This is a genomic window from Streptomyces sp. PH10-H1 (assembly GCF_030063355.1).
Classification (GTDB): domain Bacteria; phylum Actinomycetota; class Actinomycetes; order Streptomycetales; family Streptomycetaceae; genus Actinacidiphila.
This window is the reverse complement of the sequence record NZ_JASISZ010000001.1, coordinates 56,752-172,094: the sequence shown is the minus strand read 5'-3', so window position 1 is coordinate 172,094 and position 115,343 is coordinate 56,752. Positions and strand designations below refer to the sequence as shown.

General features: G+C 71.0%; 85 protein-coding genes, 2 tRNA genes and 4 pseudogenes (2 of these 91 only partly in view). 52 read left to right on the top strand and 39 right to left on the bottom strand.

The annotated features are described in order from the left end of the window. From QMK24_RS00705 to QMK24_RS00645, 13 genes are all read left to right on the top strand, one after another. On the top strand, positions 1–1,312 hold the 3' portion of the coding sequence (locus tag QMK24_RS00705) for an extracellular solute-binding protein (protein ID WP_283463028.1). The gene continues 17 nt to the left of window position 1, outside the view; the window shows 1,312 of its 1,329 coding nt (coding positions 18–1,329); its start codon lies beyond the left edge, outside the window; the stop codon is at positions 1,310–1,312. Further along, positions 1,312–2,259, top strand: a complete 948-nt coding sequence (locus QMK24_RS00700) for a carbohydrate ABC transporter permease (RefSeq protein ID WP_283463027.1) — start codon at positions 1,312–1,314, stop codon at positions 2,257–2,259. The genes QMK24_RS00705 and QMK24_RS00700 overlap by 1 nt, the downstream gene beginning before the upstream one ends. A 6-nt stretch (positions 2,260–2,265) precedes the next feature. Continuing rightward, on the top strand, positions 2,266–3,168 hold the full coding sequence (locus QMK24_RS00695) for a carbohydrate ABC transporter permease (RefSeq protein ID WP_283463026.1): 903 nt from the start codon (positions 2,266–2,268) through the stop codon (positions 3,166–3,168). Then, positions 3,169–4,446 (top strand): 6-phospho-beta-glucosidase, encoded by a 1,278-nt coding sequence (locus QMK24_RS00690; RefSeq protein WP_283463025.1) that lies wholly within the window; start codon positions 3,169–3,171, stop codon positions 4,444–4,446. Continuing rightward, positions 4,437–5,441, top strand: coding sequence for an N-acetylglucosamine kinase (locus QMK24_RS00685; protein ID WP_283463024.1), 1,005 nt, complete (start codon positions 4,437–4,439; stop codon positions 5,439–5,441). The genes QMK24_RS00690 and QMK24_RS00685 overlap by 10 nt, the downstream gene beginning before the upstream one ends. A 284-nt stretch (positions 5,442–5,725) precedes the next feature. Then, positions 5,726–7,090, top strand: a complete 1,365-nt coding sequence (locus tag QMK24_RS00680) for a GlnX family signal transduction membrane protein (protein ID WP_283463023.1) — start codon at positions 5,726–5,728, stop codon at positions 7,088–7,090. Between the two features lie 38 nt (positions 7,091–7,128). Further along, on the top strand, positions 7,129–8,124 hold the full coding sequence (locus QMK24_RS00675; RefSeq protein ID WP_283463022.1) for a glutamate ABC transporter substrate-binding protein: 996 nt from the start codon (positions 7,129–7,131) through the stop codon (positions 8,122–8,124). A 68-nt stretch (positions 8,125–8,192) separates the two neighbouring features. After that, complete coding sequence (locus QMK24_RS00670; protein ID WP_283463021.1) at positions 8,193–9,485, top strand: hypothetical protein; 1,293 nt, start codon at positions 8,193–8,195, stop codon at positions 9,483–9,485. A gap of 157 nt (positions 9,486–9,642) precedes the next feature. Then, positions 9,643–12,249 carry a serine/threonine-protein kinase gene (locus QMK24_RS00665; RefSeq protein ID WP_283463126.1) on the top strand — a complete coding sequence of 869 codons (2,607 nt, stop codon included), beginning with the start codon at positions 9,643–9,645 and terminating at the stop codon, positions 12,247–12,249. Between the two features lie 4 nt (positions 12,250–12,253). After that, a complete protein-coding gene (locus QMK24_RS00660) occupies positions 12,254–13,630 on the top strand; it encodes a PP2C family protein-serine/threonine phosphatase (protein ID WP_283463020.1) in 1,377 nt (458 codons plus the stop codon). A 58-nt stretch (positions 13,631–13,688) separates the two neighbouring features. Then, complete coding sequence (locus QMK24_RS00655) at positions 13,689–15,032, top strand: vWA domain-containing protein (protein ID WP_283463019.1); 1,344 nt, start codon at positions 13,689–13,691, stop codon at positions 15,030–15,032. Between the two features lie 99 nt (positions 15,033–15,131). Continuing rightward, positions 15,132–15,980: an FHA domain-containing protein gene (locus tag QMK24_RS00650; RefSeq protein WP_502962466.1), complete on the top strand. Its 849-nt coding sequence runs from the start codon at positions 15,132–15,134 to the stop codon at positions 15,978–15,980. Positions 15,981–16,307: 327 nt separating this feature from the next. Then, a complete protein-coding gene (locus QMK24_RS00645) occupies positions 16,308–19,316 on the top strand; it encodes a S53 family peptidase (RefSeq protein ID WP_283463017.1) in 3,009 nt (1,002 codons plus the stop codon). 109 nt (positions 19,317–19,425) lie between these two features. Here QMK24_RS00645 and QMK24_RS00640 read toward each other — a convergent pair whose 3' ends face one another. Beyond that, complete coding sequence (locus QMK24_RS00640) at positions 19,426–20,574, bottom strand: methyltransferase domain-containing protein (protein WP_283463016.1); 1,149 nt, start codon at positions 20,572–20,574, stop codon at positions 19,426–19,428. Positions 20,575–20,683: 109 nt separating this feature from the next. On the opposite strand from QMK24_RS00640, the gene QMK24_RS00635 reads away from it, so the two are divergent. The 4 genes from QMK24_RS00635 (at position 20,684) to QMK24_RS00620 (ending at position 28,434) form a co-directional block, all read left to right on the top strand. After that, the gene (locus QMK24_RS00635) at positions 20,684–21,088 is read left to right on the top strand and encodes a globin (RefSeq protein WP_283463015.1); all 405 of its coding nucleotides are present in this window, start codon (positions 20,684–20,686) and stop codon (positions 21,086–21,088) included. Positions 21,089–21,234: 146 nt separating this feature from the next. Further along, the gene (locus QMK24_RS00630; protein ID WP_283463014.1) at positions 21,235–24,570 is read left to right on the top strand and encodes an FtsX-like permease family protein; all 3,336 of its coding nucleotides are present in this window, start codon (positions 21,235–21,237) and stop codon (positions 24,568–24,570) included. A 1-nt stretch (position 24,571) separates the two neighbouring features. Next, positions 24,572–27,442, top strand: coding sequence for an FtsX-like permease family protein (locus QMK24_RS00625; RefSeq protein WP_283463013.1), 2,871 nt, complete (start codon positions 24,572–24,574; stop codon positions 27,440–27,442). Further along, positions 27,439–28,434, top strand: a complete 996-nt coding sequence (locus tag QMK24_RS00620; protein ID WP_283463012.1) for an ABC transporter ATP-binding protein — start codon at positions 27,439–27,441, stop codon at positions 28,432–28,434. Before QMK24_RS00625 ends, QMK24_RS00620 begins: the two co-directional genes overlap by 4 nt. A 37-nt stretch (positions 28,435–28,471) precedes the next feature. On the opposite strand, the gene QMK24_RS00615 is transcribed toward QMK24_RS00620, so the two are convergent. From QMK24_RS00615 to QMK24_RS00585, 7 genes are all read right to left on the bottom strand, one after another. After that, the gene (locus QMK24_RS00615) at positions 28,472–29,152 is read right to left on the bottom strand and encodes a DUF8185 domain-containing protein (protein WP_283463011.1); all 681 of its coding nucleotides are present in this window, start codon (positions 29,150–29,152) and stop codon (positions 28,472–28,474) included. Continuing rightward, on the bottom strand, positions 29,149–29,601 hold the full coding sequence (locus QMK24_RS00610; RefSeq protein WP_283463010.1) for an acyl-CoA thioesterase: 453 nt from the start codon (positions 29,599–29,601) through the stop codon (positions 29,149–29,151). Before QMK24_RS00610 ends, QMK24_RS00615 begins: the two co-directional genes overlap by 4 nt. Beyond that, positions 29,601–31,265 (bottom strand): energy-dependent translational throttle protein EttA, encoded by a 1,665-nt coding sequence (gene ettA, locus QMK24_RS00605; RefSeq protein WP_283463009.1) that lies wholly within the window; start codon positions 31,263–31,265, stop codon positions 29,601–29,603. Before ettA ends, QMK24_RS00610 begins: the two co-directional genes overlap by 1 nt. A gap of 262 nt (positions 31,266–31,527) precedes the next feature. Next, complete coding sequence (locus QMK24_RS00600; RefSeq protein ID WP_283463008.1) at positions 31,528–32,943, bottom strand: Cys-Gln thioester bond-forming surface protein; 1,416 nt, start codon at positions 32,941–32,943, stop codon at positions 31,528–31,530. A 234-nt stretch (positions 32,944–33,177) separates the two neighbouring features. After that, positions 33,178–33,582 (bottom strand): single-stranded DNA-binding protein, encoded by a 405-nt coding sequence (locus tag QMK24_RS00595; protein WP_283463007.1) that lies wholly within the window; start codon positions 33,580–33,582, stop codon positions 33,178–33,180. A gap of 144 nt (positions 33,583–33,726) precedes the next feature. Next, positions 33,727–35,376 carry a GTPase gene (locus tag QMK24_RS00590; RefSeq protein ID WP_283463006.1) on the bottom strand — a complete coding sequence of 550 codons (1,650 nt, stop codon included), beginning with the start codon at positions 35,374–35,376 and terminating at the stop codon, positions 33,727–33,729. 5 nt (positions 35,377–35,381) lie between these two features. Continuing rightward, positions 35,382–36,974: an ATP-binding protein gene (locus tag QMK24_RS00585; protein WP_283463125.1), complete on the bottom strand. Its 1,593-nt coding sequence runs from the start codon at positions 36,972–36,974 to the stop codon at positions 35,382–35,384. Between the two features lie 326 nt (positions 36,975–37,300). Here QMK24_RS00585 and QMK24_RS00580 point away from each other — a divergent pair. Together QMK24_RS00580 and QMK24_RS00575 are read left to right on the top strand one after the other, a co-directional pair. Beyond that, positions 37,301–37,373: transfer RNA gene (locus QMK24_RS00580), tRNA-Arg, on the top strand. Positions 37,374–37,761: 388 nt separating this feature from the next. Continuing rightward, positions 37,762–38,178, top strand: coding sequence for a CBS domain-containing protein (locus tag QMK24_RS00575; RefSeq protein WP_283463005.1), 417 nt, complete (start codon positions 37,762–37,764; stop codon positions 38,176–38,178). Between the two features lie 12 nt (positions 38,179–38,190). Here QMK24_RS00575 and QMK24_RS00570 read toward each other — a convergent pair whose 3' ends face one another. From QMK24_RS00570 to QMK24_RS00550, 5 genes and pseudogenes are all read right to left on the bottom strand, one after another. After that, the gene (locus QMK24_RS00570) at positions 38,191–39,708 is read right to left on the bottom strand and encodes a cellulase family glycosylhydrolase (protein ID WP_283463004.1); all 1,518 of its coding nucleotides are present in this window, start codon (positions 39,706–39,708) and stop codon (positions 38,191–38,193) included. A 114-nt stretch (positions 39,709–39,822) separates the two neighbouring features. After that, a pseudogene (locus tag QMK24_RS00565) lies at positions 39,823–42,365 on the bottom strand (FtsX-like permease family protein). Beyond that, positions 42,365–43,126 (bottom strand): ABC transporter ATP-binding protein, encoded by a 762-nt coding sequence (locus QMK24_RS00560; RefSeq protein WP_283463003.1) that lies wholly within the window; start codon positions 43,124–43,126, stop codon positions 42,365–42,367. Before QMK24_RS00560 ends, QMK24_RS00565 begins: the two are co-directional and overlap by 1 nt. Beyond that, the gene (locus QMK24_RS00555; RefSeq protein ID WP_283463002.1) at positions 43,123–43,596 is read right to left on the bottom strand and encodes a hypothetical protein; all 474 of its coding nucleotides are present in this window, start codon (positions 43,594–43,596) and stop codon (positions 43,123–43,125) included. The genes QMK24_RS00560 and QMK24_RS00555 overlap by 4 nt, the downstream gene beginning before the upstream one ends. A 48-nt stretch (positions 43,597–43,644) precedes the next feature. Beyond that, positions 43,645–43,716 (bottom strand): annotated as a pseudogene (locus QMK24_RS00550) (ArsR family transcriptional regulator); the annotation flags it as partial. Here QMK24_RS00550 and QMK24_RS00545 point away from each other — a divergent pair. Next, positions 43,711–43,881, top strand: coding sequence for a hypothetical protein (locus QMK24_RS00545; RefSeq protein ID WP_283463001.1), 171 nt, complete (start codon positions 43,711–43,713; stop codon positions 43,879–43,881). The pseudogene QMK24_RS00550 and the gene QMK24_RS00545 overlap by 6 nt on opposite strands. A gap of 161 nt (positions 43,882–44,042) precedes the next feature. Then, positions 44,043–44,246 carry a helix-turn-helix transcriptional regulator gene (locus QMK24_RS00540; protein ID WP_283463000.1) on the top strand — a complete coding sequence of 68 codons (204 nt, stop codon included), beginning with the start codon at positions 44,043–44,045 and terminating at the stop codon, positions 44,244–44,246. 8 nt (positions 44,247–44,254) lie between these two features. Here QMK24_RS00540 and QMK24_RS00535 read toward each other — a convergent pair whose 3' ends face one another. Then, the gene (locus tag QMK24_RS00535) at positions 44,255–46,486 is read right to left on the bottom strand and encodes an MMPL family transporter (RefSeq protein ID WP_283462999.1); all 2,232 of its coding nucleotides are present in this window, start codon (positions 46,484–46,486) and stop codon (positions 44,255–44,257) included. A gap of 117 nt (positions 46,487–46,603) precedes the next feature. Between QMK24_RS00535 and QMK24_RS00530 the strand changes: the two genes are divergently transcribed. Continuing rightward, complete coding sequence (locus QMK24_RS00530; protein WP_283462998.1) at positions 46,604–47,248, top strand: TetR/AcrR family transcriptional regulator; 645 nt, start codon at positions 46,604–46,606, stop codon at positions 47,246–47,248. A 42-nt stretch (positions 47,249–47,290) separates the two neighbouring features. On the opposite strand, the gene QMK24_RS00525 is transcribed toward QMK24_RS00530, so the two are convergent. The 4 genes from QMK24_RS00525 to recD2 form a co-directional block, all read right to left on the bottom strand. Then, positions 47,291–48,136 (bottom strand): DedA family protein, encoded by an 846-nt coding sequence (locus QMK24_RS00525; RefSeq protein WP_283462997.1) that lies wholly within the window; start codon positions 48,134–48,136, stop codon positions 47,291–47,293. 179 nt (positions 48,137–48,315) lie between these two features. Beyond that, the gene (locus tag QMK24_RS00520; RefSeq protein WP_283462996.1) at positions 48,316–49,065 is read right to left on the bottom strand and encodes an SDR family NAD(P)-dependent oxidoreductase; all 750 of its coding nucleotides are present in this window, start codon (positions 49,063–49,065) and stop codon (positions 48,316–48,318) included. A 488-nt stretch (positions 49,066–49,553) separates the two neighbouring features. Then, complete coding sequence (locus tag QMK24_RS00515; RefSeq protein WP_283462995.1) at positions 49,554–50,843, bottom strand: citrate synthase; 1,290 nt, start codon at positions 50,841–50,843, stop codon at positions 49,554–49,556. A 124-nt stretch (positions 50,844–50,967) separates the two neighbouring features. Next, complete coding sequence (recD2, locus tag QMK24_RS00510) at positions 50,968–53,184, bottom strand: SF1B family DNA helicase RecD2 (protein WP_283462994.1); 2,217 nt, start codon at positions 53,182–53,184, stop codon at positions 50,968–50,970. A gap of 960 nt (positions 53,185–54,144) precedes the next feature. On the opposite strand from recD2, the pseudogene QMK24_RS00505 reads away from it, so the two are divergent. Further along, a pseudogene (locus QMK24_RS00505) lies at positions 54,145–54,767 on the top strand (class F sortase). 93 nt (positions 54,768–54,860) lie between these two features. Beyond that, positions 54,861–55,298 carry a DUF937 domain-containing protein gene (locus QMK24_RS00500; protein ID WP_283462993.1) on the top strand — a complete coding sequence of 146 codons (438 nt, stop codon included), beginning with the start codon at positions 54,861–54,863 and terminating at the stop codon, positions 55,296–55,298. Between the two features lie 268 nt (positions 55,299–55,566). Here the strand turns inward: QMK24_RS00500 and QMK24_RS00495 are convergent, their stop codons facing one another. The 3 genes from QMK24_RS00495 to QMK24_RS00485 are packed head-to-tail and all read right to left on the bottom strand — an operon-like array spanning position 55,567 to position 58,711. Further along, entirely contained in the window at positions 55,567–56,400 is an 834-nt protein-coding gene (locus QMK24_RS00495) for a sugar phosphate isomerase/epimerase family protein (RefSeq protein WP_283462992.1), read from the bottom strand. Beyond that, positions 56,397–57,563, bottom strand: coding sequence for a dihydrodipicolinate synthase family protein (locus QMK24_RS00490; protein WP_283462991.1), 1,167 nt, complete (start codon positions 57,561–57,563; stop codon positions 56,397–56,399). Before QMK24_RS00490 ends, QMK24_RS00495 begins: the two co-directional genes overlap by 4 nt. Further along, positions 57,560–58,711 (bottom strand): Gfo/Idh/MocA family protein, encoded by a 1,152-nt coding sequence (locus QMK24_RS00485; RefSeq protein WP_283462990.1) that lies wholly within the window; start codon positions 58,709–58,711, stop codon positions 57,560–57,562. Before QMK24_RS00485 ends, QMK24_RS00490 begins: the two co-directional genes overlap by 4 nt. A 158-nt stretch (positions 58,712–58,869) precedes the next feature. On the opposite strand from QMK24_RS00485, the gene QMK24_RS00480 reads away from it, so the two are divergent. The 7 genes from QMK24_RS00480 to QMK24_RS00450 all read left to right on the top strand — a co-directional run bounded on the left by QMK24_RS00480 (position 58,870) and on the right by QMK24_RS00450 (position 66,467). Further along, positions 58,870–59,946, top strand: coding sequence for a LacI family DNA-binding transcriptional regulator (locus tag QMK24_RS00480; RefSeq protein WP_283462989.1), 1,077 nt, complete (start codon positions 58,870–58,872; stop codon positions 59,944–59,946). 123 nt (positions 59,947–60,069) lie between these two features. Then, positions 60,070–60,987, top strand: coding sequence for a bifunctional helix-turn-helix transcriptional regulator/GNAT family N-acetyltransferase (locus QMK24_RS00475; protein ID WP_283462988.1), 918 nt, complete (start codon positions 60,070–60,072; stop codon positions 60,985–60,987). 29 nt (positions 60,988–61,016) lie between these two features. After that, positions 61,017–61,727 (top strand): vWA domain-containing protein, encoded by a 711-nt coding sequence (locus tag QMK24_RS00470; RefSeq protein WP_283462987.1) that lies wholly within the window; start codon positions 61,017–61,019, stop codon positions 61,725–61,727. 32 nt (positions 61,728–61,759) lie between these two features. After that, positions 61,760–62,557: a sugar phosphate isomerase/epimerase family protein gene (locus tag QMK24_RS00465; protein WP_283462986.1), complete on the top strand. Its 798-nt coding sequence runs from the start codon at positions 61,760–61,762 to the stop codon at positions 62,555–62,557. A 146-nt stretch (positions 62,558–62,703) separates the two neighbouring features. Next, on the top strand, positions 62,704–63,759 hold the full coding sequence (locus QMK24_RS00460; RefSeq protein ID WP_283462985.1) for a hypothetical protein: 1,056 nt from the start codon (positions 62,704–62,706) through the stop codon (positions 63,757–63,759). A 78-nt stretch (positions 63,760–63,837) separates the two neighbouring features. Beyond that, the gene (locus tag QMK24_RS00455; RefSeq protein WP_283462984.1) at positions 63,838–65,670 is read left to right on the top strand and encodes a glycoside hydrolase family 3 protein; all 1,833 of its coding nucleotides are present in this window, start codon (positions 63,838–63,840) and stop codon (positions 65,668–65,670) included. A 128-nt stretch (positions 65,671–65,798) separates the two neighbouring features. After that, the gene (locus QMK24_RS00450; RefSeq protein WP_283462983.1) at positions 65,799–66,467 is read left to right on the top strand and encodes a hypothetical protein; all 669 of its coding nucleotides are present in this window, start codon (positions 65,799–65,801) and stop codon (positions 66,465–66,467) included. A gap of 18 nt (positions 66,468–66,485) precedes the next feature. Here QMK24_RS00450 and QMK24_RS00445 read toward each other — a convergent pair whose 3' ends face one another. The 5 genes from QMK24_RS00445 to QMK24_RS00425 all read right to left on the bottom strand — a co-directional run bounded on the left by QMK24_RS00445 (position 66,486) and on the right by QMK24_RS00425 (position 76,269). Next, positions 66,486–67,931 (bottom strand): S28 family serine protease, encoded by a 1,446-nt coding sequence (locus QMK24_RS00445; protein WP_283462982.1) that lies wholly within the window; start codon positions 67,929–67,931, stop codon positions 66,486–66,488. A gap of 85 nt (positions 67,932–68,016) precedes the next feature. Further along, positions 68,017–71,850: an ABC transporter ATP-binding protein gene (locus QMK24_RS00440; RefSeq protein WP_283462981.1), complete on the bottom strand. Its 3,834-nt coding sequence runs from the start codon at positions 71,848–71,850 to the stop codon at positions 68,017–68,019. 191 nt (positions 71,851–72,041) lie between these two features. Further along, entirely contained in the window at positions 72,042–73,667 is a 1,626-nt protein-coding gene (locus QMK24_RS00435; protein ID WP_283462980.1) for a thiamine pyrophosphate-binding protein, read from the bottom strand. Then, on the bottom strand, positions 73,664–74,635 hold the full coding sequence (gene speB, locus QMK24_RS00430; RefSeq protein WP_283462979.1) for an agmatinase: 972 nt from the start codon (positions 74,633–74,635) through the stop codon (positions 73,664–73,666). Before speB ends, QMK24_RS00435 begins: the two co-directional genes overlap by 4 nt. Before the next feature lie 98 nt (positions 74,636–74,733). Next, entirely contained in the window at positions 74,734–76,269 is a 1,536-nt protein-coding gene (locus QMK24_RS00425) for a sodium:solute symporter family protein (RefSeq protein WP_283462978.1), read from the bottom strand. Positions 76,270–76,395: 126 nt separating this feature from the next. Here QMK24_RS00425 and QMK24_RS00420 point away from each other — a divergent pair. From QMK24_RS00420 to QMK24_RS00405, 4 genes and pseudogenes are all read left to right on the top strand, one after another. Continuing rightward, positions 76,396–78,144, top strand: a pseudogene (locus QMK24_RS00420) (PucR family transcriptional regulator ligand-binding domain-containing protein). Positions 78,145–78,423: 279 nt separating this feature from the next. After that, positions 78,424–79,218 carry a phosphatase gene (locus tag QMK24_RS00415; RefSeq protein ID WP_283462977.1) on the top strand — a complete coding sequence of 265 codons (795 nt, stop codon included), beginning with the start codon at positions 78,424–78,426 and terminating at the stop codon, positions 79,216–79,218. 105 nt (positions 79,219–79,323) lie between these two features. Then, entirely contained in the window at positions 79,324–79,992 is a 669-nt protein-coding gene (locus tag QMK24_RS00410) for a response regulator (RefSeq protein WP_283462976.1), read from the top strand. Continuing rightward, entirely contained in the window at positions 79,989–81,185 is a 1,197-nt protein-coding gene (locus tag QMK24_RS00405) for a sensor histidine kinase (RefSeq protein WP_283462975.1), read from the top strand. Before QMK24_RS00410 ends, QMK24_RS00405 begins: the two co-directional genes overlap by 4 nt. Before the next feature lie 78 nt (positions 81,186–81,263). Here QMK24_RS00405 and tesB read toward each other — a convergent pair whose 3' ends face one another. The 3 genes from tesB to QMK24_RS00390 form a co-directional block, all read right to left on the bottom strand. After that, positions 81,264–82,139 (bottom strand): acyl-CoA thioesterase II, encoded by an 876-nt coding sequence (tesB, locus tag QMK24_RS00400; protein WP_283462974.1) that lies wholly within the window; start codon positions 82,137–82,139, stop codon positions 81,264–81,266. Between the two features lie 38 nt (positions 82,140–82,177). Continuing rightward, complete coding sequence (locus QMK24_RS00395; protein ID WP_283462973.1) at positions 82,178–83,335, bottom strand: acyl-CoA dehydrogenase family protein; 1,158 nt, start codon at positions 83,333–83,335, stop codon at positions 82,178–82,180. Between the two features lie 63 nt (positions 83,336–83,398). Continuing rightward, positions 83,399–84,010, bottom strand: a complete 612-nt coding sequence (locus QMK24_RS00390; RefSeq protein WP_283462972.1) for an SACE_7040 family transcriptional regulator — start codon at positions 84,008–84,010, stop codon at positions 83,399–83,401. Between the two features lie 84 nt (positions 84,011–84,094). On the opposite strand from QMK24_RS00390, the gene QMK24_RS00385 reads away from it, so the two are divergent. From QMK24_RS00385 to QMK24_RS00370, 4 genes are read left to right on the top strand one after another with little or no spacing between them, the layout of a single operon-like run. Then, positions 84,095–85,708, top strand: a complete 1,614-nt coding sequence (locus QMK24_RS00385; RefSeq protein ID WP_283462971.1) for a carboxyl transferase domain-containing protein — start codon at positions 84,095–84,097, stop codon at positions 85,706–85,708. 14 nt (positions 85,709–85,722) lie between these two features. After that, on the top strand, positions 85,723–87,684 hold the full coding sequence (locus QMK24_RS00380; protein WP_283463124.1) for an acetyl/propionyl/methylcrotonyl-CoA carboxylase subunit alpha: 1,962 nt from the start codon (positions 85,723–85,725) through the stop codon (positions 87,682–87,684). Then, complete coding sequence (locus QMK24_RS00375; protein ID WP_283462970.1) at positions 87,681–88,619, top strand: hydroxymethylglutaryl-CoA lyase; 939 nt, start codon at positions 87,681–87,683, stop codon at positions 88,617–88,619. The genes QMK24_RS00380 and QMK24_RS00375 overlap by 4 nt, the downstream gene beginning before the upstream one ends. 8 nt (positions 88,620–88,627) lie before the next feature. Then, a complete protein-coding gene (locus QMK24_RS00370) occupies positions 88,628–89,788 on the top strand; it encodes an acyl-CoA dehydrogenase family protein (protein ID WP_283463123.1) in 1,161 nt (386 codons plus the stop codon). A 116-nt stretch (positions 89,789–89,904) separates the two neighbouring features. Here QMK24_RS00370 and QMK24_RS00365 read toward each other — a convergent pair whose 3' ends face one another. After that, a complete protein-coding gene (locus tag QMK24_RS00365) occupies positions 89,905–91,650 on the bottom strand; it encodes a beta-N-acetylhexosaminidase (protein WP_283462969.1) in 1,746 nt (581 codons plus the stop codon). A gap of 176 nt (positions 91,651–91,826) precedes the next feature. Between QMK24_RS00365 and QMK24_RS00360 the strand changes: the two genes are divergently transcribed. Both QMK24_RS00360 and glmS read left to right on the top strand, forming a co-directional pair. Next, entirely contained in the window at positions 91,827–92,102 is a 276-nt protein-coding gene (locus QMK24_RS00360) for a hypothetical protein (protein ID WP_283462968.1), read from the top strand. Positions 92,103–92,195: 93 nt separating this feature from the next. Further along, on the top strand, positions 92,196–94,010 hold the full coding sequence (gene glmS, locus QMK24_RS00355; protein ID WP_283462967.1) for a glutamine--fructose-6-phosphate transaminase (isomerizing): 1,815 nt from the start codon (positions 92,196–92,198) through the stop codon (positions 94,008–94,010). A 264-nt stretch (positions 94,011–94,274) separates the two neighbouring features. On the opposite strand, the gene QMK24_RS00350 is transcribed toward glmS, so the two are convergent. Further along, positions 94,275–94,796, bottom strand: coding sequence for a universal stress protein (locus QMK24_RS00350; protein WP_138355048.1), 522 nt, complete (start codon positions 94,794–94,796; stop codon positions 94,275–94,277). Between the two features lie 1,019 nt (positions 94,797–95,815). Here QMK24_RS00350 and QMK24_RS00345 point away from each other — a divergent pair. The 3 genes from QMK24_RS00345 to QMK24_RS00335 all read left to right on the top strand — a co-directional run bounded on the left by QMK24_RS00345 (position 95,816) and on the right by QMK24_RS00335 (position 97,877). Continuing rightward, positions 95,816–97,129 carry a GlxA family transcriptional regulator gene (locus QMK24_RS00345; protein ID WP_283463122.1) on the top strand — a complete coding sequence of 438 codons (1,314 nt, stop codon included), beginning with the start codon at positions 95,816–95,818 and terminating at the stop codon, positions 97,127–97,129. Positions 97,130–97,134: 5 nt separating this feature from the next. After that, positions 97,135–97,737, top strand: coding sequence for an oligoribonuclease (orn, locus tag QMK24_RS00340; protein WP_283462965.1), 603 nt, complete (start codon positions 97,135–97,137; stop codon positions 97,735–97,737). Positions 97,738–97,804: 67 nt separating this feature from the next. Then, a tRNA-His gene (locus tag QMK24_RS00335) sits at positions 97,805–97,877 on the top strand. Between the two features lie 158 nt (positions 97,878–98,035). Here the strand turns inward: QMK24_RS00335 and QMK24_RS00330 are convergent. Further along, a complete protein-coding gene (locus QMK24_RS00330) occupies positions 98,036–99,094 on the bottom strand; it encodes a LacI family DNA-binding transcriptional regulator (protein ID WP_283462963.1) in 1,059 nt (352 codons plus the stop codon). Between the two features lie 259 nt (positions 99,095–99,353). On the opposite strand from QMK24_RS00330, the gene QMK24_RS00325 reads away from it, so the two are divergent. From QMK24_RS00325 to QMK24_RS00310, 4 genes are all read left to right on the top strand, one after another. Next, positions 99,354–100,700, top strand: a complete 1,347-nt coding sequence (locus QMK24_RS00325; RefSeq protein WP_283462961.1) for an ABC transporter substrate-binding protein — start codon at positions 99,354–99,356, stop codon at positions 100,698–100,700. A gap of 193 nt (positions 100,701–100,893) precedes the next feature. Next, positions 100,894–101,904, top strand: a complete 1,011-nt coding sequence (locus QMK24_RS00320; protein ID WP_283462959.1) for a carbohydrate ABC transporter permease — start codon at positions 100,894–100,896, stop codon at positions 101,902–101,904. Positions 101,905–101,908: 4 nt separating this feature from the next. Next, positions 101,909–102,832: a carbohydrate ABC transporter permease gene (locus QMK24_RS00315; protein ID WP_283462957.1), complete on the top strand. Its 924-nt coding sequence runs from the start codon at positions 101,909–101,911 to the stop codon at positions 102,830–102,832. A 52-nt stretch (positions 102,833–102,884) separates the two neighbouring features. Next, positions 102,885–104,414 carry a family 1 glycosylhydrolase gene (locus QMK24_RS00310; protein ID WP_283462955.1) on the top strand — a complete coding sequence of 510 codons (1,530 nt, stop codon included), beginning with the start codon at positions 102,885–102,887 and terminating at the stop codon, positions 104,412–104,414. A gap of 166 nt (positions 104,415–104,580) precedes the next feature. Here QMK24_RS00310 and QMK24_RS00305 read toward each other — a convergent pair whose 3' ends face one another. The 3 genes from QMK24_RS00305 to QMK24_RS00295 form a co-directional block, all read right to left on the bottom strand. Continuing rightward, positions 104,581–106,059 (bottom strand): cellulose binding domain-containing protein, encoded by a 1,479-nt coding sequence (locus tag QMK24_RS00305; RefSeq protein ID WP_283462954.1) that lies wholly within the window; start codon positions 106,057–106,059, stop codon positions 104,581–104,583. A gap of 125 nt (positions 106,060–106,184) precedes the next feature. Further along, the gene (locus tag QMK24_RS00300; RefSeq protein WP_283462951.1) at positions 106,185–107,579 is read right to left on the bottom strand and encodes a sensor histidine kinase; all 1,395 of its coding nucleotides are present in this window, start codon (positions 107,577–107,579) and stop codon (positions 106,185–106,187) included. Beyond that, entirely contained in the window at positions 107,576–108,265 is a 690-nt protein-coding gene (locus QMK24_RS00295; protein ID WP_283462949.1) for a response regulator transcription factor, read from the bottom strand. The genes QMK24_RS00300 and QMK24_RS00295 overlap by 4 nt, the downstream gene beginning before the upstream one ends. A gap of 159 nt (positions 108,266–108,424) precedes the next feature. On the opposite strand from QMK24_RS00295, the gene QMK24_RS00290 reads away from it, so the two are divergent. Next, the gene (locus QMK24_RS00290; RefSeq protein ID WP_283462947.1) at positions 108,425–108,949 is read left to right on the top strand and encodes a hypothetical protein; all 525 of its coding nucleotides are present in this window, start codon (positions 108,425–108,427) and stop codon (positions 108,947–108,949) included. Between the two features lie 15 nt (positions 108,950–108,964). Here the strand turns inward: QMK24_RS00290 and QMK24_RS00285 are convergent, their stop codons facing one another. Both QMK24_RS00285 and QMK24_RS00280 read right to left on the bottom strand, forming a co-directional pair. Then, entirely contained in the window at positions 108,965–109,831 is an 867-nt protein-coding gene (locus QMK24_RS00285) for a spermidine synthase (RefSeq protein WP_283462945.1), read from the bottom strand. 52 nt (positions 109,832–109,883) lie between these two features. Further along, positions 109,884–110,240 carry a hypothetical protein gene (locus QMK24_RS00280; RefSeq protein ID WP_283463121.1) on the bottom strand — a complete coding sequence of 119 codons (357 nt, stop codon included), beginning with the start codon at positions 110,238–110,240 and terminating at the stop codon, positions 109,884–109,886. A 255-nt stretch (positions 110,241–110,495) separates the two neighbouring features. On the opposite strand from QMK24_RS00280, the gene QMK24_RS00275 reads away from it, so the two are divergent. After that, positions 110,496–111,818 (top strand): NsdA family TPR-like regulatory protein, encoded by a 1,323-nt coding sequence (locus QMK24_RS00275; protein ID WP_283462942.1) that lies wholly within the window; start codon positions 110,496–110,498, stop codon positions 111,816–111,818. Positions 111,819–111,921: 103 nt separating this feature from the next. On the opposite strand, the gene QMK24_RS00270 is transcribed toward QMK24_RS00275, so the two are convergent. Both QMK24_RS00270 and QMK24_RS00265 read right to left on the bottom strand, forming a co-directional pair. Further along, positions 111,922–112,515 (bottom strand): histidine phosphatase family protein, encoded by a 594-nt coding sequence (locus tag QMK24_RS00270; protein WP_283462940.1) that lies wholly within the window; start codon positions 112,513–112,515, stop codon positions 111,922–111,924. A 39-nt stretch (positions 112,516–112,554) separates the two neighbouring features. Next, complete coding sequence (locus QMK24_RS00265) at positions 112,555–113,295, bottom strand: TetR/AcrR family transcriptional regulator (RefSeq protein ID WP_283462938.1); 741 nt, start codon at positions 113,293–113,295, stop codon at positions 112,555–112,557. 215 nt (positions 113,296–113,510) lie between these two features. On the opposite strand from QMK24_RS00265, the gene QMK24_RS00260 reads away from it, so the two are divergent. Both QMK24_RS00260 and QMK24_RS00255 read left to right on the top strand, forming a co-directional pair. Then, a complete protein-coding gene (locus QMK24_RS00260; protein ID WP_283462936.1) occupies positions 113,511–114,521 on the top strand; it encodes a phosphatase PAP2 family protein in 1,011 nt (336 codons plus the stop codon). A 21-nt stretch (positions 114,522–114,542) separates the two neighbouring features. Further along, on the top strand, positions 114,543–115,343 hold the 5' portion of the coding sequence (locus QMK24_RS00255) for a hypothetical protein (protein ID WP_283462934.1). It continues 381 nt past the right edge of the window; only the first 801 of its 1,182 coding nucleotides appear in the window; its start codon is at positions 114,543–114,545; the stop codon falls past the right edge of the window.

The window sequence follows — 115,343 nt, the reverse complement described above, 5'->3', positions numbered from 1 at the left end:
GGTGGCCGCCGCTGTAGCGGCCACGGCCGCGATTTCCCTGTTCGCGAGCGCCTGTACCGGCCAGAGCACCACCCAGGCGAACGATGACGCCACCAAGGACGTCAGCATCACCTTCTGGCACGGGTGGACCGCTCCGAACGAGCTGAAGGCGATCAACGACAACGTCGCCCGCTTCCAGAAGGCGCACCCGAACATCCATGTCAAGGTGCAGGCCAACATCACCGACGACAAGATCAACCAGGCACTGCGGGCCGGCGGCGCCACCGCCCCCGACGTCGTGTCGTCCTTCACCACCGACAACGTCGGCAAGTTCTGCACCTCGGGGGCCTTCGCCGACCTGGCGCCGTTCCTGAAGAAGGACAGCATCGACCCGGCGAAGGTCTTCCCGAAGCCGATGCTCGAGTACACCCAGTTCCAGGGCAAGCGCTGCACGCTGCCGCTGCTCGGCGACGTCTACGCCCTCTACTACAACAAGACGGCCTTCAAGGCCGCCGGCATCACGGCCCCGCCGAAGACCATGTCGGAGTTCAAGGCCGACGCGGTCAACCTGACGAAGTCCAACGGCGACTCGTACTCCCAGCTCGGCTTCATGCCGGACTTCCACGGCTACGAGTCCACTCCCGGCCACCTGGCCGCGCAGTGGGGCGCCCAGTACTTCGACGCCAACGGCAAGGCCCAGATCTCCAAGGACAAGGGCTTCGCGGAGATGTTCACCGTGCAGCAGGACCTGGTGAAGTCCCTCGGCGGCTTCGACAAGCTGGAGAAGTACCGCAACACCTTCGGCGACGAGTTCGGCGCCAAGAACCCGCTGCACACCGGCCAGGTCGCGATGGGCATCGACGGCGAGTGGCGGCTCGGCATGGCCCAGGACGCCAAGGCCGCCGCCGACCTCGGCGTGGTGCCGTTCCCGGTCCCGGACAGCCAGGCCGACACCTACGGCCGGGGCTACCTGTCCGGCACGATCGTCGGCGTCGCCAACACCAGCTCCAAGAAGAACGCCGCATGGGAGCTGGTCAAGTTCATGACCACCGACACGGAGGCAGTCGTGTCCTTCGCCAACGCGATCCACAATGTCCCCTCGACCTTCGAGGCCCAGAAGTCGCCCGCGCTCAACGGCGTCCCGAAGATCTTCCTGGACATCGCGCAGAACCCGAACAGCAGCACCACCCCGGCGAGCATCAACGGCGGTGTCTACCAGGTGACGCTCCAGGACTTCGGCTACGCCTTCGAATCCGGTAAGAAGACGGACTTGCAGGCCGGCCTCCAGGCCGTCGACGTGCAGGTCGACAAGGACATCGCGCAGGCCAAGTGATGACTGCCATCCACCCCCTCCTCAAGGCGAAGCGCAGGAAATCCGCTCTCCGTACCCTCGGCTTCATCTCGCCGTGGCTCATCGGCTTCAGCGTCTTCTTCGTCTACCCGCTGCTGTCGACCGTCTACTTCTCGTTCATGAACTACGACGGGTTCAACGCCCCGGTCTACGCCGGTCTCAAGAACTGGTCGTACGTCTTCAACGACTACCCCATGTTCTGGCCGGCGCTGCGGAACACCCTGTGGCTGGTCATCGTCATGGTGACCCTGCGGGTGCTCTTCGGGCTCGGCATCGGGCTGCTGATCACCAAGATCAAGACAGGCGCGGGATTCTTCCGCACCGCCTTCTATCTGCCGTACCTCGCCCCGCCGGTCGCCGCCACCATGGCGTTCGTCTTCCTGCTGAACCCCGGCACCGGGCCGGTCAACCACATCCTGGGCGCGATCGGGATTCCGACGCCGGGCTGGTTCACCGACCCGACCTGGTCCAAGCCGGCGCTGACCGTGCTGGCCCTGTGGGGCATCGGCGACCTCATGGTCATCTTCATGGCCTCGCTGCTCGACGTGCCCAAGGACCAGTACGAGGCGGCCGAGCTGGACGGCGCGGGCGCGTGGGCGCGGTTCCGCTTCGTGACGCTGCCCAACATCTCGCCCATCGTGATGTTCGCGGTGGTCACGGGCGTCATCCAGACCATGCAGTACTACACACAGCCGCTCGTCGCGGGGAAGGTCGCGTCCGGCATCATCGGCAACTCGGGCCAGCAGTTCGAGCCCGGATACCCGGACAAGTCGACCCTGACCCTCCCGCAGCTCGTGTACAACCTGGGCTTCCAGCGCTTCGACTACGGCTCCGCCTGTGTGATCGCGCTGGTGCTCTTCGTGCTGGCGATGGCGTTCACGGCGCTGCTCATGCGACGCCGCAACGGCTTCCTGTCGGCGGAGGACTGATTCACCATGACCCACGCAACTCTCGCCCCGCCGGCCCCCGCGCCGGCCGCGGTCTCCGCGGTACAGGCCAAGCGGACCCCCAAGCGCAAGGAAGCACTGCACTGGATCGCGGTGCACTCGCTCGGCATCGCCGCCGCGCTGTTCTTCGTGCTGCCGTTCGTCTTCGTCTTCCTGACCGCGGTCATGAGCGACAACCAGGCGCTCAGCCGCGATCTGTGGCCGCACGACTGGCAGTGGAGCAACTTCCGGGAGGTCTGGGACACCCCGGGCTTCCTGACCTGGTGGCGCAACACCCTTGTGTACGCGGTGTCCGGCACGGTGCTGACCGTCGTGTCCAGCCTGCCGGTCGCCTACGCGCTCGCGAAGTTCCGCTTCCGCGGCCGCAATCTGATGATGGTGCTGGTCATCTCCACGATGATGCTGCCGCCGCAGGTGATCATCATTCCGATGTACCTGTTCTGGACCCGGCAGATGGGCATGGACGGCACCCTGTACCCGCTCATCATCCCGATGGCGTTCGGTGACGCGTTCACCATCTTCCTGCTGCGGCAGTTCCTGCTGACGATCCCGAAGGAGTACACGGAGGCCGCCAAGGTCGACGGCTGCAGCGAACTGCGCACGCTCCTCACGGTGATCGTGCCGATGATCAAGCCGGCCATCGCCGCCGTGGCACTGTTCCAGTTCTTCTACTGCTGGAACGACTACTTCGGACCGCAGATCTACGCCAGTTCCAACTCGGCTGCCTGGACTCTCAGCTACGGCCTGGAGTCCTTCAAGGGCGCGCACCACACCAACTGGAACCTCACCATGGCCGCCACCGTTCTGGTGATGGCCCCGGTGATCGTGGTCTTCTTCTTCGCCCAAAAGGCCTTCATCGAAGGCGTGACCCTGACTGGAGTGAAGGGCTAAATGAAGCTCGCAGTAGTAGGCGGTGGCTCGACCTACACCCCCGAACTCATCGACGGGTTCGCGCGGTTGCGCGACACCCTGCCGATCGAGGAGCTGGTGCTGGTCGACCCGGCCGCCGAGCGCCTCGAGCTCGTCGGCGGCCTCGCCCGGCGGATCTTCGCCAAGCAGGGCCACTCCGGAAAGGTCACCACCACCGCGAACCTGGAGGCCGGCGTCGCCGGCGCCGACGCCGTACTGCTCCAGCTGCGCATCGGCGGACAGGCCGCGCGCAACCAGGACGAGACCTGGCCGCTGGAGTGCGGCTGTGTCGGCCAGGAGACCACCGGGGCCGGCGGTCTCGCCAAGGCGCTGCGCACCGTTCCGGTCGTGCTCGACATCGCCGAGCGGGTCCGCAAGGCGGCGCCCGACGCCTGGATCATCGACTTCACCAACCCCGTCGGCATCGTGACCCGCGCGCTGCTCCAGGCCGGCCACAAGGCCGTCGGCCTGTGCAACGTGGCGATCGGCTTCCAGCGGAAGTTCGCCGCGCTCCTCGATGTGGCTCCCGACGAGGTCTACCTGGACCACGTCGGCCTCAACCACCTCACCTGGGAGCGCGGGGTCCGCCTCGGCGGCCCCGACGGCGAGGACCTGCTGCCCAAGCTCATCGCCGAGCACGGCGACGCCATCGCCGGGGACCTCCACCTGCCGCGCGCGGTCCTGGACCGGCTCGGCGTCGTCCCCTCGTACTACCTGCGCTACTACTACGCGCACGACGAGGTGGTCCGCGAGCTCAAGACCTCGCCGTCCCGGGCCTCCGAGGTCGCCGCGATGGAGAAGCAGTTGCTGGAGATGTACGGCGACCCGGCGCTGGACGAGAAGCCCGCGCTGCTCGCCAAGCGCGGCGGCGCCTTCTACTCCGAGGCGGCCGTCGCCCTGGCCTCCTCCCTGCTGCGCGCCGCACATATTCCCGAGGGCGGCGACATCCAGGTCGTCAACACGTACAACAACGGCACCCTGCCGTTCCTCCCGGACGACGCGGTGATCGAGGTCCCGGCGACGGTGGACGGCACCGGCACCAAGCCGCTGCCCGTCGCCCCGCTGAACCCGCTCTACGCGGGCCTGATCGCCAACGTCACCGCCTACGAGGACCTGGCCCTGGAAGCCGCCGTTCACGGCGGCCGGGACCGCGTGTTCAAGGCACTGCTGTCGCACCCGCTCATCGGCCAGTACGAGTACGCCGAAGTGCTCACCGACAGTCTCATCGCGCACAACCGGGAGCACCTGGCGTGGGCCTGAACGAACCGCTCGTGCCAGGTGGCGTCCTCGCCATCGACGCGGGCAACAGCAAGACCGACGTGGCCATCGTCGCCGCCGACGGGACGGTGCTCGGCACCGCCCGCGGCGGCGGTTTCCAACCGCCGGTGGTCGGAATCGGTGCGGCCGTCGCGGTCGTGGCCGGCATCGTCGCGCGCGCGGCCGCCGCGGCGGGCCTGGCCTTCGGCGAGGGCCCGCTGACCGAGCACACCTCGGCCTGTCTGGCCAACGCCGACCTGCCCGTGGAGGAGCAGGAGCTCGAACTGGCCGTGCACGCAAAGGGCTGGAGCCTGAGCACCCGGGTCGCCAACGACACCTTCGCCATACTGCGCGCGGGTGTCGACGAGCCGCGCGGCGTCGCGGTCGTGTGCGGCGCGGGCATCAACTGTGTCGGCATGCTGCCCGATGGCCGGACGGCCCGCTTCCCGGCAATCGGCAAGATTTCCGGTGACTGGGGAGGCGGATCGGGTCTGGCGGAGGAGGCCCTGTGGTACGCCGCCCGCGCCGAGGACGGCCGCGGCGGTCCGACCGAGCTGGCGGCCACGCTGCCCGCGCACTACGGACTCACCTCGATGTACGCCCTGATCGAGGCGCTGCACCTGGAGCACATCGCGCCGTCCCGCAAGTACGAGCTGACGCCGGTGCTGTTCAGCACCGCGGACGCGGGCGATCCGGTGGCCCGCAGGATAGTCCGCCGGCAGGCCGACGAGATCGTCGCGCTGGCGGCCGTGGCCCTGGGCCGGCTCGACCTGCTGGACGAGGAGGCGGACGTGGTACTCGGCGGCGGCGTCCTGGCGGCCGGCAATCCGGCCCTGATGGACGCCATTTCCGAGGGCCTCGCGGTCCGCGCCCCCAAGGCCGTCACCCGCGTGGTCAGCGCCGCCCCCGTGCTGGGCGCCGCGCTGCTCGGCCTGGACCATCTCGCCGCCGAACCCGCGGTCCACACCCGGCTGCGCGCGCACTACACCCGAGCGTGATTCCCGGAACCGCACCGGTACCGGGAGCGTGATGGGATACGGGAGAAGTTTGCGCGACAGGGCCGCATAGCGGGCAGTTGGCACAAGATCCACGCAATCTCTAGGTGGATGTCACTGCCTACGGCCATACTGCTGGCCAAGAGCTTGACTGCCGTGCGCGCGGGAGTCGTTCCGGGGGAGGGTCTGTGACACAAACGCCGACGGGGAGTGGAGTCCCGGCTGGGCAGGGCTATGGCGCCCCGCCCGCGCAGCGTGTCCCCCAGCCGCCCGCGGGGCCGCCCGTCATGCCGCCGCCTCCGCCGCCACGCCCGCGCCGGGCGTGGAGCGAGGGGACGGACCGGCTGCGCGCCGCGGCGACGACCGAGCCCGGACGGCTGCGGATCATCGGTGCGGTACTGGCCGTGCTGGTCGTGGCGTTCGGCGCGGTGACGGCGTGGCAGATCACCGACCGGGCGTCGGCGGCGGGCGATGTGGTCAACCACAGCGCGCCGTTGAGCGCCAAGGCCGCCGAGATCTACCGGTCACTGGCGGACGCGGACACCACCGCGTCCGGCGGCTTCCTCATGGGCGGTCAGCAGCCGAAGGCGGTCACGGAGCGGTACGACACCGACCTGCGGACGGCGTCGAAGCTCATCGCCGAGGCGGCGGGGAACGCCCAGGGGTCCGCGGACACCCTCCAGCAGATCTCGCTGCTCAACCAGCAGCTCAAGAACTACACCGACGAGGTGGCGAGGGCCGGCGACAACAACCGCCAGGGCTTCCCCGTCGGCGGCGCCCACCTGCGGTACGCCAACGAGCTGATGCGTCAGAACGGCGGCCTCCTCGACACCGCCGACAAGCTGTACCAGGCCGAGACGGCCCGGCTCGGCAAGGACTACGGCTCGGCCAAGGCGCTTCCGTGGGCCGCCTGGACGCTCGGTGTGATCGCCCTCGGCGCCCTGTTGTGGGCCCAGCGGCGCTCGTACCGGCGCACCAACCGGGTGTTCAACCAGGGAATGCTGGCGGCCAGCGCGGCCTCCGTGGTCGTGCTGCTGTGGGCGGTGGTCGGCCACAGCGTGGCCGCCTCCCAGCTCGACACCTCGTACAACCACGGCGCGAGGTCCATGCAGGTGCTCAACAACGCCCGGATCGGCGTCCTGCAGGCCCGGGGCGACGAGAACCTGACGCTGGTCGCCCGCGGCTCCGGCGCGACCTACGAGACCAACTTCCAGGGCGGGATGACGACGCTGGCCGGCACGGACCCGAAGGGCGTGGGTGGCGAGATGGCCCAGGCCCTGGCCCTCGCGGACAACGAGGCGGGCCGCAGCCCGGTCAATGACGCGATCAAGGGCGTACAGGCCTGGCGGGGCCGCCACACCACCGCCCGCGCCAGCGACAACACCGGCAACTACGTGGACGCCGTCGCCCAGGTGATCGGCGGCAAGAACCAACGGGGCGAGGTGGTCACCGCGACCACCGGCCAGTGCTTCGACGTGGTGGACGCCAGCCTGCGCAAGGCCGTCGACCATGAACAGCAGGAATTCACCAAGGCCGCGAACGACGGCCGGGGGGCACTGACCGCGCTGTCTGCGGGTGCCGCGCTGCTGGCCGTGCTGGCCGCGGCGGGTGCCGCGCTCGGCATCGGCCGCCGGCTGTCGGAGTACCGGTGACCGGCGTGACCGGCCAGGCCGGTGGAGGGAAGCGGACGATGAGCGAGGACACGCGGTGGACGCGGGGCGGCTGGCGCGGCTGGGGCGGGGTCGCCGGGATGGCGGCGGCCTGCGCGCTGGTCGTCAGCGCCGTGGCCCTCCCGCTGCGCGACGGCGGCACGACGGCGGACGGGCGGGCGTACGCACCGGGCGCCGTCACCGCGAAGTACGCCTCCACGGAGGACAACTGCGACCATCCGGAGGCGAGCGGCCAGCGGCCGTCGTCCGTGGACGGCGCGGCCGTGCAGCGGATCAAGGAACACGGCAAGCTCATCGTCGGCGTGGACCAGAACAGCTATCTGTGGGGCTTCCGCGATCCGGCCACCGGCTCGATCGTGGGCTTCGACATCGACCTGGTGCGGGCGATAGCCAAGGACATCCTCGGCGACCCGGACAAGGTCCAGTTCCTGACGGTGCCGACCGACCAGCGCATCCCGATGATCAAGGCGGGGAAGGTGGACATGGTGGTGCGCACCATGACCATCAACTGCTCGCGGCTGAAGGACGTGGCGTTCTCCACCGCCTATTTCGAGGCCGGGCAGCAGCTCCTCGTCCCCATCGAGGGCACGTCCGTCACCGGCTTCAACACCACCCTCCAGGGCAGGACGGTCTGCACGGCGAAGGGCTCCACCGGTGAGGCCAAGCTCAAGGAGAGCTCGCAGGGCGCCAAGGTCGTACTGGTGCCCAACCAGCTGGACTGCCTCGTCCGGCTGCAGCTGAACCTGGTCGACGCGGTGTTCACGGACAACGCACTGGCGGCCGGCCAGGCCGCGCAGGACCCCTCGGTCCACCTGGTCGGGGAACGGGTGACGACCGAGCCGTACGGCGTCGCCATGAATCTCGCGGACACCGATCTGGTGGCCCGGGTCAACAAGGTGCTGGAGAATTACCGCAGCGGCGGCGCCAACAGCCCGTGGATGCAGTCGTTCCGGCACTGGCTGGCCGCCAAGCTGCCGGATGTGACCGGACCGCCCGCTCCGCTCTACAAGAACTGATCCATCAGGCCTGGTCCACCAGGACTGATCTCCGCACACGACGTGCCGGTTACGGGAAAGAAGGTTTGATGGCGGAGGGGGCACCATCCGGGCCGGTGATGGGCCGGGAGGAGGTCGACCGAGCTCTGGCGCGGCTCAGCGCCGAGCACGAGGCGATCGAGTCCTCGCTGCTCGCGCTCCAGGACCACTCCGGCCGCAGGCTGCTCGAAGGCGCCGAGCTGACCGGCATCACCAAGGAGCGCTGGGCCGAGACGGATTCGGCGATCTCCCTGCTGTGGGCGCACTTCGAGGCGTACACCGCTACCCTGGACGCCGCCCGTGAACTGCGCGGCCGCCGCCGCTGGCCCACCCAGACCGAGCTGACCGCGCTCACCGAACTGCTGCGCGGCTCCGGTGTGTCGGTGGCCGGCGGCGCGGTCCCGGACGCCTCCCGCAGCCTGACAGGACCCGCCCGGCTCACCGAACGGTTCAGCCTGGAGCAGCTGCTGGACCGGATGAACGGCTGGTACGACCAGGCCATGGAGATGGTCTCGTCCGCCGACTCCGTATGGTCCGCGCTGCCCGCCCGGATCGATCTGCTCGCCGCCGATGTGCAGCGGGTCCGCTCGCTGGCCCACTCGGTGGGGGTGCGCCCCGGCGCCCATCCCTCGGGGGACGACCTGGAGCGGCTCATCACCGACCTGGGCGCGCTGCGTGCCCAAGTGGTGTGCGACCCACTGGCGTTCTGGCTGGAGCAGCCGAAGCCGAGCCGTCCGGACACCGCGCGCTACGAGCAGGCGGGCCGCCGGCTGGAGGAGCTGCGCCGCGAGATCGACGCCGTACTGCATGTGCGGGACGACGCCGACCAGCGGCTGCTCCACCTGCGGGATGTGCTGTCCCGCGCGGACCGCACGCTCACCGAGGCGCGCAGCGCGCGCGTCGAGGTGCTGGCGAAGATAGCCGCCTCGGAGGTCCCGGCGGTCAGCGGCCCTTCGGCCGCGCTGCACGAGCGGCTCGCGGCGGCCGACGACTACCGGAGGACCGGGCAGTGGCACCGGCTGTCCCCGCTGCTGGACGGCTTGGAGCAGCACGCGGACGACGAGTTGCTGCGGGCCCGGGACTCGTTGACGGCGGTGACCGCGCCGCTCGCGGTCCGCGCCGAGCTGCGCGGCCGGCTGGACGCCTACCGTGCGAAGGTGGCGCGGCACGGCATGGCGGAGGACCCGCTGCTGATCGAACGGTACGACCAGGCCCGCCGGATGCTCTGGAGCGCGCCGTGCGATCTGCGGGCCGCGGAGTCGACGGTACTGCGCTACCAGCAGGCGGTGGCCGAGATACTGGGGCCGAGGCAGTCCCAGCCCGCCGATCGGCGGGACCACTGATGTCCGAAGCACCGAGGTCTGAAGCACCGGTGTCCGAAGCACCGACGGCGGGACTACTGAAGAGGGCCGGACGGTCGCCGGGCGGCCGCACGAGTGAGCAAAGGGGGACACCGTGAGCAAGTGCCAACGGCCCGGCTGCGGCGGGGCTCTGGAGGACATGGGCGGCGGCGAGCTGTACTGCGACACGTGCGGGCTGGCGCCCGTGCCCGTCGCCGCGGCGAGCGGCTCGGCGCGGTCGGCGGCGGGCGGCGCGGTCGGCGGCCCCGAATCGGGCCGGGCGGCGTCCGAGCGTTCCTCCCGTTCGTCCAAATCGTCCTCGCGGTCCTCGCGCCGCTCGGTGTCCGGGCGGTTGTCGCGCTCCCTGAGCGGCACCAGCACCGGCCGTTCGGTGTCGGTGCGCAGCTCGCGCGGTACCGGCAGCGGTCCCACCCGCGGCAAGCTCGGCGCCGGACTGGTGACCGTACCGCCCATCCCGCGCCCCGATCCGGCCGCCGGCGTACTGGACAACCCGCAGGTCCCCGAGCGCAAGCGGTACTGCAGCAAGGGCGACTGCGGTGCGCCGGTGGGCCGCAGCCGCGGTGACAAGCCCGGCCGCACCGAGGGCTTCTGCACCAAGTGCGGGCACCCGTACTCCTTCTCGCCGAAGCTGCGGGCCGGCGATGTCGTGCACGGCCAGTACGAGGTCGTGGGCTGCCTGGCGCACGGCGGGCTCGGCTGGATCTACCTCGCGCTGGACCGCGCGGTCTCCGACCGCTGGGTGGTGCTCAAGGGCCTGCTGGACACCGGCGACGAGGACGCGCTGGCCGCGGCCGTCTCCGAGCGGCGGTTCCTCGCCGAGATCGAGCACCCGAACATCGTCCGCATCTACAACTTCGTCGAGCACCTGGACCAGCGCACCGGCACCCTCGACGGCTACATCGTGATGGCCTACGTCGGCGGCAAGTCGCTCAAGGAGATCGCCAACGAGCGGCGCGGTACCGACGGCAAGCGCGAGCCGCTGCCGGTGGCCACGGCCATCGCGTACGCCATCGAGGCGCTGGACGCGCTCGGCTATCTGCACAGCCGCAACCTGCTGTACTGCGACTTCAAGGTCGACAACGCCATCCAGCAGGAAGACCGCCTGGAACTCATCGACATGGGCGCGGTCCGCCGGATGGACGACGTCGACAGCGCGATCTACGGCACGGTGGGCTACCAGGCCCCGGAGGTCGCCGAGCTGGGCCCGTCCGTCGCCTCCGACCTGTACACGGTGGCACGCACGCTGGCCGTGCTGACCTTCGACTTCCAGGGCTACACCAACGTCTTCGCGGACAGCCTGCCCGACCCGGACAACATCGACGTCTTCTCCCGCTACGAGTCCTTCTACCGGCTGCTGGTGCGGGCCACCGACCCGGATCCCGACAAGCGGTTCGCGTCCGCCGAGGAGATGGCGGACCAGCTGCTGGGCGTGCTGCGCGAGGTCGTGGCGCTGGAGACCGGCAAGCCGCGGCCCGCGCTGTCCACTCTCTTCGGCCCGGAGATCCGGGTGGTGGACACGGAGCTGGTGCACGCGCTGCCCGGCGACTCCTCCCGGCTCGGCGCGGACCGCCGCCGCAAGGGCGCGGCCCTCTCCCCGGCCCTGGGCGCGGGCGGGGTCAACGGCGCGAACGGCGCTCCGCCGGCGTTCATCCCGTCGCAGCCCGCCGGCCGGCCGGGACCGCCGGCCGGCCCCGGCGCGCCCGCACCGGCCGGCGCCCCGCCCTCGTACAGCACGACCGTCGTCGGCGCGGTGCCCCTGCTCCCGGCGGTCCCGCCGGGCACCGCGCCCGGTACCGGTTCCGGCTTCCCCTCGGTCGCCCGGCTCGACACGCCCGCGGCCGTGCTGGCGCTGCCCGTCCCGCATGTGGACCCGGGCGACCCCAACGCCGGTTTCCTGGCCGGTCTCTCGTCCGCGGCGCCCGCCGAGCTGATCGCCGCGCTGCAGTCCGCGCCCGTCGAATCGGTCGAGAAGCGGCTGCGTGATCTGCGGGCCCGGCTCGAACTCAACGACGGCGCGTCCGCGCTGCTCGTGCTGCGGGGTCTGGCGGACGACGACCTGGAGGACTGGCGCGTCGTCTGGCACCGCGGCCTCACCGCACTGGCGACCGGCGACCACGAGACGGCCGCACTGTCCTTCGACGCGGTCTACGACGCCTTCCCCGGCGAATCCGCGCCGAAGCTCGCCCTCGGCATCTGCGCCGAGGTGCTCGGCCAGCTGGACAACGCGGCGGAGTACTACCGCCTGGTGTGGACGACCGACCACAGTTACGTCAGCGCCGCCTTCGGCCTCGCCCGGGTGCGGCTCGCGGCGGGCGACCGGGCCGGCGCCGTACAGGCCCTGGAGTCGGTGCCCGAGGCGTCCATCCACTTCACGGCGGCGAGGGTCGCGGCGATCCGGGCCCGGCTGCGCGAGCGCTCCCCGCACGAACCGCTGCTGGACGATCTGCGGGCCGCGGGCCGCCAGGTCGAGCAACTGCAGCAGCAGGGCCTGGACGCCGACCGGCGCGAGCAGCTGTCCACCGAAGTCCTCGGCAGCGCGCTCGACTGGGTGCTGGCGGGCGAGCGCGGCGCGCCGCCCGCCGCCGGCGCCCGCCCGCAACTGCTGGGCAGCGTCCTGGACGAACGCGGGCTGCGCTTCGGCCTGGAGCGCTCGTACCGGGTCCTGGCCCGGCTGGCCCAGAAGGACCGCACAAGGATCGAACTGGTGGAGCGGGCCAACCGTTTCCGCCCCCGGACGTGGGTGTAACCGAATGCAAGGACTGCCCGAGTCGGCCCAGTCAGCACAGTCGATCAGCTGCCCCAGCTGCGCGGAACCGCTGGAGGAGGGCGACAAGTTCTGCGGCGTATGCGGCGCGGACGTGACCGCTCCGCTTCCCGTCGCGGACGTCGGCCTGCCCGGCGGCGGCACGCCCGGCACCGGTCTGCCCGATGGCGCAGGCCCGGGGCCCCTGGGCAACGGCTCCGCGGCGTCCGGCACGGCGCACGGGAGCGGTCCCGCCGCCTCCGCCGAGCACGATCACGAGCACGAACGCGAACACGCCCACGGCTACGGGGAGTACGGCGACACCTTCGCGCTCGCCCCGCCGCTGGACCCGGCCGCGGGCCCCGGGCAGGGCGCGGGCCGGCCCGCCGCCGGTGACGCCCCGGTCGCGCCCGGCGCCGAGATCTCCGACCCCCGCGAGGAGCCGCTCACCGGCCCGGCCCCGCAGGGGCGCACCTGCGTGGCGTGCGGGGTCGGCGGGGTCGACGCCGACGGGTACTGCGAGCACTGCGGGCACGCGCAGCCGCGGCTGCGCGACCACCAGGAACGTGAACTCGAAGGCGTGGCCGCGGTCAGCGACCGCGGTCTGCGGCACCACCGCAACGAGGACGCGTTCGCCGTGGCCGCCACCTCGCTGCCGGACGGCACGCCGGCCGTCATCGCGGTGGTGTGCGACGGCGTCTCGTCCGCGTACCGCCCGGACGACGCCTCGGCGGCCGCCGCCGCCGTGGGCAGCGAGACGCTGCTCGATGCGCTGGAGCACGGCAGTCCGCCCGAACAGGCAATGCACGACGCCCTGCTGGCCGCGGCCCGCGCCGTGGCCGTGCTGGCCGAGGAGGACGACGGCGGCAAGCAGGGCCCGCACCACAACGCGCCGGCCTGCACCTGTGTGAGCGCCGTCGCCGCAGGACCGGTCTTCACCGTCGGCTGGATCGGCGACAGCCGCGCCTACTGGGTCCCGGACGACCGGGCACTGCCGTCCGCCCGTCTCACCGAGGACGACTCCTGGGCGGCCCGCATGGTGTCGGCGGGGCTGATGTCGGAGGCCGAGGCGTACGCGGACGACCGCGCCCACGCGATCACCGGCTGGCTCGGCGCCGACGCCGTCGAAATCGACCCGCACACCGCTTCCTTCCAGCCGGAGGGAACGGGTGTAGTGGTCGTATGCACGGACGGTCTGTGGAACTACGCCGAGTCGGCGGCCGAACTGGCGGCGGTGACACCCGCCGACGCCCGCTCCCGGCCGCTGCACTGCGCGCAGACCCTGGTGGGGGTGGCGCTCGACGGCGGCGGCCACGACAACGTAACAGTCGCCGTACTTCCGTTCCCGGCCACGGTCGGGCGGGCAGTATCCGAACCTGCGTAGAACCGGTCCCTCTCCGGGGGATTTTTTGGTGGACTGAGGAGCGCTAGGAGCTCAAGCGATGGCCAATTTCTCCAAGTCGAACGTGCCGCAGTTCTCCGTCGACATCTATCAGAACGAGTACCTGCCCGAGGGCGGCCGCGAGGTCAACGCCATCGTGACGGTGACGTCGACCGGCGGCGGCACCTCCGGCGGACTCCCCCTGTCGGCGCCCGCGTACGTGTCGGACGGCGGCCCCGGCGGCGCCGTGGTGATCATGGTGGACTGCTCGGGTTCGATGGACTACCCGCCGACGAAGATGCGCAACGCGCGCGACGCGACCGCCGCCGCGATCGACACGATCCGCGACGGTGTGGCCTTCGCGGTGGTCGGCGGCACCCATCAGGCCCGCGAGGTCTATCCCGCCAACGGCGGTCTCGCGGTGGCCGATGCCCAGACCCGCGGCCAGGCCAAGCAGGCGCTGCGCAAGCTCACCGCGGGCGGCGGCACCGCGATCGGCACCTGGCTGCGGCTCGCCGACCGGCTGCTGGCCACCGCCGATGTGTCGATACGGCACGGCATCCTGCTGACCGACGGCCGCAACGAGCACGAGAAGCCGGAGGATCTGCGGGCCACCCTCGACGCCTGCGCCGGCCGCTTCACCTGTGACGCGCGGGGCGTGGGGACCGACTGGGAGGTCAAGGAGCTGACCGGGATCGCGTCCGCGATGCTCGGCTCCGTCGACATCGTCGCCGACCCGGCAGGGCTGAAGGCGGACTTCCAGCGGATGATGGAGACCGCGATGGGCAAGGAGGTCGCGGATGTCGGCCTGCGGCTGTGGACCCCGCAGGGCTCCGAGATCAAGTTCGTGAAGCAGGTCGCGCCGACGGTCGAGGACCTGACCGCGCGCCGTACCGAGGCCGGTCCGCGGGCCGGCGACTACCCGACCGGCTCCTGGGGCGACGAGTCCCGCGACTACCACGTGTGCGTCCAGGTCCCGAACGCCGGTGTCGGCCAGGAGATGCTCGCCGCCCGCCTCTCGCTGGTACTGCCACAGCCGGACGGCACCTCGCAGGTACTCTCGCAGGGTTTGGTGCGAGCCGTGTGGACCGACGACATGGCCGCCTCGACCCGGATCAACCCGCAGGTCGCGCACTACACCGGCCAGGCCGAACTGGCCTCCGTCATCCAGCAGGGGCTGGAGGCGCGCAAGTCGGGGGACATCGACGGGGCGACCGCGAAGCTGGGCCGCGCGGTGCAGCTGGCGAGCGCCTCGGGCAACGACGACACCGCGAAGCTGCTGGCCAAAGTCGTCGACGTGGTCGACGCTCCGAGCGGTACTGTGCGGCTGAAGGCGCGGGTCGCGGACGCCGACGAGATGACCTTGGAGACCCGGTCGACGAAGACCGTTCGCGTCAAGAAGTAACCGCGCTCGAAGGGCGGAGGGGGAGCCAGCCGTATGTCGACTTGTCCGAACGGTCACCAGTCGGGAACCGACGACTGGTGCGAGGTGTGCGGTCACCGCATGTCCGCACCCGCCGTGTCGTCCCCCTCCGCGGGCTCCGGCCCGGCCCCGATGGCAGCGGGCTACGACCCGGACGCCACCGCGGCGGCCGAACCGTGCCCGAGCTGCGGCACCCTTCGGGAGGGCTCGGCGCTGTTCTGCGAGGAGTGCCGCTACAACTTCCAGACCCACACTCCCACCACCTTCGTCTCGCCGTCGCCGGCCGCCTCCCCTCTCTCACCGGGGTTCCCGCCCTACCAGCGCTACGAGTCGCAGCGCTCCCGCCCGTCCCAGATGAACCGCGCGGCCGAGCCGCTGGCTCCCGACGCGGTCACCTCGGGCGGCTCGGGGGACTTCCTGCTCACCCCGCCGAGCGTTCCCTCCACTCCGGCGGGCGCTCCCCGGGCGGAGGCCGGTGCTACGCCGGAGGCCGGGGCCTCCGCCGCCCCGGCCGCGCCCGAGGTGGCGGTGTGGACCGCTGTCATCGCCGCCGACCGTGACTACTTCACCGCGATGATGGCCCGGAGCGGCCCCGACGCCACCGGCCTGTACTTCCCCTCGTACTCCCCCGAACTGCGCCTTCCGATGACCGGCAATCAGATCACCATCGGCCGCCGCCGGCACAGCACCGGCGAGGCTCCGGACATCGACCTGTCGCGCGCTCCCGAGGACCCGGGTGTCTCGCACAAGCACGCGGTCCTGGTCCAGCAGCCCGACGGCGGCTGGTCCGTGGTGGACCAGGACTCGACGAACGGCACCACGGTCAACGGCGCCGCCGACCCCATCCAGCCGTACCTGCCGGTGCCGTTGAAGGACGGCGACCGGGTCCATGTCGGCGCCTGGACGACGATCACGGTCAAGCGGGACTGACCGTCCCTCCAGCCCCCCTCCGGCCGCCCCTCCAGCCCCAGGTTTACCAAGGATGGGCAAAAACCGTACACCTGACCGAGGTCCTGGGCTGTACAGCTGATACAAAGCGTTGCTGGCTGTTCATTTCCGGCGAAGGGGTTCGGTCACCTTTCGCCCGGTGATCCGCCGGGGGGGCATTCGCAGGTCCGGCACGGGCTCTACCCGTGCCAGGGGGGACCAACACTTCTTCGCCGCCGTCCGCCGCGCACGTCGCGGCAACGGGGCGCCCTCTCGCGGTTTCACCGTGGCCGCACGGCCGTATCACGCGGATCTTGAGGGAGTTGACGCATGGGCATTATCGCCCGTGAAAAGGTATTTCGCATAGGCATGGTGACGGCCACCGCGGTGGCGATGATCGCCGCCGCGGCGCCCGCCGCACTGGCCGACACCACCCCGGTACCCGCGACGAAGCGGATCGGGTCCACCCCGGTCGTTCCGCACGGGGCCGTCCGTACCGCCAACCCGGGCGACGACGCCGGGCTGGATCTGAGCGTGATGCTCAGCCCGCGTGACCCCGCCGGACTGCAGAGCTTCATCGCGGCGGTGTCCAACCCCGCCTCCCCGCAGTACCACCACTACCTCAAGACGGGCGAGTTCGGTCCGGCCTTCGGGCCGACCAAGGCGACCGTCGACCTGGTGCGCGCCTCTCTCACGGCGCAGGGCCTCACCCCGGGCGAGGTCTCCTCCGACGGCTTCAGCATCCCGGTGCACACCACCGTGGGCGGCGCCGCCCAGGCCTTCAAGACCGGTTTCTCCGGCTACCGGCTGCCGGACGGCACCGCGGGACTGACGAACACCGCCGCACCCGCGGTGCGCGGCGACATCGCCTCGGCGATCACCGGCGTGGTGGGGCTGAACACCCTCGGCGCAGTTCACCCGCACCACGTGAAGAGCAAGGAGACCGTCACCGCGAAGGCGGCCACGGGCAGCAGCACGGTCACGCCGCACGCCGCCGGCCGCACGCCGCAGCTGTGCAGCGGCATCGTCAACGGCGCCAGCGGCATCGGCTGGTACGACACCAGCCAGTACTGGAGCGCGGGCTCGCTGGCCGGCGCGTACGGCATGACGAACCGGCCGATCCCCACCACGGGTGTCACGGTCGCGCTCTTCGAGCTGGAGAACTACGACCCGAAGGACGTCACCGAGTACCAGGCGTGCTACGGCACGAGCACCTCGGTCACCCCCATCAGGGTCAACGGCGGTCCCTCGCAGCCCGCTGACGCCAACACGGGTGTCGGCGGCGAGTCCGTCCTCGACATCGAGGACATCATCGGTCTGGTGCCCGAGGCCTCGATCCTGGTGTACCAGGGTTCCGACGCCAACAGCTGGACCCCGGTGATCGACACCTACACGAAGATCATCACGGAGAACCGTGCCCAGGTCATCTCCACCAGCTGGGGTGCCTGCGAGGCCAACATCCCCAGCGATGTCGTGAACTCCGAGAGCTTGCTCTTCAAGATGGCGGCGGCCCAGGGCCAGACCGTCGTGGCGGCCTCGGGCGACAGCGGTTCCACCGACTGCTACCACGCGAGCGGCTCCCCCAACAGCACGGTGCTGAACACGGACGACCCGGCCGGCCAGCCGTACGTTCTCAGCGTCGGCGGCACCACGATGTCGGGCTCCGGCGGCTCGTACGAGACGACCTGGAACCACGACTCCGGCGCCACCGGCGGCGGTATCTCCAAGTGGAAGCTCACCGACGCGGAGAACCCGCAGAAGGGCTTCACCGGTCCCGGCTACGCCAACAACTGCTCCGCGGCCACCGGCGAGACCTGCCGTCAGGTCCCGGACGTGGCGGCCCTCGGCGACCCGAGCACCGGATATCTCATCGCCTACGGCCGTGACGCCCAGGGCTATGAGCAGTGGCACCGGTTCGGCGGCACCAGCGGCTCCGCGCCGACCTGGGCCGCGCTGATCGCCCAGGCGGACCTCGATCTGTCGTGCGCGGCCGACGGCCCGGTCGGATACGTGAACCCGGCGCTGTACAAGCTGCCTTCGGCGTCCTTCCGTGACGTCACCAGCGGCAACAACAACCTCACGATCTCCGGCAACGTCAGCGGCCTCTACCAGGCCGGGTCGGGCTACGACCTCGCCACCGGCCTCGGTTCGCCCAACGGGCGCACCATCGCCACCGCCCTGTGCAAGGGCCTGCCGGAGAAGCCGGCCGGCACCTTCACCACCGCGGGCCCGACCCGTGTGCTGGACACCCGGTACGCGATCGGCCGCGCCGGAACGACCCCCGTCGCCCCCAACGGCACGGTGCCCGTCGATGTCATGAAGGTCCCCGGCGCTCCGGCCGCCGGCGTCACCGCCGTGGTCCTCAATGTCACGGTCACCGAGCCGACGCAGCCCGGCCACCTGACCGCTTGGCCCGACAAGACCACCCAGCCGAGCTCGTCCAACCTCAACTGGGCGAAGGGCGACTCCGTTCCCAACCTGGTGACCGTCCCGGTCGGCGCCAACGGCTTGGTCGACCTGGCCAACGTCAGCACCGGCACCGCCCACCTGATCGCCGATGTCTTCGGCTACTACTCCACCGCCCCGTCCGGTTCGACGTTCACCTCGGCGGGCCCGGCCCGTCTGCTGGACACCCGGTACGCCACCGGCGTCCCCACAAAGACCCCTGTCGCCCCCAACGGCACCGTGAACGTCAAGGTCGCGGGCCAGCAGGGTGTGCCGGCCACCGGCGTCACCGCCGTGGTGCTCAATGTGACGGTCACCGGGCCGACGCTGTCGGGCCACCTCACCGCCTATCCGCACGGCACCGCCGCGCCGACGTCCTCGAACCTCAACTGGGTCAAGGGCCAGACCATCGCCAACTCGGTGATCGTCCCGGTCGGCGCCGACGGCACGGTGGACCTCGCCAACGTCAGCGGCGGCACGACCCACCTGGTCGCCGATGTCTTCGGCTACTTCTCCAGCTCCGCCACCGGCACCAAGTTCCACACGGCGGGACCGACCCGGCTGCTCGACACCCGCTCGGGCATCGGCACCACCGGCAACGGCGGCCCGCTGGGCCCCGACGGCACGCTGACGCTGGACCTGAACGACGGCAACGTGCTGGCCAACGCCAAGGCCGTGGTCCTGAACGTCACGGTCACCGGCGGCACCGGTGACGGCTTCCTCACCGTGTGGCCCAATGGGACCACCCGGCCCAACGCCTCCAACATCAACTGGCGCATGGGTCAGACCATCCCCAACCTGGTCACCGTTCCCGTCGTCAACGGCAAGATCAGCTTCTGGAACCACGCCAACAACGTCCAGGTGATCGCCGACGTCTTCGGCTACTACAGCTGAGACCGGAGCACCGGACAGCAGCAACACCAGCACATCAGGAAGGCCCCGTATCCCGCGAACCAGCGGGGTGCGGGGCCTTCCCCGTGCCGGGCCCCGTGCCGGGCGGCGGTCAGGCGGCGGGGACCTCCCAGACGTGCGGCCCGTCCGGGGCGTCCAGCCAGGTCCACTGGCGGGCTCCCTCGACGGAGAGGCCGAAGCGGTCGCGGGGCGGGCGGGACGCGCGCCGCCACAGGTCGTGGGCGCACTCCGCGATCGCCCACAGGTCGCGGGGGCCGGCCAGCAGGACCGTACCGTCGCGGTCGGCGCGGGCACTGGAGCCGTCCGGGGCGGTGATGGCCACACCACGGTCGGCGGAGGCCCAGCGGACCTCCAACTCGCCCGCCTGCAGGGTCAGCAGAAAGCGGAAGAGATCGTCCTCCAGGACGCGCGGCGGTGTCCTGGACGTACGGATCCGCTCCTCCGCACCGGCCGGCGGCCCGGCCGCTCCCGAATCCGGCCGGTCGGTGGCGGCGGCCGGCCCGCGCAGCGAGACGAAGTAGGCGGGGGTGTGCAGAAAATGGCCCTCGGCCCGGTCGGGTCCTGTGACGGTCAGATGGATCAGGCCGCCCGCGAACGGCGCGAGAATCCGGCCGCCGGGGCGGCACTGCCGCAGCCACGCGGCCGGCACGGACGGCAGTTCACAGGTCGCGACGATCCGGTCGTACGGGGCGCGTCCGGGATGGCCGAGCGCTCCGTCGCCGGTGATGACGGTGAGCGCGCCGCCGCCCGCGGCCGCGAGGTGGGCGCGGGCCGCGTCGGTGATCTCGGAGTCGAGGTCGACGGTGGTGACCGCGTCACCGCCGAGGCGGTGGGCGAGCAGCGCCGCGTTGTAGCCGGTGCCGGCACCGATCTCCAGCACCGTGCGCCCCTTCCGTACCTCCAGTGCCTCGGCCATCGAGGCCATCAGCGACGGCTGGCTGCTGGAGGAGATCAGCCGCCCGTTCCGTACATGCGTGACCAGCGGCTCGTCCTCGTAGGCGCCCGTCAGCCAGCGGGCGCGTCCGAGCGGATCGGAGTCGTCCGCGGAGAGCCGTTCGTATCCGCCACCGTGCTGCGGACGGTAGTACTCGGGGACGAACAGATGGCGCGGCACCTCCTCGAACGCCGCCCGCCATTCGCGGTCCGCCAGCCCGCCGGCCGCGACGATCCGCCGCACCAGCGCGGTGCGCAGCGCGCCCGCCGCCGCGGTGTGCTGATCCGTGCGATCCGCGTCCGCCATAGCTCCACTGTGCTGCGGCCGGGCCCGATCCGCGATGCTTCACGGCCGGGATCCCGGGCCGGGTCCTACGTCTCCGGTCCTCCGCCCTGTCGTCTGCGACCATGGGAGGGTGAACGAGACCCCGCAGGACACGGCGCCCCAGCAGACGTTCTTCGACGCCGTCGGCGGCGAGGAGACCTTTCGCCGCCTGGTCCACCGCTTCTACGAGGGCGTCGCGGCCGACCCGGAGCTGCGGGCGATGTACCCGGAGCAGGATCTCGGCCCGGCCGAGGAGCGGCTGACGCTCTTCCTCATGCAGTACTGGGGCGGCCCGCGCACGTACAGCGACAACCGCGGCCACCCGCGACTGCGGATGCGGCACGCGCCCTTCCAGGTCGACCAGGCCGCGCACGACGCGTGGCTGCGCCATATGCGCGACGCGGTGGACGCGTTGGCGCTCGCCCCGGAGCACGAGCGGCAGTTGTGGGACTACCTGGTGTACGCCGCCGCGTCGATGGTGAACACCGCGAGCTGAGCGGGAACTCGACTTCCACCGTGCTCGTTCTGCGACTCGGTCCGTTCACCGGACATCGGGTCACGATCTTATTGCGACAATCTTCGACACTTCCTCACGTCCGAACTGTTTGAGAGCATCCGAACAGCGGTCGAACGGGGGATGGCGTGACGGGGTTCGTGTTTATGCGTGTCCGCGCGCACCGGCTGCTGCTGACCGCCGCCCTGCTCACCGTGGTTCTCACCACCAGCGTGCTGGCCACCCTCGCCGCGTTCACCGGAGTCATCGGCGATGCCGGTCTTCGCCGCACACTGGAGCACCAGTGCGCGGCGAAGACCACCATCAACGCGCAGATGACCGTCACGGCCGCCGCCTGGCGGACCGTGGACACGGGAGTGCGCAAGAACCTGGGCGGCGCGTACGACGGACTGCCCGCGCAGGTGCGGTCCAGTACCCGGTCCGGGCCGTACGCGCTGCCGATCGCGCTGCGCGGTGCCGCTTCGGCCACCCGCAAGAACGCCGAACCCGATCTGACGCTGCTGGCCACCTTCGACCGCGCCCATGTGACGCTGATCCAGGGCGGCTGGCCGGGCGCGGTCACCCAGGGCAGCGGCGCCCTGCCGGTGGCGGTCCCCGAGCACGTCGCACGGTCGCTCGGCGTGCGCCCCGGCGCGATCATCGACCTGACCAGCCGGCTCGGCGGCCCGATGCTCCGCATCCAGGTCACCGGCACCTACCGGCCGGCCGACCGGAGCGACCCGTACTGGCAGCTCGACCCGATGGGCGGCCACGGCGTCCGCACCGTGTCCTTCACAACGTACGGGCCGCTGCTCGCCGACCCGAGCGTCTTCGGCTCCGGCCGCCTCGCCCCCGCGGAGATGTCCTGGCAGAGCACCGCCGACTTCCGGACCCTGGGTGTGGCCGGCATCCCCGGGGTGCGGGAGGACGTGCAGCGGAGCATGACCGCCGTCTCCAGGGACCCGGCGAACTCCGGGGTGCAGATCTCCTCCGACCTGCCCGACCTGCTCACCGGGGTGGAGCGCACCCTCCTGGTGACCCGCTCGACCCTGCTGATCGGCGCACTGCAGCTGCTGATCCTGGCCGGTTTCGCCCTGCTGCTCGTCGCTCAACTGCTCTCCGAGGAACGGGCCGGCGAAACCGCGCTGCTGCGTGCCCGCGGCGGTTCACGGGGCCGCGTCGCCCGGCTGGCCGCCAATGAGGCGCTGCTGCTCGCGGTGCCCGCCGGACTGGCCGCCCCACTGCTCGCCGGGCCGGTGATCCGGCTGCTGGCCGGGCACGGCGCGCTGGCCAGGTCCGGCACCGACCTCGGCGGCGCGATCGGCGCCTCCGCCTGGTGGGTGGCCGCCGGAACCGCGCTGGCCTGCGCGTTCGCCGTGATCGTGCCGGCCCTGCGCGGACCGGGAACGTATGTCGCGGAGCGCTCGGCGCGCGCCCGGCGCGGGGCGCTGCCCGGCGCGGTACAGGCCGGGGCCGACCTCGGCCTGCTGCTGCTCGCCGGGATCGCCTACTGGCAACTGTCCCGCCGCGCCTCGGGCAGCGGGGTACTGAGCTCCGACACCGGCGGCACGCTCGGCGTGGACCCGGTGCTGGTCGCCGCGCCCGCGCTGTGTCTGCTGGCCGGCACCGTCCTGGTGCTGCGGCTGCTGCCGCTGGCCGCACGGCTCGGCGAGCGCAGGGCGGCGCGCGGCAGCGGGCTGTCGCTGGCGCTCGCGGGCTGGCAGCTGTCGCGCCGGCCGCGGCGCGGCGCAGGCGCTGTGCTGCTGCTCGTGCTGGCGGTCGCGATGGGCATCTTCGCGATCGGGCAGGGCGCCAGCTGGGACCGTTCCCAGAGCGACCAGGCCGACTTCACGGTCGGCGCCGACCTGCGGGTGACCGGCTCCACCACCCCGCCGTTCGGACAGGCCGGGATCTACGAGCATGTGCCGGGCGTCGCCACGGCCGCGCCCGCGGCGCGCGCCCAGCTCTCGCTGCCCCAGCAGCGCGTTGCGACCATCCTCGTGATCGACACGGCGAAGGCCGGCGGGGTGATGCGGATGCGCGACGACCTGTCCGACCGTCCGCTGGCGGAGCTGCTGCGGCCGCTGCGGGCCGGTGAGAAGGGCAGGGCCGGGGACACCGGCGGCTTCGGCATACCCGCCGCCGCCCAGCAGTTGCGCTTCACCACCCAGGTCGACGCGAACCGGCCGAGCGACGTCGTCGACTCGCTCACCGCGACCGTCAGGGACGGCAACGACGTCGCGTATGTCTTCTCGCTCGGCGATGTCCCCGCCGACGGAAAGCCGCATCAGCTGGTCCTGGACCTCGCCGACGCAGCGGGCCATACGGGTGGGTCACCGGCAGGACCCCTGCGGCTCACCCGTATCGAAGCCGACTACAAGACCCCCGAACAAGTGGAGAAGCACCGGCTCAACGTCTCAGCGCTGGAGGCCGTCACCGCGGACGGCACCGTCCGCCCGGTGGTCGCGGCCACCGGCTCGTCGTGGGTCGCGAAGGCACAGCTGCAGAACGTTGATGCCGCCTACGGCAGCGGCACCGACACCCTGCCGGCCCCCGGACCGGCCACCTCCGCACCCGGCACCCCGCTGACCGTGACGTACGCGACCGGCGCCATGGCCCCCGACCCGGAGAAGCCGTCCGCCGGTGCCGCCCAGCTGACCGTGCAACTCGCCGTTCCGGACGCCCCGGTGCTCTCCGGGATCGCCACCGACGCCTTCCTGCGGGCCGCCGGCAGCGAGGTGGGCAGCGAGGTCCGGGTCGAGCTGAACGGCACCGAGGCGGCCGTGCACATCACCGGCGTGGTGCACGCCCTGCCCGGCATCACCGCGGACGCCGCGTCGTCCCCTGCGGACGGTGGGGGGCTGCTGCTGGACCTGCGTGCGGTGGACCGGATGCTGGACGGGAAGAACGGCCGTTCCATGGAGCCCTCGGAGTGGTGGCTGTCGGCCCGGCCGGGCGCCACCGCCCAGGTCGCCGCCGCGCTGCGCGACCGCGCCGACATCGACTCGCTGCTGGTGCGCGACGAGACCGCCCGCGAGCTGCGCGCCGACCCGCTCGGCGCGGGACCGCAGTCGGCGCTGCCGGCCGCCGTGATCGCCGCGGCCGTCCTGGCGGCGGTGGGCTTCGCGGTCAGCTCGGCCGGCGCCATCCGCGAACGCAGCGGGGAGTTCGCGGTGCTGCGGGCCCTGGGAGCGCCGCGCCGCAAGCTCGCCCGGATGCTCGCCGCTGAACAGGGACTGCTGGTGTTGCTGGCTCTCGTGGTCGGGGTGGCGCTCGGCGCTCTCCTGACGCGGATGGTGGTACCGCTGATCGTGCTGACGACGCAGGCGTCCCAGCCCGTCCCGAAGCTGCTGGTCACCCTGCCTGTGGCGCCGCTCGTGCAGCTGATCGCCATGGTGCTGGTCGTACCGCTGCTGGTGGTCGTGCTGACGGCGGTACGGCGCGGCGATCCGGTCACCGCGCTGCGCAGCCAAGGGGAGGACTGACATGACCGACGTGACGGCGGATCTCCCCGACGGGACGGACGAGCCCGGCAGAACGGACGCGCAGGGAGCACCCCGCGCACCTGGAAAGGCCGGCGCGTCCGGTGGGTCCGGCCCGGGCGGCGTCTCCTGGGTACGCGTCCGGCTGCGCGCGGCACCGGCCGCGGCGATCGCGATGGCCCTGCTCGTCCTGGTCACCGCCTTCCTGGCCGCTGCGCTGCCGCGTGCGGTGGACCGCTACGAGAACAAGGCCCTGCGCGACTCGATCACCGAGTCGAAGCTGCGCGACCGCACCTTCACCCTCACCAAGACCACGTCGAGCGGCGACTTCCGGGACATGGCGCCGGGCGAGGTCCCCTTCAACCCGGCGGCGCTCGCCTCCGTCGACGAAGCGTTCCAGAAACTCGTCCGGCCGCCGCTGCGTCTGGTGCCCGGCCAGTCCGTGCTCGGCGTCCGCACCGGCGGCGAATCGGCGGTGCTCGATCCGGGCCTGCCGCGGCCGACCAAGACGCTGCCCCCGAAAGCCGACCTCGTCGCGCAGCAGGGCCTGGAGCGGCATGCCCGGATGCTGAGCGGCAGCCTGCCGAGCGGGCCGGCGGTCCCGGACGCGTCGGGCAAGGTCACCCGGGTCGATGCCGCGATCACCGAGCGGACCGCCAAGGTGATGGGCCTGCGGACCGGATCCGAGATCCACCTCAGCACCCTGGGACCGCCTCTCGTCGTCCATGTGACGGGCGTCGTCGCGCCGAACGATCCGGGCAGCCCGTACTGGAACGAGGATCCCGACCTCCTCACCCCGGTGCTGGCCTCGCCGCCGCCGGCCATGGGCGAAGAGCCCACGTTCTACTGGCACTTCACCGCGCTGATCGCCCCGGAGGCGGGATCCGCCACGCTCAGCCTGAGCCGGGGCGCGACGCTCTACTGGCACCACCCCGTCGACGGGTCCCGGCTCACTCCTCGGGATGTTGCGCCGTTCCAGCAGCTGCTGGCCTCGTTCGACACCGGACCGGATTCCGTCAAACTCCAGGAGACCGCCGGTTTCGTCCACGTCACCACCGGCCTCGGACGGCTCCTCACCATGTACGACCGCGACCGGACGGCGGCGCTCCCCCTCGTCCTGGTCGCCGCGATCGGCGTCGGCGCCACCGCGTTCGCCGTCCTGCTCATGGCGGGCGGGCTCGCCGCCGAACGCCGCCGCGGCGAACTCACCCTGCTGCGCGCTCGCGGCGGATCGTTGCGCGGTATGGGCGCCCGGCTGCTCGGCGAGACGGCGGCGGCGGCCGTACCGGCCGCGATCGCCGGAATCGTGCTCGCGTTCGTCCTCCTGCCGACCGATCGGTACCTCCTCTCGCTGCTGCTCGGCGCCACCGTGGCCGCGGCGGCCTCGCTCGCGCTGCCACTGCGGGCCATCGCCGTCCACCGCCGCCCGCGCCCGGCCGCACGCGAGGACGTGTCCGCCGCGCGGCCCTCCCGGCGCCGTACGGTGGCCGAACTCACGGTGACCGTCCTCGTCATCGGCGCGGTGGTCGCTCTGCGGCGGCGTGGCACCATCAGCGGCGCCGACCCGTTCCTGGCGTCCGCGCCGGTACTGGTCGCCATCGCCGCCGCCCTGATCCTGCTGCGCCTGTACCCGCTGCCGCTGCGGCTGCTCGCCCGGCCCGCTGCCCGGCTGACCGGCGCGGTCACCCACCTCGGCCTGGCGCGCGCGGGCCGGTCCCCTGCCAGCGCCCAACTGCCGCTGCTCGCCCTGCTGATGTCGCTCACCGTGGCCTCCTTCGGCGGATCCGTACTCGCCGGAGTCGCGGACGGCCGCGACGAGGCGGCACGGGCGGCCGTCGGCGCGGACGCCAGGATCGACGCCAACTTCGTGCTGCCGGAGAAGCTCGCGGAGAAAGTCCGGCAGGTCCCCGGCGTCGCCGGAACCTACGGCGTCCGGGTGGAGCCCAGCGCCGCCACGACCGGCTTCGGAATGTCCTACAGCCTGATCAGCGTCGACCCCGCCGCCTACGCCCGGCTGACCCGTTCCATCGGGCTTCCCGGCTTCCCCGCCGACGCGCTCGCGCACGACGACGGCCACGGCCCGATGCCCGCCGTCGTCTCACCGGACATCGCCGCGAAGCTCGCCGGCGGAACGGGAACCGTGGAACCCGCCATCGGAACGACGGAGGTACGGGCCGCCGCGGTCCTCGACCTCACCCCTGCGGCGCCGAACGCCGACTTCGTCATCGTCTCCTCCGCCCAACTCACCAAGCGGCACCCCGGCATGGTCTACAGCCAGTACACCGGCCCGACCGTTCTCCTGGCCACGGCCGACGGCCCGATCGACGGCAAGGCGCTGCGCGCCGCCGTCACCGCAGCCGGCACCAATATGTTCGTGACCACCCTCGGCGAACAGCGCGCCGCCCTCTCCGACTCGCCGCTGCAGGCCGGCGCACGGGGCATCTATCTGGCGGCGGTCGCGGGCGGGGCCGGCTACAGCGCGCTCGCGCTGCTGCTGTCCCTGCTCCAGGCCGCCCCCCAGCGCACCGCGCTGCTCGCCCGGCTGCGGACCATGGGTATGAGCCGGCGCGACGCGCGGCGGCTGCTCTTCCTGGAAATGCTGCCGCAGGCACTGCTGGCGGCCATCGGGGGCGTGCTCGTCGGCCTGGCGGCGATCCCGCTGCTCGGGCCGGGAGTCGACATCACCGCGCTCGCGTTCGGCAGCGATCCGAGCACCACCGTACCGGCCGGCCTCGGCCTGCGGGTCGACCCGCTCTCCCTGGCGCTGCCGTCGGCCGGGCTGCTGGTGCTGGCCTGCGCGGTGCTGCTGGCGCAGGTCTGGGTGACCGGACGGCGGCGTGAGAGTACGGACTTGAGAGTAGGAGACCGCGCATGACCGGGACCACCGCGGACAGCACCGCCGGCACCACTACCACCCTGGCCGAACTGGAACGGCTGGCGGCCGTCCGCCGCGACCGGCCCGCCTACGGGCAGGACGCGCTCATCAGCTGCGACCGCCTGGTGCGGATCTTCACCGCCGACGGCGTCGAGGTCCAGGCCCTGCAGGGGCTGGACCTGCTCGTCGCGAAGGGCGAGCTGATGGCCCTGGTCGGCGCCTCGGGCAGCGGCAAGTCCACCCTCCTGAACATCCTCGCCGGCCTCGACGTACCGACCGCGGGCGCGGCCTCCGTCGGCGGCTACGACCTGCTCGACATGGACGCCAAGTCGCGGCTGCGCTACCGCCGTGAGGTCGTCGGCTTCGTCTGGCAGCAGACCGCCCGCAACCTCCTGCCGTATCTGACGGCTGCTCAGAACGTCGTGCTGCCGATGCAGTTGTCCGGCCGGGACGGCTTCCGGGCCAAGCGGTTGCACGCCGCCCGCGCCACCGAACTGCTCGCCATGCTCGGCGTCGGCTACTGCCATGACCGCCACCCCGGCCAGATGTCCGGCGGCGAGCAGCAGCGCACCGCCATCGCCGTCGCCCTCGCCAACTCCCCGTCCCTGGTGCTGGCCGACGAACCCACCGGTGAACTCGACTCCGCCACCGGCGAGCAGGTCTTCGCCGCGTTCCGCACCGCCAACGAGGAGCTCGGCACCACCGTCGTAGTCGTCACCCATGACCACGCCGTGGCCGACGCCGTCCGCCGCACCGTCGCCATCCGCGACGGCCGCACCGCCTCCGAGGTCCTCCGGCACACCGAGATCGACGAACACGGCCAGGAGTCCGTCGTCGCCCGTGAGTACGCCACCGTCGACCGCGCCGGGCGGCTGCAGCTCCCCCGCGACTACACCGCGGCGCTCTCCATCGAGAACCGGGTCCTGCTGGAACTGGAGACCGACCACATCGGCGTCTGGCCGGACCGCCCGACGACGCCGGAGCAGGACTGATCCAGGGTTGTGGGCGGGGGCCGAGCGGGAGTAGCTGTCAGGCGGGGGTGACCGTCAGGCCGGAACCGAGGGCCGAGCGCCGTACCGCGACCGATCCGTACGGCGTGCGCAGCCGCAGCCACGCCCCGGCCGACAGGAGGGCGAACGGCTCATCGCCGCCGCCCCGCAGGAATCCCAGCGCCTGTGCCGCGTGAACGGCCCGCACCGGCAGCACCGTGTCCCCGAACGGCCGGGACCAGACCTCCTCCGCGAGGGCGTCGAGCTCGGCCCGCGTCCGCCGTTCCGGCACCAGCACCTCGGTGCGGGTGCGGAATTCACTCACCACCTGCTCGGCGGCGGCCCGTACGTCCCGGGGCGCGAGGTCGGCGATCCGCTGCCAGCCGCCGCGTGGCGGCAGCAGCCCGGCCCAGGGCGGGCCGGTGACGGGCGGCGGCACCACGACGAGGCCGCCGTCCTCGATACCGCCCTCGGCGCTGGCCTTCTCGATGCCCTCGAGCAGCTGCCCGGCCGAGACCGTGGCATCGAGGTCGAGGATCTCGCGGAGCGCGGCCGTGCGCACGGCCAGCACCCCGCCGAAGGGCGGCTGGCCGAACACCGCCAGCACCCCCCGCTCGGAGCGCAGCCGGACGACGGCGGCCTTGTCCCAGCGGATCAGCCGGCTCAGGAAGGCGGCGAGTCCCGCCGCCTCCCCGGTGCCGGCCAGGAGCAACCGCGTCATGCGGCGACGGCCCCGTCGGACAGGACCCCGGCCTCGGACGGCAGCTCGTCGCGGTACGCCTCCAGGAAGGACCGCTCCTCCGCGCTGATCCGGCGCGGCCGCGCCTCCGCGAGGTTGTACGGGACCACGACCGTGGAAGCCCGTACGTACACGGTCTCCTCGTCCTTGATCTCGTACGCGACGGTCATCGAGGCCGCCCCTATCTTCGTCACCCACGACTCGATGGTCACCGGCGCGTGCCGGTGGACCAGCGGCCGCAGATAGTCGATCTCGTGCCGGGCCACGACGGACCCGCCCGTGAACGACGTGCTGCCCTCACCCGGCGCCAGCCGGAACATGAAGTCGATGCGCGCCTCTTCCAGATACCGCAGGAAGACGACGTTGTTGACGTGCCCGAAGGCATCCATGTCCGACCAGCGCAGCGGGCAGCTGTAAATATGCCGGGCCATCAGCCGCGGGTCAGCTTCTTGTACGTGGCGCGGTGCGGACGGGCCGCGTCGGCACCGAGCCGCTCGATCTTGTTCTTCTCGTACGACTCGAAGTTGCCCTCGAACCAGTACCAGCGGCTCTCGCCCTCGTACGCGAGGATGTGCGTCGCGACCCGGTCCAGGAACCAGCGGTCGTGGGAGATGACCACGGCCGCGCCCGGGAACTCCAGCAGCGCGTTCTCCAGCGAGCCCAGGGACTCGACGTCGAGGTCGTTGGTCGGCTCGTCGAGGAGCAGCAGGTTGCCGCCCTCCTTGAGCGTCAGCGCCAGGTTCAGCCGGTTGCGCTCACCACCGGACAGCACGCCGGCCGGCTTCTGCTGGTCCGGGCCCTTGAAGCCGAAGGCGCTGACGTAGGCGCGGGACGGCATCTCGACCTGGCCGACGTTGATGTAGTCCAGCTCGTCGGAGACGACGGCCCACAGCGTCTTCTTGGGGTCGATGTTGGCGCGGCTCTGGTCGACGTACGAGATCTTGACGGTCTCGCCGACCTTGATCTTGCCGGAGTCCGGTGTCTCCAGGCCCTGGATCATCTTGAACAGCGTGGTCTTGCCCGCGCCGTTCGGGCCGATGACGCCGACGATGCCGTTGCGCGGCAGCGTGAAGCTCAGGTCGTCGATGAGGACCTTGTCGCCGAACGCCTTGGAGAGGTTCTCGACCTCGACGACGATGGAACCCAGACGCGGGCCCGGCGGGATCTGGATCTCATCGAAGTCCAGCTTCCGCACCTTGTCGGCCTCGGCCGCCATCTCCTCGTAACGGGCCAGTCGCGCCTTGGACTTGACCTGCCGGCCCTTGGCGTTGGAGCGGACCCACTCCAGCTCCTCCTTGAGGCGCTTGGCGCGCTTGACGTCCTTCGCCCCCTCGACCTTCAGGCGGGACGCCTTCTTCTCCAGGTACGTGGAGTAGTTGCCCTCGTACGGGTGCGCCCGGCCGCGGTCGAGCTCGAGGATCCACTGCGCGACGTTGTTGAGGAAGTACCGGTCGTGAGTGACGGCGACGACGGTGCCGGCGTACTTCGCCAGGTGCTGCTCCAGCCAGTTCACCGATTCGGCGTCCAGGTGGTTGGTGGGCTCATCGAGCAGCAGCAGGTCGGGGGCTTCCAGCAGCAGCTTGCACAGCGCCACCCGGCGCTTCTCGCCACCGGACAGCGTGGTGACCGGCCACTCCCCGGGGGGGCAGCCGAGCGCGTCCATGGCCTGCTCCAGCTGCGCGTCCAGGTCCCACCCGTTCGCGTGGTCGAGCTCGTCCTGCAGCTTGCCCATCTCGTCGAGCAGCGCGTCCGAGTAGTCCGTCGCCATCAGTTCGGCGATGTCGTTGAACCGCTTGAGCTTCGCCATCGTGTCGGCGGCGCCGTCCTGGACGTTCTCCAGCACCGTCTTCGACTCGTCCAGCTTCGGCTCCTGCATCAGCATGCCGACCGAGAAACCGGGCGACAGGAACGCGTCACCGTTGGATGTCTGCTCCAGCCCCGCCATGATCTTCAGGACGGTCGACTTGCCGGCGCCGTTCGGCCCGACGACGCCGATCTTCGCTCCGGGCAGGAAGCTCAGTGTGACGTCGTCGAGGATCACCTTGTCGCCGTGGGCCTTGCGGGCCTTGCGCATGGTGTAAATGAACTCAGCCAAGAGAAACCGTCCGGCAATCGAAGAGTGGGCAGATACACCCCATCTTGCCGTACGTCCACCCTGACGGGCGAACGGGTAGGTCAGACCGCCTTCCACCTGCGACCCGTCTCCCGGTGATCGACTCCGGGGCCATCTCCCGGCACACGGGAACGAACGGAGGGACGGACACGGGGACGGACACGGGAACGGACACGGGAACGGACACGGGAACGAACAGGGGGCGGGACTCCATGAGTCCCGCCCCCGTCACTTCAGCCTGCGATTACTGACCCGCGGCCGACTTCTTCCGGCGGAGGAAGAACACCGCGCCGCCGCCGACCGCGACCAGCGCGACGGCGATGCCCGCGATCATCGGGGTGGCGTTGCTGCTACCCGTCTGAGCGAGGTCGCCACCGGTGGAGCCGGTGGTGGTGCCGGCCGAGGCCGGGCTGGGCTGGTTGGTCGGGGTGGGACTGGGGGTGGGGGTACCGGCCGTCTTGCAGTCCAGGACGCCCTTGAAGGTCTTGGAGAAGCCCTTCGGACCGGTGATGGTGATCTCGTACCGCTGGTCTTCCTTCACCGGGACGGTGACGGTCTGCGACTTGCCGGCCTCGATCGTGTACTTCTTGCCCGCGAGCTCGAAGGTGAATGCCTCGTCGCCCTTGTTGCTGGCGGTGACGTCCACGCCGTTCTTGGCGCAGTCGACCTTGGCGGAGAGCGCCGGGATCGGGCCCTTCTTGGCCCAGTTGGCGGTGGCGGTCGCGGAGACCGTCGTCGCGCTGGAGCCCGCCAGGATCTGGGTCTGACTGTGGCTGGTGTCCGTGCCGTTGATGTCGACGAACGCGCGGCCGACCGGGACCTGGGTCACGGCGGCAACGGTCAGTGCCGTATTGCCGTCGGCCGAGCCCGCAGGCACGTTGAAGAACAGCTGGTCACCGTTTTTGACCGGCTTGGTGACCTTCTGGCCCTTCGCATCGACGACCGAGACGCCGGCGGGGGCGTCCGACGCGAGGCTCACGTTCGCGCTGTCGGCGCTGGTGTGAACGGTGACCGGGCCGATCTTGCCGCCCGACTTCCCGGAAACCGCCGACGGGCTCAGGGTGAGCGAAGCCTTCGGCTCCTGGACTCCCGTGTTGGCCGGACCGGCGAGGTAGTCGGCCAGCTGCTCGGCGGATTTGTCCACGGCCTCGGCCTTGGCTCCGTCCGACAGGCGCCAGATGGCCACCTGGGTACCCGCGGAAGCGGTCTTCGCGGTCAGCGGGCCGGAGCCGGAGGCGGTGGCGAGTGCCGCGAGGTCGGTCACCTGCGGGTACGAGTGCTGGAGGATCCAGTTGATCTTGCTCGCCTGCGGGTTCTTCTGCAGGGAGGTCTCGCTCCAGCCCGCCTCGCGGTACTTCGCTTCGGGGCGCGTGTGGTTCCCGATGTCGATGCAGTACGTCTGGATGCTGCCGCCACCATCGACGGCCATGGAGAACAGTCCGGCGCTGACGTGGCGCTTCGCAGCGCCATCGCTGATCACGGCCGCATCGGACTTGTCCGCCTGCAGGCCCTCCAGCACGGCGGTGGCACCGGAGGCAGCGGGCGTGACTCCGTCTGCGGAGGCGGTCCCCGCGCCGGATATCGCACCGGCTGCGAGCAGACCCGTGACCAGGCCCGCGGCGGCGAGACGGGCGGCGCCTCGCCTCTGAATCTTGAACATGGAACTCCCCTTCGGGCGAAGCCGGGTCGTGGGTGGCTTCGCCTGCAGCTCCGAGAGCATCCGGGCCCCCGCAGTACCGAAGGAATCCTAGGAACCAGCCGTATCGCGACCACCATCAATTCCCTTCCATAACCGATTCGAATCACAATCGTTATACAATTCAGGGATGACCCCGAAATTGTCGATAAGTCGTCGATGCAGCGCCCTCTCGGAAAAGCTGCTCAACCGGGATTCTCAGGACATCTCCGCCGACTGCGGCGAAAGGAGTTGCGGCCGGACCACGGACACTCGCCGGAAGGCAGCCGTCCCCCAGGACAAATCGTGTCCGATCGCCACCCCGTCGATGTCCGCCGCGACATACCACCGGCCGTCGCGCTCCTCCTCGCGAACCCTCAACCGGCCCTGCACAACGAGCGGCTCGCCGACCTGGACGGATGTCCGCACATTGACCGCCAGCGTCCGCCACGCCCGCACCGTGAAGAAGCTGGTGCTGCCGTCGGTCCAGGCGCGGCGCTCCGCGTCCCAGCGCCGTGCCGTCGTCGCCAGCCGGAACCGGATTACCGGCACTCCCGTCGCGGTCTCCCGGAATTCGGGCTGCGTGGCGACATTCCCCACGACCGTCACCAAAGTCTCATTCATGCGTCCACTCCCCGCTGCCGAGAATCCACTCCCGAATGCCCTGAGGACAGCATGCACGAGTTGGACGGATCATGGAAAAACCGGCCGGAATCTGTGGATTACCGGCCGGTTGTGTATAACTCCGTCACCCGGGGGAGTGAAATCTCAGCCCCCGGCCACCACCGCGTACTGCTCCCGCACCTCGCGATAGCGCAACAGCTCCGCCGCGACCGGTTCCAGCACCCGTGCCCGTCCGCAGTCCGCCGCGGCGGCCCGCAGCCGGCGCTCGGCCGCCTGTCCGTACCGGCGGGCCGGACCGCGCGCGGCGATCCGGCCGGCCCAGGCCAGCGCGGGGCCGCCGAGAGCCCCGACCGCGAGCAGGATGACCGGCAGCCACCACGAGGCGTGGAGCGAGTCCACCGCGACCGCCACCAGGCACACCACCCCGGACAGCGCGAGGCCCATCAGCAGCCACTGGACCGCGCCCACCACCGACCACCACCTGGGCCGTTCCGGCTCCCCCGGCTCGGCCCGGGCGGCGGCCGCGTCCAGCGCCGCCGGCAGTCCCTCGCCGCCGCGTCGCGCCGCGTCGCGCACCGCCTGCGCCCAGGGGGCGGGCAGTCCCTGAGCCGCGTCGTCCGCGACTGCACGTACCGCTTCGTCCACCGCGGGGCGGGACGCGGCGAGCACGGCCGGCCCGCGTGCCACCAAGTCCGCGCCGCCCTGGCGCTCGGCGGTCAGCCGCCCCCACGGCGTGCCGCAGGAGGTCTCGGCCGCCCCTGCCCAGTGACGTTCCGCTGCCTGTCCAGCGCCAGCGACACCCACCGCGTCCGCCAGCCGGTCGACGAACTCCTCGCGTGCCCGATCTGTCAGCCCCACCGCGCCCTCACCCACGTACAGCGAGTGCAGACGGCCGGCGGTGCGGTCCACATCGGCCGCGAGCCGCCGGTTCGCCGAGCCGCGTTCGGCGACGATCTGGCCGAGGCAGGCGCGCAGATCGGGCACGCCCACCCCGCTGAGCGCCGAGACGGCGATCACCACCGCCCCGGCGTCACCGTGTTCGCCGACCGCGAGTCCGTCCTCGTCCAGCAGCCGCCGCAGGTCGTCGAGGACCTGGTCGGCGGCGTCGCCGGGCAGCCGGTCCACCTGGTTGAGCACCAGCAGTGTGACGTCCGCATGCCCGGCGAGCGGCCGCAGATAGCGTTCGTGCAGCGCCGCGTCCGCGTACTTCTCCGGGTCGAGCACCCACACCACCACATCCACCAGCTGCAGCAGCCGGTCCACCTGGTCCCGGTGCCCCGTCATGGCCGAGTCGTGGTCCGGCAGATCCAGCAGTACGAGCCCGGCCAGCCGCTGGTCCGCCGCGGTGGCGCGGTCGGCGCCGTCCAGCACACTCCGTCTGGCGTAACGATCCTGCGGGGCGATTCCGAGCCGGTCGAGCAGTCCGGCCGCGCCCTCGGGGTCCCAGGCGCAGGCGACCGGTGCGGCCGTCGTCGGCCGTCGTACGCTTGTCGCCGACAGCTCCAGCCCGGCGAGCGCGTTGAACAGCGTCGACTTGCCGCTCCCGGTGGCACCGGCCAGCGCGACCACCGTGTGGTCGAGCGACAGCCGGCGCCGCTCCCCGACCCGCTCCAGCAGCGCCCCGGTCTCGGCCAGCGCGGCCGGGCTGACCCGCGTACGGGACAGCCCGAGCAGCTCCCCCAACGCGTCGACCCGCGCCGCGAGCGGGTCCGGAGCGCGATGGGCCCGATGGGCGCCGGCGGCGGTACAGGCGCCGGGGCCGGAGTTGATGCCGGTGCCTGCCGTGGAAGCCACCGCGATCACCTTTCCTTCTGCAGTAGGGACAGTGCGGCGATCAATGAGGACTGCTGCTGCGCGGTCACGTCGAGGCTGTCCACGAGCGCGAGCCGCCGCTCGCACTCGCCGCGCAGCAGACCGGCCACACCGGCTTCCAGCTCCTCCCGCGCGCGGTCGCGCATCCGCAGCGCGGCCTGGGCGCCGACGGTCTCAGCGAGCCGTTCGCCCGCCGCGCTGCCGCGCCGGCCCCCGAGCAGGACCGTGGCCAGCAGCGCCGCCGCGTCCTCCGGGTCGGCGCCGGCACGTTCCACGTCACGGGCGGCCCGCACCTCGGCGTAGGCGAGGTCGGTGAGGCCGCAGCGCCAGCGCGCGACTCCCGCGTCGATCCGGTCCGCGGTGGCCGCCCGGTCCGGCCGCCCGTCCGGCTCCGCGAGCAGCGCCGCCCCTGCGCGGTCCCGCCGCCACCCCGAGGCCGTGCGTTCATCGGCCGCGTCGATCTCGGTACGCAGCAGCGTCGCGAGCTCCTCGGCCAGCGCGGACTGCAACGCCTCGCGCCCGCAGTGTGGATACTCCAGCCAGCGGGCCAGCGCCTCGCCGGCCAGCGGCACCCCGGCCGTGACGGCGTCGTCGATCCGGACGGCCGCCTCGGCGTACGCGTCCTCCGCGCCACGGGCCAGCCGCACCGCCGCCGCGTGCTGGACGGCGGAGGCCGAGGCCAGCGCCGGCATCCTGGCACGCAGCGAGTCCAGGACGCCGACCACGGTCCTGTGGGCCGCCTGCCGACGGGCTGCCGGGTCCTCGGCGTGGTGGGTCAGCCACTGGCGCAGCGCGGCGACCGCGGTCTGCGGCAGCAGCCCGCCGCCGCCCGCCGATTCGGGCAGCTCCGGAACGGTGAAGCGCGGCACGTCGCCGAGCCCGGCTTTGGTCAGCAGCGCCGCGTAGTGCCGCGAGACGTCCTCGACGATCTGGTGCGGCACCCGGTCCAGGACGGTGGCGAGCGTGACGTCGTACTCCTTGGCGGTGCGCAGCAGGTGCCAGGGCAGCGCGTCCGCGTATCGCGACGCGGTGGTGACCAGGATCCAGATGTCGGCCGCGCAGATCAGCTCCGCGGCCAGCTCGCGGTTGCGGGTGACCAGGGAGTCGATGTCCGGGGCGTCGAGCAGCGCGAGCCCCCTGGGCAGCGCGTCGTCGGTCTCCAGCCGCAGCAGTTCGTCCTCCGCGCACCCGTAGTCGTCCTGTGTGCCGGGTCCGGCCCAGGCCCGTGCAAGACCCGGCAGGATCCGCGGATCGGCGAACCAGGCCCGGTCCGCGGGGTGGCACACCAGCACCGGCGTCCGCGTCGTCGGCCGCAGCACCCCCGCCTCACTGACCCGCCGTCCCACCAGCGAGTTGACCAGCGTCGACTTCCCGGCCCCGGTCGATCCGCCGACCACGGCGAGCAACGGCGCTTCGGGCGTCCGCAGCCGGGGCACCAGATAGTCATCGAGCTGCGCGAGCAGTTCCTGGCGGGTGCGGCGGGCCCGCGCGGCTCCGGGAAGCGGGAACGGAAAACGCGCCACATCGACGCGGTCGCGCAGCGCCGACAGCGCGTCCAGCAGATCGGGCCGTACGTCCAAGATCGCCACAGTGGCAGAATGCACCATTTTGGCGCATTTTTGAAGCGTATACCGCCCAGTTCACGCCTTTTCAGCCCGCACGGACCGATACGGAGGCGAGCAAGCCCGATGAGACTCAGGCATAACGAGTGCACAACAGCCGCCGACTCAGGCGGAAAAAGCGGTGCAGCATTCGTACCCGCCTGCGATTATCGGACCGCTTCACTGAACCTCCACAACGTGTCACGGAGGTGAAGCAACCGGTAGAAGGTCCGACGCGCCCTATCCTTGTCCCCGGCCAGGTCACGGAACCACCCAGGGGCGGAAACAGCCACGGCCACGGTCCGGCCCCCATAGCTCAGTGGATAGAGCAGGTGCCTTCTAAGCACTTGGCCGCAGGTTCGAGTCCTGCTGGGGGCACTTTTTCTCGTCCGTTTCCGTCGGCTGCTGCGGAAACCTTTCGGCAGGTCAGCGCCGGTACGGCGGCTCACCGTCGCGCAATGGGCCATCGACTCACGTGAGTCGGTGGGTCCCGGCTTCGTCCGGCTCTCGCCGGGGTTCTGCGAGTGGCTGTGGGTGGTTGCGGGGGTTGCGGCTCATGCCCGGTGAAGATCGCCGCAGTGGTCGGGCGGGCGGTGGCCGGATCGGTGGGGTCCGGGGGCCACCATGTGGCGGAGTCCGGCGGCTTTTTCGGGGCGCCGGGCCGGGCGCCAGCCGGGTGGGCGAGTCGGGAGGCGCTCCGGTCGCCGGTCGGAGTGGGCTCGCCTAGCGTCTATGCGGGGGCTTACCTGCGATGGACGGAGTTTCCATGGCTACTGCACGCGAGATCATGCACAAGGGTGTGGAGAGCATCTCGGAGCACGAGACGCTGGACGTGGCGGCCAAGCGGATGCGGGACGCGGGCATCGGCGCGCTGGCGATCACGGATACGGACGGCAAGCTGCGCGGTGTGCTCACCGACCGGGACATCGTTCTGCGGTGCGTGGCCACGGGGCATGACCCGGCAGCCGTGCGGGCCGCTGATCTGCTCAACGGGAAGCCGGTGACGGCCATGGCCGACGACGACGCGGGCAGCGTCGTGGCGGCGATGGCCGACAAGCGCATCCGCCGGATCCCGGTACTGGACGGCGGGTCACTCGTCGGGATGATCAGCGAGGCCGATATCGCCCGGAAGCTGGGCGCCGCCGAGGCAGGAGCGCTGGCAGCGGCCATCCGTGCGGATTAGGGCCTGCGCGGACTAGTTGCCGCGCACGGGCATCCGACGGGGTGTGACCGTCACTGTCACGTGCGTGCCCGGCCCAGTCGTCGGGAGCAGGATCCGTGCCGTGCCGGCTGCCTGGTGGACGATGGCGCCGCGGGCGCCCGTGACGGACACTCTGGCGCCGTGCGGGAAGGCCGTGGCCGGCAGAGCCAGTTCCGTCCAGGCGTGGCAGGAGACCGCGGTGGCGGTCAGGGCGAGGGTGTAGGTGCGGGTGGCGGGATCGTAGGACTCCGGGCCGGGTGTTCCGGCGATCGCCGGCGCATAGGGGGCGAAGACCGGCTCCTTGCCGGGCGCGGGATGGCCGTCGGCGTTGAAGGCGCAGTAGCCGCCGCCATCGGCGGCATGGCAGTCATACCAGAGTGCCCAGCCGGTGGCAAAGCCCCGCATGGATGCTATTTGACGGCGTATCAACTCGGCGTTGCCGCTGCCGGTGGCCTTCGCCGGTCCCCATTCGCCGACCAGGACCGGCAGTCCGTGGGCGGCCGGATACGCGCGGATGACGGCTTCGTAGGCTTCGATGAAGCCGTCGTTGGGGTCCCAGTCGGCGCCGTTCTCAACGGCGGTGTCGTAGTAGTGCGGGGCGTAGCCGATGCGGTCGGCGCCATCACGCGGGTCGGTGAAGCCGGGCAGTTGGGTGGGCACACCCTGGCCGATGAGGACGGTGGGCTCGACGAAGAGCCAGGCGTCCTGGTCGCTCTTGCGGACTGCGGCGATCAGGCGCTGGTAGAGGCCGGCGAGCCGGCCGCGCTCCATTTCGGCGGAGTTCTCGATCTGCGCGGCCGGGTCGGTGGGGTCTCCCGTGAACGGACCGAACGGCTCGTTGAACAGGTCGTACCCGAGGAGGGACCGGTGGCCGCGCAATGTCGCCGCGACCTTGGTGTACGCGGCGGCCTGGGCGGCCCGCAGGTCGGCGTCGTTGTAGAGGTGACGGAAGGCGGCGCCGACGGCCGGCTGGAAGTAGTTGGCGAACCAGTCGTCGCCGGGCAGCGGCTCGTACGGGATGCCGTCGGTGCGGGTGGCCCAGGCCGGGACACCGTTGAAGCCGAAGGCCGGGCCGAAGACGTCCTGATGCCAGTCCACGAGGACCAGAACGCCGTACCGGTCCGCCCAGCCCATGACCCGGCCGAGGTAGCGGAGGTAGGCGGTGTCGTAGTCGCCGCGGCTCGGTTCGACTTTCTGCCATTGGATGTTGAGCCGTACGAGGTTGAAACCGCTCGCGGCCAGCTCGGCGATTCCGGCTTCGGTGACGATGTCCGTCTTCCCGAGGTTGAGGCCGTGCAATTGGAGGGCACGGCCCTGCCGGTCGGCGAGGTAGGTCCGGCCGTCGGGTGTGGTGACGGTGCCGGTCGCAGCGGGTGACGCCGCCCGGTACGGAGCCGCGGCAACCGGCGCTGCCTCGTCGATGTGACCGGCCTGAGCGGCGGCGGGGAGGGTTCCCGCGCCCAGGAGAGCGGCGCTGACGGCGAGTGCGGTGGCGGTACGGCGCAGGCGCATGGCCCACCTCTCAGGCTCGGGCTCCCGTACGGATGGCTGCCGATACTGTCCGGTAGCCATCACAGGAGCAAGGGTTCGAACCGGACTTCTTCGTGTCCAGGGACTTCTTCGTGTTCAGCCGATCGCCTCAGAGGGCCGGACCCGTAGCGCGAGCCGGGCCGGGAGGGCGGTGGCGAGCAGCGCGAGAGCCGCCGCCAGGGCAACGATCAGCGCGTATCCGGCGGGATCGAGCCGCGGGGCCGCCGCCCCCGTCATCCCAAGGCTGAAAGCGGTCAGGGTGGCCAGGGCTATCGCGGTGCCGAGGACCGCGCCGACGAGCACCACCGTCAGCGCCTCCAGACGCAGCATCCGCAACACCTGCCGGCGGGTGGTGCTCACGAGCCGCAGCAGCGCGAACTCCCTGGACCGGTCGGCGGTGGACATCGCGAGGGTGTTGACCACGGCAATGGCGGTGAAGGCGAGCACGAGGCCCATCGCCAGGTAATTCACCTCGGCGTTGGACTGCTGGACCTCCGCCTGGACCTCTCCCGCTTGGTCGTGGTCCAGGACCGCGACACCCGGGAAGTCCTTGACCGCGATGCCGAGAGCGGCACGGTCCACGCGGCCGTCGGTGGCGATGAGGACGGCCGCGGAGAGCGGATCGTCGACATGACGTGCGATCAGGCCGTGGGACATCGTCAGATCGCCGAATCCGAGGCCGCGTGCGTAGACCGCCCTCACCATGAGGACGGCGAGTGCCGTCGCCGAGGGTGAGCCGTACGGTGCTGCCCGGCCGGACGCCGAGCCCGTCCGCCGCGACCTCGCTGCGCGCTATGTCGCCGTCGCCGAATCCCTTGAGCGTGCCCTGGGTGACCTTGGGGTCCCAGGTGGTGGTCAGCCCGGCGGGAGCGACACCCTGCGCCGTGTACTTCGCGAGACCGACGCGCACGCTGGTCCGTACGACTTCGGTGACGGCGGTGACGCCGGGGACCTCGCGCACGGCTGCGGCTGCTTCGCCGGGCACACCGGGTGCGGCGGAGCCGAGCACCCACTGGGCGCGGTTTCCCGCCGCGGCCTGCTGCTGAGCCGCATGACCCATGGTCGTCTGGACGAAGATCACGGTGCAGGTCATGCCGACGAGCAGGGCCAGCGGAGTGATCGCCGCCGACAGGCGCTTGGAGTTGGTGCGGACATTGGCGGCGGCGAGATGGCCGCCGATACGGGAGACGCGAAGCGGAAGGGCCAGCACTGCGGCGGCGCCCCTGGCCAGCAGCGGCCCGAGCAGGGACACCGCGACGGCAAGGACCACCACGGTCAGGAAGTGACGGGTGTGGACGCGGGCTCGGTCCGCAGACCGCTGAGCACGACGAGCAGGACGATCCCGCCGGCCAGGAACAGCCCGCCCGCGAGCAACCGGCCCCAGGGAGACGTACGGGTCTCCATGGCGGCTTCCGAGAGCGCCTCCGCAGGACGGATCCGGGCCGCCCTGCGCGCGGATATCCGCGCGGCGGACCAGCCGCCGAACAGCGCGGCAGCGACCGCCGCAATCATCGGGAAGGGGCTCCAGGCAATCCGCAGGGTGTCAGGGACGGCCCCGAAGTCAACAAACTTGGCGTGCAGCCAGTACGCGACCAGCAGCCCCGCGAGGAACCGAGGGTGCCTGCCGCCAGGCCGACCAGGAGCGCCTCCCGGCCGATGAGTTGGCGGATCTGCTTCGGGGTGGCGGCGATGGCGCGCAGCAGGGCGATTTCGCGGTAGCGCTGCTGGATGGTCAGCGCGAAGGTGCCGACGACCACGAGCATCGCGACGAGCAGGGACGTGCCGCCGATCGCGCCGCCCATGCTGACGAGTTTGATCCTGGCCTTGGCCGCGTCGGGGAATTCCACCGGTCCGCGGTCGGCGCCGGTGTGCACCTGGGCCTTGGTGCCGTCCAGTGCGGCGGCGAGATTCGCGGCGAGAGCGCCGGTGTCGGCACCGGGTGCGGGCAGGATGCCGATCGCGCCGACCCGGCCGGGGTGACCGGCCAGCCGCCCGGCCTCGGTTGTCGTGAAGAACAGCGAGCTCTGCTGCCGCAGATGGCCGTCCCGGGCGGCGGCGATGCCGGTGACCCGGTAGGTGCGCGGGGCCTGGGTGGACTGGACGGTGACGCTACTGCCCGGCTTCAGGCCCGCACGAGCGGCGAGTTCACGGTCGATGACGAGCTCGCCGTCCGTTTGCGGGGCGCGGCCTTCAGTGAGGGTGAAGGGCGTGAGCGCGGCGGAGGCCCAGTCGTGTCCGTAGGACGGCCTCCCGTTCTGATCTTTGCTGTTGCCTCCACTCCGGCTCACCGCGTAGGCGGGGAAGGTGACTTCGGGGACGGCGGCCCGCACACCGGGCGTCCGGCGGACGGTCTCCACCGTGGTGTCCGGCAGCCAGACGCGCTCCGCGAGGGGCTTGGCCTTGTTCTTGACCTTGGTCTTGCCCTTCGTCTCCTTGACGGTGGTCTGGTGCACGTTCTGGTCGGCGGCGACGACGATCGGTGCGGCCGCGTACCGCTCGGTCGCGATCTCGCCCCGGAGACCGGTCTCCAGCAGCACTCCGCACGCAGTGACGAGCGCCGCGGCGCAGAAGAGGGCGAGGAAAGCTCCCGCGAAACCGCCCTTGCGGGCTCGCACGGTCTGCAGTGCGTAGCGCATCATCAGGACCACGCCCCGAGGTGCGTCATGCGCTCGGCCACCCGGTCGGCAGTGGGCTCGTCGTCGCGGCCCGCGATGCGGCCGTCCGCGAGGTAGAGCACGGTGCCGGCGTAGGAAGCGGCGATGGGGTCATGAGTGACCATGACCACGGTCTGGCCGGTTTCGTCGACGCAGCCGCGCAGAAGGCCGAGGATCTCCTTGGCGGTGACAGTGTCCAGGGCGCCGGTCGGCTCACCGCCGAACACCACGTCGGGACGGGTGATCAGCGCACGGGCGATGGCCACCCGCTGCTGCTGTCCTCCGGACAGCTCCGCGGGACGATGGTCCGCACGGCCGGTCAGTCCGACGCGCCGCAGGATCTCCTCCAGCCAGGCCGGTTCGAGCCGCTGCTTGGCGAGCCTGAGCGGGAGCGCGATGTTCTGGCGGACGGTCAGCGCGGGGACGAGGTTGAACGTCTGGAAGACGAATCCGACCCGGCTGCGCCGCAGCTGGGTCAGCCGGGTCTCGTTCATGCCGGTCAGCTCGGAGTTGCCAAGGTGGGAGGTGCCGCTGGTGGGGGTGTCCAGTCCCGCCGCGCAGTGCAGGAAGGTGGACTTGCCGGAGCCCGACGGTCCCGTCACAGCGGTGAAAGAGCCGCGCGGAATGCTGGCACTGACCTCGTCCAGGGCGCGTACGGCGCGGGGCCCACGGCCATAGGTCTTGGTGACGGCCGCCAGTCGTACGGCCGGCGCGACCGCTGCGCGGTCGGTTGTACGCGTACTCATGACGGGTCCCCGTTCGTGGTGTCGTCGGCCGTCTCGCCGGCCAGGTCGTCAGTCGTGTCCTCGGTCGTGTCGCGGGCCGTGCTGTCCGTCGTGTCGTCGGCCGGGTCCGTGGTCGCGCCCTCGGCCGGTGCCGGAAAGGCGAGGAACCGGGTCAGTACGTTCCGCGCGCCCTCCGGCAGCTCATCGCCGGCTCGCTTGTACCGGTTGACCAGGGCGATGTACTCCTCGAAGAACTCGCGCAGTTCGGGGAGAGTGACCTGGATCGAGCCCCGGGAGTACGGCTGGCCGTCCGCCCAGACGCCCTCGGTCTCGCGCTGGAAGCGCTCGAAGAGCGCGAGGTCGGCGGCGAACGCGAGGCGGTTCATCTCGTCGACGACCGGCCGCATCTCGTCGCTCTGCCGGATGCGTTGCGGGAACCGCAGGTCCGCGGGGGCCGCCCGCCACCAGCGCTCGCGTCCCCGCCCCCGCACCGCCTCTTCGGCCTCTTCGACGAACCCGTGACGGCCCAGCTCCCGCAGGTGGTAGCTGGTGGCTCCGGTGTTCAGATCGAGGGCACGGGCGAGGGTCGCCGAGGTGGCCGGTCCGTGCAGCGCCAGGTGATCGAGGATCTGTTGACGGCGCTGGTGCGCGAGCGCCTTGAGCGCCGCGAGATCGCCGATCTCCTTGGTGGGTCGTTATTTCGCCATGGGTACACAGTGATCTGTGCACAACTACCTGTGCACTGGCGGCGCCCGGTGAATCCGTACGGGGGTTAGCCCCACCCTGGTGGGGGACGTCACCTGTCTGCGACGTTTGTCACCATTACGCGGGTTCCACGTCACAAACAATCAACAGCCCCATGCGGCACTCACTGCACGTCGTTCACAGGACAAGCGTTGCTGATCAACAGCCACCCCACCGTAGGGAGGTGCGTGACATGACCGACCGGACCCTGTGGTCATACGCAGAGATCGCCGCACATATCCGGGTGCAGGTCGACACCGTGCGCTCGTACCGCAAGCATGGGCATCTGCCTGCTCCGGATGTCGTCGAGAGCGGAAAACCGTTCTGGTACGCCGACACCATCCGGGCCTGGAGCGCCCGGCGGCCCGGTAACCGGGGCCGCCGGGATCCTTACTGACCCATCGACTACCGAACCGACTCGGGGTCCCGCTCCTGATCGCGCTGCGGGGCACGAGCCGTGTCCTGCTCCACTCCCCCGCCGCCCTCGCTTATGCCGAATCGGTCATGGAAACGGCGAATCGCGGGCGGCGCCCACCAGGTGGCCCGGCCGGTCAGCTTCATGACGGCCGGGACCAGAAGGGTGCGCACCACCATGGCGTCCATGAGAACGGCCAGGGCGATACCCAGGCCGAGCATCTTGGTGTTGGCCACCCGTGAGGTGCCGATGGCCACCATGACGACAGCGAGGATCACCGCGGCGGCCGTGATGAGTCCGCCGGTGCGCCGCACGCCGAAGACGATCGCTCCTTGATGGTCGCCGCTGCGGTCGTACTCCTCCTTGATCCGTGACAGGAGGAAGACCCCGTAGTCCATGGACAGTCCGAAGGCCAGGCAGAACATCAGGACCGGGAGAGTGGTCTCGATGCTGCCGGTCGCGGTGAACCCCAGCAGTCCTGACAGGTGCCCGTCCTGGAACACCCAGACCACCGCCCCGAACATCGCGGTCAGGCTCAACGCGTTGAGCAGCACCGCCTGGAGCGGTATCACCACACTGCCGGTGAGAAGGAACACGAGCAGCAAGGTGACGACGGCGATCATCCCGACCGCCCACGGCAAGCGGTCGGCGATGGCCTTCTGGGCGTCGACCAGGACGGCCGCCTGGCCGGTGGCCGATGTCTTGAACTGAGCGTCCACGGCGCGGATCGCCCCCACCAGGTCCTGCGTGGCGGTGTCCACGGCCTCGGTCCCGGGCAGCACGGTGAGGTACGCCGCACCGCCGTCAGGCGCGGTGAAGGGGCCGTCGACCCGGACGACACCCGGCAGTGCGGCCAGCCGTCCCGCGTAGCCGGCAAGGGCGCCCCTGCTGGGACTTCCCTCGGCCAGCACAGTGATTCCACCGCCCGGGTTGCCCGGGAACGCCTCGCGTATGTGCTGCTGAACGGCGTGCGACTCGGCGCCGGCCGGGAGCTGACGGTCGTCGGCGGTGCCGAACTGGATCTGCAGGAACGGCAGTCCGAGCAGGAGCAGTCCCGCGGTGGCGCCGATGGCGAAGAGCGGGGCGCGCCGCATCACCAGCCGGGCGAGCCCGGCGTATCCGGCTCCGGGCTCGCGGGGCTCTGTGGCGGAGGCCCTTCGGCGCCGCCACAGCCTCCGCAGGTCCAGTGCGTTGACCCGGTGTCCGAGCAGCAGCAGTGCAGCCGGCAGCACGATCAGCGCGGCGGCGGCCGCCAGCAGCACCACCGCGATACCCGCGTAGGCGAAGGAACGCAGGAAGTACTGCGGGAAGACCAGCATCGCCGCGAGCGCGGCGGCGACGGTGAGCGCCGAGAAGAGCACCGTACGACCGGCGGTGCGCAGCGTCGCGCCCACCGCCTGCAAGGGGTCGCCCCGGTCGGCCAGTTCCTCCCGGAAGCGGCGCACGATGAACAGCGCATAGTCGATACCGAGTCCCAGCCCGAGCACGGTGGTCAGGCTCTGCGCGAAGAGCGAGACATCGGTGAAGGTGGTGATGCCGCGCAGCACGGCGTTGGTCCCCAGGATCGCGATGATGCCCACGCCCAGCGGCAACAGGGCGGCGACCGCGCTGCCGAAGACCATCACCAGAAGTACGAGGGTGACCGGCAGCGCGATCATCTCGGCACGTACCAGGTCGTCCTCGATGGTGCTCTGCAGCTCGTGCCGGACAGCGGCCACGCCGCCGATCCGCACGTCCACCGGCCCCCTGACCCCCCGGTATTCGGGCGCTATGCGTTCGACGGCGGCGCCCACCGCATCGTCGCCGCCCACGATCCGGGCCGCGATCATAGCTTCGCCGTGGTCCTTCGCGCGCAGTCCGGGCGCTCCGGTGCTCCAGTACGAGGTGACGCCGGCGATGGACGCGTCGGCGGCGAGCCTGCGGGCCAGTTCACGTCCCGCGGCGGCCACCTGAGGGCTGTCGACGCCCGCTCCACGGCTGTCCACCAGCAGGACGAGATTGGGCTGGGAGGCGGGGAACCGCTCTTCCAGCGCCTTGGTCGCATAGGACGACTCGGAGTCCGGAGCCTCCCATCCGCCGCCGCTCAGACGGTCCGCTACACCGCTTCCGGCGACCACGGCGAGAGCGGTGAAAAGCAGCGCCAGCAGCAGCGTGAGCCTGGGCCGGGCGGTGACCACCCCGGTCCAGCCCCCGACGGTTCGCTCGCGGTTGACATCGGGCATCACTGAGGTGTCCCCTCCCCGTAGAGCAAGCATAGAATGAAAAACACGAGCAGCCACTCGCGTTTTCAATAATGCGAGCGGCCACTCGCGTTTGTCAATCATGATTGGGGCCTACACGTGTCCGAGGTGGAGGAGAAGCCGCGCCGTCGGCAGGCGCGCGGCGAGCGGCGGGTGACGCAGCTACTGGAGGCGGCCGCGAGCGTGTTCTGCACGTCCGGATACCGCGCGGCGAGCACGAACGCCATCGCCCGCGAGGCCGGCGTCTCCCCGGGCACGCTCTACCAGTTCTTCCCCAACAAGCAAGCCATCGCGGTCGAACTCGGCGGCCGGCTCATACGCCAGATGCAGCAGACGCATGGCCTGGTCTTCACGCCGGAGAACGCCGCGCTCCCGCTCTCCGAGATGATCGACCGGATAGTCGATCCGTTCATCGACTTCAACTGCGCCAACCCGGCATTTCTCGCGCTGATCAAGGGCCCCGACGCGCCGGGCAAGGTGACCGATGAACACGATCAGCTGCATGCCGCCCTGCTGGAACGGGTAGGCCGGATGATCGAGCTGCGCGCGCCAATGCTGTCGGCCGAGGACTGCGCCCGCATCTCCGAATTCGCGTTCGCCATGTTCAAGACGGGCCTGGAGCTCGTCCTGGCCCACGAGGGCGCGGAACAGGTCGCGTACATCGATGAGTTGAAGGGCCTGCTGTATCGCTACCTGGCCCCGTACGTCGGCACCGAGTCCCGTCCCCCGCTCGGCCACCACTGAGCCCGGGCAGGACCGCCACTGAGCCCGGGCAGGTCCTCGAAGCTATCTGCCGCGCCCGGCCGACCCGCAGAAACCCGCCTTCAGGCTGCTGTCCGACGGGTGGATTCCCGGCGTCCCGCCGGTCCCGGGGACCTGGTGCGGCCCAGCGCCCGGGGCCGGCCCTGGCTGTACCGAGGCCGGGGTCCGAACCGAAGCCGACGCCGCAACCACCGCAGTAGCGGGCGCCGGGGCGGGCGCGGGGAGAACTGCGGGAAAGGGGACCGCCAACTGGTGCCGTTCGCGGGTCCGGGAGGCCCACTGGGCCAGCATCCCCGCACCCGCCACCAGCAGGGAGGTGCCGAAACCGAGCCCGACGGCATACAGGGAGTTGGAGGCCGCTCGGCCGCTGACATAGCCGACGCCGACGGAGTAGGTGGCCCACACCGCCTCGGCCACGCCCGCTCCCGCCAGATAGCGGCGCGCGGGATAGCGGACGACGCCGGCCGCGAGGCCGCCGACCAGGCGCCCGCTCGGCAGGAAGCGCACCGCGATCACGAACGGCACCCCATACCGCTGGATACGCAGCGCCGCCCATCTGAGCAGGGCGACCTGCCGGGGCCTGCGGTGGATACGGGACACGACGCGTCCGCTCACGGCCCGCCCGGCGCGGTGGATCAGCATGTCCCCCAGCAGAGCGCTCAGCGCGACCACCAGGAGGACGAGAGTGATGTCCAGCCGGCCCTGGGCCGCCAGCACTCCGCCGGTTACGAGCAGCACAGCGTTGGGCACGAGCGGTGGCAGCGTGGTCGCGGCCAGTAGCGCGTATGCCCACACGACGTTTCCACCCCGCAGGTGCTCAACGAGACCGGCGGTGAAGTCGAATGACTGCACAAGCTTTTCAACGTCCATGAGGCTGCCCCTCTTCCCGCCGTACATCCACGCTGGCAGCGGCGGCTGGAACGCCGCAAGAGAGTTTCGCTCTGATGGGGGGTTTCCCAGGGGATTGCCAGGAAGAGGTCATCCTCAGGGTCCAGCCAGGCTCCGCCTGGAGTCGCAGGACCGCGGAACGGACCGGTACCGGACAGGCCCTAGCGGCCGAGCAGCTCGCCGCCGTTGCACTGCAGGATCTCGCCCGTGATGAAACCCGCCTCGGGCGAGGCCAGGAACACCACGGCCGCTGCCACGTCGGTGGGCCTGCCAACCCGGCCGACGAGGGTGCGCCCGGCCCGCCGGGTCAGCTCGGCGTCATTGAGCCGGGCGCCGAAGAACTCGGTGCCGGCGACGGTCCCTGGAGCGACGATGTTGCAGGTCACGCCCTGCGGGCCGAGCTGGGCCGCCAGCGAGTGGTTCCAGGCGTGCAGGGCGGCCTTGGACGCGCCGTACGAGCCGCCTCCGCGCAGTGCCGCGACCGAGGTCACGGTGATCACCCGGCCGCCGTCCGTGGTGAGCCGGTCCCGCAGGGACTCGGTCAGCAGCACCGCGGTCAGCACATTGCGCTCGAAGTCGCCGCGCCAACGGGTCCGCACTCCATGCGGACCCGTCCCGATCGCCAGCTCCCGGCTGCCTGCGTTGTTGACGAGAACGTCGACCCGGTCCGGGAGCCGGGTGAGCGCGGTCTCCACATCATCGGGATCGGCGAGGTCACAGGCGACGGGGGTGACGTCCAGGCCGTGCTCGCCGCGCAGCTCCTCGGTGGTGGCCCGGAGCACTTCCCGGCGGCGGCCGACGATCGTGACACGGTCTCCCGACCCGGCGAACCGGGTCGCGATGGCCCGGCCGATGCCCGTACCGCCACCGGTCACGACGATGTTCCGGCCCGCTGTCTCGTTCTGTGCCATGCGCTCCGCCCCTCGAGAAGTGACAGCACGCTACGGGATCGGCCACCACGGCCCGCGAGCGGGGGCCTCGGGCCACAAAGAGACGTAGATCACACCGAATGGAACGTAACCATTACCGCCACTCGTGGGTCTATGGAAGCGAACACCGCGCTCCCGGGGAGCGTGGTGGGGTGAATGAGCGGGCTGTCTTGGGGGACGGCCCAATCGCGTCGCCGGGGCGAAAGTGCCCGGAGAGCTTGAGCGGCCCTCTCGGGCCTTTCTCGTCCCGGCATAGCGCGCCACAAAGCACCCGGTACGGACCCGTGGGGGGATCCGATCCGGGGGACGGGAGCGCCCCGTGCCGGACCCGTGGGGGGATCCAGCGCGGGGCGCTTCTTTATGCTCTGCGGTTCTGTCCGCATGCTCTGCGGTTCTGTCCGCCGCAGTGTTCGCGGCGGTGTCCGCACCCGGCACTCACTGCCGCGTGCCGTGCGGCGCGTGCACCTTGGTCAGCGGGACTCGACCGGAAGGTAGTCGCGCAGTTCGACGCCCGTGTAGATCTGGCGCGGGCGGCCGATACGGGATCCGGGCTCCTTGATCATCTCGTGCCACTGGGCGATCCAGCCGGGAAGCCGGCCGAGCGCGAAGAGCACCGTGAACATAGTGGTCGGGAAGCCCATGGCCCGGTAGATCAGGCCCGTGTAGAAGTCCACGTTCGGGTAGAGCTTGCGCGAGACGAAGTAGTCGTCACTGAGCGCGTGCTCCTCGAGCTTGAGCGCGATGTCCAGCAGCTCGTCGGACTTGCCGAGCGCGGAGAGGACATCGTGCGCAGCCGCCTTGATGATCTTCGCCCGGGGGTCGAAGTTCTTGTAGACGCGGTGCCCGAAGCCCATGAGCTTCACGCCGTCTTCCTTGTTCTTCACCTTGCGGATGAAGGCGTCGACGTCGCCGCCGTCGTTCTTGATGCCCTCGAGCATCTCCAGCACCGACTGGTTGGCGCCGCCGTGCAGCGGGCCCCACAGGGCGCTGATGCCGGCCGAGATCGAGGCGAACTGGTTCGCCTGCGAGGAGCCGACCAGGCGGACCGTGGAAGTCGAGCAGTTCTGCTCGTGGTCCGCGTGCAGGATGAGGAGCTTGTCCAGGGCGCCGACGACGACCGGGTTGAGCTCGTACTCCTCGGCAGGCACCGAGAAGGTCATGCGCAGGAAGTTCTCGACATAGCCGAGGTCATTGCGCGGGTAGACCACCGGCTGGCCGACGGACTTCTTGTACGCGTAGGCCGCAATGGTCGGCAGCTTGGCGAGCAGCCGGATCGTGGACAGATGGCGCTGCTGCGGGTCGAACGGGTTGTGGCTGTCCTGGTAGAACGTCGACAGCGCGCTGACCACAGACGACAGCATCGCCATCGGGTGGGCGTCGCGCGGGAAGCCGTCGTAGAACCGTTTGACGTCCTCGTGCAACAGCGTGTGCTGGGTGATCTCACCCTTGAAGGTGGAAAGCTCATCGACGGTCGGCAGCTCACCGTTGATCAACAGATAGGCGGTTTCGAGAAAACTGCCGCGTTCGGCGAGCTGCTCGATCGGGTAACCGCGGTAGCGAAGGATGCCCTCTTCACCGTCAAGGAAAGTGATCGCGGACTTGTAGGCCGCGGTGTTGCCGTATCCGCTGTCCAGGGTTACCAGACCGGTGTCGGCGCGCAGCCTGCCGATGTCGAAGCCCTTGTCGCCGACAGTGCTGTCGACCACCGGGTAGCTGTGCTCGCTGTCCCCGTACCGCAGTACTACAGAGTTGTCGCTCACGTCATTCCCTCACCGACGGTTTTGCCTCTTCTTCGAGGTGCCCTGACTTGGTCCACTGTCCCCCATTTGGCACTGGCGCGTGCACTCGGGGTCGGCCATAGGGCCGAAACATGGCACGGAGTGCCTATTTCGCGCTCTGGGAGAGCCGGTGATCGAGGGCGGTGAAGCGCCGGCCGGCCGAAACTGTACGCACCGCCTGGGCTATCGCCTTGCGCGAGCCGACCAGCACCACAAGGCGCTTCGCCCTGGTAACAGCCGTATACAGCAGATTCCGCTGCAGCATCATCCAGGCACCCGTCGTGACCGGGATCACCACGGCCGGGTATTCACTGCCCTGCGAACGGTGGATCGTCACCGCGTACGCGTGGGCCAGCTCATCCAGCTCGTCGAAGTCGTACGGGATCTCCTCGTCCTCGTCGGTGAGCACGGTGAGCTTCTGTTCGACGGTGTCCAGCGCGGTGACCACCCCGACCGTGCCGTTGAAGACGCCGTTCTCCCCCTTCTCGTAGTTGTTGCGGATCTGGGTGACCTTGTCGCCGACGCGGAACGTACGGCCGCCGAACCGGCGTTCCGGAAGGTCCGGGCGGGCCGGGGTGATGGCCTGCTGGAGCAGGGCATTCAGCGCACCGGCCCCGGCCGGACCGCGGTGCATCGGGGCGAGCACCTGGATGTCGCGGCGGGGATCGAGGCCGAACTTGGCGGGGATCCGCCGGGCCGCCACCTCCACGGTGAGCCGCCCCGCCGCCTCGGTGTCCTCCTCGGGGAAGAGGAAGAAGTCGGGCAGCCCCTGGGTGATCGGCGGGACCCCCGAGTTGATCCGGTGGGCGTTGGTCACCACACCCGACTGCTGGGCCTGGCGGAAGATCCGGGTGAGCCGTACGGCCGGGACCGGGCTGCCCGGGGCCAGCAGATCCCGCAGCACCTCGCCCGCGCCGACGCTCGGCAGCTGGTCCACATCCCCGACGAACAGCAGATGCGCGCCCGGCGGCACCGCTTTCACCAGTTTGTTCGCCAGCAGCAGGTCCAGCATCGAAGCCTCGTCCACGACCACCAGGTCGGCGTCCAGCGGCCGGTCCTTGTCGTAGGCCGCGTCACCGCCGGGCTTGAGTTCCAGCAGCCGGTGCACGGTCGACGCCTCCATGCCCGTCAGTTCGGACAGCCGTTTGGCGGCGCGGCCGGTCGGTGCGGCCAGCACCACCTTGGCCTTCTTCGCCTGCGCCAAAGTCACCACCGAGCGCACGGTGAACGACTTGCCGCAGCCGGGCCCGCCGGTGAGCACCGCGACCCGCTCCGTCAGCGCCAACCGCACCGCCTGCTGCTGCTCGGGCGCCAGATCCGCGCCGGTGCGCTCGGCCAGCCAGGACAGCGCCTTGTCCCACTGGACGTCCTGGAAGACCGGAAGACGGTCCTCCGGCCCGCGGAGCAGCCTGAGCAGCTGGCCGGCCAGCGAGATCTCCGCCCGGTGGAAGGGCACCAGGTACACCGCCCTGACCGGATCTCCGCCCCCCGGATCCGGCACCGACTCCCGGACCACACCCTCCTCACCCACCAGCTCCGCGAGGCAGTCGATCACCAGCCCGGCGTCCACCTGCAGCAGCTTGACTGAGTCCGAGAGCAGCTGCTCCTCGGGCAGGAAGCAGTTCCCGCTGTCGGTGGCCTGCGACAGGGCGTACTGGAGCCCTGCCTTGACCCGTTCAGGGCTGTCGTGCGGTATCCCCACCGCTTGGGCGATCCGGTCGGCGGTCAGGAAGCCGATGCCCCACACATCGGCTGCCAGCCGGTAGGGCTGGTTCTTCACCACGGAGATCGACGCGTCGCCGTAGTTCTTGTAGATCCGCACCGCGATGGAGGTGGACACGCCCACTCCCTGCAGGAAGACCATCACCTCCTTGATCGCCTTCTGCTCCTCCCAGGCGACGGCGATCATCTTCGTCCGCTTCGGACCCAGCCCCGGCACCTCGTTCAGTCGCTTCGGCTCCCCCTCGATGACATCCAAGGTCCCGGTGCCGAAGTGCTCCACGATCCGGTCGGCGATCTTGGGCCCGATCCCCTTGATCAGCCCTGAACCGAGATAACGGCGTATCCCCTGGATCGTCGCGGGCAGGATGGTCGTGTAGTTCTCCACGGTGAACTGCTTGCCGTACTGCGGGTGAGAGCCCCAACGGCCCTCCATCCGCAGCGATTCGCCCGGCTGCGCCCCCAACAGGGCGCCGACCACAGTCAGCAGGTCGCCGGAGCCGCGGCCGGTGTCGACCCGCGCGACGGTGTAGCCGTTGTCCTCGTTGGCGTAGGTGATCCGCTCGAGGACGGCTTCGAGCACGGCGAGTCTCGCATCCCCCATGACCCGGCCTCCCCCCTCAGCGGCTCCCGGCGGCTTTCAATGGCCTTCAACGGCCTTCAACGGCTTCCCAGCGGCGATCTGATCCGAAGGTACCGCCTGCCCCCGACACTCCGGGTACGCCTGTGGACAACTCCGGCGCGCGCCTCGTACGCCGCTGGGCTGACGCCGGTCCCGGTGTTCCCGTCTTTTCGGCCGATGGGCCTATGGCCATTCTCCCGAGGCCCCGGCCAGGGCATTCCTCATAACTTTGTGGATGTCGGCACACACCACCGCAAATATCCCCGACTTGTCGATCCGCATACGGAGACCCCCATGACCACCCGCGCCTCCCTCCGCACCCTCGTCGCCACGGCCGACGTGACCGGCGCGGTGCTCGTCCCGGTCACCGGCGCCTTCGCGGCGGACGGCGACACCGCCGCCCCCGTCACCTCTCCTCAGGTCCCGAGCACCGCCAAGACGTTCACCCTCAAGGACGGCAGCGTCGCCACCGTGACGCAGCAGCCGGGCGGCGGCTACAAAGCCGTCATCACTGTCGTGAACGGCCCCAACGCCGGTGTCGTCGGCACGCTGACCACCGCTACCCGACGGCCAACCACAACGGGCTGCACATCACGCTCCACAAGGACGGCAGGATCACCTCCTGGCTGGAGGGCGACAAGTCCACCGACAAGTCCGCGGCCAAGGACAAGGACAAGGACAAGGGCGCCGTCAGCACCCACGGCAAGAAGGCCCTTCCCAAGGGCGGCGTGGCCGCCGGTGAGCAGATCATCGCCGCCGACCACGGCATGAGTCCGGCCGCCATAGCCGGGAGCGCCGCCGCGGCCGCCGCAGTCGCGGGCGCCGGCATCGTCGTGATGCGCCGCCGCGCCGCCGCTGCGAGAACTGAGCCTGGCGGAACGGGGCGCCGCCGCAACGGGCGGCGCCCCACCGCGCATCTCCTCACGTGCCCAGGAGGCACCCATGTCCCGCCGCACTCCTCGGATCGGCCCCCTGCGCACGGTGATGGCGCTGTTCGCCGTGCTGCTCGTCGGCTCGCTGGCCGCCTGCGCATCGGGCGGGGGCGCCTCCGGCAAGGAGGTCTCACCTTCCGGCTCCAGCATGTCCGGTTCCAGCGTGTCCGGTTCCACCGCCCCGGGTCGGAGCGCGGCTCCTACGCGGGTGACGATTCCCTCCATCGGCGTGGACAGTTCGCTGATGCGTCTCGGCCTCAACGGCGACCAGACGGTCCAGGTCCCGCCGCCGGACAAGGGCATGACGGCCGGCTGGTACAGCGGCAGCGCCGCCCCCTGCGAGAAGGGCGCACCGTGCTCATCGGCCACAAAGACACCCGCTACGGCAAGGCCGTCTTCCATGACCTCGGCAAGGCGAAGAAGGGCACGGACATCGGCGTCCGTGACGCCGCCGGGAAGACCGTGCACTACACCGTGACCGGCACCGAGACGGTGGACAAGGACGCCTTCCCGGCGGAGAAGGTCTACGGTCCCACCGCCGCCCCCGTACTGCGGCTGGTCACCTGCGACGGCTCCCTGGACGCCGGCGGCCACCCCGTCGACAACCTCATCGTGTACGCCTCCCTGCGATAGCCCCGCCCCAGCCCCGCCCTCCAGGGGCAGGCTCTAACGCGTTCGGCCGCCCACCACGGGCCGCCGGCGGCCTTCGCGCGTAGCGTCCGGAGCATGAGCGACGAACCGCTGCAGAACGAAGTGCTGTCCGAAATCGGCGACGACCGGCTCCAGGAGATCGCGGGTCTGCTGGGCACCGATCCGGAATCGGCCCGGAAGCTTGTGGGGACCTCGGTCACCTCGCTGACCGGTGTCCTCACCGATGACGCGGTGACCCCGGGCGGCACCGCCGAGCTCAGCCAGGCGCTGGAACAGGCCGCGACGGAACCCGAGCCGCCTGCCGGGGCCGCCGGCTTCGCCGGGCTGGGGGTACTGGGGTCGGCAGCTGGCGGCGGCATGCTGCTCACCGTGCTGCGCAAGGTGACGGCGCCGACCGCCCGGGCCGTGTCGAAGAAGACGGGCCTACCGGTCGCGGCTGTCGCCGGGGCGCTCGAACTCGTCATCCCGGTGGTGGCGACGGTGCTCGCCAAGCGCGCCCGTTCCGCGAAGTGAGCGCCGGGCGGTGAGCGTCACGCGCGGAGCCCGCGGGCACGCGCGCACAGCCCGCCGCCCGCAACCCGCATGACAGACGAAGCAGGACAGACGAAAGGGGTCCGGCGTGAGCCGGACCCCTTTGCCGTTCCCCCAGTACCCCCGAAGCCCCCCTCGGGCGCATATCACTACCTCAGTTCCCCGAACCCCTCCCGGGAACCTTGATGCCTATAAGACCGACCACCCCTACAAACGGTTGTACGCCGGACAGAAGTAATTTCAAGATTCTTCAGAGCACGTGCTCGCGGTACCGTCCGGCGATCTCCGCGAGAACCTCGGCGCCGTCACGCGCCCACAGGGCGGGGTTGAAGATCTCCACCTCCATGGCGCCGAAAAACCCGGCCGCGTCGACCTGCTCGCGGAAACGTCGCAGGTCAACGCAGCCGTCCCCGAGCTGCCCGCGACCCAGCAGTACGCCCTCGGGGAGCGGTGTGACCCAGTCCGCGAGTTGGAAGGACGCGATCCTGCCGGCAGCGCCCGCCCGGACGATCTGCGCCGGGACCCGGTCGTCCCACCACAGGTGATAGGTGTCCACGACGACCCCGACCTGCTCGGCGGGGAAGCGCTCCGCGATGTCCAGCGCCTGGCCGAGCGTGGAGACGACACAGCGGTCCGAGGCGTACATCGGGTGCAGCGGTTCGATCGCGAGCCGCACCGACCGTTCGGCGGCATACGGAGCCAGCTCCGCCAGCGCGTCGCCGACCCGCTCCCGCGCGGCCGCGATATCGCGGTCTCCGGAGGGGAGGCCGCCGGAAACCAGCACCAAGGTGTCGGTTTGCAGGACGGCCGCCTCGTCGATCGCGGCCCGGTTGTCGTCCAGCGCCGTACGCCGGGCGGCGGGGTCGGTCGCGGTGAAGAAGCCGCCACGGCACAAAGACGTCACCAAGAGGCCGGTTTCGCGCATCAGCCGGGCAGCGCGCTCGACTCCGTACTCCTGGACCGGTGCGCGCCACAGACCCACGCCCGGCACTCCGAGCCTGGCGCAGCCGTCGGCCAGCTCGGGCAGCGACCACTGCTTGATGGTCTCCTGGTTGATGCTCAGCCGCACCAGGTCACCGGTCATGCGGGCACCCCGTTGATGACGAGCAGCTGCCGCATCCGCGCCTCGGCGAGCGCCGGGTCGGGGAACAGGCCGAGGCCGTCGGCCAGTTCATAGGCGCGCGCGAGGTGCGGGAGGGAGCGTGCCGACTGCAGCCCGCCCACCATCGTGAAGTGCGACTGATGACCCGCCAGCCAGGCCAGGAACACGACACCTGTCTTGTAGAAGCGCGCCGGAGCGCCGAACAGGTGCCGGGACAGCTGGACGGTCGGGTCGAGGAGCGCCCGGAAACCGGCCGCGTCCCCCGTGTCCAGGGTGCGCACGGCGCCGGCCGCGACCGGTGCCAGCGGGTCGAAGATGCCGAGCAGCGCATGGCTGAAGCCCTGCTCGTCGCCCTCGATCAGCTCGGGATAATGGAAGTCGTCGCCGGTGTAGCAGCGCACGCCCTTGGGCAGCCGGCGTCGCAGGCCGATCTCGCGCCGGGCGTCGAGAAGCGACACCTTGATCCCGTCGACCTTGTCCGGGTGGGCCGCGATGACGTCGAGGAACGTGCCCGTGGCGGCGTCGAGGTCATCGCTGCCCCAGTAACCGGTCAGCGCCGGGTCGAACATCGGGCCCAGCCAGTGGAGGATGACGGGTACGGCCGACTGGCGCAGCAGATGGCCGTAGACCTCCAGATAGTCCTCCGGGCCCTTGGCCAGGGCTGCCAGCGCGCGGGACGCCATGAGGACGGCCCGCGAGCCGGACTCCTCGACGACGGCGAGCTGCTCCTCGTAGGCCGCGATGACTTCGGCGAGCGTCCGGGCGGGCGCCATGAGCTGGTCGGTGCCGATGCCGCAGGCGATCCTTCCGCCGGCGGAACGTGCCTCGGCGGCGGAGCGGCGGATCAGTTCGGCCGCGCCCGCCCAGTCCAGACCCATGCCGCGCTGGGCGGTGTCCATCGCCTCGGCGACGCCGAGTCCCTGGGACCACAGGTGGCGGCGGAAGGCGAGGGTGGCGTCCCAGTCGATGGCGGCCGGCCCGTCGCGGACGCTGCGGTAGGGGTCGGCGACGACGTGCGCGGCCGAGTAGACGATGCGGCTGCGCAGTTCGCCGCCCGGAGCGTGCACCGCGGGTTGGGTGCGCGGCACATAGGAGCGCAGTTCGCCCGCAACGCCGGGGAGCCGGATGCCCGTCCTGCCGCTCACAGGGACAGCTCCGGTACGTCGAAGCGGCGGCCCCCGGCGGACGACCTCAGGCCCAGTTCGGCGAGCTGGACGCCTCGCGCGCCGGCCAGCAGGTCCCACTGCCACGGCTCATCGAGCACGACATGCCGCAGGAACAGCTCCCACTGGCTCTTGAAGCCGTTGGTGAATTCGGCGTTGTCCGGGACCTCCTGCCATTGGTCGCGGAAGGGCTCGGTGACCGGGAGGTCCGGGTTCCAGACCGGCTTGGGGGTCGCGGAGCGGTGCTGTACGCGGCAATTGCGCAGGCCCGCGACGGCCGAGCCATGGGTGCCGTCGACCTGGAACTCCACCAGTTCATCGCGGTTGACGCGGACTGTCCAGGAGGAGTTGATCTGCGCGATGGCTCCGCTGTCGAGTTCGAAGATGCCGTACGCGGCGTCGTCGGCGGTCGCGTCGTACGGTTTGCCCTGCTCGTCCCAGCGGCGCGGAAGGTGGGTGGCGGTCAGCGCCTGGACGGTACGGACCCGGCCGAACAGCTCGTGGAGCACGTACTCCCAGTGCGGGAACATGTCGACGACGATGCCGCCGCCGTCCTGGGAGCGATAGTTCCAGGACGGCCGCTGGGCACTCTGCCAGTCGCCCTCGAAGACCCAGTAGCCGAACTCGCCGCGGATGGACAGGATCTGCCCGAAGAAGCCGCCGTCGATGAGCCGCTTGAGCTTGAGCAGCCCGGGGAGGAAGAGCTTGTCCTGGACCACGCCGTGCTTGACGCCGGCGGCGGTGGCGAGCCGGGCCAGTTCCAGGGCGCCGTCGAGCGAAGTCGCGGTGGGCTTCTCACAGTAGATGTGCTTTCCGGCGGCGATGGCCTTGCGCACCGACTCCTCACGGGCCGCTGTCACCTGCGCGTCGAAATAGATCTCGACGGTGGGGTCGGCGAGGACCGCGTCGAGGTCGGTGGAGATGTGTTCCAGGCCGTACAGGTCCGCCATCGCGCGCAGCGCGTGCTCGCGACGGCCGACGAGAACCGGCTCGGGCCACAGCGTCGTGCCGTCCCCGAGGTCGAGCCCGCCCTGCTCCCGCAGGCTAAGGATCGAGCGGACCAGGTGCTGTCGATAGCCCATGCGGCCCGTGACGCCGTTCATGGCGATCCGCACTGTCCTGCGTGTCACGTCGGTTCCTCCCCTTCGGCTGCGACCGCCCGGCAAGCGATAGCAAGCGCTTTCTTCTCGGGCACGCTAGCCCTGAGCGGACCGATCCGACAAGGTGAGAACATGTCCCGCAACGGGCGGTGCGGTCCCGGGACGACCAGCAGGAGGTACGGACGCAGATGGCAGTGACCCTCGCCGATGTCGCGGCGCGCGCCGGGGTGTCGTCCGCGACCGTCTCGCGCGTCCTCAATGGCAATTACCCGGTTGCCGGCAGCACCCGCGAACGCGTGCAGCGGGCCGTCGATGATCTCGACTACGTGGTCAACGGGCAGGCCAGGGCGCTCGCCGCCGCCACATCCGACCTGGTCGGCGTGCTCGTCAATGACGTCGCGGACCCGTTCTTCGGGCTGATCGCGAGCGCCGTACAGGCCGAGATCAGCGACGGGTCCGCTCCTGGTGGCGGGAAGCTCGCGGTGGTCTGCAATACCGGAGGCTCCCCCGAGGCCGAGCTCACCTACCTCACCCTGCTGGAGCGCCAGCGCGCGGCCGGCGTGGTGATCACCGGAGGCGCGATCGAGGGCGCCGGGCACGGCGCGGCGGTCGCCGCACGGCTCGCCCGGCTGGCGGAGTCCGGAACTCGGATCGTGCTGTGCGGGCGCCCCCCGCTGGACCCCCCGGCCACGGCGATACCCGTCGCCACTGTCGCGTTCGACAACCTGGGCGGCGCGCGGCGGCTCACTGAGCATCTGCTCTCGCTGGGCCACCGCCGGATCGGCTATGTCGCGGGCCCCGCCGACCGCACCACCACCCGGCACCGGCTGGAGGGCCACCGGGCGGCACTGGCGGCACACGGCCTGCCCTCCGGCGGCCCCGACGTCGAGCGGCTCACGGTGCACGGCTCGTACGACCGCTCCTCCGGCTACGACGCGGCGCTGGAACTCCTGCGCCGGGAACCCTCGCTGACCGCCATCGTCGCCGCCAACGACACTGTCGCGCTGGGTGTGTGTGCGGCGGTGCGCGACCGGGGGTTCAGCATTCCGGGCGACATCTCGGTGGCGGGCTTCGACGATCTGCCGTTCAGCGTGGACGCCACCCCGGCCCTCACCACGGTCCGCATCCCGTTGCAGGAGGCGGGCGCCCGGGCCGGCCGCCTCGTCATGGGGCGCCAGGCTCCGCCGCCGTGCGGCCTCGCGACGATTCGTACGGAGTTGATGGTGCGCGCGTCCACGGCGCGGCCGCGGGGCGGCACTGCCTGAGCCGATCGCCGGGCCGGGCCGCTTCGCTGTCCGGCGAAGCATCCGGTGAGTTATCCACAGGCCTTTTCATGGTGCCGACGGGACCTTACCTTTGACTCAGGCAAAGGAATTCGAGGTGATCCCATGGCCGTGCAAGAGATCCGCGCCTTCAACCGCTTCTACACCAACCTCATCGGCGCACTGGACTACAGCCGCCATCTGCACACCCCGTACACCCTGACCGAAGCGCGGGTGCTGTACGAACTCGCACACTCCCGCCGGACCGACGCCGCCGACCTCCGAGTGGAACTCTCCCTCGACGCCGGGCATTTGAGCCGCATGTTGTCGAAGTTCGAGCAACAGCAGCTGGTCACCCGCGCGCCGTCCGAGCGGGACGCCCGGCGGCAGCGCATAGAGCTGACTCCGCGCGGCCGGGAGGCGGCCACACTCCTGGAGGAACGCGCCGAGGAAGCGGTCGGGTCGCTGCTGAGCGAGGTGCCGGCGCGGGACCGCCCGCGGCTGGCCGAAGCCATGCGCACCGTCCGGGAGATATTGCATGACGACCGGCAGCCGGGCCCGGCCCGGATAGAACTGCGCGGGCCGCAACCCGGCGATCTGGGATGGGTGATCCAGCGGAACGCGGAGGTGTACGCGGCCGAATTCGGCTGGAACAGCGAGTACGAAGCGCTGGTGGCCCGGATCATCGCGGACTTCGCCGCACATCCGGATCCCGGGCGCGAGGCGATGTGGATGGCGGAGCTCGACGGCGCGCCGGCCGGCTGTGTCTTCTGCGTCCGCGACGAGGTGCCCGGCGCCGCGCGACTGCGGTTGCTCCTGGTCGAACCGGGTGCGCGGGGGCACCACATAGGCGACCGGCTGGTGGCGCAGTGCATATCCTTCGCCCGCGACGCCGGCTACCGCGAGTTGGTGCTGTGGACGAATGACGTACTGTCCGCGGCCCGGAGGATCTACCAGAGAGCCGGGTTCGAGCTCCTCGCGGAGAAGCCGCATCACAGCTTCGGCAAGGAACTCATGGGACAGGACTGGCGTCTGGTGCTGTAGAAAACGCCGCATACGGCTCAGGAGGATTCATGCCCATTTCGCTCGACAAGGTCCAGCAGACCGCCCCGGGCCTGGTCAGCCTCTACAAACAGGCCGCCGTCAGCCTGGACAAGCACCGGCTGTCCGGTGAGCGGGCCGCCGTCTATCTCATCCTGGACCGGTCCGGCAGCATGCGCGAATTCTACAAGGACGGCACGGTCCAGCACCTCGCCGAGCAGATCCTCGGGCTGGCCGCGCACTTCGACGACGACGGCACCGTCCCGGTCGTCTTCTTCTCCACCGGGGTGGACGGCATCGCCGAGGTCTCGCTGACCGACTACAGCGGGCGGATCGACGCGCTCAACAAGTCGTACGGGCACATGGGGAGAACGAATTACGCGGCCGCCATGGAAGCGGTGATCGCGCACTACCAGCGGTCGGGCGCGACCGTGCCCGCCTTCGTCGTCTTCCAGACGGACGGCGGTCCGATCAACAAGGGCGCCGCCACCGAGGTGCTGTGCAGGGCGGCGGCGCTGCCCCTCTTCTGGCAGTTCGTCGGCTTCGGCGCGGATGAGTTCCGCTTCCTGCGCCGACTGGACGAACTTCCGGTACCGGCCAAACGAGTGGTGGACAACGCCGGGTTCTTCGCCGCCGGCAAGGACCCGCTCGCGATACCCGACGCGGGCCTGTACGACCAGCTGATGGCGGAGTTCCCGGACTGGCTGGCGGCAGCGCGCGCGCAGGGCATCGTCAGAGGTTGACCGCGCCCGGCACGGTGCCTAGTGTCCGGCGGATGAAGCTCGCGTTCTCCACCCTCGGTGTCCCCGCACTCCCCATCGAGCAGGTCGTCCGTCTCGCCGCTGAGCATGGTTTCCACGGAGTGGAGATCCGGGCCAATGCCGAGGAACCAGTGCACACCGGCCTCTCACCGGCGGAACGGAACGCGGTCGTGGCGGAGTTCGAGAAGTCGGGGGTGGAGATCCTGACGGTGGCGGCCTACACCAAGGTCGCCGCGCCGGGGGACGATGGGCCGGTGCTGGCGGATCTCCGGGCCAATCTCGCGCTCGCGGCCGATCTGGGGGCCCCGTTCGTGCGGGTCTTCCCTGGTGGCGGAGAGCTGCCGGCGGCGGAGGCCGACGAGCACGCCGCTCGGCGGCTCGCTGCGGTGGCGCCGGAAGCCGCCGACCTCGGGGTGCGGGTGCTCCTCGAGACGCATGACTCGCACCGGACCGGCGCGGACGCGGCCCGGATCCTGGGTCTGGTCGGGCACCGCAGCGTGGGTGCGATCTGGGATGTGATGCACACCTGGCGCGGCGGCGAGCAACCGTCCGCCACCTACCCCGTACTCGCCCCGTACCTCGGATATGTGCAGGTCAAAGACATCGCTTCGGCTGAGGACACCACCCCGCTGCCGCTGGGTGCGGGTGTGCTGCCGCTGGCGGAGACCATTGAGCTGCTGAGCCGGGCGGACTGGGACGGCTGGTTGTGCTGGGAGTACGAGAAGCGCTGGTATCCGCATGTGGCGGATCTTTCGGGGCTGCTGGCACCGGCCAGGCAACACCTGTCACGGCTGCTCGCCAGCTCGGCGTGACACCGGAGCCGGCCCCTGAGGCCGATCCCGGGAGCCGGTCACCAGATCGGTCACCTGGGAGGGTCGCCGCGCCGTCCCCCTCCGCTCTCGGCCAAACGGCCCATCACACGCTGCCCAGTGGCCCCGGCTGACGCGACCATGGGCCCATGCCCAGCCACCGCGCGGAACCGGTCCGCGGATTCGCCCGTCCAAGGCTCATGCCGCTGAGGAAGCTCCGCAGAGCCGTGTCGGTCATGGCGCTGGCAGCGTCACTGGCCGCTCTCCTCACCGCCTGCGGCCAGCAGCGGTCCGCCACCGGCACGCATCCCTCCGACAGCGCCGGTGGCGACCACAGTGCGTCCGCCTCACCGTCGACGGTCGCGCCGTCGACCGATGGTTCCCCATCGGGCAGCCCTTCGTCCGGCGGTCCCTCGTCGGTCCCCGGCAAGCCCGGGGCTCATGGGATCGAGTCCCGGGTCGTGTACTTCTCCGTCGGGGTGCGCAGGCCGCCGGGGATCCACACGGTGGTGAACAGCCAGCTCGAGCTGGCCCGCTTCCCGAGCTGGTTCGCGGGAAACGACCCGCAGGCGGCCCGTGAGATCGCCGCGCGAACCCGGACGACGGACTTCTCGCGCAATGTGCTGGTGGGCTGGGTGGAGACCACCGGCTGCAGTCAGGCCACCGGGGCGACGCTTCTCGCCACCGGCGACCGGCTGACGCTCGGCGTCAACCAGCCGAAGCCCATGCCGGAGTGCCTGGCCCCGTACCGGGCCACGGCGGTGTTCGAGGTACCGCGCAGCCGGATGCCGAAGCACCCGATGTTCGGGAACGGGAGCGAGGTAGCCACCCCGGCCGGCCCCGGCAGGACGGTGGCGTTCACGCGTCTCGACGTCGTGAGCGCTCAGGACCAGCGGTCCAAGGCCGCCGAGGTGACCCGGCCGGCCCAGCTGAACGCCTACCTGGCGGGCCTGCCCGGCGCCGGAGCTGCGGCCGTACGCGGGGAGTTGGCCGCACTCCCGCCGCAGAGCGGTGAGCGGCGCTTCGGGTACCTGCTGGCCGGTTGCAGGCCGACCGGTGCGGCACTCCTGATCAGCCCCGAGGGACGGCTGTCGGCGAGCCCGGCCGGCGACGAGAACATCCGCTGCATCCGGGCCGAGTACTACGCGGCGGTCCTGGCCATCCAGGGGAATCTTCTGCCGGCTCACGCCACAGCCATTGACTGACGAAAGCTTTCCGGCTATCCGTTTCAACTGAAGGTTTCTTTCAGCGTGCTCATCTCCTCCTGCCGGAAGGAGTTCGACATGCACCACCGCCTGCCCTCCCGCCGCACCGTGCTCACCACCGCGGCCGCCACCGCCGTCACCGCCGTCACCGCGGGCTCTTTCGCCGCCGGAATCCCGGCGGCCGAGGCCGCCGCTCCGGACCGCAGAATGATCCGCGCGATCATCGCGCGGATGAGCCGTGCGGAGAAGGTCGGGCAACTCTTCGTGATGCGGGTCTACGGCCATTCCGCCACCGCCCCCGACCCTGCCGATGCCGCCTCCAACCAGAGCGAGATGGGTGTCTCCAACGCCGCCGAGCTCATTGCCAAGTACCATCTCGGCGGCATCATCTACTTCGCCTGGGCCCACAACACCCGTGACCCGCACCAGATCGCCGGCCTCTCCAACGGCATCCAGCGCGCCGGGCTCACCCATGGGACCCCCATTCCGCTGCTGATCTCCACCGACCAGGAACAGGGCGCGGTCGCCAGGATCGGGTCGCCGGCCACCCTCTTTCCCGGCGGGATGGCGCTGGGCGCCGACGGTGATCCGCACGATGCCCGCGCCGCCGCCCATGTCATCGGCACCGAACTCGGCGCCATAGGCGTCAACCAGAACTTCTCACCGGTCTCGGATGTGAACATCAATCCGGCCAACCCCGTGATCGGTGTGCGGTCCTTCGGCGCCGATCCGCAGGCCGTCGCCGCTCTGACCGCCGCCCAGGTCAAGGGCTACCAGGGGGCGGGGATCGCCTCCACCGCCAAGCACTTCCCCGGGCACGGCGACACCGGCACCGACAGCCACTTCGAGCTGCCGGTCATCACCCACTCGCTGGAGGAGTGGCGGCGGATCGACGCGCCGCCGTTCCGCGCCGCGATCGCCGCTGGTATCGACTCGATCATGACGGCCCACATCCTGGTCCCCGCGCTCGACGACTCCGGAGACCCCGCCACCCTCTCCCGTCCCATTCTCACCGGGATCCTCCGCGAGGAACTCGGCTACGACGGAGTCGTGATCACCGACTCGCTTGGCATGGCCGGTGTGCGGCAGAAGTACGGCGACGACCGGGTGCCCGTGCTCGCCCTCAAGGCCGGTGCGGACCAGCTGCTCAACCCGCCCCTGCTCGACGTCGCCTGGAACGCGGTGCTCGACGCGGTGAAGTCGGGGGAGATCTCCGAACGGCGGATCGACGAGTCCCTCGTCCGGATCCTGGAACTCAAGGCCCGCAACGGTCTGTTCCGGAACCCGTACGTCACCCATCAGGGCGTCGACCGGGCCGTCGGCATCCGTTCGCATCGCGCCACCGCCGACCGGATCACGGACCGCACCGTCACGCTGCTCACCAATCGCGCCCAGATCCTGCCCCTGCCGCGCCGCGCTCACCGGAATCTGCTGGTGGTCGGCGCGGATCCGGCCGCACCGTCCGGCACCGGAGGCCCGCCGACCGCCGTGCTCGCCGAGGCGCTCACCGGTCTCGGCCACCCCGCGCAGGCGCTGCCCACCGGCACCGCGCCCGGCCAGGCCCTGATCGACCGGGCGGTGGCGGCCGCCCTCGGCAAGGACGGAGTCATCGTCGCCACCTACAACGTCACGGCGGCCTTTTCCGGCCAAATCGCCCTGGTCAAGGCCCTGGTGGCCACCGGCGTGCCCGTCGTCCAGATCGCCATCCGCAACCCGTACGACATCGCGTGGCTCAGCGGCGTCGCGGCGGGTCTGGCTGTCTACGGCTGGACCGATGTGTCGTTGCGCGCCGTGGCCCGCGTCATCGCCGGCAGGGCGGCCCCGGTCGGCAGGCTGCCGGTCGCGGTACCGCGCGCGGACGATCCGAAGCAGGTGCTCTATCCGATCGGCCACGGTCTGAGATTCCGCTAGCCGACGGGACGCCGTGACCGGTCGTGAGCCGTCGCGGAATGGAACCGGTGAGCCCTCCCGCCCGCCGGTTCCACCCTCTACCATGACTAATGGTGCATGTTGCTCGGGGGAGTCCTAGGGGGGCCATCATGCGCGGATACGGCCATGTGGGATCGTTTCTGCACTCCGTGGTGGCATCGGCCACCGTGCTCTTCGCGGTCGCCGTACTCGCCGTACTCGCCGTACTCGCGGCCTGCACGACGGGCCAGGGACCAGCCGGCAGCGGATCCTGGCAGGGTTCCGTGACCCCTTCGCCGACGCTGACGGCCGCGGCCACCGGCGCGGCATTCCTCGCTGAGGGCGCGTGCGCGCAGAGCGATCCCCTGGGCTCGTACCGCGAAGTGGCGTGCGCGGACCCGAGCGCCATCGCCCGTGTCCTGGCCAGGTTCTACGGCCCGTTGCCGGATTCACCGTCCCCGGCGGCCACCGCGCGGGCGGGTAACCGCTGCCCCGAGACGACGGACCTCGTCCTGTCCATACCGTCCGGCCGGTCGCAGGGTTACGCCTGCATGCGCGAGCTCGGCAGCCCGCACCCCGGCGACCCCGGGGCGGGCGGCGGTCCGCGCACGATCGTCGGCGACTGCGTCTACGCCACGGGCAAGGGCGAGGTGAAGGAGACGTCCTGCGACAACTCCACTCGGAACAAAGCCCAGTACCTGGTGGTGTCGATCACCCGGGATCGTGCGCTGTGCCCGCCCGGAACAGCACTGTTCGTGAACGTGGGGCCGGCGGGCGTCGGCTGCGCCCGCCGGCTGTGAGCCACGTCCGTATAGGCGTTACAGCGGGCGGCGTTCCATGACATCGTCCCGCACATCGAGCTTCGCGTTGAACGGGGCGAGCGTCGTGCCCGGTGTCACGCCTGCCCACTTCAGCACCTCGGCCGTCGCCTTGGCGTTGTCCGCGGGATTGAGCTTCGCGATATTCGCACCGTGGTTCGCGCCCGGCGCCCACATCACGAAGGAGTCCTTCGCGCCCTTTCCGAGGCGGAACGGTTCTGCGCCCCACGGGTCGTTCGTGCCGTAGACGAACAGCACCCGCTGGGCGTGGTGCTGCACCCAGTTGTCCACGTCGGGCATCGCCCACGGCTGGAAGGTCATCGGGATGGAACGCGGCACGTACGAGCGCGGCTGGTAGATGCCCGGGTAGCGCAGCAGCCCCTTGAGGTGCGGGGTCGCGAAGGTGGGCGCGCCGAGCTGGGTCCCGGCCTGGTAGTAGTACGGCGTGTAGTACGACAGGCCCTGGTCGGTGTAGAAGTCGAAGCCGGAGATGGTGTCGATGAAGCTGTACAGCTCATCGGTGGTCGCGGTCGGCTTCGGTACGGTCGGGCATTCCGACTCCAGGTGGTACTGCCAGAACGCCCACACCAGGTCGAGTACGACGTTCTCGTACGCCTTGTCGGCGCTGCCGACGGTGGTGAAGGTCAGGCTGTTGGTGTCCGCGTACCGCTGATAACGGGCGACGATCTCGTCCCGGCGTACCAGCGCCTCGCGCTGTACGGCGTTGAGTGCGGCACGGCAATCGGCGTTGCCCACGGTCTCGAAGAACTTCGTGTAGGCCGAGTCCTCCTTGTTGACCACGTCGTTGGGCGCGACGTAGGCAACCGTTCCGTCCATGTCGTTGGGGTAGAAGCGACGGAAGTAGGTGGCGGTCATGCCGCCCTTGCTGCCACCGGTGTCGATCCAGTTCCGGTGGTAGATCCGGTCCAGCGCCCGGAAGAACCGGTGCTGGTCGCTGGCGGCCTGCCAGATGTCGAGCTTGGACCAGTCGGCCGGCTCGGCGGGACGGGACGGCGTGAAGAACCGGTACTCCATGGAGACCTGGTTGCCGTCGATCAGCCGGGTCGGCTCGGACCGGCTCGCGTTGGTGGAGAGCCCGTAGCCGGAGGTGAAGAAGACCGTCGGGCGGTCGGTCGCCTTGTGCAGCACTGTCAGCCGCTGCTGGAAGGTGCCCTTCCAGGGGCGGCGGTGGTCGATCGGCTGGGTGTAGTCGAGCACGAAGTACCGGTAGCCGCTGACCGGCTTCTCCTCTATGAGGCTCATCCCGGGTATCGCCAGGATGCGGTCCTTGATATCCGTACCGGCCGTATCCGCACCGGTTGTGCCGGCACTGGTCGTATCAGCACCGGCCGGTCCGCCGGCGGCGGTGGCCGTCCCGGTCGCACCCGCCCCGGCCGCACCAACGAGCAGCATCAGTGACAGCAGCCATCTGAGCGTCTTAAGCATGCACCCTCCCCTGGGTTCACGGACGTCTCCGCGAACCTAGGGGAGCAACGGTCTTACCACCAGAGGGTGTTGAGACAGCAAAATGTCAGGCGGCGGCCCGTACCTCACCGACGAATGTCCGCCACAGCCGTGCGTAACGCCCGTCCGCGGCCAGCAGTTCGGCGTGGGTACCGTCCTCGATGACGCGGCCGTGGTCCAGGACCACGACGCGGTCGGCACGCGCCGCGGTGGTCAGTCGGTGCGCGACGACCAGAGTGGTACGCCGTATCGCCAGCCGGTCGGCGGCCTGGTTGACCAGCCCTTCCGTGGCCAGGTCGAGCGCGGCCGTCGCCTCGTCCAGCAGCAGGATGTCGGGATCGACGAGCTCGGCGCGGGCCAGGGCGATCAACTGCCGCTGTCCTGCGGACAGGTTGCGGCCGCGCTCGTTGACCTGGTGCAGATAGCCGCCGTTGAGCGTCGCGATCATCTCGTGCGCGCCGACCGCCCGGGCCGCCCCCTCGACTTCGGCGTCGGTCGCGTCCATCCGCCCGTACGCGATGGAGTCGCGCACCGTGCCGGCGAACAGGTACGGCTCCTGCGGTACGACGCCCAGGCGCTGCCGGTAGGCGGTCATGTCCAGTTCACGGATGTCGGTGCCGTCGACGAGGACGCCGCCCTCGGTCGGGTCGTAGAACCGGGCGACCAGCTTGACCAACGTGGACTTGCCCGCGCCCGTCTCACCGACGAAGGCGACCGTCTGCCCGGCCGGAATGCGCAGCTCCACGCCGCTCAGCGCCTCGGCCCCGTCTCCGTACCGGAAGTGCACATCCTTGAACGCGATCTCGCCGCGCAGCGACGGGACGGCCAGCGGCTCGGCCGCGGCCGGCGTGGTGCTCGGCACCCGCAGCAGTTCGCGGATCCGCCCCAGCGACACGGACGCCTGCTGGTAGCCGTCGAAGACCTGCGACAGCTGCTGCACGGGCGCGAAGAACAGGTCGATGTAGAGCAGATACGCGACGAGCGCGCCCGCGGTCAGCGTGCCCGCGCCGACCCGGTGCGCGCCGATGATGAGGACCAGTGCGGCCGCGCCGCTGGACAGCAGCTGCACGAACGGGAAGTAGACGGAGATCAGGAACTGCCCGCGCACCCGGGCCTCGCGGTACGCGCTGCTGCGCTCGGTGAACCGCTCGGCGCCGCCGCGCTCACGGCGGAACGCCTGCACGATGCGCAGGCCCGCGACGTTCTCCTGCAGGTCGGCGTTGACGACACCGACGCGCTCGCGGGCCAGTTCGTAGGCCCTGACGGACTTACGGCGGAAGACCCAGGTGGCCACGACGAGGAACGGAAGGGTCGCGAAGACCAGCAGGGCGAGCTGCACGTCGAGGGCGAGCAGCGCGACCAGGATGCCGAAGAAGGTGAGCACGCTGACCAGGGCGGTGACCAGGCCGGTCTGCAGAAATGTCGACAAAGCGTCGACGTCTGTCGTCATCCGCGTCATGATCCGGCCGGTCAGTTCACGCTCGTAGTAGTCGAGCCCGAGCCGGTGCAGATGGGAGAAGATCTTCACCCGCAGCGTGTAGAGGACACGTTCGCCGGTGCGGCCGGTCAGCCGCGCCGAGCCCCATTGCGCCGACCACTGCACGAACACGATCACCAGGCCGGCGGCCGAGGCCGCCCACACCGCGCCGAGCGCGGCCTCCCGGACGCCGGAGTCGATGCCGTGCCTGATGAGCACGGGCAGCATCAGCCCGGCGATGGCGTCGCCCGCCACCAGCAGCAGGCTGAGCAGCAGCGGCGTACGGAAGCCGCGCAGCAGGCTGCGGAGCCCGAATTCCGGGTCGACCATGCGGGCCCGCGCCTCGTCCACGTCAGGGGTGTCATTGGCGGGCGGCAGCGCGGCAACCTTCGCGAGCAGCTCCGGCGAGGACGGCATGCCGGCCATCGCGGCGGCCATGCCGCCGGGTCCGCCAGGCCCTGCCTGCGGCGGGGCGGCGGGGGCCGGAGCGGCGCCTGCCGCGCCGTTCACATGCGCCCTGTCCGGCACCTGGCCGTCCGAGGGGCGCAGTTCCCTGGGCCAGAGCTCGGACGTCACCCCGTCGAGTACGGGTACGGTGTCCGGCCGCTCAGCGAGTCCGGTCGCGGCGCCCTCGCCCGCCCAGCCCGCGGCGAGCAGGCCCGCCGGGTCGGCGGTGACGACGTCCGCACCGAGCGCGTCCGGGTCGGTCAGCAGCTTGCGGAACAGCGCGCAGCGCTCCTCGAGCTCCTCATGGGTGCCGATGTCCGCGAGCCGGCCGTGCTCCAGCACGGCGATCCGGTCCGCCAGCGCCAGTGTCGAACGGCGGTGGGCGATGAGCAGCGTCGTGCGGCCGGTCGTGACCTCGCGCAGCGCGTCGAAGATGTCGGCCTCGACCTGCGCGTCGACCGCCGAGGTCGCGTCGTCGAGCAGCAGCAGCCGCGGGTCGGTCAGGATCGCCCGGGCGAGGGCGACACGCTGCCGCTGGCCGCCGGACAGGGTCAGGCCCTGCTCGCCGACGACGGTGTTGTAGCCCTCGGGCAGCGCGGCGATGAACTCATGGGCCTGCGCGGCACTGGTCGCGGCGAGGATCTGCTCCTCGGTGGCGTCCGGGTATCCGTAGGCGATGTTCGAGCGCACGGTGTCGGAGAAGAGGAAGCTGTCCTCGGGCACCAGGCCTATGGCGGCCCGCAGCGAGTCGAAGGCGAGGTCGCGGACGTCCTCGCCGCCGATCCGCACCGCGCCGCCGGTGACGTCGTAGAAGCGCGGCAGCAGCAGCGAGACGGTGGACTTCCCTGAGCCGGAGGCACCGACGACGGCGACGGTCTCACCAGGCGCGATGCGCAGCGAGAAGTCCGCCAGCACCGGCCGCTCGGGGTCGTATCCGAAGCTGACATGGTCGAACTCGACCGTGGCGGCGCCGTCGGGCAGCGTCTTCGTGCCCTCCTCCAGCGTCGGCTCGGTGTCGATCAGTTCCAGGACCCGCTCGACGCCGGCCCGTGCCTGCTGTCCGACGGTCAGCATCATGGTGAGCATCCGCACCGGCCCGGTGAGCTGGGCGAGATAGGTGGAGAACGCGACGAACGTGCCGAGCGTGATCTGCCCGCGGGTCGCCATCCATCCGCCGAGCGCCAGCATGCCCACCTGGCCGAGCGAGGGCACGGCCTGCATCGCCGGGCTGTAGCGCGCGTTCAGCCGGACGGTGCGGAGACGGCCGGCGAACAGCTTCTTGCTGACGCCCTCCAGCTTGTCCATCTCCTGCTGCTCCTGGCCGAAGCCCTTCACCACACGGACACCGGTGACGGACCCGTCCACGATGCCCGCCACGGCCGCGGCCTGCCCCTGTGCGTACCAGGTGGCGGGGAAGAGCTTCCTGCGGCTGCGGTCGGCGATGAACCACAGGGCGGGGGCGACGGCCAGCGCGACAAGGGTCAGAAGCGGGGAGAGCGTGAGCATCACGATCAGTGACAGCACGAACAGGAGCACATTGCCGATCATCATCGGCAGCATGAAGAGCAGGCCCTGGATGAGCTGCAGGTCGCTGGTCGCCCGGCCCACCACCTGGCCGGTGTCCAGCTCGTCCTGCCTGCGGCCGTCCAGCCTGGTCAGCGAACGGAACATGTCGCTGCGCAGATCGTGCTGCACATCGAGGGCGAGCCGTCCGCCGTAGAAGCGGCGCAGATACGTCAGGACGTACACGGCGACGGCGGCGGCCACCAGCAGCAGCGCCAGCGGCAGCAGCGGACGGTCATGCGCGAGCACGACATCGTCGATGATCAGCTTCGGCACCAGCGGCACCAGCGCGCTGACCGCCATCCCGCCGAGCGACGCGCCCAGCGCCAGCAGCACATTGCGGCGGTACCGCCAGCAATAGCCGACCAGCCGCCGCAACCAGCCTTGCTCCGGCTCAACCTTCGCCGATGTCACCCGGGTCCTCCCACTGATCCGCCACTACCCGACGCTGCAACGCGCCGGCGTGCGGATTTCATCCTGCTGCAACAAATCCGCTGTCAATGTGGGGCCAAGGTCTCACTCCTGTCGGTCGGTGGACCTAAGCCCTGGTGGAGCCGGGGACGTCCGGCATAGGGGCGTTTCAGTTCGGATCGGGTCGGATCGGGTCAGATCTCGCCGAGGTGGGTGGGGGCGAACATCCGGAGATGGGCCGGGAGGACGACGACGGAGGGACCCGGGGCGGCCAGGGCCGCCGCGAGGTCGTCGCGCAGGGTGTCGGGGGTGGTGGCGGTGGCCGGGACTCCGAAGGACTCGGCGAGGGCGACGAAGTCGGGACGGGCCAGCTCGGTGGCTGTGGCCTGGCCGAAGGCGTCCGTCATGTACTCGCGGAGGATGCCGTATCCGCCGTCGTCGACGATGAGCCAGGTGACAGGCAGGTCGTACTGCCGCGCGGTGGCCAGCTCGGCTATGGAGTACATGGCGCCACCGTCGCCCGAGACGGCGAGTACGGGACGCGAGGGATCGGCGGCGGCCGCGCCGAGAGCGGCGGGGAACCCGTAGCCGAGGCCGCCGGCGCCCTGAGCGGAGTGCATGGTGTTGGGGTGCCGGGTATCGAAGGCGGACCAGGCCCAGTAGCCGAGGATCGTCATGTCCCAGCAGCTGGGCGCAGTGTCGGGGAGGGCGTCACGGACCGCTGCCAGCAGCCGCTGCTCCAGGTCGAGCCCCTGGCCGGCGATCCGGTCGCCGACGAGAGCCAGCACTTCGGCGACGGCCTTGGCGGCCTCGTCGTCCGGGCGCGGCACCGTCAGGTCGCACAGGGCGGCCAGCGAGAGCCGGGCGTCGCCGTGGATGCCCAGCGCCGGGTGGTTGGCCTCCAGTTTCCCGAGATCCGCCTCGATCTGGATCACCCGGCCGCGCGGGCGGAACGTGTGGTAGTTCGAGGAGAGTTCGCCGAGTCCGGAGCCGACGACGAGCAGCACATCGGCGGATTCGAGGAAGTCGGTGGTGTGCCGGTCCTCGATCCAGGACTGCAGCGACAGCGGGTGTTCCCAGGGGAACGCGCCCTTGCCGCCGAACGTCGAGGCCACCGGGGCGTCGAGCTGCTCGGCCAGCGCGAGGAGCTCACCGGCGGCACCGGACCGTACGACGCCGCCGCCGGCGAGGATGACCGGCCGGTGCGCCTCGGACAGCAGGCGGGCGGCCTCGGTGATCAGCTCGGCGCGCGGCGCCAGCGGTCGGGGCTCGGCACGCAGCGAGGTGACGGGCGGGACGCTGGTCCCGGCGAGCAGCACGTCCTGAGGGATCTCCACCCACACCGGTCCGTACGGAGCGGTGATCGCGGACTCCCAGGCCTCGGCGATGGCCGAGGGGATCTGCGACGCGGTGCGGACCGTGTGCACGGACTTGACCACGTCGCGGAACGACGCCTTCTGGTCTCGCAGTTCGTGCAGGTAGCCGTGCCGGCCGCCGCCGAGTCCCGCAGTCGGGACCTGGCTGGCGATGGCGAGCACGGGCGCTGACGCGGCGGCGGACTCCTGGAGAGCGGCGAGCGTCATCAGCGCGCCGGGTCCGGTGGAGACCAGCAGCGGGGCCACGCCGCCGGTGACCCGGGCGTACGCGTCGGCAGCAAAGCCCGCGTTGTTCTCGACGCGCAGCCCCACGTAGGTGAGCGAGGAGCGGCGCAGGGCGTCGAATGCGCCGAGGGCGTGCTGTCCCGGCAGCCCGAAGACGGTGGTCGCGCCGAGCGCGCCGAGCGATTCGACGACGAGGTCGCCACCGTTGCGGGCCGTCACTTGGCGGCCTGGCGGGCCGCGGAGATCTGCCGGGTCATGATCGTGGTCAGCTCATACGCCGTGTGGGAGGCCGCGACGGAGGTGATCTCCGCGTGGTCGTAAGCGGGAGCGACCTCGACGACATCGGCGGAGACCAGATGGCAGGAGGAGAGCCCGCGGATGATCTCCAGCAGCTCCCGGGAGGTCAGACCGCCGGCTTCCGGCGTGCCGGTGCCGGGGGCGTGCGCCGGGTCGAGGACGTCGATGTCGATGGAGATGTACAGCGGCCGGTCGCCGATGCGCTCGCGCAGCTGCTGCGCGACCTCGTCGACACCACGGCGCATGACGTCCGCCGAGGTGACGATGCCGAAGCCCATCTTCTCGTCGTCATCGAGGTCCTTCTTGCCGTACAGCGGGCCGCGGGTGCCGACGTGGGAGAGTGCCTCGGTGTCGAGGATGCCCTCCTCGACGGCGCGGCGGAACGGCGTGCCGTGGGTGTACTCGGCGCCGAAGTAGGTGTCCCAGGTGTCGAGGTGCGCGTCGAAGTGGAGCAGGGCGACGGGCCCGTGCTTGCGGGCGACCGAGCGCAGCAGCGGCAGCGCGATGGTGTGGTCGCCACCGAGGGTCATCAGACGGGCGCCGGTGTCGAGCAGATCATCGGCGGCGGCCTGGATGGATTCGACGGCCTCGTTGATGTTGAACGGGTTCGCGGCGATGTCGCCCGCGTCCGCGACCTGGGCGAGCGCGAAGGGCGAGGCGTCCTGCGCCGGGTTGTACGGGCGGAGCAGACGTGAGGCCTCACGGATGGCGTTGCCGCCGAAGCGGGCGCCGGGGCGGTACGAGACACCGCTGTCGAACGGCACACCGACCACGGCGACATCGGCGGTGCCGACCTCGTCCAGGCGGGGCAGCCGGGCGAACGTGGCGGGCCCGGCGTACCGCGGGATGCGGGACGAGTCGATCGGTCCACGCGGTTCGTTGCTGCTCATCGCGGCTGCCTTCTTTCGTATTACTCGTGATGTTTCGGTGTGATTCGAGTGTGCCCCGGCCCGCCGACAAGCGGGCCGGGGCTGTGGATAACTCAGGTTCAGCCCTGTGCCGGCACCAGTTCTGCGGCAGCCGGCCCACCGGAGCCGTCCGACCCGCCGGAACCAGTGGCGGAGTCCGGGCCGGTGGCGCCCTCCGAACCGGTGGCGCCGCGGCTCGCGAGCCGCTCGCGCCAGGCCGCCAGGACCGCGGCGTCGGTCGGCTTCGTGGCCAGGCTCACCACCACGTACGTGACGAGCGAGGCCAGCAGGCCGTAGTAGAAGGGCTCGTTGGCGAGGATGCCGTACCGCCACATCAGGCCGACGACGGCGCCGCCGCCGGTGATGATCGAGGCCAGCGCCCCCGCCCCGGTGCCGCGCTTCCACAGCAGGCCGCCGAGGATCGCCACCAGCAGCCCGCCGACCAGCAGGTTGTAGGCGACGGTGAGCGCCTGGACGACATCGTTGAGCACGATGGCGATGGCGATCACCGCGATGCCCATGATCAGGATGAAGATCCGGTTGCCGCGCACCTCGTCGTGGTCCCCGTCCTCCCGGCGGCCGGTGACCGCGCCGCGCAGCCGCGACCAGATGTCGTTGTTGGCGACGGTGGCGCAGGCGATCAGCGCGCCGGACGAGGTCGACATCACGGCGGAGAGCGCGGCGGCCAGTACCAGGCCGCGGACACCGACCGGCAGCGAGTCCTTCACGATCGTGGCGAAGGCGTCGTCCGCAGCCCCGAGGTTCGGGTAGATCACCCGGGCGGCCGTGCCGATGACCGCGCCGGCCAGTGCGTAGACCAGGCAGTACGTACCGGCGACCGTGCCGCCGAACCTGGCGACCTTGTCGGTGCGGGCGGTGAACACCCGCTGCCAGATGTCCTGGCCGATGAGCATGCCGAAGGTGTAGATCAGCACATAGGTGAAGATCGTCTCGCCGCCGATGCCCAGCGGGTCGAAGTACTCGGTCGGCAGCTGCGCCTTCATCGCCGAGAATCCGCCCGCCTTGACGATCGCGATCGGGAGGAGGAGCAGCAGTACGCCGATCGTCTTGACGACGAACTGCACCATGTCGGTGAGCGTGATCGACCACATGCCGCCGAGCGTCGAGTAGGCGACTACGATCGCGCCGCCCAGGATGATGGCGAGCGCGCGGTCGAGGCCGAAGAGCACATCGAAGATGGTCGCGTAGGCGATCGTCGAGGTGACGGCGAGCATCAGCGTGTACGCCCACATCACGACGCCGGAGATCACGCCGGCCTTGCCGCCGTAGCGCAGGTCGAGCATCTCGGAGACCGTGTAGACCCGCAGGCGGGAGATGCGCGCCGAGAAGAAGACGCTCAGCAGGAGCAGGCCGAGGCCGATCGCGAAGACCATCCAGGCGCCGGACAGCCCGTGCTTGTAGCCGAGGCCCACGCCGCCGATGGTCGACGCGCCGCCGAGGACGATCGCCGCCATGGTGCCGGAGTACATCGTGGGACCGAGCCTGCGGCCCGCCACCAGGAAGTCGCTCTTGGACTTGGCGCGGCGCATGCCCCACCACCCGACGGCGAGCATGCCGGCCAGGTAGACGACGATCACCGCGTAGTCGACAGCCATGGGCTCTCCTCCGTCCGAAACGCCCTACTGGATGCGGGCGATTCGGGGATGACCCTAGGCGGCCGAAAGAAGTCACTGAAGTGTACGTTCTATCCATCCAATGTTATTTCTGTGGATGGAATGCACATGCCGATCTTGGCGCCGCCCACTCCCCCGGTACCGCTCGCCGACCTGCTGGCCCGCGCGGACCTGGGCCTTCGGCAAGTCGCGGGGCCGCGCGAGGACATTCCCATCCACTGGGCGCACACCAGCGAGATGGAGGACCCGGTTCCGTAGCTGCTGGGCGGCGAGCTGCTGCTGACGGCCGGGGTGCACTTCCCGTCGGCCGGCGGCTCCGGGGCCCGCGTCGACCCCGCCTATCTCGACCGCTACGTGGCCCGTGCCGTCGAGGCGGGTGCCGCGGCGCTCGGCTTCGGGCTCGCGCCCGTTCACCATGAGACGCCGCGTGCCCTCGTCGAGGCGTGCGACCGCCATGGCCTGCCTTTGGTGGAGGTTCCGCCGCAAACCCCCTTCACCGCTGTCGCCCGCGCCGTCTGGCAGGCGATGGCCGAGGCCCGTCACCGCGAGCTGCGCCGCGTCACCGAGGCGCAGCAGTCCCTGGCTTCCGCCGCCGCCCGCCCCGAACCCGTCCCCGCCGTGCTGCGTCAGCTCGCTCACCACCTGGGCGGCTGGGCCGCGCTCCTGGCCCCCGGCGGCGGGGAGCTGTACGGGGCGGGCTCCCGGCCCGGGCCGGCGGTCCGGGCCGCGCTCAGCGAGCTGGCGCGGGTGGTACGGCCCCTCGCGCCCACCCAGCCGCCCGCCCCGCACGCCACGCACGCCCCGGCCGTTCCCACACCGGCGGACCACCCGTCGGCCGCTCCACCACCGGCAGCCCGCTCGCGGGCCGCCCACCCGCAGCCCGCCCGCGCGCAGCCGGCCCGCTCCCCGGCAGCCCGCGCGCAGGCCGCCGGCCCGGCGCCCTCGTCCGCGACCGACACGGTCGGCGGCGGGCACCTGGCGGCCTACGCCCTCGCCGGGGGCGTTCCCGGCGAGGGCCTGGTGCTGGCGGTCTCGGCCGGGCGGCGCGAACCGGCGGACCACGCGCTCACCGGGGTCGCCACCGTCCTGCTGTCGCTCCTCACCGGCCCCTACCAGGGCACGGCCGACACCGACCGCTCGGCCGCCCTGGTGCGGCTGCTGCTCGGCGCCCGGCCGGAGGACGTCGCGAACCTGCTGGTCGGACCCGTCCGGCCGATCGCCGGGGCGAGCACGCAAGCAGGTACAGAGACGGATCCGGCGCCGGGCACCGAGCGGTCCGGCCCCGCCGGGCCGCGCTGGACCGTGGTGCACGGGCACCGCCGCGGCTCCGGTCCGGCGCGCGAGGCGGCGCCCCTGGCAGCGGCCTCCCTGGCCGCGGCGCTCGGCACCGCCCTGGTCGACGCGGACGGCGACGCCGTACGGGCCCTGCTCCCCGCCGACCGCAGGATCTCGGCGCAGCCGGGCTGGACGCTCGGGGTCAGCGGCGCCGCGTCCACCGGAGAGCTGGCCGTCGCCGACGCCCAGGCGGCGGGGGCGCTCCGCCGGGCCGTCGCGAACCGCTCAGGGCTGGCCCGGCACCGCAGCGGCGACGCGGGTGTGGCGGCGCTCGTCGCACCGGAGGAGGCGCGCGCCCACGCCCGCGCCCGGCTGGAGCCGCTGCTGGACTCCCCAGCGCTGGTGGAGACACTGCGCTCCTGGCTGGCGCTGCACGGCAGCTGGGACCGCACCGCCGTCGCGCTGGAAGTGCACCGCAACACGGTCCGGCAGCGCATCGCGCGGACCGCCGCGCTGCTCGACGCGGACCTCGACGACCCGGATACCCGCATGGACCTGTGGTTCGCGCTGCGCTGGCTCTGAACGGCGGCGGAATTCGAGCGCGGAATCCGAGCGCGGAATCCGAGCGCGGAATCCGAGCGGCGGCGGAAATCCCGGCACCCGTCCCCGAGTTCGGGCCCAAGGACCGGGCTCCAGGCCGACGACGGCCCTGCAACGGACCCGCGACGAACCCGCGACGAGTCCCCAATTCGACTCTCGATCGACCCGCGACCGACCGCCACGGACCACCGATCGGTCACACATCGGTGTCGATCACCCTCGCCCCGTACGCCCGTGCGGCGAGGCGCGACAATGAGACACATGCCCCATGACACGACGCCGTCCCGCCAGTCCCTCGCCGAGCACCTCATACGCTCCCGCATCGCCGGTGACGTGGCCACGAGCCGCGAGAACAACCTCGATCACTACCGCGAGCTCGCCGAGGGAAACCGCTACTACTGGCTGGGCCTCGACCTCGGTGACCGCTGGACGAACCCGCGGGACGTGCTGGATCTGATGGCGGAACGCTGCGGGGTCGTGGCCAGCCCGAAGCACCGCATCGGACAGGACACCATCGACGCGGAGCTGACGATCGACGCGCTGGACCGGATGGCCGTGGCGCTGCGCAAGGCGGCGGAATCCCGGGCCCGGGTGCTGTTCGCGACCGGCCACCCGGCCGGGATGTTCGCCGTGCACCAGGTGCTGGCCGCCGCCCTGCGCGACGCGGGCTGCGAGATCCTGCTGCCCGCGGACCGGCTGTACGGCGACCACGGCGACATCCGGCACATCGGCGGCGTGGCCGTTCTGCACCGCGGCGGCAACCTCATGCACACCCACTCCCCCGAGCCGATGCGGGAGGTTCTGGACGCCATGGAGCACGACGGCCGGGAGCTGCCGGAACTCGTCGTCGCCGACCACGGCTGGGCAGGCCACGCGGGCAGCCGCGGCATCGACACGGTCGGCTTCGCCGACTGCAACGATCCGGCGCTGTTCGTCGGCGAGGCCGAGGGAGATCTGACCGTGACCGTCCCCCTGGACGACAATGTGCCGCCGCATCTCTACGCTCCGCTGACCGCCTACCTGCTGGCCGCCGCGGGTCTCGAAGCGCGGATCTGAATCCTTCCGGGCGAGCGGATCCGGACCCTGCGCAGCGGATCAGAACTCTGCGGATCCGGCGTCTCTGGTTACGATCGCCAGAGGGGCTTGAGAAGGCAGGAGCAAGTGATCCATGTAGCGATCGTCGACGACGAGGCGCTGGTCAGGGTTGCCCTGCGGCGCATTCTGGAGACCGCCGGAGACATCGCGGTGGTCGTGGAATGCGACAGCCGGGACGCGGTGGCCGCCATCGCATCGGCCGGCCCCGACCTCGTACTGCTCGACGCGGTCATGCCGGAACCGGACGGGCTGACGGTGCTGCGGGGGCTGCGCGCGCTGCCGGAGCCGCCGGCCGTCGCGATGCTGACGGCGTTCGACACCAGCGCCCACATCAGTGCGGCGATGCGGGCGGGAGCCACCGGTTTCCTGCTCAAGGACACGGCCGTGGGCACGCTGATCGACGCGGTACGGGTCCTCGCGTCGGGTGGGACTGTCTTCACGCCGACCGTCAGCCGCACCGTCGTCGGCGGCTACCTCGGGACCGGCCCGGGACCCGGCCCCGACGGCGAGGACACTGCTGCGCTCGCTCTGCTCACCACGCGCGAACGCGAGGTGCTCGTCCTCCTCGCGACCGGTCTGCCGAACTCCGGCATCGCCGTACGGCTGGGTATCACGGTCGCCACCGTCAAGGACCATGTGCGCGCGGTGCTGCGGAAGCTGGGCACGCCCAACCGGGTCGCCGCGGCCGTCCTCGCCCACCGCGCGGGAATCACTCAGGCGGCGGAGCGCACGTGAGAGTGCGGCCCGCCGTTCCCCAAGCCGCCCTCATCGCCCTCTCGGCCACCGAGGTGTGGGCGACCCGCTCGATGGGCGGTTCCCTCGCGCTCGCCGTCGCCTGCACCGCCACCGCCGCCCTCCTGGTACGCCGCCGCCTCCCGCTGCTCGCCTTCGCCGCGACACTGCCCGCGCTGTCGCTCGGCTACGTCTGGCTGGCGCCGATGGCCGCGCTCTACCAGGTCGCCTCCGGCGGGACGGGCCGCGCGGCGCCGGGTTGGCCCGGCCGCTCCCGCGTCACACCGCGGATGTGGGTCACCGGCGGCTGCGCGGCCGCCGTGGCCGTGGTCTCCTTCGTCCCCTGGCCATGGCTCGGCACGATCGACTGGGAGCCCGCCCCCACCATCCTGGCGCTGCTGCTCTCCGCGCTGCTGGCCACCGCCCCCACCGCGCTGGGGCTGCTCGGCGCGTCCCGGCAGGAGCTGGCGGCGCGCCTCGACGAGCTGGCCGAGAGCCGTGAGCGCGAACACCGGCTCGCCGCCGAACAGGCGGTCGTCTGGGAACGCGCCCGGCTCGCCCGCGAGATGCACGACACCGTGGCTCACCACATCAGCCTCATCGCGGTGCAGTCCGGCGCCCTGGAGGTCACCGCGCAGAGCCAGGAGGCGCGCGAGGCGGCGAGTGCGGTACGGCGGCTGAGCCGGGACGCGCTCGACGAGCTGCGCCGCATGGTGGGGCTGCTACGGCTTCCCGTGACCCAAGCCACGGACACGGCGAACCCGACGGGCGCGACCACCCGGGCGGACACCGCGAACCCGGCTGACGCGGCCGTCACCCCGTCCGGGCCCGGGCTGGGCGAACTGCCGGCGCTGCTGGCGACGGCGGGGCCCCGGGTGCACGGGCGGGTCGAGGCGGCGGGCTGCCCGGCGGACGTCGGGCACGCCGCCTACCGGATCGTGCAGGAGTCACTGACGAATGTGCGCAAGCACGCGACGGGGGCGGAGACGGAGGTGGTCGTCCGGCTGGCCGGGGGCCGGCTGCTCGTCGGCGTCCGCAACGGGCCGCCGGGTGATGCGCCGGCCCCCGCGCTCCCCTCGGGAGGCCACGGCCTCGCGGGCCTGCGCGAACGTGCCGCCCAGCTGGGCGGCACCCTCGACGCGTCCGCTCAGCCCGACGGCGGCTTCCTGGTGCGGGCCGTCCTCCCCGCCGGCTGACCGCCCGCAACGCCGCCGGGTCCCCCGGTCGGGCGCCGCTGATCCGGGCTCAGCCGTCCCCAACCGGTCGGCTGGGCCCTAGCGCGGGACGCGGACCACGCCCTCCTGGATCACGGACACCACGAGCCGCCCGTCCTGGGTGTAGATACGGGCGGTGCCCAGCCCCCGCCCGCCGGACGCCGACGGGCTCTGCTGGTCGTACAGCAGCCACTCGTCGGCGCGGAACGGCCGGTGGAACCACATGGCGTGGTCCAGGCTGGCGCCGACCACGTCACCGACCGCCCAGCCACCGCGCCCGTGGGCGAGGAGCACCGAGTCGAGCAGCGTCATGTCGGAGACGTAGGTGGCCAGGCAGACATGCAGCAGCGGGTCGTCCGCGAGCTTGCCGCGGGTGCGGAACCACACCTGGGAGCGCGGCTCGCGCGGTCCCTGTCCGGCGACCAGGAAGGGCGGGTCCTCGGCGTAGCGCAGGTCGACGGCGGCCCGCGCTTCCAGGAGGCGGTCGACGACCTTGGGGTCGGGGAACTTGTCGGCGTGCGCGGGCAGCAGTTCCTCGGCCGTGGGGAGCGTCTCGGGGTCCGGTGCCGGAGGCATCGGCTCCTGGTGCTCGAGCCCTTCCTCGTACTCCTGGAAGGACGCCGACAGGTGGAAGATCGGCTGTCCGTGCTGCACGGCCACCACCCTTCGGGTGGTGAAGGAGCGGCCGTCGCGGATCCGGTCCACCTGGTAGACGATCGGCGCGCCGGGGTCGCCCGGCCGCAGGAAGTACGCGTGCAGCGAGTGCGCGGCACGGTCCTCCGGCACGGTGCGGCCGGCCGCGACCAGCGCCTGGGCGGCGACCTGGCCGCCGAACACGCGGGGCACAACCGCCGATCTGCTGATGCCGCGGAAGATGTCCCGGTCGATCCGCTCCAGATCGAGCAGACCGAGCAGGGACGTCAGCGCCTCGTTCACAGAACTGCTCTCAGCGAACCTTGCTCACCGGGCCTTGCTCACAGGCCCATGGACTTGGCGATGATGGAGCGCATGACCTCGCTGGTGCCGCCGTAGATGCGGTTGACGCGGTTGTCCGCGTACAGGCGCGCGATGGGGTATTCCAGCATGTAGCCGTAGCCGCCGTGCAGCTGCAGGCACTTGTCGATGACGCGGGCCGCGACCTCGGTGGTGAAGAGCTTGGCGGAGGCGGCGTCGGCGGCCGTCAGCTCACCGGCGTCGTGCGCGTCCAGGGCGCGGTCGATGACGGCCTCGGCCGCGTCGACCTCGGCCTTGCAGTCGGCGAGCACGAACTTGGTGTTCTGGAACGAGGCGACGGACTGGCCGAAGACGGTGCGGTCCTGGACGTACGCCTTGGCGAAGCCGATGGCGGCGGACGCCTGCGCGTACGCGCCCACGGCGATGGCGAGACGTTCCTGCGGCAGGTTCTGGCCGAGGTACGTGAAGCCCTTGCCCTCCTCGCCGAGAAGGTCCTCGACCGGCACCTTCACGTCGGTGAAGGACAGCTCGGCGGTGTCCGAGGTCTTCAGGCCGAGCTTCTCCAGCTTGCGGCCGACGGCGTAGCCCTCGGCCGCGGTGTCGACGACCAGGAGCGAGATGCCCGCGCGGCGGTCCTCGGGGGTGGCCGGGGCGGTCCGCGCGCAGACGATGACGCGGTCGGCGTGCACGCCGCCGGTGATGAAGGTCTTGGCGCCGTTGAGGACGTAGTGGGAACCGTCCTCGGAGAGCTTGGCGGTGGTCTTCATGCCGGCCAGGTCGGAGCCGGTGCCCGGCTCGGTCATGGCGATGGCGGTCATCATGTCGCCGGAGACGAAGTCCGGGAGCCAGCGCTTCTTCTGCGCGTCGTCGGCGTAGGCCAGCAGGTACGGGAGGCAGAGGCCGGTGTGGACGCCGCTGCCGCCGAAACTGACGCCCGCGCGGGCGCACTCCTCGGTGATGACGGCCTGGAACTTGAAGCTGGTCTCGCCGGCGCCGCCGAACTCCTCGGGCACTTCGATACCAAAGACGCCCAGCTCACCGAGTTTGCGGTAGAAGTCGCGGGGCGCCTGGCCCGCCGCCAGCCACTCGTCGTAGACGGGGACGACCTCGGCCGTGATGAAGTCCCGGATCGTCTCGCGGAACGCTTCGTGGTCCTCGTTGAACACCGTCCGACGCACTTCGCGCCTCCTTTGGCCTGAGACATGGATCCGGGACCTGGAGTCCGGAAAATAAGCAAGCGCTCAGTAAGTTACTCGCCGGTCGCCCGTGCTGTCCAGAGCCGCCAGTGCGCCGAGTGCCAGCCGGTGCAGCAGCGCCGCGGTCTCCTGCCGGTCCGGGAGCCCGTTGTGCGCGCCCAGGTGCGGGGTGGAGTTGAGCAGCCCGAAGACAGCGTGCACCGCGGCCCTCACCTGCGGCTCGGGCACGGCCGGACGCACCTGTCGGACGACCTCCACCCACTGCTCGACGTACTGCCGCTGGAGCTGACGCACCAGCTTGCGGTCGGAATCACGCAGCCGGTCGAGCTCACGGTCGTGCAGCGTGATGAGCGGGCGGTCGTCGAGCGCGAAATCGATATGCCCGCGGACCAGCGCGTCCAGCGCGCCGGCCGGGTCCGCGGCCTCGGCGACGCGCGCCTTCCCGGCCGCGAGCAGCCGGCCGCTGATGCCGACGAGCAGCTCGGCGAGCATCGCGTCCTTGCCCGCGAAATGCCGGTACAGGCCAGGGCCGCTGATGCCGACGGCGGCACCTATCTCATCCACGCCGACGCCGTGGAAACCACGCTCGGCGAAGAGCCGGGCGGCCTCCCGGAGGATCTGGTCGCGGCGGTTCTCGGTCGCCTTCGTGGGGTGCATACAACGAGTCTAGACAATCTCGTTAGCGAGCGTTAACGTGAGTGACACCACGTTAACGCTCGCTAACTTCCGGGGGCCCGACACATGGCAGCACCCGTCCTCTCCAGCGCCGCCGATCCGGCGTCGGAGACCTTCCGCGCCAATGCGGCGGCGCACGCCGAACTGAGTGCGCGGCTGCGCGACAAGCTCGCCGCCGCCCGGCTCGGCGGCGGCGAGAAGGCCCGCGCCCGGCACACCGCGCGCGGCAAGCTCCTGCCCCGTGACCGGGTGGACGGGCTGCTCGATCCCGGCTCGCCCTTCCTGGAACTCGCCCCGCTGGCCGCCGACGGGATGTACGAGGACCAGGCCCCGGCCGCCGGCGTCGTCGCCGGCATCGGCAGGGTCTCCGGGCGCGAGGTCGTGGTGGTCGCCAACGACGCCACGGTCAAGGGCGGTACGTACTACCCCATGACGGTGAAGAAGCACCTGCGGGCCCAGGAGATCGCGCTCGACAACCGGCTGCCGTGCGTCTATCTGGTGGACTCCGGCGGCGCCTTCCTGCCCCGGCAGGACGAGGTGTTCCCGGACCGCGACCACTTCGGCCGGATCTTCTACAACCAGGCGACGATGTCGGCCCGCGGCATCCCGCAGATCGCCGCCGTCATGGGCTCGTGCACGGCCGGCGGCGCGTACGTCCCGGCCATGAGCGACGAAGCGGTGATCGTCCGCAACCAGGGCACGATCTTCCTGGGCGGCCCGCCCCTGGTGAAGGCCGCCACCGGCGAGGTCGTCACCGCGGAGGAGCTGGGCGGCGGCGAGGTGCACTCCAAGATCTCCGGCGTCACCGACCACCTGGCCGAGGACGACGCCCACGCACTGCGCATCGTGCGGAACATCGTGTCCACCCTCGGTCCCCGCGTGCCGCGTCCCTGGGCCGTCACCCCGGTCGAGGAGCCCGTCGTCGACCCGGCCGGACTCACCGGCGCGGTGCCCGTCGACTCCCGCACCCCGTACGACGTGCGAGAGGTTATCGCCAGGGTCGTCGACGGCAGCCGCTTCGCCGAGTTCAAGGCGGAGTACGGCGCGACGCTCGTCACCGGCTTCGCCCATGTGCACGGCCACCCGGTCGGCATCATCGCCAACAACGGCATCCTCTTCTCCGAATCCGCCATGAAGGGCGCACACTTCATCGAGCTGTGCGACCAGCGCGGCATCCCGCTGCTCTTCCTGCAGAACATCTCCGGGTTCATGGTGGGCCGCCAGTACGAGGCGGGCGGCATCGCCAAGCACGGCGCGAAGATGGTCACCGCGGTCGCCTGTGCGCGGGTACCCAAGCTGACCGTGGTCATCGGCGGTTCCTACGGCGCGGGCAACTACTCGATGTGCGGGCGGGCCTACTCACCGCGCTTCCTGTGGATGTGGCCCAACGCCAAGATCTCCGTGATGGGCGGCGAACAGGCCGCGTCCGTCCTCGCCACCGTCAAGCGCGACCAGATCGAGGCGGCGGGCGCCGAGTGGACTCCCGACGAGGAGACCGCGTTCAAGGACCCGATCCGGGAGCAGTACGACACCCAGGGCAACGCCTATTACGCGACCGCCCGGCTCTGGGACGACGGCGTGATCGACCCGCTGGAGACCCGCACCGTCCTGGGCCTCGCGCTCACCGCCTGCGCCAACGCGCCGCTGGGTGAGCCCGGCTACGGCGTCTTCCGGATGTGAGGACAGAAATGACCATGTTCGACACCGTCCTCATCGCCAACCGCGGCGAGATCGCCGTCCGGGTGATCCGTACTCTGCGCCGCCTCGGTGTGCGCTCGGCCGCCGTGTTCAGTGACGCCGACGCCGATGCCCGGCATGTCCGCGAGGCCGACACCGCGGTCCGTATCGAGAGCTATCTGTCGATCGACGAGCAGTTGCGCGCCGCCGCCCGTACCGGAGCGCGGGGCATCCACCCCGGCTATGGCTTCCTCGCCGAGAACGCCGCCTTCGCCCAGGCGTGCTCGGACGCGGGGCTGGTCTTCATCGGTCCGCCGGCCACCGCGATCCAGCTGATGGGCGACAAGATCCGCGCCAAGGCGACGGTCCTCGAGGCCGGGGTCCCGGTCGTACCCGGATCCTCTGGAAGCGGCCTCACCGACACCCAGCTCATCGGTGAGGCACGGCGGATCGGCATGCCGGTCCTCTTCAAGCCGTCAGCCGGAGGCGGCGGCAAGGGCATGCGCCTGGTGCGCGACGAAGCGCTGCTCGGCGAGGAGATCGCCGCCGCCCGGCGCGAGGCGCGCGGTTCCTTCGGCGACGACACCCTCCTCGTCGAGCGCTGGATCGACCGGCCGCGCCATATCGAGATCCAGGTGCTGGCCGACGCCCACGGCAATGTCGTCCACCTGGGCGAGCGGGAGTGCTCGCTGCAGCGCCGGCACCAGAAGGTGATCGAGGAGGCCCCCAGCGTCCTGCTCGACGAGGCCACCCGTGCGGCGATGGGTGAGGCCGCCGTCCAGGCCGCCCGGTCCTGCGGCTATGTCGGCGCGGGCACCGTCGAGTTCATCGTCCCGGGCGCGGACCCTTCCGCGTACTGCTTCATGGAGATGAACACCCGCCTCCAGGTGGAGCACCCCGTCACCGAGCTGGTGACCGGGCTGGACCTCGTCGAATGGCAGCTGCGCGTCGCCTCGGGCGAGCGGCTGCCCTTCGGACAGGAGGGCGTCACCCTCACCGGTCACGCGGTCGAGGCCCGGATCTGCGCCGAGGACCCGGCCCGCGGCTTCCTGCCCTCCGGCGGGACCGTGCTGGCGCTCCATGAGCCGCAGGGTGACGGCGTCCGGACCGACTCCGGCCTCGCCGAGGGCACCGAGATCGGCAGCCTCTACGACCCGATGCTGTCCAAGGTCATCGCCTACGGCCCCGACCGCGCCACCGCGCTGCGCAAGCTGCGCGCGGCACTGGCCGGCACCGTCACCCTTGGTGTCGCCACCAACGCCGGTTTCCTGCGGCGGCTGCTGGCCCACCCGGAGGTCGTCTCCGGAGTCCTCGACACCGGTCTGGTCGAGCGCGAGGTCGGTTCCCTGACATCGCCGGACGTCCCGCCCGAGGTCTACGCCGCCGCCGCGCTGCTGCGCCAGGCCGCTCTGGCCCCCCCGGCGACCAGCACCGCCTGGACCGATCCGTTCTCGGCGGCCGACGGCTGGCGGCTGGGCGGCGCGGCGGCCTGGACCGTGCATCATCTGCGGGTGCCGGGCCACGATCCGCTGTCCGTCCAGGTTCGCGCGGGCGAAGTCCGCGTGGGCGAGGCCGCGGCGGTCCCGGCGCGACTCGTCACCGACGGCAGACGCGGCGTCCTGCACTGGGACGGCGCCACCCACTCCTTCCACCACGCCGGCGCCTGGCTCGGCCGTGACGGCGACAGCTGGCAGGTCGCCGACCACGATCCCGTCGAGGCTGCTCTGAGCGGCCGTGCGGGCGCGGGCGGGGCGGACGCGCTCACCGCGCCGATGCCCGGCACTGTGACCGTCGTCAAGGTCGCGACCGGGGACGAGGTGACCGCGGGCCAGAGCCTGCTGGTCGTCGAGGCGATGAAGATGGAACACGTCATCACCGCTCCCCATGACGGCACGGTCACCGAGATCGACGTCACTCCCGGCAGCACCGTCGCCATGGACCAGGTGCTCGCCGTCATCACCCCCCGGGAGGAGTCATGACCGACGCTCTGCCCATGCGCGTACCGGCGCCGGGGCTGCCGGCGCGCGTCACGATCCACGAGGTCGGCGCGCGCGACGGGCTGCAGAATGAAAAGACGACCGTCCCGACCGCGGTGAAGGCCGAATTCATCCACCGGCTGGCCGCCGCCGGTCTCGGAACGATCGAGGCGACCAGCTTCGTCCACCCCAAGTGGGTGCCCCAACTGGCCGACGCCGGGGAGCTGATGCCGCTGCTGGCGGATGTGGACGCGCATCTGCCGGTGCTGGTCCCCAATGAACGGGGCCTGGAGCACGCCCTGGCGCTCGGTGTCCGGGAGATCTCGGTGTTCGGCAGCGCGACCGAGGCGTTCGCCAAGGCCAACCTCAACCGGACCGTCGATGAGTCCCTCGCCATGTTCGAGCCGGTCGTCGCCAAGGCCCGTGCGGCCGGCGCCACCGTGCGCGGCTATCTCTCCATGTGCTTCGGCGACCCGTGGGAGGGCTCGGTCCCGGTGCCTCAAGTGGCCGCCGTCGCCCGCCGGCTGTACGACCTGGGATGCGACCAACTGAGCCTGGGCGACACGATCGGGGTGGCCACTCCCGGCCATGTCACCGCGCTGCTCGCCGCCCTGGAGGACCAGGGGCTCCCGGTCGACCGGCTCGCCGTGCACTTCCACGACACCTACGGCCAGGCCCTGTCCAACACCCTGGCCGCGCTCCAGCGGGGCGTGACGACCGTCGACGCCTCCGCGGGCGGCCTCGGCGGCTGCCCGTACGCGAAGAGCGCCACCGGAAACCTCGCCACCGAAGACCTCGTCTGGATGCTGAACGGCCTCGGCATCGACACCGGGGTCGATCTCCACCGCCTCACCGCCACAAGCGTGTGGATGGCGGAGCAGCTCGGGAGGCCAAGCCCCTCCCGCACCGTCCGAGCCCTCTCCCACCAGGAGTCGTAGTCATGTCGATCGACCACCGCCTCGCCCCCGAACACGAGGAACTGCGCCGCACCGTCGAGGCGTTCGCGCACGATGTGATCGCGCCGAAGATCGGGGAGTTCTACGAGAACCACGAGTTCCCGTACGAGATCATCCGCGAGATGGGCCGGATGGGCCTGTTCGGTCTGCCCTTCCCCGAGGAGTACGGCGGCATGGGCGGCGACTACCTCGCCCTCGGGATCGTCCTCGAAGAGCTGGCGCGCGTGGACTCCTCGGTGGCCATCACGCTCGAAGCGGGCGTCTCGCTCGGCGCGATGCCCATCTTCCGCTTCGGCACCGAGGAGCAGAAGCGCGAATGGCTGCCGCGCATGTGCTCCGGGGAGATCCTGGGCGCGTTCGGGCTGACCGAGCCCGAATGCGGTTCCGACGCCGGCGGCACCCGCACCACCGCCCGGCTGGACGCGGCGACGAACGAATGGGTGATCAACGGCACCAAGTGCTTCATCACCAACTCCGGTACGGACATCACCGGCCTGGTCACGGTCACCGCCGTCACCGGCCGCAAGGACGACGGACGGCCGCTGATCTCATCGATCATCGTGCCCTCGGGCACACCGGGCTTCGGCGTCGCCGCCCCGTACTCCAAGGTCGGCTGGAACGCCTCGGACACCCGTGAGCTGTCCTTCTCCGACTGCCGGGTCCCGGCCGCGAATCTGCTCGGCGAGGAGGGCCGCGGCTACGCGCAGTTCCTGCGGATCCTCGACGAGGGACGGATCGCCATCTCGGCGCTCGCCACCGGACTCGCCCAGGGCTGCGTCGACGAGTCCCTCTCGTACGCCAAGACCCGGGAGGCGTTCGGCCGGCCGATCGGCTCGAACCAGGCGATCCAGTTCAAGCTGGCCGACATGGAGATGCGCGCCCACACCGCCCGTCTCGCCTGGCGCGACGCGGCCTCCCGCCTCCTGCGGGGTGAGCCGTTCAAGAAGGAGGCGGCGCTCGCCAAGCTGTACTCCTCGGAGATCGCGGTCACCAACGCCCGGGAGGCCACGCAGATCCACGGCGGATACGGCTTCATGAACGAGTACCCGGTGGCCCGGATGTGGCGGGACTCCAAGATCCTGGAGATCGGCGAGGGCACCAGCGAGGTCCAGCGGATGCTGATCGCCCGCGAGCTGGGGCTCACGGGCTGAACGTCAGTGGCTGAACGTCCACCGCCGACAGCCTGCGCGGGCCGGTCGTCGGCGGTGGAGCGCCAGCGGTGGACCCGGCGGCCGGTCGTCAGTCGTTGGGCAGCAGCGGACGGTCGTCATTGGCTGGGCCAGGGGACCTGGGGTGAGCGGTAGTAGGTGATGCCCAGGGCAGTCCAGCGCGGGCCCTGGGCGGCGAGCCGCACCTTGTAGGCATTCCACTGGTGGGTGGCCGGCGGGGACCAGCCGAGTTCGGCGATTCCCGGCAGCCTCGGGAAGGTCATGTACTCGGCATCGGCGCTGGTCACGATGGTCTCGTTCCAAAGCGGCGCCTCCACCCCGAGGACGGCGGAGGCGGGTGCGCCCTTGATCAACGTGGCCGGGTCCCAGTTGTAGGAGTCCTTCACCTCGACGAGTCCGGCCCAGTCCTTGCCCAGCGGCGTCGAGGCGTTGTACTTCATGTCCAGGTAGGAACGATTGGCGGGCGAGAGGATCAGCCGGGTGCCGGCCTTGGCCGCCTCCGCGACCTCCTTCTCGCTGCCGTCCTTGCCCCAGTACTGGGCGATGGCGCCCTTGACGGGGTGCGCGCCTGCCAGCTGGTGCCAGCCGATCACGGTCTTGCCGTACTTGGTGACGATCGGCTGGACCTTCTCCATGAAGGTCACGTAGTCGGCATGGCTGGTGGACAGCGCCTCGTCGCCGCCGATGTGCAGATACGGGCCCGGGGTGAGAGCGGCCAGTTCCCGCAGCACCTGGTCCGCGAACCGGTAGGTGATGTCCTTGGGCACGCACAGCGAACTGAAGCCGACATTGGTGCCGGTGTAGAGCGGTGACGCGACGCCGGTGCAGTTCAGCTCCGCGTAGGAGGCGAGCACTGCGTTGGTGTGGCCGGGCATGTCGATCTCGGGCACCACCGTCAGGAAGCGGCTCGCGGCGTAGCGCACGATCTCGCGGTAGTCGTCCTGGGAGTACACGCCCCCGGGCCCGCCGCCGACCTGGGTGCTGCCGCCGTAGGTGGCCAGCCGCGGCCAGGAGGCGATCGCGATCCGCCACCCCTGGTCGTCCGACAGATGCAGATGCAGCTGGTTGATCTTGTAGAGCGCGAGCTGGTCGATGTACCGCTCGACCTGCGCGACGGAGAAGAAGTGCCGCGACACGTCCAGCATGCCGCCGCGGTAGGCGTAGCGCGGCGCGTCGGTGATGGTGCCGCCGGGCACCGTCCAGGGACCGCGCTGCGCGGAGTGCTTCTCGATCGCCGCGGGGAGCAGCTGGCGCAGCGTCTGCACACCGTGGAAGAGCCCGGCGGCCTCGACGGCGCTGAGGGTCACCGACCGCCCGGAAACGTCGAGCCGGTACCCCTCCGCGCCGAGCGCCGTGCTCTTGCCACCGCCCACGGACCCGGACCCGACCCCGGACCCGGACCCGGACCCAGAACGGGACCCAGAACCGGACCCGGTCGCGTCTCCTCCCCACGCTTCCCACGCTCCCCCGTTCCCCCCGTTCCCCCCGTTCCCCCCGTTCCCCCCGGTTCCCAGCCGCAGCACGATGCCGTCATGGCCACCGTCCGCGACGACGGGCACCCGGTATCCGGTGGACGGCCGCAGTGCGCCCGCAAGGTAGTCGCCGATAGCCCGCGCCGCTTCGGAGTTGCGGGGCACGTGGATCCGGGTGCCCGCGCGGATGGAGTAGGAGGCGCCGCCGGACCGTACCGAGGCCGGGGCGGGGACGACCCGCTCGAGGACGGACGGGGAGCCGTCGGACGAGGCGGCCGGAGCGGTAGGGGCCGTGGCTCCGGCGGCGCCGGTGACCAGGAGCAAAGCGCACAGGAGCTGAGGCAGATGGTTCCGGACGCTGGGTCGTCTCACGGGGGTTCCCTTCAGCGGGCTGCGGAGAGAGCCACTGGCACTTGGGTACCCCGCGCCACCGTAGTGGTCAAGGAGTAGACCACTTTCCGCCCGTTTTCCACCCACCTAGCCGCGCATCCTGCCCGAGATCGGGCAGAATTCTTGCAAACAAGCGATGAGCACATCAGTATCGACGGGTGCCGGAACGCCAAACGTCCCATGAGGACCTCGTCGACCACCTGGTCCGCACCACACCGTTGCACCGCGGTGAGGCGACCCGGGTGGTGCAGGACGTGCTGGCGTACTTCGACGAGACGACAGAGCTGTTCGTCCGCCGCAGACACCACGAGCTCCAGGCCAAGGGCCTGGTCAACGCTGTGATCTTCGAGCGGATCACCGAGGAGCTGCCGTACCGCACGGTGGCTCCGCCCCAGCTCTCACTGCGGCAGCTGCGCCGCATCGTCTACGGCTGAAACCACCGAACACCTGAAACCGGTGCCCCGCGTGCGGGCCGGGCACCCACTGACACACAACGGAACTGACACCCAACGGAGAGGGACGACCATATGTGCGGGATCGTCGGATACATCGGTAAGCGCGACGTGGCTCCGCTGCTGCTGGAAGGTCTGCAGCGGCTGGAGTACCGGGGCTACGACTCGGCGGGCGTCGTCATCACCGGGAAGTCCGGCGTTCTGAAGACGGTCAAGGCCAAGGGCCGGGTGCGTGAGCTCGAGGCCCGCATCCCCAAGCGCTTCACCGGCACCACCGGTATCGCCCACACCCGCTGGGCCACCCACGGGGCTCCGAACGACGAAAACGCGCACCCCCACCTTGACGCGGAGGGCAAAGTCGCCCTCGTCCACAACGGCATCATCGACAATGCCGACGAATTGCGCGCCAAGCTGATCGTCGACGGCGTGGTCTTCGCCTCCGAGACCGACTCCGAGGTCGTCGTGCACCTCATCGGCCGCTCGCAGGCCGACACCCTGGAGGCCAAGGTCCAGGAGGCGCTGCGCCGCGTCGAGGGCACCTACGGCATCGCCGTCATGCACCAGGACTTCCCCGACCGCATCGTCGTCGCCCGCAACGGCTCACCGGTCGTGCTGGGCATCGGCGACAAGGAGATGTTCGTCGCCTCGGACGTCGCCGCGCTGGTCAGCCACACCCGCCAGATCGTCACTCTCGACGACGGTGAGATGGCCACGCTCAAGGCCGACGACTTCCGCACCTACACCACCGAGGGGTCCAGCACCTCGGCCACGCCGACCACCGTGGAGTGGGAGGCCGAGTCGTACGACATGGGCGGCCACGACACGTACATGCACAAGGAGATCTCCGAGCAGCCCGACGCGGTGGACCGCGTGCTCCGCGGCCGCATCGACGACCGCTTCTCCACGGTCCACCTGGGCGGCCTGAACCTCGACCCGCGTGAGGCACGCGGCGTGCGCCGCATCAAGATCCTCGGCTGCGGCACCTCGTACCACGCGGGCATGATCGGCGCCCAGATGATCGAAGAGCTCGCCCGTATCCCCGCCGACGCCGAGCCCGCCTCCGAGTTCCGCTACCGCAACCCGGTCGTGGACCCCGACACTCTCTACATCGCGGTCTCCCAGTCCGGCGAGACGTACGACGTGCTCGCCGCCGTCCAGGAGCTCAAGCGCAAGGGCGCGCGGGTGCTGGGCGTGGTCAACGTCGTCGGATCGGCGATCGCCCGCGAGACCGACGGCGGCGTCTATGTGCACGCGGGCCCCGAGGTCTGCGTCGTCTCCACCAAGTGCTTCACCAACACGGTCGTCGCCTTCGGACTGCTCGCACTGCACCTGGGCCGCATCCGCGACCTGTCCGTCGCGGACGGCAAGCGGATCATCGCGGGCCTGCGCAAGCTGCCCGCCCAGATCAGCGAGATCCTGGAGAACGAGGCGGAGATCGAGAAGCTGGCCGCGGAGTACGCGGGCGCCAAGTCGATGATGTTCATCGGCCGGGTGCGCGGCTATCCGGTGGCCCGTGAGGCCTCGCTGAAGCTCAAGGAGATCAGCTACATCCACGCGGAGGCCTACCCGGCCTCCGAGCTGAAGCACGGTCCGCTCGCGCTCATCGAGCCGGCGCTGCCGACCGTGGCGATCGTGCCCAACGACGATCTGCTGGACAAGAACCGGGCGGCCCTGGAGGAGATCAAGGCCCGCAGCGGCCGGATCCTCGCCGTCGCCCACCAGGAGCAGGAAAAGGCGGACCACACCATCGTGGTGCCGAAGAACGAGGTCGAGCTCGACCCGATCCTCATGGGCATCCCACTGCAGCTCTTCGCCTACCACACGGCGAAGGCCATGGGCCGGGACATCGACAAGCCGCGCAACCTGGCGAAGTCGGTCACTGTCGAGTAGGTCGAGTAGACCGCGGGCTGGTTCTGGGTTTCGGTGCCCGGGTCCTCCGGGGCGGCGGTTCGAAATCGACTATTTACGGGCCTTTTGGCCCACAAATAGCTCGGCAGCATTTCGAGCCCCCACCCCTGCGGCCCCGGGCACCCTGCGTCCCACCCGGTTTGCGGGCCGTCGGGTGAGCTGCAGTGAGGAGGGCAGGCGCGGGTTGGGGCAGGCGCGGGTTGGGGTGGGCGTCATCCGGCGGGTCGGAATATTGCTCGGGCGGCTCTACGGGATGACGATGACGGGCCGCTGCGCCCGCCGTGCGAGCCGCCCCGCGACCGAGCCGAAGATCCGGCCGATAATGCCCTGGGTGCCGCCCACGACGATGGCGTCGGCCTCGTACTCCCGGCCGACCTCCTCCAGTTCGTGGCAGATGTCGCCGCCCCGTTCGACCAGGATCCACGGCACCTCGGCGAGGTGATCGGCACAGGCGAGTTCCAGCCCGAGCACCTCGGTCCTGTGGTCCGGGACATCCACGAACACCGGCGGTTCACAGCCGGCCCACACCGTGGCCGGCAGCCGGTTGGCGACATGGACGATGATCAGCGCGGAGCCCAGTCGCCGGGCCATGCCGATCGAATACGCGAGCGCCCGCTCACTGGACACCGAGCCGTCGAAGCCCACCACGACGCCGTGCCGGAAAGCTGGGTCACAGGACGAGCGCAGCTCGGGGGCCGCCTCGGGGAGCGCCGCCGATTCGGCGAGCGGCTTGCCTTCAGCGGGCTCAGGGAGCTCATAACCGGCCATGATGCGGTTTCTCGACAAGGGCGGCGGAAGTGCGCCGGCCGACGGACAACGACGGTGCTGCGGTCTTCGCAGCGGACTGCACTGCGTCTTCGGTTATACCCGGGCGGCGGCCTCGAGCCTGACCGGTTTCGGCCAGTTCGGGGCTTCCGGTCCCGATGACTCCAGAGTACGGCTGAGACGTATCCCTGCACAGACTCGTCAAGCTCTGCACGGGCTTTCCGTACCCGGAGTTTCCAGGAGAATGCCGGAGCCCGGCCCCGAACGCAACGCCGCGCCACCATCCGGCCGGACGAACCCGCGCGGCGGGCGCGACGCCCCGGAAGCGGCTCGGCCCGCGCTCGGCCCCACCGCGAACGCCGGAGCCACTCCACCACGATGCCAGAGTCACCCCACCGCAACCCGAGTGCGGCACGAGCGCCCGGCCCGAGCCCCGCCCCAAGAGCGACTCGGCAGCGACTCACCAGCGATTAGCCACGAACTCAAGAACCACTCGATGAAACCTCGATTGCCACTCGATGACAGCTCAATGACAGCTCAGGGGCGGTCCGAAGCCATCCGAGCGCGGCGCAGTCCCCACCCGGTGGCCCGACATCGCTCCCCCACGAATGGGGCGCACCGGGGCGGTTGGCCGCCAGGGGGCGCACAACGGGGCGCCGACCAGTGGCACACGCAGCAGAGCCAATCTTTTTCGGCCAACTTCTCGCCGCAGTACCCCTATTGGGAAAGACGCTTGCCAACCCGCCTGCCACCTGCAATGAAACGGCTCCGGGGGGCGCGTGGAGCGTTGTAGGCCACGGTGCGGGCGAGAGGCGTACTTCCCAGCAGGCTCGGTGAGTGGAACGCTTCGTGATCGAATGCTTCACGCCACGTGGTCAAGTCGACTTAGCGCCAGGTGGTGAACTATTCACAATTGCCTCACCAGACACACCAAACACAGTAGATTCGATCTTGGGTAACACGGCGGGGGAAACGTGCAGGACCGAGGGGCCGCGTCGATCGAGGGGGGCTTGAGCTCCATGATGAGCCAGGAGTCCAGGACCGGTACGGCGACGGAGAACCTGTCGCTGTCAGCCGGATCCTCAGCACCGTCAGCGTCGTCCCGCGCCACTCGCAGACTGTCGGCACGGCGGCGCGCCGAAGTCGTCGCCGTGCTGCTGTTCAGCGGCGGGCCGATCTTCGAAAGTTCCATCCCGCTCTCCGTGTTCGGCATCGACCGGCAGGACGCGGGCGTTCCCCGCTACCGCCTGCTGGTCTGTGCCGGCGAGGACGGACCACTTCGCACCACCGGCGGCCTGGAACTCAGTGCCCCGTACGGACTCGAAGCGCTCTCACGGGCCGGCACCGTGGTCGTGCCCGCCTGGCGCTCGATCTCCCAGCCACCACCCCCCGAGGCGCTCGACGCACTGCGCCGGGCCCACGAGGAGGGCGCGCGGATCATCGGCCTGTGTACCGGGGCGTTCGTCCTGGCCGCAGCGGGGCTGCTGGACGGCCGCCCCGCGACCACCCACTGGATGTACGCGCCCACCCTGGCCAAGCGCTATCCCTCCGTGCACGTGGACCCCCGGGAGCTTTTCGTGGACGACGGCGATGTACTGACCTCAGCCGGCACCGCGGCCGGAATCGACCTCTGCCTGCATGTCGTACGCACCGATCACGGCGCCGAGGCCGCCAACGCGCTCGCCCGCCGCCTCGTCGTGCCGCCGCGCCGCAGCGACTGGCCGTCCAGCCAGCGCCACCTCGACAGGTCATTACCTGAGGAGATCGGGGGCGACCCGCTGGCCGAGGTCGTCGCCTGGGCGCTGGAGCATCTGCACGAGCAGTTCGATGTGGAGGCGCTGGCGGCCCGCGCGTACATGAGCCGCCGGACCTTCGACCGACGGTTCCGGTCACTCACGGGCAGTGCTCCGCTGCAGTGGCTGATCACCCAGCGGGTGCTGCAGGCGCAGCGGCTGCTGGAGACGTCCGACTTCTCGGTGGACGAGGTGGCGGGACGCTGCGGCTTCCGCTCGCCCGTCGCGCTGCGCGGGCACTTCCGCCGCCAGCTCGGGTCGTCGCCCGCCTCCTACCGGGCCGCGTACCGGGCCAGGCGTCCGCAGGACGACCCGGAACGGCCACCCGTCCCGACCGAACACCTGCCGCCCCGCCGGGGCGGACCGCCCCAGATCCTCATGGTTCCGGGCAAGCCCGACTCCGACCTGTACGCCTCCCGGGTGCCCGAACAGAGCCGCATGGACGGCTCCGACGGCACCATCCGGGGCCGGCTGCGGGCGGAGCGCGCCGCACGCGGCCGCAACCCGGCTATGCCTGGACCACGCGATCGCCCCTTAGGGTGAGACTCATGAACGACCGCATGGTGTGGATCGACTGCGAGATGACCGGGCTCTCACTGGCCCACGACGCGCTCGTAGAGGTGGCCGCGCTGGTTACCGACTCCGAGCTGAACATTCTCGGCGAGGGGGTGGAGATCGTCATCCGCCCGCCCGCCGAGTCCTTGGCGACCATGCCCGACGTCGTACGCGAGATGCACACCGCCTCGGGCCTCCTGGAGGAACTCGACGGCGGTGTGACGCTCGAAGAGGCCGAGAAGCTGGTGCTCGACTACGTACGCGAGCACGTCTCGGAACCGCGCAGGGCCCCGCTGTGCGGAAACTCGGTCAGCACCGACCGCGGCTTCCTCGCCCGGGACATGCCGGCCCTCGAACAGCACCTCCACTACCGCATCGTGGACGTCTCCTCCATCAAGGAACTGTCCCGCCGCTGGTATCCCCGGGCCTACTACAACAGCCCGGAGAAGAGCGGCAACCACCGCGCTCTCGCCGACATCCGCGAGTCCATCGCGGAGCTGCGCTACTACCGCGAAGCGGTCTTCGTGCCCCAGCCGGGACCCGACACCGACACCGCTCGCGCCATCGCCGCCAAGCACGTCCTGGCCGCCGAATAGCGGGAGGCGAGCACCCTCCCGGACCCTGTATGCTTCTTCAGGTCGGCGCCGGGAAGCGCCGGACATGGTGGGTGTAGCTCAGTTGGTAGAGCACCTGGTTGTGGTCCAGGTGGCCGCGGGTTCAAGTCCCGTCACTCACCCTGAACGACGAAGGCCCGGTCCGCGAAAGCGGGTCGGGCCTTCGTCATGAACCGTCATGAAGTCCCCGGTCGCGGTGGCCACGGCTATGACTACCGTCACATCCCCCGGAGACCCGAACCCGCCGCCGCGGCCCCGCCCCCAGCGCCCCGCCCCGCCGTTACGCCGAGTCCCGGCGGACCAGCTCGGTGGCGAGCACCACGTGCCGCCGCACCGACGTCCGTTCCGCGATCTCCTCCAGCAGGACGCGGGCCATGGTGCGGCCCATCTCCTCGATGGGCTGCCGGACGCTCGTGAGGGCCGGGTCCATGTGGCGGGCGATGACGGAGTCGTCGAAGCCGACGAGCGCCACATCGTCCGGCACCCGGCGTCCGGCCTCGCGGAGGACCTGGAGCGCGCCGGAGGCCATGACGTCGGAGGCGGCGAAAACGGCGTCCACGTCGGGCCGCCGGGCGAGCAGTTCGCGCATCGCGCGCCGGCCGCCCTCCTCGGTGAAGTCGCCGCGAGCGATGAGGGATGCGTCGTCTCCGAGGCCGCCCGCCTCGACTGCCTGCCGGTATCCGTCGAGCCGGCAGCGGGCGACGTACATGTCGACGGGCCCTGTGATGGTCGCGACGGCGCGACGCCCCCGGCCGAGCAGATAGCTGACGGCTGACCGGGCGCCGCCCACGTTGTCGGAGTCCACATAGGAGACGGACTCAAGGTCGGAGCGCCGGCCGTTCAGTACGGCGGGCATGTCCAGCTGTTCGAGCAGGTCCGGCAGCGGGTCGTCCTCGTGCACGGAGACGAGCAGCACGCCGTCGACCCGGTGGGCGCTGAGGTACTGGGCGAAGCGGGACCGTTCCTTGGGGGTGCGGATCAGGGTCAGGAGCAGCTGCATGTCGGTGTCGGCGAGCTCGGCGCCGACGCCGCGGATGATGTCGGAGAAGTACGGCTCGGCGAAGAGCCGGGTCTCGGGCTCGGGGATGACGAGCGCGATGGCGTCCGTCCGGTTGCCGGCGAGGGCGCGGGCGGCGCGGTTGGGGACGTACCCCAGTTCCGCGATGGCGACCTCGACGGCGGACTTGGCCCGGTCGCTCACCCGGGGGGACCCGTTGATCACCCGGGAGACCGTGCCGCGGCCCACTCCGGCCCGGGCGGCGACTTCTTCGAGGGTGGGCCGTCCGCTGTGCCGACCGTTCACGGTCACTTCCGCCTCCCGACATTGCTGACGCGCCATCCTAGGCGCTGGGGCACACCGATCGTGAGAGCGCTCCCACGATCCCCCACGATAGCGGCCGCCCGACGCCCGGTCCGTTCAAGAAGTGACCAAAGGTCCGGCCCGGACACGTTCCGGCAACGAAATCGACTTCACGCCTTGACACTTCCCCCTCCGAGGCAGGACTGTTCCGGCAAGCCTTCGTGGGAGCGCTCCCACACCTCGTCGCCCACCGAATGCCGGAACGAACACCAGACCCATCCTGGACAAGGAGAGTGGAATGCGCACTTCCAGCGGCACTCGCGCCCGCAGGACCGCACTCATAGCGGTCGCGGGGCTCGCGACCTGCGCGACCCTGATGACCGGCTGCGGCAGCGGCAGCGGCTCGGACTCCGGGAAGAAGGAGAGCACCGGGACCGGGAACATCACGCTGCACGTCGGCGACTTCGGTTCGTTCGGCTACGACGACAAGACGGGCGCGGCCCTGTTCTCCGAGTACCACACGCTGCACCCGAACATCACGATCGTCGAGGACAACGTCGCCGACGGCCAGAAGTACTGGGACGCGCTGAAACTCCACCTGTCGCAGGGCAGCGGCCTGGCCGACGTCCAGGCCATCGAGGTCGGCTTCATCGCCGAGGCGACCACCACGCTCGGGGACAAGTTCACCGACCTCGGCAAGGCCACCGGTGTCGACACCACCAAGTGGCTGGACTGGAAGGAGAAGCAGGCGACCACGAAGAGCGGCCAGGTGATCGGGCTCGGCACCGACGTCGGCCCGATGGCGATCTGCTACCGCAAGGACCTGTTCCAGCAGGCGGGTCTGCCGACCGACCGTGAGGCCGTCGCCGCGCTGTGGGCGGGCGACTGGGCCAAGTACATCGACGCCGGCAAGCAGTTCAAGGCCAAGGCGCCGGCCGGAGTCGCCTTCACCGACTCCGCGAGCGGGGTCTTCAACGCGGTGGTCTCCAGCCAGGCGCAGCAGTACTCCGACGACCAGGGCAAGCTGATCTACGACACCAGCCCCGGTGTGAAGAAGGCGTGGGACCTGGCGGTGGAGGCCGCTCAGCAGGGTCTGAGCGGCAAGCTGCGGCAGTTCGACGACAAGGGCACCTGGAACGCGGCCTTCAAGAACTCGAAGTTCGCCACGATCGCGTGCCCGAGCTGGATGACCGGCATCATCAAGGACCAGGCGGGTCCCGCCAACCAGGCCAAGTGGGACATCGCCGCCGCGCCGGAGGCCGGCAACTGGGGCGGTGCCTTCCTCTCCGTTCCCAAGGCGGGCAAGCACACCGCCGAGGCGACCGCGCTCGCCGCCTGGCTGACCGCGCCCGAGCAGCAGGCGAAGGTCTTCGCCAAGAACGGCAACATCCCGTCCACCAAGGCCGGACTGGACTCGCCCACCGTGCAGAACGCGACGAACCCGTACTTCGGCACGACGCCGATCGGCAAGATCTACACCTCCACCGCCAAGAGCGTCACACCGGCGCCGATCGGCCGCTACGACGGCCAGGTGAAGACGTACCTCACCGACAACGGGATTCTCGACATCGAGCAGCACGGCACGTCCAAGGACAAGGCGTGGTCGAACGTGCAGGCGCTGGTCAAGGACAAGATCGACCAGTAGCCGGCGGGGCCGTCCGGCAGTGCCCGCGCCTGCCGGACGGCCCGTCCTCCCGACGAAACCCGACCGACGAAGACCGGGTCGTCCAAGACCGGGTCGTCCGAGACCGGGTCGTCCAGGACCGGCCGTCGAAGACCCGGCCGTCGAGGACCCCACCGTGACCGATCGTCAGACCCGACCGGGAAGGACGCCACTCGTGGCCACCTCCGTCAGGGCATCGGCCGACGGCAGCCCGCCGCCGGCCCGGCCCGTTCGCCCCTCCGCACCGCCGGACACCCCCGGCTCCCCCACCGGCCCGTCCTGGCGCTCCCGGCTGTACCGCCTGGACGTCAAGGCGACGCCGTACGCGTACATCGCGCCGTTCTTCGTCTGCTTCGCCGCCTTCGGGCTCTTCCCGCTGATCTACACGGGCTGGCTCTCGTTCCACCAGGTCGAACTGGGCGGCACCGCGCAGTGGCGCGGCTTCGACAACTACACCCGGCTGTGGGACAGCGAGTTCTTCTGGAACGCGCTGCGCAACACGTTCTCGCTGGGCGTGATCTCCACCGTCCCGCAGCTGCTGATGGCGCTTGGCCTGGCCCATCTCCTCAACTACAAGCTCCGGGCCCGCGGGTTCTTCCGGGTCGCGGTCCTCGCCCCGTACGCGACCTCGATCGCGGCGGCCTCGCTGGTCTTCGTCCAGCTCTTCAATCCCGACTACGGGATGATCAACCAGCTGCTCGGCCACTTCGGGGTGCACCACATCCAGTGGGAGGCCGACAAGTGGCCGTCCCAGATCGCCATTTCGACGATCGTCACCTGGCGCTGGACGGGCTACAACGCGCTGATCTACCTGGCCGCGATGCAGTCCGTATCGGGTGATCTCTACGAGGCGGCCGCACTCGACGGGGCGTCGCGCTGGCGGCAGTTCATCAGCATCACCATCCCGTCGATCCGTCCCACGATCCTGTTCACGATCATCGTCTCGACGATCGGTGCGACCCAGCTGTTCGGTGAACCGATGCTGTTCGGCGGCGGGTTGGGCGTCAGCGGAGGGTCGGCGCACCAGTACCAGACGCTCAGCCTCTACATGTATGAGAAGGGCTGGCAGAACGGAGCGCTCGGCCAGGCATCGGCCGTCGCGTGGGTGATGCTGCTCATCCTGCTGCTCGTGGGCGCCGTCCAACTGATCATCACGCGGGCCAACCGCAGGAAGCCGGGGAGCTGACCTCATGGCACACGCAGTCGCCGACCGGGCCGCGCCCCGGAACGGGCCCGGTCCCGCCGCACCCCCGCGCAAGCGCTTCTCGCGGCGCTTCGGAGCACGCGCCGGACGTCAGGACCACGCCGGTCCCGTCACCTACGCGGTCCTCGTGATCGCCGCGCTGGTCTCGCTCTTCCCGCTCTACTGGACCGTCGTGGCGGCCTCCAGCACCGATACCCAGATCGTCCAGCCGCCGACCGAGCTGCTGCCCGGCAGCCATCTGATCGACAACCTGAAGATCGCCTGGGACCAGGTCCACATGGGCCAGGCGCTGGTCAACTCCACGATCGTGGCGGGCTTCGTCTCGCTCAGTACGGTGCTGTTCGCCACGCTCGCCGGTTTCGCCTTCGCCAAACTGCGCTTCCGGGGGCGCAACGGGCTGCTGACCCTGGTCGTTGCCACGATGACGATCCCGCCCCAGCTCAGCGTGATCCCGCTCTACCAGATCATCACCGATCTGGGCTGGGTGGGCCGGCTGCAGTCGGTCATCCTGCCGTCGCTGGTGGCGGCCTTCGGGGTGTTCTTCATGCGGCAGTTCCTGGCCGAGGCGCTGCCGATCGAGCTGATCGAGGCGGCCCGGGTGGACGGGGCGCACAGTCTGCGGATCGTCTGGCACGTGGTGTTCCCGATCGCGCGGCCGGCCATGGCGGTGCTGGGGATGCTGGTCTTCGTCCAGTCCTGGAACGACTTCTTCTGGCCGTTCATCGCGCTGAACCAGCAGAACCCCACCGTGCAGGTGGCGCTGGCCGGGCTCGGTTCCGGTGACCACACCATCGATCACGCGGTGGTGCTGACCGGCGCGCTGGTCGCCACCGTGCCGCTGCTGCTGGTCTTCGCGCTGCTCGGCAAACACATCGTGGGCGGCATCAGCGCCGGCGCGGTCAAGAACTGACCCCCTCCGTCCCCGCCCCGCCCTTCACGTTCACCCTTGGGAGCGCCCCCGTATGACCGCTGTCCGTCCCGAGACCGCATCCACCGGTCTGCTCCGCTTCCCTCCCGGCTTCGTCTGGGGCGCGGCCACCGCCGCGTACCAGGTCGAAGGCGCCGCGGCCGAAGACGGCCGCACCCCCTCCATCTGGGACACCTTCAGCCACACACCGGGCCGGGTTCACAACGGCGACACCGGCGATATCGCGGCCGACCACTACCACCGGTTCCGCGACGATGTCGCGCTGATGGCCGACCTCGGCCTGGGCGCCTACCGCTTCTCCGTCTCCTGGTCGCGGGTCCAGCCCACCGGCCGCGGGCCGGCCGTCCAGCGCGGCCTGGACTTCTACCGCGCGCTCGCGGACGAGCTGCTGGGCAAGGGCATCACCCCGGTGGTGACCCTCTACCACTGGGACCTGCCGCAGGACCTGGAGGAGGTCGGCGGCTGGACCGTACGCGACACCGCCGAGCGGTTCGCCGACTTCGCCTCGATCATGGCGGGCGCACTCGGCGACCGCGTTCCGTACTGGACCACCCTCAACGAGCCGTGGTGCTCGGCGTTCCTGGGCTACGGATCGGGGGTGCACGCCCCCGGCCGCACCGAGCCGGACGCCGCGCTCAAGGCCGCCCATCACCTCAATCTCGCTCATGGCCGGGCGATCGAGGTCCTGCGCTCCACACTCCCCGCCACCGCGCGGACCTCGATCACCCTCAATCTCCACCAGGTGCGCCCACTCGACGACTCGGCGGCCGGCCTCGACGCGGCGCGCCGGATCGACGCCGTCGGCAACCGGGTCTTCACCGGCCCGATCCTGCACGGCGGCTACCCCGCGGACCTGCTCGCGGACACCGCGCACGTCGTCGACTGGGACGCCCTGGTGCGGGACGGCGACCTCGCCGAGATCTCCCGCCCCATCGATCTGCTGGGCATCAATTACTACACGCCCACCGTCGTCTCAGGGCCGCCGGAATCAGCCGGTTCGACGGGATCGGCCGGTTCCCCGGGATCGGCCGCTTCACCAGGATCAGCCGGTTCACCCGGGTCCGCGGACGCGCCGGCGCCCGCCCGCTTCGACGGCCACGGCGCCAGCGCGCACTCCCCCTGGCCCGGCTCCGAGCAGGTCGCCTTCCACCTCCCGCCCGGCGAGACCACGGCGATGAGCTGGGCGGTCGACGCCAGCGGGCTGTACGACCTGCTGCGGCGCACCGCCGGGGAGAATCCCGGCCTGCCGCTGATGGTCACCGAGAACGGCGCCGCCTTCGATGACTACGTCTCCCCCGAGGGCGAGGTGAACGACCCGCGGCGGATCGACTATCTGCGCGGCCATCTGGCGGCCGTGCACCGCGCGATCGCCGATGGCGCCGACGTCCGGGGCTACTTCCTGTGGTCGCTGCTGGACAACTTCGAGTGGTCCTACGGCTACAGCAAGCGCTTCGGAGCCGTGTATGTCGACTACGCCACCCAGACCCGGATCCCGAAGTCCAGCGCCCGCTGGTACGCCCAGGTAGCCCGCACGGGTGAGATCGCGGAGTCCGACGCCCCGTAGCGGGCACGGGGGCGCGGTGTGGCGCGGCGGTTCGAGGGTGCCGTCGCGTCACACCGTTCGACGTCCTGACGCGGTACGGCGGCCCACCGGGGGAACTTCGCCGGTGGGCCGCCGCGACCGGAAGGGCCGGATCAGCCGGATGGATCAGCTGGACGGATCGGCCGGATCAGCCGCCGTAGGCGCCGAACGCCTTGGTGAAGGCCAGGTCGCCCTGGACGATCGAGCTGCAGCTCGCATCGGCGAAGTTCTTCGCGCCGCCGGCGCACTGCTTGTCTCGGGTCGAGGACCACATCGACAGCCAGCCCAGGCCCTTGGACTTGGCGAAGGTCACCAGCCGACTGGCGTCATCAGTCGTGAAGATCTCGGTGTTGACGTCGTTCACACCGATCATCGGGGTGACCGCGACAGCCTTCCAGTCGGCCGCGTCCGACAGCCCGAGCACGCTCTTGACCTGCGCCTGCGTCGCGGTGGCGGCGTCGATCGCGTACTGGCCCATGTCACCGTTGAACGAGGCCCCGTAGTCCATCGCCATGATGTTGACGGCCGAGATCCTCACGCCGTTCTTCTTGGCGTCGGCGAGCAGGTTGATGCCGTCCTGGGTCAGACCGGTCGGCATCGCGGGCAGGGTGTAGGAGACGTCCAGGCCGCTGTGGCTCTTCTGGAGCTGGGCGATGGCCTGCGCGCGGCGGCCGTTGGACGCGGTGTCCGGGAGCGCGCCGCCCTCGATGTCGAAGTCCACCTTCGTCAGCTTGAACTGGTCGACGGCCTTGCCGTACGCGGCCGTCAGATCGGCGACCGAGGAGCAGGCCACCCCCAGCTCCGAGCCGGACGCCCCGCCGAACGAGACACGGACGTCGCCGCCCGCCGCCCGCAGCGCGCCTATCTGGCCGGCCACCGCGTCGGCGCCGAGATCCGTCACACCGCCCCACTTGGGGGTGCAGCCGCCGCCAGAGGTGATGAAGGCGAGGTTGTACTGCTTGACGCCGGTGCTCTTCGCGGTGCCGACCATGTCGTAGGCCGGGTAGAGCGAGGTGTCGATGTACGGCGAGAAGCCCGAGCCGGCGACCGGGGTGGGGGTCCCGGTGGGCGTCGGCGTGGGCGTCGCGGTCTTCGTCGGTGTCGGCGTCGGCGTCGGGGACGCGGTCTTCGTCGGCGTCGGGGTCGGGCTCGCGGTCACGGTCGGACGGCCGCTCGGCGTGGCGGTCGGACCGGCGTCCACCGAGCACTTGGCGTCATTGATCAGGCAGTTGACCGGGTCGGCGGCGGTGCCGCTGGATGCCGCCACGAAGCCGACGGACACCTTCGCGCCGGGCGCGATGGTGGTGTTCCAGCTCTCGGGCTTCACGGTGATGTGCTGCCCGCTCGCGGTGAACTTGCCGTTCCACAGCGAGCTGACCTTCGTACCGGCCGGGAGGTCGAACGTCAGGGTCCAGCCGGGCAGCGCCTGGCCCGAGGAGTTGGTGATCTCGTACTGCCCGGTGTAGCCACCGGTCCAGCCGCTGGTCTTGGTGTAGGCGGCGCCGACCGGGGCGGCACTCGCGGTACCGGCCAGCGCGAAGGCGCCACCCGCCACGACACCGGCCGCGACCATGCCGCCGATCACTTTGGTCTTGAGCCCGGCTCGACGGCGATGCGTGCTGGCCATACCGGCCTGCCTTTCATGGGGGGCGGGGTGCGGCATGACGCTAGCGCGGGCGGCACGGACAAAAGCCCTGACCAGCGCAGGGGTTGAGGTTCTTATGCCGCCCTTAAGGGAGGCATCGGAGGGGGTTAATGGTTCAGACCATCCAGCCGGTCCTTCTGCGACGGCCTGCGACGGCGGCGCGGCACCCGGTGACCGCGGCCGGGGTCACCGGAGCCGGGGCGCAGCGCCAGCCAGACCCGGACCTCGGTGCCGCCGAGGACGGAGTGGCCGATGGCGATGTCACCGCCGGTGGACTCGGCGACCCGGCGCACGATGTCCAGGCCCAGACCCGTCGAGCCCGGCCCCCCGTCGCCCTGGCCGCGGCGGAGCGCGGCCGTGGGGTCCTTGATGCCCGCGCCGGCGTCGGAGACCAGCACGATCACGGCGTCCTCACCGTTGTGCACATCCACCGCGAAGGCGGTGCCCTCCGGGGTGTGCCGGAAGACGTTGCCGAGCATGGCGTCGAGCGCGGCGGCCAGCTCGGCGCGCGCGACCGGCACCCGGACCGGCCGGTCCACGCCCGCCGTACGCGCCTCGCGCCCCTGGTCCTCGGCGAGGGCGGACCAGAACGCCATCCGCTCGCGGATCACCTCGGCGGCGTCGCAGCCGGCCGCGACCGGCGCGGCGGCCTGCTGCTCGCGCGCGGTGCGGATGATCGTGTCGACCTCGCGCTCGAGCTGTGCGACGGCCTCGCGGGTCTGCTCGGCGACGGGACCGTCCCCGAGCGAGGCCGCGTTGAGCCGGAGCACGGTGAGCGGGGTGCGCAGCCGGTGCGACAGGTCGGCGGCCAACTCGCGCTCATTGGCGAGGAGTTGGACTACCTGGTCGGCCATCGCGTTGAACGCCACGGCCACCGAGCGCAGTTCCGACGGCCCGGCCTCCGCGACCCGTACGCCGAGGTCACCGCGGCCGAGCGCGTGCGCCGCGTTCGCCAGCCGCCCGGCCGGCCGCACCATACGGGTGCCGAGCCGGTCGGCGATGGCGACCGAGCCGACGATCAGGCCGATGCCGACCGCGGCCAGCACGATCCACGCCGTGGCGACCCCGCGAGTGATGTCGCTGTCCGGCACGAAGACCTCGACGACCGCGACCGTGCCCGAGCTGACCGCGTTCGGCTGCAGCAGCGCGTAGCCGCCGCCGACCGGGACGGTGGAGGCCCGGCCGTGGCTGGATGCGGCGTCCATCGCGGCGTCGGGCGCACGGTGCCTGCCGATCTCGACCGGCGCGGTGCCGGCGGTCGCCGGTACGTGCAGCGCCATCCGGCCGTCCGCGCCCGCCTGGGTGGAGGCCAGTGCCCGCTCCAGCTGGGTGCGGTCGGTGGTGATGGCCAGCGCGGGCCCGATCGCGGCGGCCTGCCGTTCCGCGTTGGAGAACGCCCGGTCCCGGGCCAGTTCCTTCACGACCAGCCCCAGCGGTACGGCGAACGCGACGACGACCATCGCGGTCACCGCCAGGCACACCTTGACGAGCAGCCATCTCATGCCGGTGGCTCCAGCTTCACCCCGACGCCGCGCAGCGTGTGAAGATACCTCGGCCGGGCGGCGGTTTCGCCCAGTTTGCGCCGGAGCCAGGACAGATGGACGTCGATGGTCTGGTCGTCGCCGTACGACTGCTGCCACACCTCGGCGAGCAGCTCCTTGCGCCCCACGACCACGCCGGGGCGCGCCGCCAGGAAGGCCAGCAGGTCGAACTCGCGGCGGGTCAGGTCCACGGTCACCCCGTCGAGCTCCGCCTGCCGACTGCGGATGTCGATCCGCAGCCCGCCGACCATGAGCTGCGAGGTCTCATCGGGCCCGGCCTCCCGGCCACGCGCCCGGCGCAGCACCGCGGCCATCCGGGCGGACAGGTGCTCGACCGAGAACGGTTTGACGAGGTAGTCGTCGGCGCCCGCGTTGAGCAGCCGGACGATCTCCGCCTCGTCGTCCCGGGCGGTGGCGATGATCACCGGGACATCGGTGATCCCGCGCAGCATCTTCAGCGCCTCCGACCCGTCCAGATCCGGGAGGCCGAGATCGAGGATCACGACATCGAAACCGACCTGCGCCACCTCGCGCAGCGCCTCCAGAGCCGTGCCCACACTGCGTACGGTGTGGGCCGCCTCGGTGAGGTGCCGGATGAGGGCGGAGCGCACGAACTGGTCGTCCTCGACCACGAGCACACTTGCCATGGCCCGCACGGTAGCCCATTCGGGCGACGCCGGTACCGCCCCGTCCACTTGCCGCCGCCGCTGCCGCCGTCTCCCGCGTTATAGCGCATACGAGCACGCCAGGGGGCTTGTTCCGGCCCGAACGTCCGGGCCCGGAAGCGTGTACGACAAGATGTCCCGATGCAACGAGGATTCGTTCACGCCGGAGCCTGGACGCTCACGACCACCGCCGCGGTGACGCTGTCGTGGTTCGGTGTGCACTCCGTGCTCGCCGGGACCGCCTACGACCCGCCGCGGTCGCTGCCGATCTCCGACGACGTCGCCGCCCACTCCTCCACGCAGCCACTGGCCTCCTCCACGCACCGGCCCAAGCCGGCCGCGCCCCCTTCGCCCTCCAGCACGAAGCCCGCGACGAAGGCGCCCTCCGAGCCGCCGGTACGGCCCCCGGGCACGTCCCACGACGCCTCCACGGCCAGCGCCACCGGCAATGTGCACAGCTACAAGGTCACCGGCGGCCGCGTCGCCCTCGACCTCGGGCCGTCCTCGGCGACCCTCGTCTCGGCCACCCCCGACTCGGGCTGGGAGATGAAGGTCTGGAAGCAGGACGAATGGATCCGGGTGGACTTCACCAGCGGCCCGACGACCTCGTCGGTCTTCTGCACCTGGAACGGCCACCCGCCGGTGGTGGAGATGTACCGGGGCTAGGACCTGGGGTGCGGCTCAGCGGAAGACCGACTCCGGTGGGGCCGGCGAAGGGGCGGAGGTCGCGTCCGTGACCGGGGGCGCGCCGCCCGCGAAGTCGGCCAGCGGGCGGCCGTGTTCGACGCGGCCGGGATGCGGGTCCGAGGCGACCCGCCGGGTCAGCTCGGCGATCGGCAGCTCACGGTCGGCGGCGAGCAGGATGGCATTGCCGAACCGGCGGCCGCGCAGGACGGCCGGGTCGGCGGACACGCAGACCTCGGCGAAGGCCGACCGCGCGGTGGCGATCTGGGCCCGCAGGAAACCGAGTGCGCCGCCGTCGGCGAGATTGGCCGCGTAGAACCCGTCAGGCCGCAGCGCGCGCCGGACGTCCGCCAAAAACTCCGCGCTGGTCAGGTGCGCGGGGGTGCGGGCGCCGCCGAAGACATCGGCGATGACCAGGTCCGCCCAGCCGTCCGGGACTTTGGCGAGCCCGGCACGGGCGTCCCCGCCGCGCACCTTGATCCGCCAGGTCCTGTCCCAGGGCAGCTCACGGCGGACCAGTTCGACGAGCGGGCCGTCGATCTCGACGGCCTGCTGGGTGGAGCGCGGCCGGGTCGCGGCCGTGTACCGGGCCAGGGTGAGCGCGCCGCCGCCCAGGTGCAGTACCTGCAGCGGACGCCCCGGGGGCGCGGCCAGATCGATGATGTGGCCGAGTCTGCGCTGGTACGCGAAGTCCAGATACGCCGGGTCGTCGAGGTCGACATGCGACTGAGGGGCACCGTCGATGAGCAGCGTCCAGCCGTGCGGCCGCTCCCGGTCCGGGACCAGCTCGGCGTGCCCGCCGTCGACCTCGGCGCCGACTGGTTCCCTCGACGGTGCTCTGCCGCCCTGCTTCTTACCTGCCACCCGACCAGTATCGGCCAATATCAGCCAGGGACGGTCAGCCGGCGAAGCCGGCTCAGACGCCGCCGGCCAGCCTGATGGTGCGGGCCGCCTCGCCGAGGGCCGCCCGCAGTACGGCCGGGTCGGTCGCCGTGATCCGGCCGGATCCGCTCTCCGGCGGCACCAGCCAGCCGGAGCCGGCCACCGGCGGCTCCGCCCCGACCGAGAAGCCACGGCCGTTGCTCCGGGTACACGAACTGCCGGGCAGGTCCCAGCCGTCCGCGGTGCCCGGCGGCACCAGGAAGCCGATGCCGTCCCCCGCGTTGTCGTGCAGCACCGGCCCGACTCCGGTCCGCAGCCGCAGGATGTCGACGGCCTCCAGACCCTGCTGGGTCGGGACGGTGACGAGATCGCAGGGCGTCGCCGGCGGCATCTCGCTCCGGTCCGGGCTCGGTTCGTGCCGATCGGTGTCCAACAAGGGGAACCCTCCTCCTCGCGGGCGGACGCAGCACCGCCCTTACGACGAGTACAACGCGCCTCCGCGTCAACAGCTACGCCCGGCTAACGCCGCAAGGGGTGGCATTTCATGGCGGATCGCAGGTGAGATATCCGTTTTGTGGGCAAACTCTGAGTGCCGGGCCGGTCACAGCGGGTACGTTCGTCGCGCCGTCCGCACCAGGAGTCCGCCATGGCTTCACCGTCCTCAAGCCCCGATCCAGCCCATTCCGCCACCATGGCCAACACGGCCTTCCGGCAGTTGCGCGGAGACCGCTCCCCCAGCGAGTTCGCGGCGGCGGTACGCCGTTCCGCGCGCGAGATCGGTGAGCAGGTCAGCTGCGACGCCCGGTACATCGGGCGCGTGGAGGCCGGGGAGATCCGGTGCCCCAACTACGCCTACGAGCGGGTGTTCCGCCACATGTTCCCCGGCCGCGCGCTGGGCGACCTGGGCTTCGCCCCGCGCGAGGCGGTACGGGGCAGACACGGCGGCGCACCCCCGCAAGAGACGTACGAATTCGATTTCGAGGAGAGCGACGTGCTGCGTCGCGCGTTCATGACCGGCGGCCCCGCCGTCATCGCCACCGCCCTGGTGCCGGGCGCCGCTTACGGGCAGCCGCCCGCCGGCCGGGTCGGCGCCGGCGAGGTCCACGCCGTACAGGAAGCCGTCCGGCATATCCGGCTGCACGACGACCGGCACGGTGCGGACGGCCTCTACCAGCAGGCGGGACAGGCCCTGCGCACCGCCTACCGGCTGCTCGACGAGGGGGCCTACACCCAGTCCGTGGCCGACGGCCTGTACGCCGGGGCCGGCGAACTCGCCGTCTCCGTGGGATGGCTGGCCCACGACTCCGGCCGGTTCACCGACGCCCGCTCCTACTACGCGGAGGCCCTCGCCACGGCCCGGGTGGCGGGCGATCCGGCCCTGGAGGCGCACGCCTTCTGCAACACCGCGTTCCTCGCCCGCGACGCGGGCCGCCCCCACGAGGCGGTCAGGGCCGCGCAGGCGGCGCAGTCCGCCGCCAGGCGGCTCGCCTCGCCGCGGCTCCTCTCCCTGCTCGCGCTGCGCGAGGCGGGCGGCAGAGCGGGGCTCGGCGACAGATCCGGCTGCGAACGGGCCCTCGCCCGCGCGCAAACGCTGTACGGACGCGGCCCGTCCGACGCCGATCCGCAGTGGATGACGTTCTTCGGCGAGGCCGAACTGGCGGGCCTCGAAGCCCAGTCCTGGTCCGCCTTGGGCGACCACCGCCGGGCCGCGGACTCCGCCCGGCGCGCGGTGGGCCTCCAGGACCCGCACTTCGCCCGCAACATCGCCCTCTACGGAGCCGAACTCTCCGCCGACCTGGCCGCGGGCGGCCACCCCGACGAGGCCGCCGCCGCGGGCTCCCGCGTCCTGGACCTCCTGGGCCGCGTCCAGTCCTCCCGCGTCCGAGCCCTCCTGGACACCACCACCACCCGCCTCCGCCCCCACCACCGGACCCCGGCGGTAGCGGCTTTCCTGAACCGCCACGCGTAGGCGGCAGGGACGGGAGCCCCAACCCGCCACCCCCAACCCAATCACTGCCAGGACGAAGCGGACCCGGCCCCCGGACCCACACAGGCCCGCCGCAGGCGCAACGTCACCCGAGGTGGCCGGTGTCGTTCCAGCGTTCCACCGCCGGCTCCCCGTAAGCCCACCCCAGAATCGACAGCGACGCCGGATCGAGCCTGATGGAGGCACCGAACGACGGGTCGAGCCCAAGCCACCGCGCCCCGAGAGTGCGCAGGAAGTGCCCGTGGGCGAAGACGAGGACGTCCCGGTCGGCCGAGCGGGCCCAGGCCACCACCTCGTCGGCGCGCGCCGCGACGTCGGCGAGCGCCTCCCCCTCCACGACCCCGTCGCGCCAGATGTTCCAGCCGGGCCGCATCGCCTGGATGCGGTCCGGGGTGAGCCCCTCGTAGGCGCCGTAGTCCCACTCCATCAGCGCGTCCCATTCCTTGACGCGGTCGCCGAAGCCGGTGAGTTCGCAGGTCTCGTTCGCCCGGACGAGCGGGCTGGTGCGGACCTCCACGCCGGGCAGCCCCTCCCAGGGCGCGCGGTGCAGCCGTTCGCCGAGCAGCCGCGCGGTGCGGCGGCCCTCCTCGGTGAGCGGCATGTCGGTGCGGCCCGTGTGACGGCCGGAGAGGGACCACTCCGTCTGGCCGTGCCGGACCAGAAGGATGCGCGGAGCCATACGGAGGGACCTTTCCATCACGAAACGGAGATCACTCCATCATCGCGCACTCCGGCCGGCGCGGTCGCTCAGGCCGGCGCGGCCGATCGGGCCGCTCACTCCTATCGGGCCGATCAGGCCGGCCAGCAGTCCGTCGAGGCCGAGTTCGTACTGGGCCATGCCCGCGTCCTGAGCGGTGGCGAGCTCGGGCACCAGGTCGGTGAGGGCCGGGTAGCGGTCCGGAGGAAGGTCGGCGAGCCGGGCGCGTACCCGCTCGCGCAGCCCGTCCTCGCACAGGGCGCGCTCCCGCCGGACGTTCCACAGCGCGGAGCCGACCGTGTACTGCATGAGGGCGACATGGGCGCGTGCGGCGTCGGTGCGGTCGAGGCCGGCGGCGCGCAGCAGTCCGAGCATCCGGTCGATGACGGCGATGGCCTCGTCGCCGCGCATGGGCCGGGTGGTGAGCAGCTGCAGGGCCGACGGGTGGTCGGCGAAGAGCCGGAAGACGCTGCGGCACACTTCGCGCAGCTGCTCGCGAGCGTCGCCCTCACCGACGGCGGGCAGCTCGACCTCGCCGAGCAGCCGCTGCGCGACGGCGTCGCTGATCTCTTCCTTGCTGCGGAAGTGCGAGTAGACGGCCATGGTGCCGACACCGAGCTGCGCGGCGAGGGCACGCATGGTGAACGCCTCGGCGCCGTCGCGGTCGAGAAGGACGACCGCTGCGTCGAGGATCCGGTCCGGGTTGAGCGTGTTGCGGGGGGCGCGGCGCCGTGGGGAGCGGGCCGACTGGGTGACGGTCATGCCATTCTCTTACTTCTCGCGGAAAGCAACCTGGGTGGGGGCCCCGGGCGTCTTCTCGCACGCATACCCGACCACGAGATGTTGAACACGGAACGAACGTAATGTGGCCTGGAATTTCCGGGGCGATGTGCGAGCTGTCTAGCGTACGACGTACGGTAGAAGCCTACGACATGTCCGCAAGGTGCCCACATCCGCAGAACGGGGAGAACGGCCGCATGACGATCACCGCCACAGCGCCACGCGCCTCGGCCTACCGAGGCCGGCTGCGCTGGTGGACCGAGCTGCCGCTCATCGCCGTCGTGTACGCCCTCTACTCCTGCGGACGCCTGCTGGTGCGCGGCGACGTGGACGATGCCGTCGAGAGCGGCATCGGCATCCTGCACGTCGAGGAGCTGATGCGGATCGACCCGGAGCGCTGGCTCAACGGGATCTGCTCCAAGTACGCGGCCATCGGCGTCCCCGCGGACTTCGCGTACGCCTCGCTGCACTACCTGGTGACGCCCATCATCCTGGTGTGGCTGTGGCGGCGGCGGCCGAGCCACTACCGCGCGGCCCGCACGTGGCTGATGCTCTCCACCCTGATCGGGCTGATCGGCTTCACCCTCACGCCCACGGCGCCGCCGCGGCTGCTCGACTCCAGCTACGACTTCATCGACACCATGGCGAAGTACGGCTCGTACGGCTGGTGGGGCCAGGACGCCAGCGCCCCGCGCGGCCTGGGCGGGCTCACCAACCAGTACGCGGCGATGCCAAGCCTCCACGTGGGGTGGGCGCTGTGGTGCGGGATCATGCTGTGGCGCTACGGCCGGACACCGCTGGTGCGCGGGCTCGGCGTGCTCTACCCGCTGCTCACCACGTTCGTGGTGATGGGCACCGCCAACCACTACCTGCTGGACGCGGTCGCCGGTGCGGCCGTGATGGGCATCGGATACCTGCTGGCGCCGCGCGCGCTGCTGGCCGTCGACACGCTGCGCGCGAGGCGGGCCGTACGGTCCGGCGCCACTGTCGCGGGCGAGGGGCACAGCCCGGTCGTCGCGGCATCCGCTCTCGTCAAGTCCCCGACGGTCTCCTCCACACCATCCAGTGCGTCCACGGCATCCACGGCGTCCATGTCGTCGAAGAGCCACTCACCCGGCGTGGTTCCGATCCCGCGGACCGGGTCCGCCGACGGGCACCGGACCGATCCATCGGACAGGTCAGCCGTGGGTCAGGGCCGAATGTCGTAGCCGGATGCGACACTTCCGCGGGTGAGCACTACGCACTATCTGCGGGAGCGGCTGGCCGAGTTGCGCGGGCCGGCCACGTCACCACGTCCGCTCGACGCGCGGGCCCTCGCGGCGCTGGCCGCGAATCCCGGCTGCCGCCGACGCGCCCTGCTGGACGCCGCCGGCGTCGACAAGGGCGCGGTCGCACAGGTGCTGGGCGCGCCGGCCCCGTTCGGGCAGTCCCAGTTCGCCTTCGCGCGCGGCCATGCCTTCGAGGCCCGGGTCAAAGCCGACGACTGCGCCGAGCTGCTACGGCTGCTGGGCGCCCCCGAGGACAGCGGCGCGCTGCTGCCCGACCTGTCGGCCGCCGGTCCTGAGGGCCGGGCCGCCAGGACCCGGCTGGCCCTGGCGGAGGCGACCTCCGCCGGCCGCTGGACGCTGCTGGACCATCCCCTGCTGGTGCTCGAGGTCGCGGGTTCCGCCGCCTACCTGGAACCGGACGCGGTGGCGGTCGCGCCGGACGGCTCCTGGACGGTCGTCGAGGTCAAGTCCTTCCCGATCCTGGACGGCAGCGCGGACTCGGTGAAGGTCGGCGCCGCCGCCCGCCAGTCCGCGGTGTACGTGCTGGCCCTGGAGCGCGTGGCCGGACTCATCGATGCCGGACTCATGGAGGCCGGGGTTCCCGAAGCCGGGGTTCCCGAGGGAGCCGGCCGTCCGGTGCGCGTCTCGCACGATGTGCTGCTGGTCTGTCCCAAGGACTTCTCCAACCTGCCGACGGCCCAGTTCGTCGATGTGCGCAAGCAGCTGTCCGTGACCCGCCGGCAGATGACCCGGCTGACCCGC

Coding starts and splice junctions, on each gene's coding strand:
- QMK24_RS00455 (WP_283462984.1), top strand. CDS start 63,838: ATGCACCACCGCCTGCCCTCCCGCCGCACCGTGCTCACCACCGCGGCC.
- QMK24_RS00520 (WP_283462996.1), bottom strand. CDS start 49,065: ATGGCACAGAACGAGACAGCGGGCCGGAACATCGTCGTGACCGGTGGC.
- QMK24_RS00390 (WP_283462972.1), bottom strand. CDS start 84,010: ATGCACCCCACGAAGGCGACCGAGAACCGCCGCGACCAGATCCTCCGG.
- QMK24_RS00460 (WP_283462985.1), top strand. CDS start 62,704: ATGCCCAGCCACCGCGCGGAACCGGTCCGCGGATTCGCCCGTCCAAGG.
- QMK24_RS00670 (WP_283463021.1), top strand. CDS start 8,193: ATGGCGGAGGGGGCACCATCCGGGCCGGTGATGGGCCGGGAGGAGGTC.
- QMK24_RS00445 (WP_283462982.1), bottom strand. CDS start 67,931: ATGCTTAAGACGCTCAGATGGCTGCTGTCACTGATGCTGCTCGTTGGT.
- QMK24_RS00695 (WP_283463026.1), top strand. CDS start 2,266: ATGACCCACGCAACTCTCGCCCCGCCGGCCCCCGCGCCGGCCGCGGTC.
- QMK24_RS00690 (WP_283463025.1), top strand. CDS start 3,169: ATGAAGCTCGCAGTAGTAGGCGGTGGCTCGACCTACACCCCCGAACTC.
- QMK24_RS00280 (WP_283463121.1), bottom strand. CDS start 110,240: ATGCCGCCGGCGACGCCCTGCGATCTCGTCACCGTCCCGACCCAGCAG.
- QMK24_RS00675 (WP_283463022.1), top strand. CDS start 7,129: ATGAGCGAGGACACGCGGTGGACGCGGGGCGGCTGGCGCGGCTGGGGC.
- QMK24_RS00385 (WP_283462971.1), top strand. CDS start 84,095: ATGGCAGCACCCGTCCTCTCCAGCGCCGCCGATCCGGCGTCGGAGACC.
- orn (WP_283462965.1), top strand. CDS start 97,135: ATGAACGACCGCATGGTGTGGATCGACTGCGAGATGACCGGGCTCTCA.
- QMK24_RS00380 (WP_283463124.1), top strand. CDS start 85,723: ATGTTCGACACCGTCCTCATCGCCAACCGCGGCGAGATCGCCGTCCGG.
- speB (WP_283462979.1), bottom strand. CDS start 74,635: ATGAGCAGCAACGAACCGCGTGGACCGATCGACTCGTCCCGCATCCCG.
- QMK24_RS00480 (WP_283462989.1), top strand. CDS start 58,870: ATGGCAGTGACCCTCGCCGATGTCGCGGCGCGCGCCGGGGTGTCGTCC.
- QMK24_RS00465 (WP_283462986.1), top strand. CDS start 61,760: ATGAAGCTCGCGTTCTCCACCCTCGGTGTCCCCGCACTCCCCATCGAG.
- QMK24_RS00540 (WP_283463000.1), top strand. CDS start 44,043: ATGACCGACCGGACCCTGTGGTCATACGCAGAGATCGCCGCACATATC.
- QMK24_RS00415 (WP_283462977.1), top strand. CDS start 78,424: ATGCCCCATGACACGACGCCGTCCCGCCAGTCCCTCGCCGAGCACCTC.
- QMK24_RS00600 (WP_283463008.1), bottom strand. CDS start 32,943: ATGTTCAAGATTCAGAGGCGAGGCGCCGCCCGTCTCGCCGCCGCGGGC.
- QMK24_RS00345 (WP_283463122.1), top strand. CDS start 95,816: ATGAGCCAGGAGTCCAGGACCGGTACGGCGACGGAGAACCTGTCGCTG.
- QMK24_RS00525 (WP_283462997.1), bottom strand. CDS start 48,136: ATGGACGTTGAAAAGCTTGTGCAGTCATTCGACTTCACCGCCGGTCTC.
- QMK24_RS00450 (WP_283462983.1), top strand. CDS start 65,799: ATGCGCGGATACGGCCATGTGGGATCGTTTCTGCACTCCGTGGTGGCA.
- QMK24_RS00470 (WP_283462987.1), top strand. CDS start 61,017: ATGCCCATTTCGCTCGACAAGGTCCAGCAGACCGCCCCGGGCCTGGTC.
- recD2 (WP_283462994.1), bottom strand. CDS start 53,184: ATGGGGGATGCGAGACTCGCCGTGCTCGAAGCCGTCCTCGAGCGGATC.
- QMK24_RS00315 (WP_283462957.1), top strand. CDS start 101,909: ATGGCACACGCAGTCGCCGACCGGGCCGCGCCCCGGAACGGGCCCGGT.
- QMK24_RS00305 (WP_283462954.1), bottom strand. CDS start 106,059: ATGGCCAGCACGCATCGCCGTCGAGCCGGGCTCAAGACCAAAGTGATC.
- QMK24_RS00270 (WP_283462940.1), bottom strand. CDS start 112,515: ATGGCTCCGCGCATCCTTCTGGTCCGGCACGGCCAGACGGAGTGGTCC.
- QMK24_RS00610 (WP_283463010.1), bottom strand. CDS start 29,601: ATGGCCCGGCATATTTACAGCTGCCCGCTGCGCTGGTCGGACATGGAT.
- QMK24_RS00350 (WP_138355048.1), bottom strand. CDS start 94,796: ATGGCCGGTTATGAGCTCCCTGAGCCCGCTGAAGGCAAGCCGCTCGCC.
- QMK24_RS00425 (WP_283462978.1), bottom strand. CDS start 76,269: ATGGCTGTCGACTACGCGGTGATCGTCGTCTACCTGGCCGGCATGCTC.
- QMK24_RS00300 (WP_283462951.1), bottom strand. CDS start 107,579: ATGAGATGGCTGCTCGTCAAGGTGTGCCTGGCGGTGACCGCGATGGTC.
- QMK24_RS00570 (WP_283463004.1), bottom strand. CDS start 39,708: ATGCGCCTGCGCCGTACCGCCACCGCACTCGCCGTCAGCGCCGCTCTC.
- QMK24_RS00375 (WP_283462970.1), top strand. CDS start 87,681: ATGACCGACGCTCTGCCCATGCGCGTACCGGCGCCGGGGCTGCCGGCG.
- QMK24_RS00645 (WP_283463017.1), top strand. CDS start 16,308: ATGGGCATTATCGCCCGTGAAAAGGTATTTCGCATAGGCATGGTGACG.
- QMK24_RS00665 (WP_283463126.1), top strand. CDS start 9,643: ATGGGCGGCGGCGAGCTGTACTGCGACACGTGCGGGCTGGCGCCCGTG.
- QMK24_RS00615 (WP_283463011.1), bottom strand. CDS start 29,152: ATGACGCGGTTGCTCCTGGCCGGCACCGGGGAGGCGGCGGGACTCGCC.
- QMK24_RS00660 (WP_283463020.1), top strand. CDS start 12,254: ATGCAAGGACTGCCCGAGTCGGCCCAGTCAGCACAGTCGATCAGCTGC.
- QMK24_RS00650 (WP_502962466.1), top strand. CDS start 15,132: ATGTCCGCACCCGCCGTGTCGTCCCCCTCCGCGGGCTCCGGCCCGGCC.
- QMK24_RS00680 (WP_283463023.1), top strand. CDS start 5,726: ATGCCGCCGCCTCCGCCGCCACGCCCGCGCCGGGCGTGGAGCGAGGGG.
- glmS (WP_283462967.1), top strand. CDS start 92,196: ATGTGCGGGATCGTCGGATACATCGGTAAGCGCGACGTGGCTCCGCTG.
- QMK24_RS00475 (WP_283462988.1), top strand. CDS start 60,070: ATGGCCGTGCAAGAGATCCGCGCCTTCAACCGCTTCTACACCAACCTC.
- QMK24_RS00575 (WP_283463005.1), top strand. CDS start 37,762: ATGGCTACTGCACGCGAGATCATGCACAAGGGTGTGGAGAGCATCTCG.
- QMK24_RS00595 (WP_283463007.1), bottom strand. CDS start 33,582: ATGAATGAGACTTTGGTGACGGTCGTGGGGAATGTCGCCACGCAGCCC.
- QMK24_RS00330 (WP_283462963.1), bottom strand. CDS start 99,094: ATGGCGCGTCAGCAATGTCGGGAGGCGGAAGTGACCGTGAACGGTCGG.
- QMK24_RS00625 (WP_283463013.1), top strand. CDS start 24,572: ATGACCGACGTGACGGCGGATCTCCCCGACGGGACGGACGAGCCCGGC.
- QMK24_RS00640 (WP_283463016.1), bottom strand. CDS start 20,574: ATGGCGGACGCGGATCGCACGGATCAGCACACCGCGGCGGCGGGCGCG.
- QMK24_RS00495 (WP_283462992.1), bottom strand. CDS start 56,400: ATGACCGGTGACCTGGTGCGGCTGAGCATCAACCAGGAGACCATCAAG.
- QMK24_RS00295 (WP_283462949.1), bottom strand. CDS start 108,265: ATGGCAAGTGTGCTCGTGGTCGAGGACGACCAGTTCGTGCGCTCCGCC.
- QMK24_RS00265 (WP_283462938.1), bottom strand. CDS start 113,295: ATGACCGTCACCCAGTCGGCCCGCTCCCCACGGCGCCGCGCCCCCCGC.
- QMK24_RS00560 (WP_283463003.1), bottom strand. CDS start 43,126: ATGAGTACGCGTACAACCGACCGCGCAGCGGTCGCGCCGGCCGTACGA.
- QMK24_RS00620 (WP_283463012.1), top strand. CDS start 27,439: ATGACCGGGACCACCGCGGACAGCACCGCCGGCACCACTACCACCCTG.
- QMK24_RS00655 (WP_283463019.1), top strand. CDS start 13,689: ATGGCCAATTTCTCCAAGTCGAACGTGCCGCAGTTCTCCGTCGACATC.
- QMK24_RS00290 (WP_283462947.1), top strand. CDS start 108,425: ATGCAACGAGGATTCGTTCACGCCGGAGCCTGGACGCTCACGACCACC.
- QMK24_RS00275 (WP_283462942.1), top strand. CDS start 110,496: ATGGCTTCACCGTCCTCAAGCCCCGATCCAGCCCATTCCGCCACCATG.
- QMK24_RS00700 (WP_283463027.1), top strand. CDS start 1,312: ATGACTGCCATCCACCCCCTCCTCAAGGCGAAGCGCAGGAAATCCGCT.
- QMK24_RS00260 (WP_283462936.1), top strand. CDS start 113,511: ATGACGATCACCGCCACAGCGCCACGCGCCTCGGCCTACCGAGGCCGG.
- QMK24_RS00500 (WP_283462993.1), top strand. CDS start 54,861: ATGAGCGACGAACCGCTGCAGAACGAAGTGCTGTCCGAAATCGGCGAC.
- QMK24_RS00535 (WP_283462999.1), bottom strand. CDS start 46,486: ATGCCCGATGTCAACCGCGAGCGAACCGTCGGGGGCTGGACCGGGGTG.
- QMK24_RS00310 (WP_283462955.1), top strand. CDS start 102,885: ATGACCGCTGTCCGTCCCGAGACCGCATCCACCGGTCTGCTCCGCTTC.
- QMK24_RS00325 (WP_283462961.1), top strand. CDS start 99,354: ATGCGCACTTCCAGCGGCACTCGCGCCCGCAGGACCGCACTCATAGCG.